Origin of the sequence: Mesorhizobium sp. M1396, from assembly GCF_040317725.1 — a bacterium.
GTDB lineage: Bacteria > Pseudomonadota > Alphaproteobacteria > Rhizobiales > Rhizobiaceae > Mesorhizobium.
The window spans coordinates 170,389-272,083 of sequence record NZ_JAMYLA010000001.1; the positions used below are offsets into that span (position 1 = coordinate 170,389).

General features: G+C 62.6%; 81 protein-coding genes and 1 pseudogene (1 of these 82 cut by a window edge). 49 read left to right on the forward strand and 33 right to left on the reverse strand.

Annotation, left to right across the window (positions count from 1 at the left end):
* Together NKH02_RS00825 and NKH02_RS00830 are read left to right on the forward strand one after the other, a co-directional pair.
* A protein-coding gene (locus NKH02_RS00825) for a CaiB/BaiF CoA transferase family protein (RefSeq protein ID WP_352866875.1) crosses the window boundary here: on the forward strand, nt 1–541 show its end. The gene continues 620 nt to the left of window position 1, outside the view; only the last 541 of its 1,161 coding nucleotides appear in the window; its start codon lies beyond the left edge, outside the window; the stop codon is at nt 539–541.
* On the forward strand, nt 538–1,698 hold the full coding sequence (locus NKH02_RS00830) for an extracellular solute-binding protein (protein ID WP_352875662.1): 1,161 nt from the start codon (nt 538–540) through the stop codon (nt 1,696–1,698). Before NKH02_RS00825 ends, NKH02_RS00830 begins: the two co-directional genes overlap by 4 nt.
* 10 nt (nt 1,699–1,708) lie before the next feature.
* Here the strand turns inward: NKH02_RS00830 and NKH02_RS00835 are convergent, their stop codons facing one another.
* Both NKH02_RS00835 and NKH02_RS00840 read right to left on the reverse strand, forming a co-directional pair.
* Entirely contained in the window at nt 1,709–2,548 is an 840-nt protein-coding gene (locus NKH02_RS00835) for an amidohydrolase family protein (protein WP_352875664.1), read from the reverse strand.
* Between the two features lie 65 nt (nt 2,549–2,613).
* The gene (locus NKH02_RS00840) at nt 2,614–3,399 is read right to left on the reverse strand and encodes an IclR family transcriptional regulator (protein ID WP_352875665.1); all 786 of its coding nucleotides are present in this window, start codon (nt 3,397–3,399) and stop codon (nt 2,614–2,616) included.
* A 169-nt stretch (nt 3,400–3,568) separates the two neighbouring features.
* Here NKH02_RS00840 and NKH02_RS00845 point away from each other — a divergent pair, with 169 nt between their 5' ends.
* The 8 genes from NKH02_RS00845 (at nt 3,569) to NKH02_RS00880 (ending at nt 10,884) form a co-directional block, all read left to right on the forward strand.
* Entirely contained in the window at nt 3,569–4,888 is a 1,320-nt protein-coding gene (locus tag NKH02_RS00845; RefSeq protein ID WP_352875666.1) for an ABC transporter substrate-binding protein, read from the forward strand.
* Nucleotides 4,889–5,038: 150 nt separating this feature from the next.
* Nucleotides 5,039–5,935, forward strand: coding sequence for a carbohydrate ABC transporter permease (locus NKH02_RS00850; RefSeq protein ID WP_352866865.1), 897 nt, complete (start codon nt 5,039–5,041; stop codon nt 5,933–5,935).
* Nucleotides 5,936–5,937: 2 nt separating this feature from the next.
* Entirely contained in the window at nt 5,938–6,804 is an 867-nt protein-coding gene (locus NKH02_RS00855) for a carbohydrate ABC transporter permease (RefSeq protein WP_352875667.1), read from the forward strand.
* Between the two features lie 4 nt (nt 6,805–6,808).
* Nucleotides 6,809–7,906 (forward strand): ABC transporter ATP-binding protein, encoded by a 1,098-nt coding sequence (locus NKH02_RS00860; RefSeq protein WP_352875668.1) that lies wholly within the window; start codon nt 6,809–6,811, stop codon nt 7,904–7,906.
* 5 nt (nt 7,907–7,911) lie between these two features.
* A complete protein-coding gene (locus NKH02_RS00865; protein WP_352875669.1) occupies nt 7,912–9,024 on the forward strand; it encodes a mandelate racemase/muconate lactonizing enzyme family protein in 1,113 nt (370 codons plus the stop codon).
* Nucleotides 9,025–9,033: 9 nt separating this feature from the next.
* Entirely contained in the window at nt 9,034–9,363 is a 330-nt protein-coding gene (locus NKH02_RS00870) for an L-rhamnose mutarotase (protein WP_352875671.1), read from the forward strand.
* Nucleotides 9,356–10,432, forward strand: coding sequence for a Gfo/Idh/MocA family protein (locus NKH02_RS00875; RefSeq protein ID WP_352875672.1), 1,077 nt, complete (start codon nt 9,356–9,358; stop codon nt 10,430–10,432). Before NKH02_RS00870 ends, NKH02_RS00875 begins: the two co-directional genes overlap by 8 nt.
* The gene (locus NKH02_RS00880) at nt 10,429–10,884 is read left to right on the forward strand and encodes a MaoC/PaaZ C-terminal domain-containing protein (protein WP_352875745.1); all 456 of its coding nucleotides are present in this window, start codon (nt 10,429–10,431) and stop codon (nt 10,882–10,884) included. The genes NKH02_RS00875 and NKH02_RS00880 overlap by 4 nt, the downstream gene beginning before the upstream one ends.
* Nucleotides 10,885–11,032: 148 nt before the next feature.
* Here the strand turns inward: NKH02_RS00880 and NKH02_RS00885 are convergent, their stop codons facing one another.
* The 7 genes from NKH02_RS00885 to NKH02_RS00915 all read right to left on the reverse strand — a co-directional run bounded on the left by NKH02_RS00885 (nt 11,033) and on the right by NKH02_RS00915 (nt 19,862).
* Nucleotides 11,033–12,718 (reverse strand): SWIM zinc finger family protein, encoded by a 1,686-nt coding sequence (locus NKH02_RS00885; protein ID WP_352875673.1) that lies wholly within the window; start codon nt 12,716–12,718, stop codon nt 11,033–11,035.
* Complete coding sequence (locus tag NKH02_RS00890) at nt 12,715–13,110, reverse strand: DUF3024 domain-containing protein (RefSeq protein ID WP_352875674.1); 396 nt, start codon at nt 13,108–13,110, stop codon at nt 12,715–12,717. Before NKH02_RS00890 ends, NKH02_RS00885 begins: the two co-directional genes overlap by 4 nt.
* A gap of 204 nt (nt 13,111–13,314) precedes the next feature.
* Nucleotides 13,315–14,211 carry a dihydrodipicolinate synthase family protein gene (locus NKH02_RS00895; protein WP_352875675.1) on the reverse strand — a complete coding sequence of 299 codons (897 nt, stop codon included), beginning with the start codon at nt 14,209–14,211 and terminating at the stop codon, nt 13,315–13,317.
* Between the two features lie 28 nt (nt 14,212–14,239).
* Nucleotides 14,240–16,315, reverse strand: a complete 2,076-nt coding sequence (locus NKH02_RS00900; RefSeq protein ID WP_352875676.1) for a dipeptide ABC transporter ATP-binding protein — start codon at nt 16,313–16,315, stop codon at nt 14,240–14,242.
* Nucleotides 16,312–17,220 carry an oligopeptide ABC transporter permease gene (opp4C, locus tag NKH02_RS00905; protein WP_352875678.1) on the reverse strand — a complete coding sequence of 303 codons (909 nt, stop codon included), beginning with the start codon at nt 17,218–17,220 and terminating at the stop codon, nt 16,312–16,314. The genes NKH02_RS00900 and opp4C overlap by 4 nt, the downstream gene beginning before the upstream one ends.
* Complete coding sequence (locus NKH02_RS00910) at nt 17,213–18,169, reverse strand: ABC transporter permease (protein ID WP_352875679.1); 957 nt, start codon at nt 18,167–18,169, stop codon at nt 17,213–17,215. Before NKH02_RS00910 ends, opp4C begins: the two co-directional genes overlap by 8 nt.
* Before the next feature lie 94 nt (nt 18,170–18,263).
* Entirely contained in the window at nt 18,264–19,862 is a 1,599-nt protein-coding gene (locus NKH02_RS00915; protein WP_352875680.1) for an ABC transporter substrate-binding protein, read from the reverse strand.
* 186 nt (nt 19,863–20,048) lie between these two features.
* Here NKH02_RS00915 and nanR point away from each other — a divergent pair, with 186 nt between their 5' ends.
* From nanR to apnL, 8 genes and pseudogenes are all read left to right on the forward strand, one after another.
* Nucleotides 20,049–20,759, forward strand: coding sequence for a transcriptional regulator NanR (nanR, locus tag NKH02_RS00920; protein ID WP_352875681.1), 711 nt, complete (start codon nt 20,049–20,051; stop codon nt 20,757–20,759).
* Nucleotides 20,760–21,103: 344 nt separating this feature from the next.
* Nucleotides 21,104–21,931: a phosphogluconate dehydrogenase C-terminal domain-containing protein gene (locus NKH02_RS00925; RefSeq protein WP_352875682.1), complete on the forward strand. Its 828-nt coding sequence runs from the start codon at nt 21,104–21,106 to the stop codon at nt 21,929–21,931.
* A 282-nt stretch (nt 21,932–22,213) separates the two neighbouring features.
* Nucleotides 22,214–23,155, forward strand: a complete 942-nt coding sequence (locus NKH02_RS00930) for a D-ribose ABC transporter substrate-binding protein (protein WP_352875683.1) — start codon at nt 22,214–22,216, stop codon at nt 23,153–23,155.
* Between the two features lie 96 nt (nt 23,156–23,251).
* On the forward strand, nt 23,252–23,896 hold the full coding sequence (locus NKH02_RS00935; RefSeq protein WP_352875684.1) for a DUF2291 family protein: 645 nt from the start codon (nt 23,252–23,254) through the stop codon (nt 23,894–23,896).
* Nucleotides 23,893–25,449, forward strand: coding sequence for a sugar ABC transporter ATP-binding protein (locus NKH02_RS00940; RefSeq protein WP_352866829.1), 1,557 nt, complete (start codon nt 23,893–23,895; stop codon nt 25,447–25,449). Before NKH02_RS00935 ends, NKH02_RS00940 begins: the two co-directional genes overlap by 4 nt.
* On the forward strand, nt 25,442–26,506 hold the full coding sequence (locus NKH02_RS00945; RefSeq protein WP_352875685.1) for an ABC transporter permease: 1,065 nt from the start codon (nt 25,442–25,444) through the stop codon (nt 26,504–26,506). The genes NKH02_RS00940 and NKH02_RS00945 overlap by 8 nt, the downstream gene beginning before the upstream one ends.
* 2 nt (nt 26,507–26,508) lie before the next feature.
* Nucleotides 26,509–27,543: a Gfo/Idh/MocA family protein gene (locus tag NKH02_RS00950; protein WP_352875686.1), complete on the forward strand. Its 1,035-nt coding sequence runs from the start codon at nt 26,509–26,511 to the stop codon at nt 27,541–27,543.
* Nucleotides 27,540–29,376: pseudogene (gene apnL, locus NKH02_RS00955) on the forward strand (D-apionate lactonase). Before NKH02_RS00950 ends, apnL begins: the two are co-directional and overlap by 4 nt.
* A gap of 2 nt (nt 29,377–29,378) precedes the next feature.
* Here the strand turns inward: apnL and NKH02_RS00960 are convergent.
* Nucleotides 29,379–30,092 (reverse strand): transcriptional regulator NanR, encoded by a 714-nt coding sequence (locus tag NKH02_RS00960; RefSeq protein ID WP_352875687.1) that lies wholly within the window; start codon nt 30,090–30,092, stop codon nt 29,379–29,381.
* Nucleotides 30,093–30,276: 184 nt separating this feature from the next.
* On the opposite strand from NKH02_RS00960, the gene oiaX reads away from it, so the two are divergent.
* The 4 genes from oiaX (at nt 30,277) to dhaL (ending at nt 34,669) form a co-directional block, all read left to right on the forward strand.
* Nucleotides 30,277–31,527, forward strand: a complete 1,251-nt coding sequence (gene oiaX / locus NKH02_RS00965; RefSeq protein WP_352875747.1) for a 3-oxo-isoapionate-4-phosphate decarboxylase OiaX — start codon at nt 30,277–30,279, stop codon at nt 31,525–31,527.
* Nucleotides 31,528–31,531: 4 nt separating this feature from the next.
* Nucleotides 31,532–32,866 carry a four-carbon acid sugar kinase family protein gene (locus tag NKH02_RS00970; RefSeq protein ID WP_352875688.1) on the forward strand — a complete coding sequence of 445 codons (1,335 nt, stop codon included), beginning with the start codon at nt 31,532–31,534 and terminating at the stop codon, nt 32,864–32,866.
* A gap of 127 nt (nt 32,867–32,993) precedes the next feature.
* Nucleotides 32,994–34,001, forward strand: a complete 1,008-nt coding sequence (locus NKH02_RS00975; protein WP_352875689.1) for a dihydroxyacetone kinase subunit DhaK — start codon at nt 32,994–32,996, stop codon at nt 33,999–34,001.
* A gap of 26 nt (nt 34,002–34,027) precedes the next feature.
* Nucleotides 34,028–34,669, forward strand: coding sequence for a dihydroxyacetone kinase subunit DhaL (dhaL, locus tag NKH02_RS00980; protein ID WP_352875691.1), 642 nt, complete (start codon nt 34,028–34,030; stop codon nt 34,667–34,669).
* Nucleotides 34,670–34,690: 21 nt separating this feature from the next.
* On the opposite strand, the gene derI is transcribed toward dhaL, so the two are convergent.
* The 14 genes from derI to tssH form a co-directional block, all read right to left on the reverse strand.
* Complete coding sequence (gene derI, locus NKH02_RS00985) at nt 34,691–35,128, reverse strand: D-erythrulose-4-phosphate isomerase (protein ID WP_352866808.1); 438 nt, start codon at nt 35,126–35,128, stop codon at nt 34,691–34,693.
* A gap of 27 nt (nt 35,129–35,155) precedes the next feature.
* The gene (locus NKH02_RS00990; protein ID WP_352875693.1) at nt 35,156–35,923 is read right to left on the reverse strand and encodes a triose-phosphate isomerase; all 768 of its coding nucleotides are present in this window, start codon (nt 35,921–35,923) and stop codon (nt 35,156–35,158) included.
* 62 nt (nt 35,924–35,985) lie between these two features.
* The gene (locus tag NKH02_RS00995) at nt 35,986–36,924 is read right to left on the reverse strand and encodes a sugar phosphate isomerase/epimerase family protein (RefSeq protein WP_352875695.1); all 939 of its coding nucleotides are present in this window, start codon (nt 36,922–36,924) and stop codon (nt 35,986–35,988) included.
* Entirely contained in the window at nt 36,924–38,441 is a 1,518-nt protein-coding gene (locus NKH02_RS01000) for a glycerol-3-phosphate dehydrogenase (protein WP_352875696.1), read from the reverse strand. Before NKH02_RS01000 ends, NKH02_RS00995 begins: the two co-directional genes overlap by 1 nt.
* Complete coding sequence (locus NKH02_RS01005; RefSeq protein WP_352875697.1) at nt 38,438–39,997, reverse strand: FGGY-family carbohydrate kinase; 1,560 nt, start codon at nt 39,995–39,997, stop codon at nt 38,438–38,440. The genes NKH02_RS01000 and NKH02_RS01005 overlap by 4 nt, the downstream gene beginning before the upstream one ends.
* Nucleotides 39,998–40,090: 93 nt before the next feature.
* Complete coding sequence (locus tag NKH02_RS01010) at nt 40,091–41,032, reverse strand: D-ribose ABC transporter substrate-binding protein (protein ID WP_502913071.1); 942 nt, start codon at nt 41,030–41,032, stop codon at nt 40,091–40,093.
* 38 nt (nt 41,033–41,070) lie between these two features.
* Nucleotides 41,071–42,204, reverse strand: coding sequence for an ABC transporter permease (locus NKH02_RS01015; RefSeq protein WP_352866796.1), 1,134 nt, complete (start codon nt 42,202–42,204; stop codon nt 41,071–41,073).
* A gap of 26 nt (nt 42,205–42,230) precedes the next feature.
* Complete coding sequence (locus NKH02_RS01020; RefSeq protein ID WP_352875698.1) at nt 42,231–43,772, reverse strand: sugar ABC transporter ATP-binding protein; 1,542 nt, start codon at nt 43,770–43,772, stop codon at nt 42,231–42,233.
* Entirely contained in the window at nt 43,769–44,425 is a 657-nt protein-coding gene (locus NKH02_RS01025) for a DUF2291 family protein (RefSeq protein WP_352875700.1), read from the reverse strand. Before NKH02_RS01025 ends, NKH02_RS01020 begins: the two co-directional genes overlap by 4 nt.
* Before the next feature lie 33 nt (nt 44,426–44,458).
* A complete protein-coding gene (locus NKH02_RS01030) occupies nt 44,459–45,469 on the reverse strand; it encodes a sugar-binding transcriptional regulator (RefSeq protein ID WP_352875701.1) in 1,011 nt (336 codons plus the stop codon).
* A 429-nt stretch (nt 45,470–45,898) separates the two neighbouring features.
* Nucleotides 45,899–47,611 carry a glycerol-3-phosphate dehydrogenase/oxidase gene (locus NKH02_RS01035; RefSeq protein ID WP_502913760.1) on the reverse strand — a complete coding sequence of 571 codons (1,713 nt, stop codon included), beginning with the start codon at nt 47,609–47,611 and terminating at the stop codon, nt 45,899–45,901.
* Nucleotides 47,608–48,384: a DeoR/GlpR family DNA-binding transcription regulator gene (locus tag NKH02_RS01040; protein ID WP_352875702.1), complete on the reverse strand. Its 777-nt coding sequence runs from the start codon at nt 48,382–48,384 to the stop codon at nt 47,608–47,610. Before NKH02_RS01040 ends, NKH02_RS01035 begins: the two co-directional genes overlap by 4 nt.
* A complete protein-coding gene (locus NKH02_RS01045) occupies nt 48,381–49,916 on the reverse strand; it encodes an FGGY-family carbohydrate kinase (RefSeq protein WP_352875703.1) in 1,536 nt (511 codons plus the stop codon). Before NKH02_RS01045 ends, NKH02_RS01040 begins: the two co-directional genes overlap by 4 nt.
* Before the next feature lie 611 nt (nt 49,917–50,527).
* Nucleotides 50,528–53,323, reverse strand: coding sequence for a type VI secretion system ATPase TssH (tssH, locus tag NKH02_RS01050; protein WP_352875704.1), 2,796 nt, complete (start codon nt 53,321–53,323; stop codon nt 50,528–50,530).
* Nucleotides 53,324–53,656: 333 nt separating this feature from the next.
* Here tssH and tssA point away from each other — a divergent pair, with 333 nt between their 5' ends.
* The 18 genes from tssA to NKH02_RS01140 all read left to right on the forward strand — a co-directional run bounded on the left by tssA (nt 53,657) and on the right by NKH02_RS01140 (nt 74,407).
* On the forward strand, nt 53,657–54,829 hold the full coding sequence (tssA, locus tag NKH02_RS01055; protein ID WP_352875705.1) for a type VI secretion system protein TssA: 1,173 nt from the start codon (nt 53,657–53,659) through the stop codon (nt 54,827–54,829).
* A gap of 6 nt (nt 54,830–54,835) precedes the next feature.
* A complete protein-coding gene (tssB, locus tag NKH02_RS01060) occupies nt 54,836–55,375 on the forward strand; it encodes a type VI secretion system contractile sheath small subunit (RefSeq protein ID WP_027025877.1) in 540 nt (179 codons plus the stop codon).
* Nucleotides 55,376–55,378: 3 nt separating this feature from the next.
* On the forward strand, nt 55,379–56,884 hold the full coding sequence (gene tssC / locus NKH02_RS01065; RefSeq protein WP_027035515.1) for a type VI secretion system contractile sheath large subunit: 1,506 nt from the start codon (nt 55,379–55,381) through the stop codon (nt 56,882–56,884).
* A 45-nt stretch (nt 56,885–56,929) separates the two neighbouring features.
* The gene (locus NKH02_RS01070; RefSeq protein ID WP_352866777.1) at nt 56,930–57,391 is read left to right on the forward strand and encodes an Hcp family type VI secretion system effector; all 462 of its coding nucleotides are present in this window, start codon (nt 56,930–56,932) and stop codon (nt 57,389–57,391) included.
* A complete protein-coding gene (gene tssE / locus NKH02_RS01075; RefSeq protein ID WP_352875707.1) occupies nt 57,378–58,133 on the forward strand; it encodes a type VI secretion system baseplate subunit TssE in 756 nt (251 codons plus the stop codon). Before NKH02_RS01070 ends, tssE begins: the two co-directional genes overlap by 14 nt.
* Before the next feature lies 1 nt (nt 58,134).
* Nucleotides 58,135–60,009, forward strand: a complete 1,875-nt coding sequence (gene tssF / locus NKH02_RS01080; RefSeq protein ID WP_352875708.1) for a type VI secretion system baseplate subunit TssF — start codon at nt 58,135–58,137, stop codon at nt 60,007–60,009.
* The gene (tssG, locus tag NKH02_RS01085) at nt 59,973–61,040 is read left to right on the forward strand and encodes a type VI secretion system baseplate subunit TssG (protein WP_352875709.1); all 1,068 of its coding nucleotides are present in this window, start codon (nt 59,973–59,975) and stop codon (nt 61,038–61,040) included. The genes tssF and tssG overlap by 37 nt, the downstream gene beginning before the upstream one ends.
* Complete coding sequence (gene tagH, locus NKH02_RS01090) at nt 61,037–62,509, forward strand: type VI secretion system-associated FHA domain protein TagH (protein ID WP_352875710.1); 1,473 nt, start codon at nt 61,037–61,039, stop codon at nt 62,507–62,509. Before tssG ends, tagH (NKH02_RS01090) begins: the two co-directional genes overlap by 4 nt.
* A 3-nt stretch (nt 62,510–62,512) precedes the next feature.
* Nucleotides 62,513–62,965, forward strand: a complete 453-nt coding sequence (tssJ, locus tag NKH02_RS01095) for a type VI secretion system lipoprotein TssJ (RefSeq protein WP_352875711.1) — start codon at nt 62,513–62,515, stop codon at nt 62,963–62,965.
* A gap of 39 nt (nt 62,966–63,004) precedes the next feature.
* Nucleotides 63,005–64,339: a type VI secretion system baseplate subunit TssK gene (gene tssK, locus NKH02_RS01100; RefSeq protein ID WP_352875713.1), complete on the forward strand. Its 1,335-nt coding sequence runs from the start codon at nt 63,005–63,007 to the stop codon at nt 64,337–64,339.
* 4 nt (nt 64,340–64,343) lie between these two features.
* Nucleotides 64,344–65,666, forward strand: coding sequence for a type IVB secretion system protein IcmH/DotU (gene icmH, locus NKH02_RS01105; RefSeq protein ID WP_352875714.1), 1,323 nt, complete (start codon nt 64,344–64,346; stop codon nt 65,664–65,666).
* A 1-nt stretch (nt 65,667) separates the two neighbouring features.
* A complete protein-coding gene (gene tssM, locus NKH02_RS01110) occupies nt 65,668–69,204 on the forward strand; it encodes a type VI secretion system membrane subunit TssM (protein WP_352875715.1) in 3,537 nt (1,178 codons plus the stop codon).
* Nucleotides 69,186–69,728, forward strand: a complete 543-nt coding sequence (gene tagF, locus NKH02_RS01115) for a type VI secretion system-associated protein TagF (RefSeq protein WP_352875716.1) — start codon at nt 69,186–69,188, stop codon at nt 69,726–69,728. Before tssM (NKH02_RS01110) ends, tagF begins: the two co-directional genes overlap by 19 nt.
* A gap of 117 nt (nt 69,729–69,845) precedes the next feature.
* Nucleotides 69,846–70,904, forward strand: coding sequence for a DUF2169 family type VI secretion system accessory protein (locus NKH02_RS01120; RefSeq protein WP_352875717.1), 1,059 nt, complete (start codon nt 69,846–69,848; stop codon nt 70,902–70,904).
* The gene (locus NKH02_RS01125) at nt 70,901–71,956 is read left to right on the forward strand and encodes a beta-ketoacyl synthase N-terminal-like domain-containing protein (protein ID WP_352875718.1); all 1,056 of its coding nucleotides are present in this window, start codon (nt 70,901–70,903) and stop codon (nt 71,954–71,956) included. Before NKH02_RS01120 ends, NKH02_RS01125 begins: the two co-directional genes overlap by 4 nt.
* Nucleotides 71,956–72,891 (forward strand): DUF4150 domain-containing protein, encoded by a 936-nt coding sequence (locus NKH02_RS01130; protein ID WP_352875719.1) that lies wholly within the window; start codon nt 71,956–71,958, stop codon nt 72,889–72,891. The genes NKH02_RS01125 and NKH02_RS01130 overlap by 1 nt, the downstream gene beginning before the upstream one ends.
* The gene (locus tag NKH02_RS01135) at nt 72,885–73,418 is read left to right on the forward strand and encodes an SMI1/KNR4 family protein (RefSeq protein ID WP_224660830.1); all 534 of its coding nucleotides are present in this window, start codon (nt 72,885–72,887) and stop codon (nt 73,416–73,418) included. Before NKH02_RS01130 ends, NKH02_RS01135 begins: the two co-directional genes overlap by 7 nt.
* Before the next feature lie 2 nt (nt 73,419–73,420).
* On the forward strand, nt 73,421–74,407 hold the full coding sequence (locus tag NKH02_RS01140; RefSeq protein ID WP_352875721.1) for a type VI immunity family protein: 987 nt from the start codon (nt 73,421–73,423) through the stop codon (nt 74,405–74,407).
* On the opposite strand, the gene NKH02_RS01145 is transcribed toward NKH02_RS01140, so the two are convergent.
* From NKH02_RS01145 to NKH02_RS01155, 3 genes are read right to left on the reverse strand one after another with little or no spacing between them, the layout of a single operon-like run.
* Nucleotides 74,394–75,461 carry a HEAT repeat domain-containing protein gene (locus NKH02_RS01145; RefSeq protein ID WP_352875722.1) on the reverse strand — a complete coding sequence of 356 codons (1,068 nt, stop codon included), beginning with the start codon at nt 75,459–75,461 and terminating at the stop codon, nt 74,394–74,396. The genes NKH02_RS01140 and NKH02_RS01145 overlap by 14 nt on opposite strands.
* Nucleotides 75,461–75,889, reverse strand: coding sequence for a DUF6484 domain-containing protein (locus NKH02_RS01150; protein ID WP_352875723.1), 429 nt, complete (start codon nt 75,887–75,889; stop codon nt 75,461–75,463). Before NKH02_RS01150 ends, NKH02_RS01145 begins: the two co-directional genes overlap by 1 nt.
* Before the next feature lie 9 nt (nt 75,890–75,898).
* Entirely contained in the window at nt 75,899–78,226 is a 2,328-nt protein-coding gene (locus tag NKH02_RS01155; protein ID WP_352875724.1) for a type VI secretion system Vgr family protein, read from the reverse strand.
* A gap of 249 nt (nt 78,227–78,475) precedes the next feature.
* On the opposite strand from NKH02_RS01155, the gene tagH (NKH02_RS01160) reads away from it, so the two are divergent.
* From tagH (NKH02_RS01160) to NKH02_RS01195, 8 genes are all read left to right on the forward strand, one after another.
* Entirely contained in the window at nt 78,476–79,528 is a 1,053-nt protein-coding gene (tagH, locus tag NKH02_RS01160; protein ID WP_352875725.1) for a type VI secretion system-associated FHA domain protein TagH, read from the forward strand.
* 301 nt (nt 79,529–79,829) lie between these two features.
* Complete coding sequence (gene tssL, locus NKH02_RS01165) at nt 79,830–81,338, forward strand: type VI secretion system protein TssL, long form (RefSeq protein WP_352875726.1); 1,509 nt, start codon at nt 79,830–79,832, stop codon at nt 81,336–81,338.
* Nucleotides 81,339–81,360: 22 nt separating this feature from the next.
* Nucleotides 81,361–84,924, forward strand: coding sequence for a type VI secretion system membrane subunit TssM (gene tssM / locus NKH02_RS01170; RefSeq protein WP_352875727.1), 3,564 nt, complete (start codon nt 81,361–81,363; stop codon nt 84,922–84,924).
* A gap of 158 nt (nt 84,925–85,082) precedes the next feature.
* Nucleotides 85,083–85,862 (forward strand): PP2C family protein-serine/threonine phosphatase, encoded by a 780-nt coding sequence (locus NKH02_RS01175; protein WP_352866743.1) that lies wholly within the window; start codon nt 85,083–85,085, stop codon nt 85,860–85,862.
* Entirely contained in the window at nt 85,862–88,336 is a 2,475-nt protein-coding gene (locus tag NKH02_RS01180) for a serine/threonine-protein kinase (protein WP_352875728.1), read from the forward strand. Before NKH02_RS01175 ends, NKH02_RS01180 begins: the two co-directional genes overlap by 1 nt.
* 105 nt (nt 88,337–88,441) lie before the next feature.
* On the forward strand, nt 88,442–88,852 hold the full coding sequence (locus tag NKH02_RS01185) for a DUF1036 domain-containing protein (protein WP_352875729.1): 411 nt from the start codon (nt 88,442–88,444) through the stop codon (nt 88,850–88,852).
* On the forward strand, nt 88,849–91,218 hold the full coding sequence (locus NKH02_RS01190) for a M23 family metallopeptidase (RefSeq protein WP_352875731.1): 2,370 nt from the start codon (nt 88,849–88,851) through the stop codon (nt 91,216–91,218). The genes NKH02_RS01185 and NKH02_RS01190 overlap by 4 nt, the downstream gene beginning before the upstream one ends.
* A gap of 209 nt (nt 91,219–91,427) precedes the next feature.
* Entirely contained in the window at nt 91,428–93,056 is a 1,629-nt protein-coding gene (locus tag NKH02_RS01195; RefSeq protein ID WP_352875732.1) for a caspase family protein, read from the forward strand.
* Between the two features lie 59 nt (nt 93,057–93,115).
* On the opposite strand, the gene NKH02_RS01200 is transcribed toward NKH02_RS01195, so the two are convergent.
* The gene (locus NKH02_RS01200) at nt 93,116–93,652 is read right to left on the reverse strand and encodes an OmpA family protein (RefSeq protein WP_352875734.1); all 537 of its coding nucleotides are present in this window, start codon (nt 93,650–93,652) and stop codon (nt 93,116–93,118) included.
* 191 nt (nt 93,653–93,843) lie between these two features.
* Here NKH02_RS01200 and NKH02_RS01205 point away from each other — a divergent pair, with 191 nt between their 5' ends.
* Nucleotides 93,844–94,419, forward strand: a complete 576-nt coding sequence (locus NKH02_RS01205; RefSeq protein WP_352875735.1) for a DUF6931 family protein — start codon at nt 93,844–93,846, stop codon at nt 94,417–94,419.
* 47 nt (nt 94,420–94,466) lie between these two features.
* On the opposite strand, the gene NKH02_RS01210 is transcribed toward NKH02_RS01205, so the two are convergent.
* The 5 genes from NKH02_RS01210 to NKH02_RS01230 all read right to left on the reverse strand — a co-directional run bounded on the left by NKH02_RS01210 (nt 94,467) and on the right by NKH02_RS01230 (nt 101,476).
* Nucleotides 94,467–95,711: a caspase family protein gene (locus NKH02_RS01210; protein ID WP_352875736.1), complete on the reverse strand. Its 1,245-nt coding sequence runs from the start codon at nt 95,709–95,711 to the stop codon at nt 94,467–94,469.
* Between the two features lie 7 nt (nt 95,712–95,718).
* Nucleotides 95,719–96,819, reverse strand: a complete 1,101-nt coding sequence (locus NKH02_RS01215; protein ID WP_352875737.1) for an OmpA family protein — start codon at nt 96,817–96,819, stop codon at nt 95,719–95,721.
* A gap of 287 nt (nt 96,820–97,106) precedes the next feature.
* Complete coding sequence (locus tag NKH02_RS01220) at nt 97,107–98,417, reverse strand: HlyD family type I secretion periplasmic adaptor subunit (protein ID WP_352875738.1); 1,311 nt, start codon at nt 98,415–98,417, stop codon at nt 97,107–97,109.
* The gene (locus NKH02_RS01225) at nt 98,417–100,162 is read right to left on the reverse strand and encodes a type I secretion system permease/ATPase (RefSeq protein ID WP_352875750.1); all 1,746 of its coding nucleotides are present in this window, start codon (nt 100,160–100,162) and stop codon (nt 98,417–98,419) included. Before NKH02_RS01225 ends, NKH02_RS01220 begins: the two co-directional genes overlap by 1 nt.
* Before the next feature lie 804 nt (nt 100,163–100,966).
* Nucleotides 100,967–101,476 (reverse strand): hypothetical protein, encoded by a 510-nt coding sequence (locus tag NKH02_RS01230; RefSeq protein ID WP_352875740.1) that lies wholly within the window; start codon nt 101,474–101,476, stop codon nt 100,967–100,969.
* Nucleotides 101,477–101,695: the final 219 nt, after the last annotated feature.

Consider the following 101,695-nt stretch of genomic DNA (forward strand, 5'->3'; position numbering starts at 1 on the left):
GGAGGCGCTGGTCGACTTCCAGTTCGAGGTGCTGACCACGCATCTCAATGATGGCCGCCGCTTGCCCAGGCGCTCCAGCTTCCGCAGCGCGCACGCCTATCTGTCGGCGCCTTACGGTGTCTACCCGGCCAAGGACGGCTATCTCGCCATCGCCATGACGCCGATACCCAAGTTGGCCGATCTGCTGTCGCTTAATGAGTTGGCACCCTATCGCGACAAGCCGGCATCCTGGTTCACCGCCCGCGACGACATCAAGGCGATCATCGCGCAGCGGATCGCCACCAAAACCATCGACGAATGGCTTGAAATTCTCGAGCCGGCCGACATCTGGTGCGCCAAGGTGCTGACTTGGCCGGAGATGCTGGCGAGCGAAGGGTTCCAATCGCTCGATATGCTGCAGACGGTGACACGCGAGGACGATGTTTCGATCCTGACCACCAGTTCGCCGCTCCGGGTCGATGGTGTCAGAGCCAAGGTCGACCGGGCGGCACCGCGCATCGGCCAGCACAGCGCTGCAATCCGCGAGGAGTTCGGCCTGTGAGCGTGCCCACACTCAAGGGCATGACCTGGAGCCATCCGCGCGGCTACGACCCGATGGTCGCTTGCTCATCCCTGTGGAAGCAAAAGACCGGCATCACCATCGAATGGGACAAGCGCTCACTGCAGGATTTCGAATCCTTCCCGGTCGAGGAATTGGCGCGTGCCTATGATCTTATCGTCATCGATCATCCGCATGTCGGCCAGATCACAGCGGAGCGCTGCCTCGAGCCGCTGGATGTCGCTGGCCGCGAGGCGGAACTTGCAGCGCTAGCCACGGGCAGCGTGGGCCAGTCCTATCGGAGCTACAACTGGCAAGGGCGGCAATGGGCCTTCCCGATCGACGCGGCCAGCCAGGTCCAGGCGTGGCGGCCGGATGCGCTCGATGCGCCGCCAGCGCGCTGGAGCGATGTGCTCGATCTCGCCCGGCAAGGCCGCGTGTTGTTGCCGCTGCGCCCGCCCCATGTGCTGATGGCGTTCTACACGCTGGCCGGCAATCTCGGCCATGCCTGCACAACCGATCCGTCCCACGATCTGATCGATGTGGAGATCGGCAGCGACGTCTTCGAGGCAATGCGCGAGATTGCGGCGCTGGTCGAGCCGGCCTGTTTCGAGATGGATCCGATTGCCGTCTCGGAGCGCATGGCGGAGGCCGATTCCAGGATCGTCTGCGCGCCGCTGATCTATGGCTATGTCTCCTATGCGGCGGCTGGTTTTCGTCAGAACAGGCTGGCTTTTGCGGACATTCCGGTGATCGGTTCCGCCGGCCCGATCGGTTCGGCGCTCGGTGGCACCGGCATAGCCATTTCAGCCTTTTCCAAGGCCAGGAATGCCGCGATCGACTTCGCCTACTGGGTCGCCAGCGGCGATGTCCAGCGCGGTCCCTATGCCGCCGCCGGCGGCCAGCCCGGCAATGCCGCGGCCTGGGAGGACCAGACCGTCAACGACGCGACTGGCAATTTCTATCGGAATACGCGCGCGACGCTGGAAGGTGCGTGGGTGCGGCCGCGCCATGACGGCTATATGGCGTTCCAGCAAGCGGCGTCCGACCGCATCCTTTTCGGCATGACCTCCGGGCATCAGGCACGGCAGGTCGTTGCCGATCTAAATCGCCTGTTTCGGGAAAGTTCCCCGGCGCCCGGCGCTGCCCGTAAAGCATGAACGAGCCCGCCTAGACAAACCGCCACAGCTTGCGGGCATTCGCGGACAACAGCCCGTCGCGCTCCGCAATGCTGCAGCCGGCAAGCAGCGCATGGGTCGCCGCCACCCAGGTCGACAAGCCGCCACCGAGCGTGCAGACCGGCCAGTCGCTGCCCCAGACGACACGATCCCAGCCGAATGAATTGATGGTGTGCTCGACATAGGGGCGCAGCGTCTCGGCCGTCCAACTGCCGGGATCGGCATAGGCGACGACACCGGAAATCTTGGCCATGATATTCGGGCGCCGCGCGATCTCGCTCATGTGCTCGCGCCACGGATGCTCGGCTCCGCCCTTGATGTCGGGCACGCCACAATGGTCGAGGACGAACTGGACATCGGGCGCCAGGTCAGCAAGCGCGATCGTCTTCGGGATCTGGTGCGGCAGCACGACAAGATCGAAGGTCAGGCCGGTGCCGCCAAGCCGCTTGATGTTGTCGCGAAACAGCGCGCCTTCCGAGAGATCGTCGGGCATGACGTGGAGAACACGGCGGAAGCCTTTGACGAACGGGTTTGCTTGCTGCCGTTCGAGATAGGCCGGAAAATCCGCCTCTTCGGGCCGGCAGGACGCGATCACTCCGGCCAGCATGCTGCCAGGTTGTCGTGACAGAACTTCGACACGAGCGGTCTCGGCCTCGATGTCGGCCGGATCGACATCGACCTCCATGTGCAGCACCCGCTCGACGCCGACGCGCCGCGCTTCCACGGCATATTCCTGATAGGAGAAATCGCGGTTGAGCGCCGGCACGCCTGACAGCCAGGGATAACGCAAGGCTGAACGATCGATGAGATGCAGATGGGTGTCGATGATCATGGCGGGCTCCTCCTCGTGGCTGTTTCAGATCATCTCACGGAGGAATTCTTCATTCAAATAAGAATTCACACCGATGAGCCGACGGCAGAGCCGGCGAGGTGCGACAGCTTTTCACAAGTTGCCAGCAGCAGCTCGATCGTCCGGGTGATGTCGGGTGCCGACGGCGCGTTGACCACGGTGATGTAGGGTATCGATAACGCGGCGATCGCCTTGCCATCGGAACTGCGCACCGGAGCGGACAGGTTGAAGACCCCGGCGGTCTGCATCGAGGCCATCATCTCGTAACCGCGGTCGCGGATCTGGTCGAGCCGGGTGAAGAACTCGGCCGACTGCGCCGTCTTGTCGGTGCTGCGGACGTGTTCCGAGATCATCATCCGACGCTCTTCCGGTGAACGAAAGGCGAGCAGCACATGTCCCGAACCGGTGTCGAACAGGCTGATATGCGAGCCGACCCGGATCGAAATCCCCCAGTAGTTCGGTGCCTCCTGCTGGGCGATGACCACGGCGGAACCGCGATCAAAAACAACGAGTTGGTTGGCCTGCTGCGAAGTCTCGGCCAGCTCGCGCATCAGCGGCGTAGCGTAGGAAACCAGCCGCCGTACCGGAGCGTGCAATTGCGCTAGGCCGAACAGCTTCAGCGTCAGCGAATAGCGGTCGCCGTCGAGCCTAGTGACGTAGCCGCGCCTCACCAGCCGATCGAGCATGCGGTAGAATTCGTTGGGGCTGCGGTCGAGCTTCTTGGCGATTTCGGCCTGCGTCAGGCCACCGTCGACGCCAGCCAGCAGTTCGAGGATATCGAGCCCCTTGTCGAGCGCCGGCGCGCGGTAGCGCTCGTCTTCGCCGTCGTCCATGGCTCGTCCCTCCAGTGAATTTCACCCTTCATATACGCAGGAACACGACTGGCGGAAACAAATTTCGTCTTGACGTATCCGTGAATGTTTTGTTTGTATATGAATGTAGCACTTCTTGTCATCAGACGAGTTGCGGTCGCCGCCGAGGCGGCACCAAGGGAGGATACCAATGAACAGACTGCTTTCCGGCGTGTCCGCCGGCGCATTGATGCTTGCATTAAGTGCAGGCGCTGCCCTTGCCGGCGATCTGCCCGGCAAATTCGAAGGTGTGACTGTCGACGTGAAGCTGATCGGCGGCCAGCAATATGAAAAACTCTACGAGCGCATTCCCGAATGGGAGAAGGCGACCGGCGCCAAGGTCAACATCCTGACCAAGAAGAACGGCTTCGACATCGACAAGGAGCTCAAGTCCGACATCGCTTCGGGCAGCACCAATTGGTGCGTCGGCTGGAACCATTCGTCCTTCGCGCCGCAGTATACGAGCCTCTACACCGACCTCGGCAAATTGCTGCCCAAGGAAGAGATCGACGCCTTCGTGCCTTCGACGATCACTTCGGCAACCATCGACGGCAAGCTGGAGATGCTGCCGCGCGCGCAGTTCGACGTCTCGGCGCTCTACTACCAGAAGAGCCTCTACGAGAACGCCGACAACAAGACCAAGTTCAAGGCGAAATACGGCTATGACCTAGTGCCGCCGGACACCTGGAAGGAAGTCACCGACCAGGCCGAATTCTTCGCCAATCCGCCCAATTTCTACGGCACACAGTTCGCGGGCAAGGAAGAGGCCATCAACGGCCGCTTCTATGAAATGGTCGTCGCCGAAGGTGGCGAATATCTCGACAAGGACGGCAAGCCGGTCTTCAATTCCGAGGCCGGCATCCGGGCGCTCGACTGGTTCGTCAACCTCTACAAGGCGAAGGCCGTGCCTGCCGGAACCACCAACTACCTCTGGGACGATCTCGGCCAGGGCTTTGCTTCCGGCACCGTCGCCATCAACCTCGACTGGCCGGGCTGGGCTGGCTTCTTCAACGATCCGAAATCGTCGAAGGTCGCCGGCAATGTCGGCGTCAAGGTCGCGCCGAAAGGTTCCTCGGGCAAGCGCACCGGCTGGTCCGGTTTCCATGGCTTCTCGGTGACCGAGAACTGCCCCAACAAGGAGGCTGCGGCTTCGCTGGTGTGGTGGCTGACCAACGAGGACAGCCAGAAGCTGGAGGCCGCCGCCGGCCCGCTGCCGACCCGCACCGCGGTCTGGGACTGGGACCTGAAGCAGGCGGAAAGCGATCCCTACAAGAAGGAGGTTCTTACCGCCTTCCAGGAAGAGGCCAAGCACGCCTTTGCCGTGCCGCAGACGCCTGAGTGGATCGAGATTTCCAACGCCGTCTATCCCGAGCTGCAGGCGGCGATTCTCGGCGACAAGACGTCCAAGCAGGCACTGGATGAAGCCGCCGCCAAGGCGACGCAAATCCTCCAGGACGCAGGCAAGCTCTAGTAACGGCTCCCAAGGCTGCCTCCCCCATCAGCATGACATCAGCATGGGGGAGGCGATCGCGCCTTTACCGGGCAAGAGCGCTGGCCGACCTATGGTGATCCTTAGTTGCTCTTGGCTCCGTTGATACTTCAGTTCACCTCAAGGATTCCGATGAAGGGCTTCAAGCCATCCGCGCCATTCCTGCTGCTGCTTCCGGCTGGCATCGTACTGGCGGCGGTCGTCGTCGTGCCGCTGCTTCTGTCGCTCTACTCCAGCTTCACGCCTTTTCGCTTGATCAAGCCCGAAACATTCTACGTCTTCATCGGCTTCAGGAACTATCTCTCGATCCTATCCAACACCGATTTCTGGTGGGCTTTTGGCCGCACGGTGCTGCTGCTGACCATCGCGCTCAATCTCGAAATGCTGCTTGGCCTCGGCCTTGCGATGCTGGTCGAGAAAGCGACACGTGGACAACGCATTCTGCGCACGCTGATGATGTTTCCGATGATGTTCTCGCCGATCCTCGTCGGCTTCCAGTTCAAGTTCATGTTCAACGACAATATCGGCCTCGTGAACAACGCCCTGCAGTCGCTCGGCATCACGCAGGACGCCATACCGTGGCTGATCGAGGGCCATCTCGCCTTCATCGCCATTTCGATCGCCGAGATCTGGTCGTCGACGGCGATCTTCGCCATCCTGATCCTCGCCGGGCTGCTCGCCATGCCCAAGGAGCCGATCGAGGCGGCGCGGGTCGACGGCTGCACGCCGTGGCAAACTTTCCGCTACGTGACGTGGCCGTTCGTCATGCCCTTCGCCTACATCGCCATGACCATCCGTTCGCTCGACGTCGCGCGCGCCTATGACATCGTCAAGATCATGACCGATGGCGGACCGGCGGGCCGCACCGAACTGCTTTGGACGCTGGTCGCGCGCACCGCCTACAGCGACGGGCGCATGGGCATGGCCAACGCCATGGCCTATTTCTCGATCCTGCTCTCGATCGCCTTCACCGTCTATTTCTTCAACAAGCTCGCCGCGGCGCGCACGCAGATCGGTGCTGAGTGGTGAGAATGGACGAGAATTCTTCCGCCCGCCTCAAGCGCCGGCTGTTGGGCATCATCTATCGCATCGGCCTGTTCCTGGCGATGCTGACCATCTGCCTGCCTGGCATGTGGATCGTCCTCTCGTCGCTGCGGCCGGCGGTCGAGATCATGGCCAAGCCACCAGTGTGGATCCCGCGGGAGATTTTATTCGATGCCTATGTCGCGATGTTCTCAGGCATCGGCAAGGGCGGCATCCCTGTTATCGAATATTTCCGCAACTCGCTGATCATCTCGGTGACCTCGACCATCATAGCGGTCGCCATCGGCATGGCCGGCGGCTATGCCTTCGCGCGCTACCGCTTCCGCGGCAAGTCGAGCGTCTTCCTCGGCCTGATGCTGACCCGCACGGTCCCCGGCATCGCGCTGTCGCTGCCGCTGTTCTTCCTCTATGTGCGGCTTGGCATCATCGACACGCATTTCGGGCTGATCCTAGCCTATGTCGCGCTCAACGTGCCGTTCACCATCTGGCTGATCGACGGTTTCTTCCGCCAGGTGCCTAAGGACCTCGCGGAGGCGGCACAGATCGATGGCTGTACGCGCTGGCAAGCCTTCTGGCAGGTCGAATTCCCGCTCGCCGGACCGGGCATCGCGTCGGCCGCGATCTTCGCCTTCCTGACCTGCTGGAACGAGTTCGCGCTGGCCTCGCAGCTGACCCGCTCGGTAAGCGCCAAGACGCTGCCAGTCGGCCTGCTCGATTACACCGCCGAGTTCACCATCGACTGGCGCGGCATGTGCGCGCTGGCCGTGGTGATGATCATTCCGGCGCTCACCCTCACCTACATCGTCCAGAAACACCTTGTCGGCGGCCTGACCTCCGGCGCGGTGAAAGGCTGATCCAATGGCAACCGTTACCCTCACCAAGCTGACCAAGCGCTACGGCAATATCGGGATCGTGCACGGCATCGATCTCGATATCGCCGACCGCGAATTCATCGCGCTGGTCGGCCCATCCGGCTGCGGCAAATCGACGACGCTGCGCATGATCGCCGGACTGGAGGAGATCAGCGCCGGCTCGATCGAGATCGGCGGGCGCGTCGTCAACGATCTGCCGCCGCGCTCGCGCAACATCTCGATGGTGTTCCAGTCCTACGCGCTCTATCCGCATATGACGGTGCGCGAGAATCTCGGCTTCTCCCTGAAGATCGCCGGTGCAGCCAAGGAAGACATGGAGCGTCGCGTCGCCGAGGCCTCTGCCATCCTCGGCCTCGACACGCTGCTCGACCGACGCCCGTCGCAATTGTCGGGTGGCCAGCGCCAGCGCGTCGCCATGGGCCGCGCCATTGTGCGCGACCCCGATGTGTTCCTGTTCGATGAGCCGCTGTCCAACCTCGACGCCAAATTGCGCACGCAGATGCGCACCGAGATCAAGAAGCTGCATGCCAAGGTGCGGTCGACGGTGATCTACGTCACCCACGACCAAGTCGAGGCAATGACGCTTGCCGACCGCATCGTCATCATGCGAGACGGCCATATCGAACAGGTCGGCACGCCCGACGAAGTGTTCCGGCGTCCGGCGACGCGCTTCGTCGCCGGCTTCATCGGCTCACCGCCGATGAACCTGCACGAGGCGACGATCGATGACGGCCAGATGGTTTTCGCCAGCGGCGAAAAATTGCCATTGCCCGGTCAGTTCAAGGCCAATGTCGCGACCGGCGACAAGGTCGTGTTCGGATTGCGGCCGGATGACATCTATCCGACCGGACACGGCATCAGCTCCGGGGGTGCGGCCGACGTCCACCAGATCGAACTGCCGATCACGGTCACCGAACCGCTCGGCAACGAGACGCTGGTGTTCGTCGAATTCAACGGCACCGACTGGGTTTCGCGCATGCTGAACCCGAGGCCATTGAGGCCGGGCGAGCGGGTCGCCATGAGCCTCGACATGTCGCAGGCGCATCTGTTTGCCACCGAGACCGGAAAGACATTGCGGAGCTGATCGGCATGGCCAGAATCGAGAGAGTCGAACTGCGGATGGTGGACCTTGTGCCCAAGGTCAAGCGCACCGACGCGATCCAGAGCTTCGTCAGCCAGGAAACGCCGATCGTCACCATTACCGATTCCGACGGCGCGGTCGGTACCGGCTACAGCTACACGATCGGCACCGGCGGCTCGTCGGTGATGCGGCTCCTCTCCGACCATCTGGTGCCACGCCTGATCGGCCGCGACCCTGACATGATCGAGGCGATCTGGCACGATCTCGAATTCGCCACGCATGCCACCACCATCGGGACGATCACGGCCATCGCCATCGCGGCGATCGATACCGCGCTTTGGGATCTGCGGGCCAAGAAGCAGAACCTGCCGCTATGGAAACTTGCTGGCGGCGCCAAGGACCGCTGCCCGCTCTACACGACCGAAGGCGGGTGGCTGCATATCGAGACGCAGGCACTGGTCGACGACGCGCTGGCCGCCAAGGCCAAGGGCTTTCGCGGCTCGAAAGTGAAGATCGGCAGGCCGCACGGTTCGGAGGATCTTGCCCGCCTTTCGGCGGTGCGCAAGGCGGTCGGCGATGGCTACGAGCTCATGACCGACGCCAATCAGGGTTTCTCGATCGACGAGGCGATCCGGCGCGCCGCGAGGCTGCGCGAGCTCGATCTCGCCTGGATCGAGGAGCCGCTGCCGGCCGACGACATCGATGGGCATGTGCGGCTGTCGAACTCGACGCCGACGCCGATCGCCATTGGAGAGTCGCTCTATTCCATCCGCCATTTCCGCGAATATATGCAGAAAGGCGCCTGTTCGATCGTGCAGGTCGATGTCGGCCGCATCGGCGGCATCACGCCCTGGCTCAAGATTGCCCATGCGGCGGAGGCCTTCGACATTCCGGTCTGTCCGCATTTCCTGATGGAACTGCATGTCAGCCTGACCTGCGCTGTTCAGAACGGCAGATATGTCGAGTACATTCCGCAGCTCGACCAGTTGACCGGCAAGCACATGCGCATCGAAGATGGCCAGGCGCTGGCGCCGGACGAACCGGGCATCGGCATCGACTGGGACTGGGACGCGGTCAAGGCCATGAGCATCGCCGAATTCACCACGGCGATCACGAAATAGGAGACGGGCATGCAGCGGATGGGGATGGTTCTGGGGCTGAAGCCGGAAAAAGTCGAGGAGTATGTCCGCCTGCACGCCGCCGTCTGGCCCGAGGTGCTGACCATGATCTCGGCCTGCAACATCAAGAACTATTCGATCTACCTGAGGCGGCCGGAGAACCTGCTGTTCAGCACCTTCGAGTATCATGGCACCGACTACGCCGCCGACATGGCCAAGATGGCTGCCGACCCCAGGACACAAGAATGGTGGGCGGTCTGCATGCCTTGCCAGGAACCGCTGGCGACGCGCAAGGAAGGCGAATGGTGGGCTGAGATGGACGAGGTCTTCCATCATGACTGAAAGCGGTTTCGACCCTGCCTCGCTCGTCCAATCCTGGCCCAAGCCCTCGAAGCCCCGGCCGATCGTCACTTTCGGCGCCGGGTCGATCGTCGGTGACGCGCATTTCCCCGCCTACCGTAAAGCCGGCTTCCCGGTCGCCGGGCTTTACGATCCCGATCACGCCAAGTCGGAAAAGCTTGCCAGCCAATGGGGCGTGACGGCCTTTCGCACACTTGAAGAAGCGGCCGCCGTCGAGGGTGCGATCTTCGACCTCGCGACGCCGCCCACCCGCCATGCCGATGTGCTGAAAGCATTACCTGACGGCACTGTCGCGCTGATCCAGAAACCGATGGGCGGCAACCTTGCCGAGGCAACCGCAATCCTCGAGATCTGCCGCTCCAAGAAGCTGCAGGCCGCAGTGAATTTCCAGGGGCGCTTCGCACCGATGATGCTGGCGCTGAAGGATGCCATCGCCAAGGGCTGGCTCGGCGAGATCGTCGACTTCGATGCCTGGCTGGCGCTGGCGACACCGTGGGAGCTGTGGGAGTTCCTGCTCAAGGCACCGCGCGTCGAGATCGCCATGCACTCGATCCATTATCTCGACCTGATCCGGCAGCTGCTTGGCGACCCGCGCGGCGTGCACGCCAAGACGCTCGGCCACCCCAACCATGCGGTGGCGCAGACGCGCACCAGCGCCATTCTCGACTATGGCGGCACCGTGCGCTGCGCGCTGTCGATCAACCACGACCACAAGTTCGGTCGCCGGCACCAAGCCTCCGAGTTCCGCATCTGCGGCACCGAGGGCGCGGCCTATCTCAAGCTTGGCCTCAACCTCGACTATCCGCGCGGCGAAGCGGAGGTGCTGGAGATCTACCCGAAAGGCGGGACGGATTGGGTCGCGGTGCCATTGGCCGGAGCATGGTTCCCCGACGCCTTCGTCGGCCGCATGGCCAATGTCCAGCGCTATGCAGCGGGCGAGGACGCAACGCTGATCAGCCCGGTCGAAGATGCCTGGAGCACGATGGCGCTGGTCGAGGCCGCGTATCAGTCGAGTGCGGCACCGGCGACGCCGATCGCGGAAAGGCCCTGATGGAACAGATCCAGTATTTCGAGGATTATGAGATCGGCTCGTCCCGCCTTACCAGCGGCCGCACCATCACCGAAACCGACTTCATCGTCCATGCCGGCCACACCGGCGATTTCTTCCCGCATCATATGGACGCGGAGTTCATGAAGACGACGCCGTTCGGCCAGCGCATCGCCCACGGCACGCTGGTGTTCTCGGTCGGCATCGGGCTGACGGCAACCATCGTCAACCCTGTCGCCTTTTCCTACGGCTATGACCGGCTGCGCTTCATCAAGCCGGTGTTCATCGGCGACACGATCCGCACGCGCACCACCATCGCGGCCAAGGAAGATGATCCAAAGCGGCCAGATTCAGGACGGGTGATCGAGCGCTGCGAGGTGATCAACCAGCGCGGCGAAGTGGTGCTCGCCGCCGACCACATCTACATCGTCGAACGCAGGCCCGCGCGGGACTGAGACTCTCGAATCAAGCCAGAGTGCCAGATCGAGATCGCTGCATTCATGCCAGACCTCGATCCGAGCGCGCCGGAACTCGCTGAAGCGCGGCACCTCTTTCCAAAGCGGCTTCGCGACGGAGCCGATAACGGCCACCGCGCGCCGCATGTCAGGCCAACAGTTTCATGAAATTGCGCTTGCGGCCGAAGCGGGCCTTCACATCCGCCAGATACGCGGCATGTTCGGACGCGCCGCGCAGACCAGCCATACGGCCGATCAGGGCCGCCGCTTCGGCATAGGCGCCGTTACCGCCAAACTGGGCCAGTTGGTTGACGCGTTCCGCATAAGTCTTCAGCGCCTCGCGCGGATGCGTGGCTTCACTGACCTGCGCGAGCTTTTCCTTCAGCCCCTCGGAAGCGCCATGTGCGTGCGCGTTCGCCCACGCCAAATCAAACTGCTTCTCCTCAATCAGGATGCTGATGAGCAGATCGGCCGGATAATGCCAAGCGGATGGCTTCTCGCTCGCCAGTCTGGATTGGAGGCGCTCGATTGCTCGATCGCGCGCCTCCCCGCCAGCCGAACTGCACAGCCGTTGATACAGTCCGAGGCTCGGCGCCTTCTCGAATGCGCGCCACAGATGCGCTTCGGCGTCCGCATTGCGACCGGCTTTGGTGAGCAGGTCGGCTGCAAAGACAACGAGCCGCTCGTCGGGCCGATCGTCCTCGAATATCCACAAGCCATCCTCGGCCCAGCGCAAAGCCTCCTCCACGCGTCCCTGCGAAAGACAGAATTCGGCGATCTTCAGATAACTTGGCTGTGAGGACAAATGCTTGGCGCGAAGCGCGATGCGCGCCTCGACGTCACCGTCGCGTTCAGCAAAGAAGTCGAGGATTTCCCGCAGCCTGAAATGGTCGCCGGACAGTACGTGACTTATCCGATTCTTGCCGGCGGTCGCGGGCAGTTCATTCCAGGCCTCGGTGGCAAGGCGGCGGTATTCGGCCAATCCTTCCTCGCCGAGGATATCGCCATAGCGCCCAGCCGCGCCAGCAAAGGTGTCGTAGTCACCGTTCATCTCGCGTGCGAACAGGTCACGCGCCAGGGACAAGGGTTCGCAAGTCGCCTCCAAGGCAGCGTTGCAGTGAATTTCGCATGCCCGGTCGAGAAGTGGGGCGCAACGGCCGTCGGAATCGTCCATGTCCTCAATGGCGCCCTCGATCCGATCGATGGCTCGCATAGCGAGCCGCATGACGACGCCCGCATGCTTGCTCGAGACCGAGGCGATCACATCGAGCGCCTCGTCCACGCCTTGGGCCCAGTCGGGCGCCTCGCGGTAATCTATGAAACCCTTCGTGGCGGTTGCTTCGTCGATCATCTTGCCGAGGCGCGCCTCGATGGTCGCCTCGTCGCCGTCTTGTGTAGCCAGCGTGGTCATTTCCAGCCTACGCAACAGGATAGGATCGCGCTCGACGACATCCATGATCATATCGACAAGCTCCACCTTGTCCTTGCCTTCCAGATGTTCGCGTATACGCGTGAACACATCGATGCTTTGCGCTTCCGTGTCGCCGCCCATCGCATTTGCCGCCAGCGCTGTTGCCACCAAATGCTTGCAATAGCCCCAATCCCCGAAGGCGCGGCAGGAACACGTGCCGTCGACCGACTCTGCACGCCCCATCAGCTCAACGCGATAGTCCTCCGTGCCGGCAACCTGCGCCAGCACGCGCTTCGGCTCGACGGTCAGCAGTTGCACCAGCCCGTCACGCCAGTAGGCCTCGCCGCGCGAGAATACCTTGCTGCCGACAAGGTCGCGCAGGGCGTCGACATCAAAACGGGGTCGACTGTTCTTGCGGTTCATAGTGGCGGCTGGAGCCTCGAGTCAGCCGAGATGAGACGCAGGGCCTCGTCCAACGCAACGGTCGCATGCAGCCGCCACCATGCTCCGGTGTGCCTGTGCCACATGAGGTCGAACCGGGTCTCGGCGAGATGCTCCTCCACATGGTCGAGCCGGGCGAAGGGAGCGTTGAATTCTTCACCGTCATCCGAACGATAGCGCGCGGAGAAACCGTATTTGCTTCCTCGCCACTTGCCGAAAATGTCTAGCGGATGGTCGAGCCGATTCGGCCGGCCGTGGATGAACCGTGGCTTCAGAACATCGGCGATGAAACGCTCGCAGTCGGCGGCGATGGCCAGCTTCTCGCCAGATGAAAGCTCTTTGACCCACACCCGTCGTGTATCCAGCTTCGCCATTGCAATCTTCCCGCGCCCTCTGCCGCCAAGAGCGCTGCGGAGCAGCCCTTAGCCATTTGGCTATCGCCGTTCATGATAATCGACCGATGCGGTGAGGCAATCCTTTCGAACGCAAAACGCCTCCGGATTTGCGGGAACCGCCCGATGGCAAGCGCAATGTGTCTTCTGCCATTCGGCGGCCGCGGGTCTTTCAGCCGCGACCGCTCACGCCAGCCACTCTTTCACCGCCGGGCGGGCGAGAACCGCGCGCATCCGGTCCTCGGCATCGGCGACGGCCAGTGCCATCGGCGCGCGGGTCGCTCCGCAATCGACGCCAATGACGCGGAAGGCCGCTTTCATGCCCGGCAGGACGCCGGTTTCCAGCAGCACCTCGACGAAGTCCCGCGACACCATCTGCAGCACTTTCGCCCGTGCCAAATCGCCGACGCGGATCGCCTGATCTACTGCCACGTACAGCCGGCCGAGCAGATTGTAGGTGGTGCCGATGCCGCCATCGGTGCCGAGCATGCCGGCGGCGGCATAGATCTCGTCGAAGCCGTAGTAGAACAGTTTTTGCGGCTGCCGCTTGCGCAGCAGCGAATATTTGAACAGGTCGGTGGAGGTGTATTTGATGCCGATGACATTGCGCAGATCGAGCAGCCGGACCAGCAGGTTGAGCGGCAGCGGCCGGCCGGTCCGCAAAGGGATTTCGTAGACGATCAGCGGCAGGTCCGTCGCCGCCGCCAGCGCCTGGTAGTAGCCAAAGATCTCCTCGTCGGAGAATGGATAGGAATGCGGCGGCAGCGCCGACAGTGCGTGATAGCCAAGCTTTTGCGCCCGCCGCGCCAAGCGGATGGAATCGCGCAGGTTCGGCATGCCGACATGGGCGATCAGCCTGGTGCCGGTGCCTGCCGCACCGGCGAAGACCACTTCTTGCTGGGCCAGCAATTCATCTACGGTCAGCAGGCCGGATTCGCCGCTGCTGCCGCCGACATAAAGCCCGGTCAGGCCTTGGCGCAGGACATAGTCGGTGATGTTGCGCTGGCGCTGCGGATCGAACTCGCCGGCATCGCTCAGTCCGGTCATCAAGGCGGCATACATGCCCGCCAATTCCTTGGTCATTTGGGGATCCTCGGTCTTTCCAGGAGAGTCATTGGGTGGCCTCGCCTGCATGATGGCAGGCGACGAGATGCTGCCCGGAGATGGGCGAGCCGAAATCGCGCACCTGCGGCTCCATCTTGGTGCAGATGTCGCTCGCCAGGGGACAGCGCGGATGGAAATGGCAGCCGGCCGGCGGCTTTGACGGATCGGGCACGCCGCCGCCCAGCACGATACGCCGGCGTGTGCCGCCGGCTTTGGGGTCCGGCACCGGGATCGCGGACAGCAGCGCTCTTGTATAGGGATGCAGCGGACTGCCGAACACCACTGCCGTGGTGCCGATCTCGACGATCCGGCCCAGATACATCACCGCGACGCGGTCGCTGAGATAGCGGATCATCGACAGGTCATGGCCGATGAACAGATAGGTTAGGCCGAGGCGCGCCTTGAGGTCATCGAGCAGATTGACGATCTGCGCCTGGATGGAGACGTCGAGGGCCGAGATCGGCTCGTCGGCGATGATGAACTTCGGATTAGCCGCCAGCGCGCGGGCAATGCCGACGCGCTGGCGCTGGCCGCCGGAGAGCTCGAACGGGTAGCGGTTGCGCAGTATTTCCCGCAAGCCGACCAGCGCCAGCAATTCACTGACGCGGGCGTCGCGCGTCGCCCGGGTGCCGATCTTCTGCGCGCGCAACCCCTCGCCGATGATGCGCCCGACGGTCATGCGTGGATTGAGCGAGCCGAAAGGGTTCTGGAAAACCATCTGCATATCGCGGCGGCGCTGCTTGAGCTGTTCGCCTGTCGCGCCGGCATAGTCCCTGCCCTCGAAGACGATGCTGCCGACGCTCGGGCGTTCGAGACCCAGCACGGCGCGGCCGGTCGTCGACTTGCCGCAGCCGCTTTCACCGACCAGCGCCAGCGTTTCGCCGCGCAGCACCTCGAAGCTGACGCCATCGACCGCATGCACCGCGCCGACCTGCCGCCTGAGAACACCGCGCCGGATGGGGAAATGCACCTTGAGATCGGAAACGACAAGCAGCGGTTCTTGCCTGGGCGCCGCTGCCGGAGCCGCGCCTGGTGCGGCTGCCGGCGCACGCTGCAATCGCGCCACCTGCCGCCAGCGCCAGCAAGCCGTGGCATGGCCGGTGCTAACCGCTTCCAGCGGCGGCTTCTGTTCGCGGCAGCGCGCCTCGGCATGATCGCAGCGCGGCGCGAAGGCACAGAAGGTCGGCGGCAGCGTGACGTTGGGTGGCGCGCCCTTGATCGGCACCAGCCTGGTGTTTGCCGCCGTCAGCGACGGAATCGAATTCAACAGGCCGATCGTGTAGGGATGCGTCGTCGCCGAAAACAGCTCATCGACCGGCGCGCATTCGACGATCGAGCCCGCATACATCACCGCGACGCGGTCGACGAAGCCGGCGACCAGGCTGAGGTCATGGCTGATCCAGATGATCGCCATGCCGAGCTGTTTTTGCAGGCGCACGACCAGCTCGACGATCTGTGCCTGGATGGTGACATCGAGGGCCGTCGTCGGCTCGTCGGCGATCAGGATCGACGGCTTGCAGACCAGCGCCATGGCGATGCCGATGCGCTGCAATTGCCCGCCGGAGAACTGGTGCGGAAAGGCGCGCATGCGTTGCGGCCCGTTGGCGATGCCGACCAGCGCCAGCATGTCGAGCGCCTGGCGCTCCGCCTCGGCCTCATTCAACCCCTGGTGTTCGCGCAGCGCCTCGGTCAGTTGCAGGCCGATGGTCAGCACCGGGTTCAGCGACGACATCGGATCCTGGAAGATCATGGCTATGTCGCGGCCGCGGATCTGGCGCAGTTCGCTGTCAGGCATGGCCAGAAGATCGCAGCCACGAAACAGCGCGCGACCTTGGGTGACGCGGCCGGGCGGCTTGCGGATCAGCCCCATCAGGGTCTGCACGGTGACCGACTTGCCGGAGCCGCTCTCGCCGACGATCGCCAGCGACTCGCCTTCGGCAAGCTCGAAGGAGACGTCGTTGACGGCATAGACGGAATTGCCTTTGGGACCGAACTCGACGCTCAGGCCTTGTACGGAAAGCACTGCTTGCCGCCCGATCCCCTTTGCTGCCCTGCCAACGTCAAGTGTGTCGGTGCCCGTCATTTGGCGCCCCCGCCCATGATGTGCTGCGGGTCGAGCGCGTCACGCAGGCCGTCGCCGACGAAGTTGATGCTGAGCACGGCCATCGCGATCATCGCGCCGGGCGGGATCCACATCCAGGGCTGGCTCTCCAGGATCGACAGTGTGCGGGCATCGCGCAGCATGTTGCCCCAGCTGGCCGCCGGCGCTTGCGCACCGAGGCCAAGGAAGGACAGCGAGGCTTCGAGCAGGATGACGGTGGCGACGTCGAGCGTGATCGCCACCAGGATGGGCCCGAGCACATTGGGCAGGATGTGTTCGAGGATGATGACCGACGGCGAGGTGCCGAGCGAGCGCGCGGCGAGGACGAATTCCTGGTTGCGCAGCGCCAGGATTTCGCCGCGCGTCAGCCGGGCGATGGACGGCCAGCTGAGCAGGCCGATCACCACCATGGTGTTGAAGATACTGGGGCCGACCACTGCGACGAAGGCGATGATGATGACGAGGCGGGGGAAGGTCAGCACCATGTCGATCAGGCCCATCAGCAAGAGGTCGACCTTGCCGCCGAAATAGCCGGCAACGCAGCCGATGAAGATGCCTATTGCCGCTGAGATCGCGACGGCGACGAAGCCGACCGTCAGCGAGATGCGGCCGCCATAGAGGATGCGGGCAAAGATATCGCGGCCGGTACCGTCGGTGCCCAGCCAATGGATGCCGCCCGGCGGCTGGTTGCGGCCGCGCAGGTCGATGTCGTTGGGGCCGTAATGCGCGATCAGCGGTGCCAGCACGCAGGCGAGCACGATGACGGCAAGCATAATCAGTCCGAGCGTCGCCAGACGGTGGTTGAGGAAACGGCGCGCCGCCTCGGCCCACAGGCCGCGCGAGGTGCCGGAGGCAATCGTCATGTCGGCGGCGGTGACTTCAGTCATAGCTCACCCTGGGGTCGAGCACGCTGTAGGCAAGGTCGGTCGCAAGGTTGGCGAGCATGACGATGATGGCGGTGATAAGCACATAGCCCATGATGACCGGGCTATCCCTGTTGACCACCGCATCGATAAACATCAGGCCGATGCCCGGCCATTGGAAGATGGTCTCGATCACCACCGAGCCTCCGAAGAGCGTCGGCAAAGTGAGGCCGAAGACAGTGACCAGCGGGATCAACGCGTTGCGCAGACCGTGGCGCAGCGTGATCGTGCTTGGCCGCAGGCCCTTGGCCTTGGCGGTGCGCATATAGTCCCGGTTCAGCACTTCGAGCATGCCGGCGCGGGCGTAGCGCATGAAGATTGCGGCGCGGAACAAGGCGAGTGCTGCCGCCGGCAGGACCAGGTGCCTGAGATTGTCGAGGAGCGAGAAGCTGTCGCCCGCCGTCGAAATGCCCGACGACGGCAGCCAGCGCAATTCAAGCGCAAAGACGTAGACGAGCAGCAGCCCCATGAAGAAATCCGGAATCGAGACGCCGACAAAGCCGCCCAGCGTCAGCGAATAGTCGGTCAGTTTGTATTGCCTGAGCGCCGAGATCACACCCAGCGTGGTGCCGATGAGGAAGGCGACGAGCAGTGCCACAGCCATCAGTTCCAGCGTCATCGGCAGGCGCTCGCCGATGATCTCGCCGACGCCGCGACCGTTGACGAAGGAGCGGCCGAGATTGCCGTGCAGGATCTGTCCAATCCAGTTGAGGTATTGGATGTAGAGCGGCTGGTCGAGGCCGAGCTCGCCACGTCGCATCGCGATCAGCGCCTCGCTCGATGGCGCCTCCGCCGTGATCATCGCCAGCACGGCATCGCCCGGCATTGCGTGCGCGATGGCGAAGACGATCACGGTGACGCCGAACAGCACCGGGATGCTGAGCAGCAATTTGCGCAGGAGATAGCTGAGCACCGGCCTCTCCTATTGCTGAAGGCGGCTTTTGAGGCGGTTGGTCATGAGGTTCCAGTGCCTCATGACCAACTGATGAGGGCGTCTACGCAGCAGCCTACTCGGCCACTTCCCACTTCTCGACTTCGTTGTAGACCGGGTGGTTGAAGATCACGAGCGGCTGCTCCTTGAAGTGCCGGGCAAGGCCGACGATGCGGTTGTTGAAAGCCAGCGGCCGCACCTCGTTCCACAGCCAGGCCTTGGGCAGCTCCTTGTTGAGGATGCGTGAGGCTTCCTGGTAACTTTCGGCACGCACGGCTCGGTCGGCCGATTCCAGCCCCTTGTTGAACAGTTCGTCGACCTTGGGATTGCAGTAACCCAAGCTGAGTGGCTTGGCGCCGCAGACGACCACCGGCGAACCGAGCGAGGGGTCAAGCCCCATGCCATTGGCGAAAAAGCCCATCTGGAAGCTGCCGTCGGCATAGGTCTGGTTGATCGCCGCCGGATCGAGCAGGCGCGGCTGGATGTTGACGCCGACCGCGGCCAGATAGCTCTGGATGGCGGTGACGGTGTCGACGTTCATCTGGTCGGAATAGTAGTAGATGAAATCGACCGGCTGGCTGCCGTCCCAGCCCGCTTCGGTGAGCAATTGCTTAGCCTTGTCGGGATTGTAGTCGTAGGGCTCGAGGTCCTTGGCGCGCGCCCAATCCTGCGGGAACAGTGTGTTCGACAGTTCGCCGGCGCCCTGCTTGACCGTCTCGATGATGGCCTTTCGGTCGAGGGCGTAAAGCATCGCTTGACGCACCCGTACGTCGGCAAAACGCTTGTTCTCCAGGTTGAACTGCAGGTAGGTCGGCAGGCCGGCGGAGAATTTCGGCAGCACCGTCAGATAGTCGAGCTTCTGCAGCCGGGCGAGCTCGGAGATCGGAACGCCACCGCCCTCAAAGGACATGGCGTCAACCTCCTGCGTCTCGAGCGCGGCGATGATTGGCGGCACGTCCTTGTATATCTGGTAGATGATGCGCTCGAGTTTCGGCGCGCCGAGGAAATAGTCGGGATTGCGGTCGACCTCGACATACTGGTCGCTCTCGTATTTCTTCCAGACGAACGGGCCGGTGCCGACGCGGTTGACCCAGAAAGCGTTGCCTTTGATGTCGCCGGGCGCGACCTTGCCGAGGATGTGTTCGGGAAAGATGCTGATGGCGATAAGCTGCAACTCGACCCAGAGCGGCTTGGCGCTGTCGAGTTCGATCTGGACGGTCGTGTCGTCAAGCGCCTTGACCCCGGCAAGCGAGGAGGCCGAGCCATCCTGGAAAGCCTTGTACCCGGCCACCGCGCCGAGCTTCTGCGCCCAAGGCGAGCCAACCTTGGGATTGGCATAGAGGTTGAGGCTGAACACCACGTCCTTGGCGATGAAGGGCGTTCCGTCATGCCATTTGACGCCGTGGCGAAGGCTGAGGATATACGTCTTGCCGCCATCGGGCGTCTTCCAGCTTTCGGCCAGCATCGGCTGCACGCCATCGCCCGTCCATTTGATGTGGACCAGTCCCTGCAGCACGGTCTCGTCGAGCCGGTGGCCGCACGTGGTGTGCAGCGTTCCCATCTCGATGCAGCCGGTGCGCATGGCGGAACGGAACGTGCCGCCCTCGGCCCTGGCGATCACCGCGGCAAACATCAGCGCCAGCGCCGGCACAAGGCTCATCAGCAGTCGTCTCATGGAATTCTCCTCCCGTTGTTTTTCGCCGCCGAAATCGGGCAATGCCCTGTTCCAGGCCGATTTGCGCGCCAGGCCTCGCCTGTCGCGCCGACCGCCGCGCCGTCGGCCGGCGGCGGCACCCTCCAACCCTTCGGTTCCGCAAGTCCTCGCTTGCGGCGACTGGTCTAATAGCTTAAAAGGTAGACCATGCACAATATGCCGGTTCGAAAAAAATTATCCGATGAAGTCCGCTTCCGCCTGGAGGAGATGATCCGCGACGAGGTCTATCCGGTCGGCGCCTCGCTGCCGTCCGAGCGCGACCTGATGTCGATGTTCGATGTCGGCCGTCCCTCGGTGCGCGAAGCGCTGTTTGCGCTGGAGAAGATGGGGCTGGTGCGCATCAACAGCGGCGAGCGGCCAAAGGTGACGCGGCCGACGCCGAAGAACATGCTGGAGCAGTTGACCGGGACGGCGCATCTGTTGATGGACCAGCCCGACGGCATCGGCCATTTCGAGCAACTGCGACTGTTCCTCGAAGTCTCGACCGCGCGCCATGCCGCCGAGGTGGCGACGCGCGAACAGGTCGATGCGCTTGCGGCGGCACTTGCCGAGAACGAGCGCGCCATCCCGCGCGCCCGCGCCTTCGCCGTCACCGATGTGGCGTTTCACCGGGTGCTGACCGCAATTCCCGGCAACCCGATCTTCCTGGCCGCGCATGAAGCGCTGGTGGAATGGCTGATCAACCAGCGCATCCACATGGCCAACACCGAGGTGGAAAACCGCCGGAGCTTTGCCGGCCACAAAAACGTGTTTGAAGCCATCGAGCGGCACGATCCGGAAGCGGCCGGCCGAGCGATGCGCGAACATCTGGAAAACGCCCGCCGCAAGTTCAACTCGGGCCAGGCGAAACTGGATTAGGCTCGGCAGCCTTCACCCTCGGCTAGCGTCCGTGCTTGACCGCTGGGCCAACGAGCCCGTTGCCCTGATCGACCAACTTCGGCCGCTGGCTCAATCCTTCCTCCCGTAACCGCGTCAGGGCTGCGCGCAAGAGACCCAGCGATTGCTCGCCGTGGGTACACGATCCGCACAGGTGTGAGCCGACCGAGCCACAAGCGCGCCGGGATGCGGCAGTCACGAGAGATCGGCAGTCATACCTGCGCCATTCACCATTATCGGATTGCCAAGACATGGTAGTGTGATTATACCAGTTGATAAGTTGACGACGGGCGATACCGTCGGCCGAGATCAGGAGTAGTGACCAGATGACAACAATTGCGCTGTTCGGTGCCGGCGGAAAAATGGGCTACCGCCTGTCGACCAATTTTCGCGGATCGCCCTACACGATACGCCATGTCGAGGTCAGCGATGCTGGCCGCGAACGGCTGAAAACCGGACTGGGTTTCGATACCGTCAGCACCTACGAGGCGCTCAAGGGCGCCGATGTCGTGATCCTGGCCGTTCCGGACACGCATATCGGCAAGGTGGCGACCAGCATCGAGAGCAAGCTGGCGCCGAGCACGATGGTGGTGGTGCTCGACGCGGCGGCACCTTTCGCCGGTCACCTGCCGAACCGGCCGGACCTCACCTATTTCGTCACCCACCCCTGCCATCCGCCGATCTTCAATGACGAGACCGACATGGCGGCCAAGAAGGATTATTTCGGCGGCGTCAAGGCCAAGCAGCATATTGTCAGCGCCTTGATGCAGGGGCCGGAAGAGGATTACGCCAAGGGCGAGGCGATCGCGAAAATCATCTGGGCGCCGGTCATGCGCTCGCATCGCGTCACCGTCGAACAGATGGCGCTGCTGGAGCCCGGCCTCTCGGAGACGGTGTGCGCCTCGCTGTTGGTGGTCATGAAGGAGGCCGTCGACGAGGTCGTCGCACGCGGCGTCGACAAGCAGGCGGCGCTCGACTTCCTGCTCGGCCATATGAACGTGCTCGGCGCCGTCATCTTCGGCGAGACCAAGGGCGTTTTCTCGGACGCCTGCAACAAGGCGATCGAATTCGGCAAGCCGGTGCTGATGCGTGACGACTGGAAACGCGTGTTCGAGCCGGAAGAGATCGCCGCCAGCATTCAGCGCATCACCTGAAAGAGCGTTCAGTTTTTGCCGCTCATCAGGTACATATCACCTGAATTAGTGATTGACTCATCATACCAGTTAGCTTAGCTGTTAATGGCTTGGATCGACAAGGTTTCGCAGGGAGTACGAAACCTGGCGAGTGGAGGATGGCGGGGAGCAACGATCCGTGGAGGGGAAGCCGGCAAACGGCTCTTTAGCCCGAAAGCGATCCGCCGCCCGCGCTGCCTGACGAATTCGGATGCCGACAGAGGCCTTGGTTGACCAAGGCAATTTTTCAAACGGGAGGACTTCATGAAACTCACACGCAGAATGACGCTTGCGGCTTTCGCCGGCATGCTGGCGCTTGGCACGGCAGTTCCCGCCTACGCGGCGGATCTCATCGCCATCATCACGCCCTCGCACGACAATCCGTTCTTCAAGGCGGAAGCCGTCGGCGCCGGGGCCAAGGCCAAGGAACTCGGCTACGAGGCGCTGGTCCTCGTCCATGACGACGACGCCAACAAGCAGTCCCAGTTGATCGACACCGCGATCGGCCGCGGCGCCAAGGCGATCATCCTCGACAATGCCGGCGCCGACGCCACGGTCGCCGCCGTGCAGAAGGCCAAGGACGCGGGCATTCCGTCCTTCCTGATCGACCGCGAGATCAACGCCACCGGCGTCGCCGTGGCGCAGATCGTCTCCAACAACTACCAGGGCGCCCAACTCGGCGCGCAGGAGTTCGTCAAGCTGATGGGCGAGAAGGGCAATTTCGTCGAACTGGTCGGCAAGGAATCCGATACCAATGCCGGCATTCGCTCCAAGGGCTATCACGACGTCATCGACGACTATCCGGACCTGAAGATGGTCGCCCAGCAGTCGGCCAACTGGAGCCAGACGGAAGCCTATTCCAAGATGGAATCGATCCTGCAGGCCAACCCCGACATCAAGGGCGTCATCTCCGGCAACGACACGATGGCGATGGGCGCCTATGCGGCACTTGCCGCGGCGAACCGCAAGGATGTCATCGTCGTCGGCTTCGACGGATCGAACGACGTGCGTGACTCCATCACCTCCGGCGGCATCAAGGCAACCGTGCTGCAGCCGGCCTTCGCGCAGGCGCAGATGGCGGTCGAGCAGGCCAACGACTTCATCAAGAACAAGAAGTCGCCGGCAAAGGAAAAGCAGCTGATGGACTGCGTTCTGGTCAATGGCGACAATGCCGCCAAACTTGAGACCTTCGCGCTGACCAACTGAGCCAGCGTGATTTGAACAGCGAGGGGCGAATTTCGGTTCGCCCCTCGCCGCCATTTTCCGTGGGCCAACCACCACCATGCTGAACAACAGGCCACTATGCTGAACACCAAGCCGAACTGGCCGATCCTTGCCGTGATGGTCGGCATCAGCCTGACCGCCTGCAAGATACTGCCGACGAAATCGGCAGACGGCGGCAATTCTCCCGCCTTCAATCCGGACAAGACGGTCGAAGAAATATGGGCGGCAAAGGTCGTGCCCTACCTCCGGCAGAAAGCCGGACCATTTCCAGAGGTTCACACCCTGGCGACTACCGATGCCGCGGCGGCCGGCGCCAAATACGGCAATCCGAACAAACAGGCGAACGCGCCGTGGACTTTCGCGGTTCGCCTGGAAGGCAAGATCGTCGCGGCGAACACGCAGTCGCGTGCGGCGACGGCCGACATCGATGTCGACGGCGACGGCAAGGCCGATGCGCGGGTGCAGATTGGACCGGCGGTGCGCGGTACCGCGCTACGCGACAGCCTGGACTTCATCCAGTTCAACGACTTCACCAACCAGATCGACTTCGCCCAGTTCGGTAAGGCGTTCAACAGCTACGCCGACAAGACGGTGCTATCCAAGCTGCCGCGCGAAGCGCTGGAGGGCCGCGGCGCCAAGGTGCTGGGCGCCTATACGCTGGGCAGTGGCCAGGACCTGCCGCTGGTGACGCCGGCGGAGGCAGAGATCGGGCCGAAGCCATGAGCGCGGCCTCGGAGCGCGACATCATCCTGAAGCTGGAGGACGTCTCCAAGGTCTATTCCGGCACCGTTGCGGTCAAGCGCGCCAATTTCGAGGTGCGCAGGGGAGCGGTCAACGTGCTGGTCGGCGAAAACGGTGCCGGCAAATCGACGCTGATGAAGATCATCGCCGGTGTCGAACGACCGACAGTCGGCCGTATTCTGCTGGAGGGCGAAGAGGTGTCCTTCTCGTCGTCCGGCGATGCGGTGAACCGCGGCATCGGCATGGTGTTCCAGGAACTCAACTTGTTCGGCAATATGAGCGTCGCCGAGAACATTTTCGCCACCCGCGAAATCACCAACCGGTTCGGCAAGATCGACCGCAAGGAACAAGAAAACCGCGCGGCGGAATTTCTAGAACGCCTGCAAGCCGGTATACGGCCCGACATGCTGGTCGAGGATCTGCGCATCGGCCAGCAGCAGTTGGTCGAGATCGCCAAGGCGGTTTCTCTCGATGCACGCATCCTGATCATGGACGAACCGACCTCGGCGCTGAGTGCCGCGGAGGTCGAGATCCTGTTCAAGGTGATCGCCGACCTCAAGGCGCGCGGTGTCGCCATCGTCTACATCTCGCACCGGCTCGAGGAGTTGATCCGCATCGGCGACTACATCACCGTGCTGCGCGACGGCCGCATCACCGGCCAGGAAGAGATGAAGAACGTCGACACACAGTGGATCGTTCGCCAGATGATCGGCTCCGACGCCAAGGACTTCGCCAAGGCCGACGGCCATCTTCCGGGCGAGGAGATCTTCCGCGCCGAGGAGATCTGCCTGCCGCGCGCGACCGGCGGGCTTGCCGTCGACCATGTCTCGCTATCATTGCGTGCCGGCGAGATCCTCGGCATCTACGGCCTGATGGGCGCCGGCCGCAGCGAACTGTTCGACTGCATCATGGGCCGCCACGGCCATTCGACGGGCGAGATCTTCATTGGCGGCAAACAGGTCAGGGAGCGCGACACGACGCGGCGCATCCGGCGCGGGCTTGCGCTGATCCCCGAGGATCGCCAGCGCGAAGGGCTGGTGTCGATCCTCTCGGTCGCAAGCAACCTGACGCTGGCCAGCCTGTCGCGATTTGCCCGCCTGTTCCATATCCGTGGCGCCGACGAAAGGCAGGCGGTGACACAGATGGTGCGGGAACTGGCGATCAAGGTCGCCGACCCGGCGCAGGAAGTTTCGTCGCTGTCTGGCGGCAACCAGCAGAAAGTGGTGATCGGCAAGGCGCTGCTCACCGGACCCAAGGTGCTGTTGATGGACGAGCCCAGCCGAGGCATCGATGTCGGCGCCAAGGCAGACGTCTTCCGCACCATGCGCAAACTGTCCCGCGACGGATTGGGGATTTTGTTCGCCACTTCGGATCTCGATGAGGTGATGGCGCTGTCCGACCGCATCGCGGTGATGAGCAACGGAAAACTGACCGGCATGTTCGATCGCGCCGAGGCGACGGAGGCGGTACTCGTAGCCGCGTCGGCGCTTGGCCATGGACCGGCCCCACACACGGAGAGCACCGCCCATGACTGACATACCAGCCAAGGTGGCCGCTCCCTCCGCTTCCAGCGGATCCGTGCTGTTGACGCTGATGAAGCTCAGGACCTTCATCGCGCTCATCGCCGTCCTGATCTTCTTCTCGATCGCGGCGCCGAATTTCCTGTCGACCGCCAATTTGATCCTGATGTCGAAACATGTGGCGCTGAACGCGTTCCTGGCGATGGGCATGACCTTCGTCATCATCACCGGCGGCATCGACCTTTCGGTCGGCTCGATCGTCGGCCTGTGCGGTATGGTGGCCGGCTATCTCGTGCTCAACGGCATCGACTTGCAGATCGGCTACACCATCTATTTCAACGTCTTCGAGATCGCGCTGATCACGCTTGCCGTCGGCATATTGATCGGCGCCGTCAACGGGCTGCTGATCACCAGGCTGAACGTCGCGCCATTCATCGCCACGCTGGGCGTTCTCTATGTCGCGCGCGGCCTGGCGCTCTTGTCGTCCGACGGCCGCACCTTCCCAAACCTCATCGGCAAGCCGGAACTGGGCACCACCGGCTTCGGTTTCCTCGGTGCCGGCCGGTTGCTTGGCCTGCCGGTGGCGATCTGGATCCTGATCGTCGTTGCACTGGGAGCCGCTTATCTCGCCAAGTACACGCCGCTCGGCCGCCATATCTTCGCCGTCGGCGGCAACGAGCGGGCGTCGCGGATTTCGGGCGTCCGTGTCAACATGGTGAAGATGTTCGTCTACATGTTCTCGGGTTTCTGCGCGGCGATCGTCGGCCTGATCATCTCGTCCGAGCTGATGGCCTCGCATCCGGCGACAGGCGAAAGCTTCGAGCTCAACGCCATCGCGGCGGCGGTGCTCGGCGGCACCTCGATGTCGGGCGGCCGCGGCACGATCGGCGGCACCATCGTCGGCGCCTTCGTCATCGGCATTCTTTCGGACGGATTGGTGATGATGGGTGTGAGTTCGTTCTGGCAGATGGTGATCAAGGGTCTCGTCATCATCGTCGCCGTCGTCGTCGACCAGGCGCAGCGACGGCTGCAGAGCCGGGTAACGCTGATGCAGATGGCGAAGGCGGGCTGAGCATGGCGGAGTTGCGTGGAGCGCTGATCGGCTGCGGCTTCTTTGCCGTCAACCAGATGCATGCCTGGCGCGATATAGCCGGCGTCTCGATCGTCGCCATCTGCGACCGTGATCCGGAACGGTTGCGGATCGTCGGCGACCAGTTCGGTATCGCCCGGCGCTATACCGACGCGGCGGAGATGTTTGCCGGCGAAAGCCTCGACTTCGTCGATATCGCCACCACCGCGCCCAGCCATCGTCCGCTTGTCGAGATGGCGGCCGCCCATCGCGTTCCGATGATCTGCCAAAAGCCGTTCGCGCCGACGCTTGCCGACGCCAAGGCGATGGTCAGGGCCTGCGCGGAAGCTGGCGTGCCGCTGATGGTGCATGAAAATTTTCGCTGGCAGTCGCCGATCCAGGCGGTACGCTCCGTGCTCGACAGTGGCGAGATCGGCACGCCCTTTTTCGGGCGCGTCTCCTTTCGCTCGGCCTATGACGTGTTTTCCGGCCAGCCTTATCTAGCGACGGGAAAGCGCTTCATCATCGAGGACCTCGGCATCCACATCCTCGATATCGCCCGCTTCCTGCTGGGCGACGTGTCTGTCATCACCACGCGAACAGTGCGCATCAACCCCGCCATATCAGGCGAGGATGTCGCGACCATGCTGATGGACCACAAGAGCGGGGCGACGTCCGTGGTCGATTGCAGTTACGCCACGAAGCTTGCCACCGAGCCGTTTCCCGAAACGCTGATCGAGATCGACGGTAGCGACGGCACGATCCGGCTGGCACAGGGATACCGGCTCACCGTCACCGGCAAGAGCGGCGCGGCCGTCACCGACGTTTCGCCGCCGCTGCTGCCGTGGGCGTCGCGGCCTTGGCACAACATCCAGGAAAGCGTCGTCGCCATCCAGCAGCATTGGGTAGACTGCCTGGCAAACGGAACCGTGCCGGCGACCTCTGGCGCCGACAATCTCAAGACGTTTGCGCTGGTCGAGGCCGCCTATGCCGGCGCCGCGAGCCGGCAACCGGTGCAGCTCGACACCTTGCTGAAATGACCGCCGACGCCTTCCTGCTTTATGGCACGCGCGAGGTCGAAGCCGAGCCGGTCAGGCTCTGCGCCGGCGCGCTCAGCGCGGACTTCGTCAACGGCAATCTGCGCACCATTCGCCACGGCGGCACCGAAGTGCTGCGCGCCATCGCCTATATCGTGAGGGATCGCGACTGGGGCACTTACGAACCAGTGCTGACGGACCTCTCAATCGACCAGAACGAAGAGGCGTTCTCCGTCAGCTACTCCGCAAGCTGCATTGGACCCGACGGAAGCCGCCTCGGCTTCCGCGCCACCATCAAAGGCTCCGCCGATGGCCGTCTGATCTTCGACGTCAGCGCCCTCCCCGAGAGCGATTTCGAGACCAATCGCTGCGGCTTCTGCATCCTGCACCCGATCGCCGACCTGGCCGGCAGCCCGGTCACGGTAGAGCATACGGACGGCCACGTGGCGGCGACAAAGCTGCCCGAACTGATCGACCCCTGGCAGCCTTTCAAGGATATCCGCGCCATCACCCATCAGGTTCGGCCTGGCGTCACCGCCGAATGCCGGATGGAAGGCGACGTGTTCGAAATGGAGGACCAGCGCAACTGGTCGGATGCGTCCTACAAGACCTATGTACGGCCGCTGGCGCTGCCATGGCCCTATGTGCTGCCTGCCAGTGAACCCAATCGCCAGACGATCAGCCTGCGCATCGCTGGTGCAGGCAAAGCGCCGTCTGCCGCCGTGGCCAGCGAACCGGTCCGCGTTGAACTCGGCGATACCGGACCAAGGCTGCCCGATGTCGGCGTGGTCATCTATCCCGAGAATGTCGAGACGGCACTGGCGAACCTCTCCACGCTGTCGACACTCGCCCCACAACAGCTGCTGTTTCATTACGATCCGACGCGCGGCCACGGGCTCGGCGCTTTGCGGGCTTTCGCCCAGCTCGCAATTGCTTACCCATCTGAAACGACCCTCGAATGCGTCATTGCCTGCGCTGGCGATCTCGACGCCGAGCTGTCGGGCGTCGCCGACCTGGTGCGCCAGGCCGGACTAAAACTCTCGGCCATTGCCGTTTCGCCTTCGGTCGACCGGCAGTCGACGCCGCCGGGCAGCGCTTGGCCGGACTGCCCGCCGCTCGAAGAGGTCTATGCCGCGGCGCGGCGCGCCTTCCCGGACATCCGCCTCGGCGGCGGCATGTTCAGCTATTTCACCGAACTCAACCGCAAGCGTGCCGGCGGACCGGCTCGATTTCGTCACCCATTGCACCTGCCCGATCGTGCACGCCGCCGATGATCTCAGCATCATGCAGTCGCTGGAGGCGCTGCCTTTCATGACCCAAACGGCACGGGCGATCTTCGGGGCAAAGCCCTACCGGATCGGTCCGTCGACGATTGCCATGCGCCAGAACCCCTATGGCGGAGCGACCAAGGCCAACCCGCGGGGACAGCGCATCGCCATGGCCGACAGCGATCCTCGCCATGCCGGCCTTTTCGGAGCCGCGTGGACGATGGGCTATGCCGCGCGCGTCGCACCGGCCGGACTGGAGATGCTGACGCTATCCAGCTTCACCGGGCCGTTCGGCGTGCTGGCGTCATCCGGAGAACCCGTCGCGGAAGGCTCACCCCGTCCGATCTTCACGGCTATCAAGGGGCTTTGCGAGATGGCTGGCCTTGCGCATGTGGCGGCAAGGACGAGCGATGAGACCAGGGTGCTGGCGTTGGCTGGTCGTTCTGCCTCGGGCGAGACTGTCGTGTGGCTGGCGAACCTGACGGCGGACGACGTGCCGGTCGACATTTCAGCTTTTGGCCGAGGTCACCTCGTGATGACGCCTTACGCGATCACCCGGATCGGCTGAAGTTACTTTTCGGAGTTCATCACATAGAGCGCGCGCGAGCGCTCAAGGTGCTTGATCATCGCCTTCTCGGCGCCGTCGGCATCCTTCCTTTCGATGCGGCCGATGATCTCTTCATGCTCGGTGAGCGTGAAGTTTTCCTTGCCGGTCCAGATCAGCATTTCGGTGTGGTATTCCTTCAACCAGCCGAGCATCGCCTCGCTGACGGCGACATAGATCGGGTTGCCGGAAATTGCGGCGATCTGGGTATGGAATTTCATGTCGGCGGATATGAAGGCTTCGGAATCACCGCGAAAGCCGCGCTGTTCGGCAATTGTGGCCCGCAGCCGCTGCACATCCTCGGCGGTGGCCTTTTCGGCGGCCTCCCTGACCATGCCGCGCTCGAAGAAGATGCGTGCGGTCTTCAGGTGCTCCAGCGTGTCCTTCGATGACGACAGGATGATCTTGGCGGCGCCATCGACCTGCTTGATGATCGACTTGGCGGTGAGTTGCAGCACCTTGGCGCGCTCGCCATGCGAGATCGCGACAAGCCCCATATTGCTCAGCGCCTGCATCGCCTCGCGGATCGCCGGCCTGCCGACCTCGAAGCGCTCCATCAGCTCTCGCTCCGACGGCATGTCATCGCCCGGCATCAATTCGCCGCTGGTGATCAGGCGCTTCAGCCGCAAGAAGACCTCGTCGGAAAGCTTGCGCCGGACAATCGGTTCCGAACGGTTCATCGTCGCGAATCACTCCCTTGACCCGGCCCTATCTAACACTGCCGCCACAATTCCCGGAAATTGCCGTCTGTCGATCCGCCCAAGGCTTCCAGGCGGATATGTCTTGCAATACTTATGTACTCATTATACCAGATTTCGAACACCGGTGAACCTTTTTCGAACGCTCGGCCTGAGACAGCAGACCATGATCACCCTCACCTATCGCATCGAAACGCCTGGCAGCATCGAAGCGCTGGCCGCCAAGATCGCCAGCGACCAGTCGACCGGAACCTTCGTCGCACTGCCTGGCGAGACCGAGGAGCTGAAGGCCCGGGTGGCGGCGCGCGTGCTGGCGATACGGCCTCTGCCCGATGCCGAGCGGCCGTCGCTTCCCGATGACGGCAACGGGCCGTTCAAGCGTGCGGATATCGATATCGCCTTTCCGTTCGATGCCATCGGCACCGACCTTTCGGCACTGATGACAATTGCCATCGGCGGCACCTATTCGATCAAGGGCCTAACCGGAATTCGCGTCGTCGACATGAAGCTGCCGGAGGATTTTCGGGGCGCGCATCCCGGCCCACAGTTCGGTGTCGCCGGCAGCCGCCGGCTGACCGGCGTCGCAGACCGCCCGATCATCGGTACCATCGTCAAGCCGGCGCTTGGCCTGCGGCCGCACGAGACGGCGGCAATGGTGGCGGAACTGATCGCTGCAGGCGTTGATTTCATCAAGGACGATGAGAAGCTGATGAGCCCGGCCTATTCGCCGCTGTCGGAACGGGTGAAGGCGATCATGCCGCTCATCCTCGACCACGAGCAGAAGGCCGGCAAGAAGGTGATGTATGCCTTCGGCATCTCGCATGCCGACCCGGACGAGTTGATGCGCAATCATGATCTGGTTGTGAAGGCCGGCGGAAATTGCGCTGTTGTCAACATCAATTCCATCGGCTTCGGTGGCATTGCCTTCCTGAGAAAACGGTCCAGCCTGGTGCTGCACGCCCATCGCAACGGCTGGGACATCCTCACCCGCCACCCCGGCCTCGGCATGGACTTCAAGGTCTGGCAGCAGTTCTGGCGGCTGCTCGGCGTCGACCAGTTCCAGATCAACGGCATCGCCTCGAAATACTGGGAGCCTGACGACTCTTTCGTCGAGTCGTTCAAGGCGGTGACGACGCCGATCTTCTCGCCCGAGGACTGCGCATTGCCAGTGGCGGGCTCCGGCCAGTGGGGCGGCCAGGCCCCCGAAACGTACGAACGAACCGGCCGGACGGTCGACCTCCTCTATCTCTGCGGCGGCGGTATCGTCAGCCATCCGGACGGGCCGGGCGCCGGCGTGCGCGCCGTGCAGCAAGCCTGGCAAGCGGCGGTCGACGGCATTCCACTTGCCGACTTCGCCCTGAACCATCCCGAACTGGCCCGGTCGATCGAAAAATTCGGCGACGGCAAGGCAGCCTGAAGCCATGCAAGACCTGCTTCTCAGCTATTATGGCGACGACCTGACCGGCTCGACCGATGTCATGGAAGCGCTTGAGCTCGGCGGCGTGCCGACCGTGCTGTTCATGCGCCAGCCGGACGAGGCCTTGCTGTCGCGCTTCGCGCATTGCCGGGCGATCGGGCTGGCCGGCACCAGCCGCAGCGAGACGCCGCATTGGATGGACACGCATCTGCGCGAAGCCTTCGCCTGGCTGAAGACGCTCAATGCCGCGATCTGCCATTACAAGGTATGCTCGACTTTCGATTCCAGCCCGACGATCGGCAGCATCGGCCGGGCCATCGAAATCGGCCGCTCGGTGTTCGCGCAAGACAGCGTGCCGCTGCTGGTCGGCGCGCCGCAGCTCAAGCGCTACACCGCCTTCGGCCATCTGTTCGCGGCCTATCGCGACCAATATTTCCGCATCGACCGCCACCCCGTGATGAGCCGTCACCCGACGACGCCGATGGATGAGGCCGATCTGCTAATCCATCTATCGCGGCAGACGGCGCTGAGCTCCGGGCTGGTCGACCTTGCGACGCTGCAGTCCGCGTCGCGGTCGGCGGCATTCGATCGCCTGACCGGGAACGGCACCGCCATCGTGCTTGTCGATGTCGACAATCTGGAAACGCAAGCCCTGGCCGGCAACGAGCTGTGGCGCGTTCGCAAGCCCGGTGGTTCCTTTGTCGTGGGCTCGTCCGGGGTCGAGTACGCGTTGCTGGCCGAATGGGCGTCGAATGGCATCGTCAGCGCCGGACATGGCTTCACGCCGCCGGGCGCCGCCGACCGGATCGCCGTCGTGTCGGGCAGTTGCTCGCCGACCACCGAACGGCAGATCCGGCATGCCCTGACCGATGGTTTCGACGGCATCGAAGTCGATCCGGTCGAACTGGTTTCGCTGGCTTCGGAGCAGGCGATCGCGCGCGCTACGGCAAGCGGCCGTGCCAGTCTGCAAGCCGGGCGCAGCGTCATTCTCTACACCGCGCTTGGCCCTACTGCCGACAGGGGCGCCGAAATCGACCGGCAGGCAGGCGCCCGCCACAGACTTGGCCGCGGCCTCGGAGAAATCCTTCGCAATCTGACGATCGAACAGAGCCTGCGGCGCGTGGTCATTGCGGGCGGTGACACGTCGAGCCACGCCCTCGGCGAGATGGGCATTGATGCCCTGACAATTCGCATGCCGCTGCCCGCTTCGCCGGGTTCCCCGCTTTGCGTTGCCCATTCGCGCATCAAGGCTATCGACGGGCTGGAGGTTGCGCTCAAGGGCGGCCAGGTCGGAACCGATCGCTATTTCTCGGCCATCCGCGATGGCCTCAGCGATTGAAACAGCCAATATTGCGTCCAGGTGTGGCCGGCGGGAACATCTCTACGCGTGAAATACTCCTTGCCGGGTGGAAATCCCGGTAACACCCGGTATCATCTGCGAAAATGCCGAAATCGGGAGGATGCCGGTGCAGACCAAGAAGATCATCAATGACGGCAACCGCGCCGTCGACGAGATGCTGGAAGGCATTCTCGCCGCGCATCCTCGCCATCTCAAAAGCGTGGACGGCAGTCCACGCTCCATCATCGCCCGCGACGGACCGCGCCAAGGCAAGGTCGGCCTCGTGATCGGCGGCGGCTCGGGCCATGAGCCGAGCTTTCTCGGCTTCGTCGGCAAGGGGCTGGCCGACGCGGCGGCCATCGGCAACGTCTTCGCCTCGCCGCCCCCCGACCCGATCCTCGAATGCGCCAAGGCAGTCAGCGGCGGCGCCGGCGTGCTCTTCATGTACGGCAACTATGCAGGCGACGTGATGAATTTCGACATGGCCGCCGAGAAGGCTGCCATGGACGACATCGAGGTGCGCACGGTGCTGAGCACCGACGACGTCGCCTCGGCACCGCGCGACCAGCGGCACGAGAGGCGCGGAGTCGCCGGCAATTTCTTTATCTTCAAGGCGGCCGGCGCCGCCTGCGACCGGATGCTGTCCTTCGACGAATGCGAGCGTATCGCCGGGAAGGCCAACGACCACACTTTCACCATGGGCGTGGCGCTTTCGCCTTGTTCTCTGCCGCAGACCCGCCGGCCGAATTTCGAGATCGGTCCGGACGAGATGGAAATCGGCATGGGCATCCACGGCGAACCAGGTATCGCGCGCGGAAAGCTGAAGACAGCCGACGAGATCACCGACGAGATGCTGGACAGGATCCTCGACGAGATGGCGCCGGCGCGCGGCGACAAGGTCGCGGTACTCGTCAACTCGCTTGGTTCGACACCGCTGATGGAACTCTACATCATGAACCGGCGCGTGAAGCAGAGGCTCGATGATGTCGGTGTGTCCATCCACGCAAGCTGGGTCGGCAATTACTGCACCTCGCTTGAAATGGCGGGTGCCTCTATCACCTTGCATCGGCTGGACGGCGAGTTGCAGACGATGCTGGACCACCCATGCGACTGCGCCATGTTTCGCGCCGGCTAAACCTGCTCTGCGGCAAGGACAAAGACGTGACGACAATCGACACCGCCCGCCTTGCAGGCATGTTCGCAACGATCGCAACCGCCATGTCAGCGGACAAGGACAGGCTGTGCGCGCTTGACGGGGTTATCGGCGACGCCGACCACGGCATCGCGATGGAGCTTGGATTTTCCGCGGCACGCGATGCGGTAGCCATACTTGATATCGGGGCGACCGATCCGACCACCTTGCTCAACACGGCGGCAAAGTCGTTCCTGAACGCCGTCGGTGCCTCCTCCGGTCCACTCTATGCCACCGCGTTCATGCGCGGTGCGGCAGCCGTCAAGGGCAAGACGACGCTTGACGACGCGGACGTGATCGCCCTGTTCCAGGCCATGGCCAAGGGCATTCAGGATCGCGGCAAGGCCGTATCAGGTGAAAAGACGATGATCGATGCATGGGAGCCGGCAGCGCAAGCGGCGGGCGAAGCGCTGACTTCCGGCAAGGATCTGGCGGGCAGTCTCGAGGCCGCCGCGCAGGCGGCAAAGACAGGCGCGGAAGCGACCAAGGGGATGGTCGCCACCAAGGGCCGGGCTTCCCGCCTAGGCGAGCGCTCCATTGGCCATATGGACCCAGGCGCCGCGTCCGCCGTGACCGTGATCGAGGCGATGCGGGTCGCCTTGACCAGATAACTCAGCAGCAGGTCCCTCGCGTCAGCGCTTGGCGTCGAGTTTGTCGACGGCTTCCACGTTTGCGGCGGAGGGGCCGTTCGGATCGAACTCCGAGGCCAGCCACGCGTCGGCGATCGATTTCGCCAGTTCCGGGCCGATGACGCGGGCGCCCATGGTGATGATCTGGGCATTGTTGGACTTGGCGGCGCGCTCGGCGGAATAGGTGTCGTGGGTCAACGCGGCGCGAATGCCCGGCACTTTGTTGGCGGAGATGCTGACGCCAATGCCGGTGCCGCAAAACAGGATGGCCCGGTCGTAGTTGCCGTCCACAATTTCGTGGCCGACCGCGGCGGCGATATCGGCGTAGAATCCGGTTTGGCTGAGATCAACGACCTGCAACTCCGGCTTGGTGGCGAGATGCTTGGCGATGACATCGAGCAGTGGCTTGCCGGCGCTGTCGGCTCCAAGTGCGATCTTCATGGTGATGAACTCCTTCTTGCTTCGAGGTCAGCGCGCTATTGCGGCCGACGCCTTTTTCAGAATGTCGATATAGCCTTCCGCTTGCCACGCCGAGCGGCCGATGAACAGGCCGTCGATATGCGGCTGGCCGATCAGGTCGGCCGCGTTGCCGGGATTGACGCTGCCGCCGTAAAGCACAGGCGGGGCAATCGGCAACCGGTCGGCGGCAACCTTCTTGATCAGCGCCTGCTGCTTGTCGGCATAGTCGGCGCTAGCGGGAATGCCCTTCTCGCCGATCGCCCAGACCGGCTCGTAGGCAAAGAGGATTTCTGCCTTCAGCTGATCGCCGCTCAGCTCCTGCAGCGCGCCGAGAACCTGTGCCGTCAACACCGCCTCGGCGCGGCCGGATTCACGCTCGCCCAGCGTCTCGCCGACGCAAATCAGCGGCACGAAACCGTGCCTGACCGCAGCCGCCGTTTTCAATCCCACGGTCGCATCCGTTTCGCCGAAATGCTCGCGGCGTTCGCTATGGCCGAGTTCGATCAGATCCAGCCCGCAATCTTTCAACATCACCGGCGAGATCTCCCCCGTCCAGGCGCCGGCGTCGGCCCAATGCATGTTCTGGGCGCCGACCTTCACGCGGGTGTTGGCAAGCGCTGCCTTGACTTGCCGCGCGGCGGTGAACGGCGGAATGACAAAGGGCTGTATCGCCTGATCGAAACCCGGCACGAAGGCCGCAAGCGTATCGGCGAACTGCAGCGCCTCCGACAGCGTCTTGTTCATCTTCCAGCTCGTGCCGACCCAATATGGGGTCATTCCTTTCTCCTTCAACGCGTGTTTTCCTGGCCACCAGTGCCGGCGTCGAGCCGGCATTTCACTCAAGCCCGAGGCTTTAGACTGTCGCGGCCACTATCGATGTAGGGCGCCCAGAAATCCACCGACTCGCGGATCATATCGATAACCTGATGGTCGACTGGTTCCCTCTCCCTGAAGGAAAGTTCAAGGCAAATTTCGTTGTCGGTTCCGCCGCCCTGCCGAACCGCATCCAGCAGCTTTTGCGGAACTATGCGGCCGTCCTTGTTGTAGGCGGCAGTGAACGGCCAGTGCCCGCCCTTGTTCATGGAAGACTGCTTGATATGGATGATCGGTGACCGCAATGGAAACGCCTTCGCCCAGGCGTAGGAATCGGTGTCGGCAGGATCGGGCGAGGTGACGTCGCCATGGTCGATATCCACCATCATCTGCATCGGGATGGACAGGTTCGCCGCATCGATGGCGCTTTGCAGCGTGGCGCAGCTTTCGATCGTGTGGCCGAACTCGCGGCCCACCGACATCGGCTCCCAGAACAGGTATGTCAGACCTGCCGCCTTGGCGTGTTCGGCCACCTCGCGCCAGCATTCGAGCGCGATGTCGAATAGCGCCGCCCGCCGTTGCGGATCGTCAAAATCCTTATAGGTGAAGATGGCGAACTGCGTGCCCATGCCTGATGCGCCGAGTTCGGCGGAAATGTCGGCGAATGTCTTGAACCAATCGACATAGTAGCGCCGGACATCCGCGTCCGGGTGGCCGAAATGGTTGAGCCGGCCATAAGGCCCGGTCATGCCGGAGGTGATCCTGACACCGGTCCGCGCCAAGGCGCTGTTGAACATGCGCAGGAATTTGGCAATCGTTGGCGCCGGCCAGCCCGGATTGACGAATTCGTGCGTCAGTTGCACGTCGCGGATGCCGATGCCGTATGCAATCGCGTCGATCAAATCGTCTGGATCGGCGAAGCGGTTGACCAAGGGATTGGTGTTGAGGGAAAGCGTGAAGGCCATCAGTCTGCCGTTGCCATGATGTTACCAAACCAGTCTTCGAACGCCTTCCGCTCGGCTGCATTGATATGCAGGCCGTGTTTGGTGCGGCGTTCCAGTATATCGGCTGATGTGCCGGCCCATTCGGTCTCGACCAGGAATTTCGCCTCCCGTTCATAAAAATCGGGGCCGAAGCGGCGGCCGAGATCCGTCGCGCTTCGTGCGCCGGCGAGCAATTGCCTGGCACGGGTTCCATAGCTTCGAGCGTAGTGCTTCACCAGCGATGGACTGAGCCACAAAAACTCGGAATGCAAGTCGCTCAGGAACTGTTCGAAGTCCGCGTTCGGCATGTCGCCGCCCGGCAAAGGACTATTGGCCGTCCAGGCTTTCTTCATCGCCGGAAAGAACGGCTGGATCTTTTCCAGCGCATGTTCGGACAGCTTGCGGAAGGTGGTGATCTTGCCGCCGAATACCGAAAGCAGGGGCGCGTTACCATTGGAGGCGTCGAGTTCGAAAATATAGTCGCGAGTCACCGCGCTTGGGTTGTCGGCATTGTCGTCATAGAGCGGACGCACGCCGGAGAAACTGTGGACCACGTCCTGAGGTGTGAGCTGCCGCTTGAAATAGCGATTGACCACCTTGATCAGGTAATCGACTTCGCTGGCCTCGGCCGCCACTTCCTCGGGCCTGCCTTCGTAGGGAATGTCGGTCGTGCCGATCAGCGCCAGATCGTTCTCATAGGGGTTGACGAAGATCACCCGCTTGTCGCTGTTCTGGATGAGATAGGCCTGCCGTCCCTCCCAGAACTTGGGCACGACGATATGGCTGCCTTTCACCAAGCGAACATTGCGCGTGGAATTCTGGCCGGCGACGCGGCTGACAATGTCGTTGACCCATGGCCCCGCCGCGTTGATCAGTGCCCGCGCCCGGACTTTCGTGACCGCACCCGTACGGCCATCCTGCATGTCGATCGACCACAATCCGTCTTCACGGCGCGCCGCGATACAGGCTGTGCGCGTGAGCACCCTTGCGCCGCGCTGCCTGGCGTCCAGGGCGTTGAGCAGCACCAGGCGCGCATCGTCGACCCAGCAGTCTGAATATTCGAAGCCGCGCTTGAATTCGTCCTTGATCGGCGCGCCTTCCGGCGACGTTCTCAGATCAAGCGTCCTGGTTCCCGGCAGCCGCTTGCGGCCGCCGAGGTGGTCGTAAAGAAAAAGCCCGAGCCGGACCAGCCAGGCCGGCCTGTCTTGCGGGCTGTGCGGAAGAACGAAGCGCATGGGCCAGATGATGTGCGGCGCCGCCTCGAGCAGCACCTCGCGTTCGATCAACGCTTCGCGAACCAGCCTGAATTCATAATACTCCAGGTAGCGCAGGCCGCCATGCACCAGCTTGCCGGAGCGCGAGCTGGTGCCTTGAGCGAGATCGTCCTTCTCGCACAGGATGACGGACAGCCCGCGACCTGCCGCGTCACGCGCTATGCCGGCCCCATTGACGCCGCCGCCGATCACGAAGAGATCGACGACATTTGTTGTATTGCTCAAGATCTTGCTCCTGTGCGGTGCGCCATGCCCTTCCACACCGGCCGAAGCGCCCGGTGCGCCGCAACGAAGGAAGGGAAGAGCGCATCGTAAGTTTGCGAAAGCGCCTCGTCATAGGCATCGCAGTCGCCGAGAAGCGGCGTCACCCACTCGGCGGCGCAGTCTTCCATCGATCCATAGACGCCGAGGCCGACCGCGGCCATCATCGCGGCGCCTGCCGCGCCGGCTTCCTGGCGGCTGCTGGTGCGTACTTGCGCCCTTGTCGCCGCCGCGATGATGCGGCGTAGGGACGGGCTGCGCGCGGCGCCGCCCGACAGCCGTATCTCGCCCGGCACGGTGCCCATCGCCTGGTAGCAATCGCGTGCGGCGAAGGCCAACCCTTCGAGCACGGCGCGCGCCAGGTCGCCGAAGCCGTGCTTGACTGAAAGGCCGATGAAGCCGGCGCGGGCGTCGGGGTCGACGAACGGCCCTCTTTCGCCGGCCAACGAGATGTAAGGCTGGTAAATCAGCGATCCCGGCTCCGATGCTTCCACCCACACATCGAGGGCCTTCAGCAACTCGTCATGAGAAGGCTTCCCGCCAGCCGTGGCGAGCACGTCGCGCGCAAGGCCAAGCAGCCAGTCGATGTTGAGCGTCGCCGCCATGTTGGACTGCAGTTGCGCATAGCCGCCCGGGACAGGCATGGCGATCGTGTAGCCGGACCCATCGTCGTTCAGAATGACATCGTCGGGAGTGGCCGCGAAGCGCGTGTGTATGCCGGTCGAGCCGATGACCGTGCAGCCGACATTGCCTGAGGGATCATAGAGGCCGGCTCCGAGAGCCGTCATGACCATATCCACGTACCCCAGCACAACCGGCGTGCCCTCGAGCAGGCCGGTCTCAGCTGCCGCCGGCCGAGACAGCGGATGATGGTCCGTGGTGCCTTCGAGCATGGGAGGCAACAGGCGGCGATGCGTCGTCAGATCCAGTATGTCGAGGGCTTCGTCGGAATAGGTGCGCGACCGAAAATCGCCGAAGGTGAAGGTTCCTTCGGACGGGTCGGTGGCGCGTTCGCCCGTCATCTTGAAGTAGAGCCAATCCTTGCAATGCAGTGCGGTCGCCGCCCGCTCCAGCATGTCCGGACTGTTCTTTTTCATGAAGGCCAACTGGGCACCCTGCTGACAGGAATTAAGCCCCGTGCCGGTGAGCTCGAACCGTTTGCGATCCCGGGGATCGGCGCGCATCTCGTCCACCAGATGTCCGGCGCGGGCATCGAGCCACAGCCACGCGCGCGAGACAGGCAAGCCGTTGCCATCGATCAGCCAGGTTCCGTCGCCCTGCCCGGTGATGGCAACCGCCGCGGTTCGTTGCGCGAGGTCGGGGATTTTGGCCGCGAGATCGCGAACGGTCCGGGCCATGTCGCGCCAGGTCTGATCGAGGTCCTGCTCGGCGCCGCCGCCTTCCAGCGTCACGAAGCTGTTGGGCACCGACGTCATGGCGAGCTGCCGCCCGGACAGATCGAAAGCGACCGATTTGATCACCGACGTTCCCGCGTCGATGCCGATCAGCAGGTCTTTCATGACGCAAATTCCGGTTGGTGATGAAGGCAGTTCACGAGGGCAATCTCGTAGAAGAGGCAGGGAGTGTCCGCAAGGACACCCCCTGTGCAGGTTTTACTCAGACAGCACGAAGGGTGCCGTGTACTTGTCGACATTGTCCTTGGTGATGAGAAGGCAATCGAACAGCTGCTTCTCGGTCGCCGCACCGGTGGCGCCCGTCTTGATGAACGAGTCCGCCTGCTGCACGGCCTTGGCCGAGAAGATGGCGACCGGCTGAAGCACGGTGTACTGCAGTTCACCGGACTTGATCGCCGCAACCGCATCCGGGGAGCCGTCGAAGCCGCCGACCTTGATGCCAGCCAGCTTGCCGGCCTCCTTCAGCGCCGCAACCGCACCGAGCGCCATTTCGTCATTACCGCTGATCACGGCGATGATGTCGGGATTGGCCTGCAGCATGCTCTGCATCTTGTCGTGGCCTTGGGTACGGTCCCAGTTGGCAACTTGCGAAGCAACCTTTTCGAGGTCCGGATACTGGCTCAGCACAGTCGCGTAGCCATTCGAGCGCGTGGCTGCATTGTTGTCCGACGGGGCGCCGAGCAGTTCGACATATTTGCCCTTTTCACCGACCGCCTGCACCCATTGCTGGGCACCCAGAGCGGCGCCCTGCGCGTTGTTGGAAACGAGCTGCCCCTTGGCGAGGCCTTCCTGGTTGATCTCGGCATTGACGAGGAAAACCGGGATGTTGGCGGCAATCGCCTTCTTCACCGCGCCGACAGAGCCGTCGGCATTGGCCGGATCGAGGATGATGGCCACCGACTTGTTGGTGATGGCGGTGTCGATCAGGTTGCTTTCCGTGTTGGTGTCGCCCTTGTGGGCGCCGACATTGGCCGTATAGCCGAGCTTCTCGGCTTCGGCCTTGGCGACGTTGCCCTCGGTCAGCCAGTAGGGGTTGGCCGGATCGTTGACGATGATCGAGATCAGGCCCGCGGCCGACGCGGCCGCCGTAAACCCGACGACCATCGCGGCGGCGAGCAAGCTCTTAAGCATGGTTTTCATGTACATTCCTCCAATGACTACGCGGTGTTGCTGCCAGTTCATCTGGCAGTCTTCCCTTGGGCAGGATTGGCCGCTTCGGCCTTCCCCCGTTTCTGAGAAGTCGGTTGGCCACCCGTCGAAGCCGGGAGCTTGCTACGGCGGCGATACTGAACGGCATTGAGCAGCACGGCGAGTACGATGACGGCGCCCGTGAACACTGTCTGCCAGTAGGATGAGATGCCGATGATCACCAGACCATCGGACAGGAAGCCGATGACGAAGGCCCCGAGCAGGGTTCCGCGGATATTGCCGCGCCCGCCGGTCAGTGCCGCGCCACCGATGACGACGGCCGCGATGGCCGTCAGTTCGTAAGTGGTGCCGGCGGTCGGTCCCGCCGACGTCAGCTGCGAAGACAGGATCAGGCCGGCAATGGCGGCACAGATGCCTGACAGCACATAAACGGAAATCTGCACGGTCTTGACCGGAACGCCGGACAGTTCGGCCGCGCGCTCATTGCCGCCCGAGGCATAGAGCCAGCGTCCGAAGGCGGTGCGGTTCAGGACGATGCTGCCGATGAGCGCGATCACCACGAGAACCACCACGCCGGTCGGCACGCCGAACAGGCGGTTGAAGCCAAGCGCATCGAAGCCGGTGTTTCCCAGCTCCGGCTTGCCGCCGAGATTGTTGTAGGTCAGGCCGCTGGTCATCAGCAGCGCCAGGCCTCGCGCCATGTACATGACGCCGAGCGTCGCGACGAAGGCCGGAACCTTGAAGCGCGCGATAAGCACGCCGTTGATCAGCCCGACAACGGCGCCCAGCATGCAGGCAAGCACGGCGACCACCCAGACCGGCGGGTAGAGAACGATGCCCAGCCAGGTCAGCGTCACGCCCTGCATCAGGAATCCGGCAACGACGCCGGCGAGCCCGAGCGTCGATCCCACCGACAGGTCGATGCCGCCATTGAGGATGACGAGCAGCATGCCGACGGCGAGGATTCCGAAGATGGCTACATGCGAAGCCATGGTCAGGAAATTCGCCACCGAGAGGTAGTAGGGCGACAGGAACGAGAAGACGACGATGATGACGATCAGGGCAAAGAAAGCGCGGCCTTCGAGCAGCAGCTTGGCGAGATCGAAGCCTTCGCCGCCCGCGCTCGGACTGGACTGTTTTCTGGCCTGGCTGACGTCGGTCATGGTCTGGGCTCCGAAGTTCCTGGTGATCAGGCGATCACGGCTTCGCCGGAGGCGGCCATGATCTGCTCTTTGGTGGCGTTGGCGCCGAACTCGGCTGAAATCCTGCCGCGCCGCATGACGACGATGCGGTGCGCGATGCTAAGGCACTCGTTGACCTCCGAAGTGGAGAAGATCACCGCAAGGCCCTGCGCGGCGCGTTCGCTCAGCAAGCGGAAAACCTCGGCCTTGGCGCCGACATCGATGCCGCGGCTCGGCTCGTCGAGAAGGATGACCTTGGGGTTGGTCGTCAGCATCTTGCCGATGACCACCTTCTGCTGATTGCCGCCCGAAAGCGATCCGATCATGGCGTTGCCGCCAGCGGTCTTGATGGTCACCTTGCGGATCGAATCCTCGACCAGCCCGCGCTCCCTGGAGCGGGACAGAAACAGCCCCTTGGCGAACGCTTCGATGCTGGCAAGCGAGAGATTGCGGCCGACGGTCATGGTCTGCACCAGTCCGTCGCGCTGGCGATCCTCGGGGACCAACACAAGACCCTTGGCGATGCGCTGGGCAATGCTCAGTCCCGAGACGTCCTCGCCCTCCAGAAGCGCGCGGCCGCCCGCCATCGGTACCCGTCCGGCGACGGCTTCCAGCAATTCCGTGCGCCCGGCGCCCATCAACCCATAGATGCAGACGATCTCGCCCGCTCTGACGTCCAGCGACAGATGATCGACCACGGAATAACCGGAGCCCGAAGTGTCGACAACGCTGACATCCTCGATCGACAGGGCGACCTCGCCGAACTCATGACCGGTCGGTGGCGAGCCGAGATCGAAATTCTCGCCGACCATGTTGCGCACGATCCACTCGAGGTCGATGTCCCTGGCTTCGGCTGTCGCCGTGATCGCGCCGTCGCGCAGGACGACGGCGTAGTCGGTGATCTGCAGCGCCTCTTCGAGATGATGCGATATGTAGACGATGGAAACGCCGCGGCTGGTCAAATCGCGGATCACCTTGAACAGCACCTCCACCTCTGTGGCACTGAGCGCCGAGGTCGGCTCGTCCATAATCAGGATGCGGGAATCGACCGACAGCGCCCGTGCGATCTCGACGATCTGCTGCTGCCCGAGGCGCAGATCCTCGACCAAGGTCATCGGATCGATGTCCTCCTCGAGATCGGCCATCAGCGCGCGCGCCTGGCGCGACTCCTCGGCGAAGTCGAGGCCAGTCCTGGTGCGCAGTTCGCGGCCCATGAAGATGTTGTCGCGAACGCTGAGGTTCGGCGCCAGGCTGAGTTCCTGGTGGATGATCGAGATGCCGCGATCGCGCGCGTCCGAGGACGAGGAAAAACTGACGAGATTGCCGTCGAGCACGATGTCGCCGGATGTCGGCGTGACCACTCCAGACAGGATCTTCATCAGCGTCGACTTGCCGGCGCCATTTTCCCCAAACAGCGTCGTGACCTTGCCGCGATGGATGTCGAAATTGACGCCCTTGAGCGCATGGACGCCGCCATACGACATGACAATGTTGCGCGCCGAAAGCACGGCGTCGCCATTCGCGGATCCGGTGCCGGCAGCCAAGTTCATTTGACCTCCAGCCTCACGGGAGTGACCAGCCAGCTCTTCGGATTGACCAGCTTGAAGGCGCCAACCACCGATATGGTCTTGCCGTTCAAGGTGCCGGTGTCGATTTTTGCCAGGACTTCCTTCTTCATCTCGTTGTTCAGCGCCGAGCCGGCGTCCTGGTATTCGATCTGGTTGGTGAATTGGCCGAATGTGATCTTGCCGGTGGCATCGCGCAGCTCGGTTCCGTTGATCGCCGGTCCCGTCTGCACGCGGACCATCAACGTGTCGGGCAAACCGTCGACTGCGACCTTGTAGATGCCCGATTTTCCCTCGCCGACGACGCCGCTGAACTTGACCGAGATGACCGGCCCGACACCCGCGGGCACGCCGTATTCCTTTTCGGCCGTTGCCCTGTCCTTGGCGATCGCCGTCGCCACCGTCACCGCGTCGGCGGCACGAGCCTCGACATCGGCCTGCACCTTGGGAAATTCCGACTTGCCGTAGTCGATCGCGGAAAAGACGACGCTGCGAACGTCGCCCGCGGAACCGATCCTGACCACCTTGGTGTCGAGCGCCATGGCGCCGAGCAGGACGAGAACCGCGGCGCCGGCAAGTGCCCGACGCAGGCCGGGCGAGGTCTGCCGGGTCGATGCGGTGACAGCCTTCGCGCTCATGACGCAACCGCCAGCAAAGCAGATCCGCGCTTGTCACGCATTTGACGATCCTCCGTTCACATGGCGCTTGGCACCATTGGATTGGTTCTGTTCGACAAGGGCACGGGCGGTGGATTCGTCGGTGATCAAGCCGCTCAGATAACGGCTTTCGAGCACCGCCTTGATCGCCCGCACCTTCACCTTGCCGCCGGCGACGGCGACGATCCTGCGGCCTTTCAACTGGTCACGCGGCAGCGCCAGGATTCTTTCCGACAGCGCCGTTTCCACCGGGCGCCCCTTGTCGTCGAAGAAATGGGCGAGCAACTCGCCGACGCCGCCATCGCGTTTGACCTCATCGATTTCGGAATGTTCGATCATGCCGGTAGCGACCAGCGACGCTTCCCGCTCGGCGGTCCCTATTCCGACGAACATCAGGTCGGACCGGCTTGCGAGAGCGAAGACATCGCTGATGCCGCGCTGGCCAAGCAGCACCTCACGGTCCTCGGCGGTGTTGGCGACGAAAGGCACCGGCATCACATAGGCCTGCGCGCCGGTCCGCTCGGCCAGGCGATGCATGACATCGTGCGGGTTGGCGGCAAATTTGCGCGTCACGCCGCCAAGCAGCGAGACGAAGCGGATATGGGCGGCGGCGGTGCGTGTCAGATACTCGACGCTTGCGGCAAGGGTGCGGCCATGGCCGACGCCGATCAGCATGTCTTCGCCACGATCGATCTCGCGCTTGAGAAACTGGGCGCCGGCGATGCCCAGCCCCTTCAGCGGCAGGTCTTCCTGGTCGAGATCCGGAACCACCTCGCAATAGTCGAGCCCGTATGCGGCGGTCAGGCGCTGCTCCAACTCCACACACTCGGCGACGTCGCCGTCGATAAAGACCCTGACCAGGCCCTCCTGGTTGGCCTTGGTGATGAGCCGGTGCGCCTTGAGGCTGGTCAGGCCAAGCCGCTTGGCCACCTGGGCCTGCGTCAGACCCCCGGCATAGTGAAGCCAGGCCGCGCGCGTGGCGAGGCTGGATTCATGGTCGCGGTTAGCGGTTCCGCCGGATTTCAAGCCATCTCCTCCCTGAGATGATATTATTATCTTTATCTGCAAAAATTTTCACATCCTTGCATTGCTGTCAATCCCTCACCCGATTTGGCGCATATCCTCGGTGGGAATTCACAGGCCTTGCCCCTCGCCGATACGCCGGCTTGCCGGGGTATCGGCGGTCAGCGTAGGCTTATTAGGAGGTCGGCATGTTAGGCGATCATACTGTTGTGTTAATTTAACGTCAACCGACGTTATCTAACGCTATAGACAGCGGGTTTGCAGAGGTCGCTGCCGCTAAAATTTCAGTTAATCATTTGTTTTTAATCACGTATATCCGATTGGACAAAAATCCCAATCAGGATGTGAGTTGCGGCGTTTGCACATGCGAAGCTATGGGCAAACCGATAGGATTGCCTCAAGAAAGAGTATCGGCATTGTCCAATGACGCGGTCAGTCCAACCGCATCAGGTTCCGGCCCTCGAGTTCCACAACCGCGGCCTCGATTTCCTGCGCAATGCGCCCAGCACTCCAGTCAAGCGCCCGCGCGGCGATCGACGCAATCTCCCGCAAGTCCCGGCCTGTCAGGGAACCGGCAATCGCCAAGGTGCTGCGGCGCATGACGATATCAGCCAGATGTTCGACGAATTCGTTGCGGACGATGTAGTCAATTTCCGACCGGCTGTAGCTTTCTGAATCCGGCAGTCGACCCTCATCATCCGACCCGTGCTTGGCGACCTGCGTGGCTCTGGTGCCGTATCGCGACAGCAGTTGATCGAGGCGCCGTTCCTCGATGCCCGTTTCCGATCGCGCCCGGGCCAGCCAGTCTATACGTGCCAAAGCATCGGGCGGAAAATCCCTGCCACCGCCAATCGGCATGGCTTGCGTCGTCACCTTGCGGCTGCACTGCAGACGATCGAGCACGGTGTCGGCGACTTCCTCGGCGAAGCCACGGAATGTCGTCCATTTGCCGCCGACCAGCGAGATGATCGCGAAAGGTCTGTTTCGATCCGGCTCGGCGACCGGCGCCGAGTGATCGCGGCTGATCAGCCCGGGCAACGATGCATCCGAGGCCGGCAGCGGCCTGATGCCGCTATAGGCATAGACGATCTGGTCGCGCTCGAACGCCATTCCCGGCAGCAGCGTCCGCACGCTGTCGAGCAGGTACTCGACTTCGTCAGGCTCGCAGCGCACCGCGTCGGGGTTGTCGGCCTTGATGTCGGTGGAGCCGACCAGCGCCAGGCCGAGATAGTCATAGACAAGGCAGATGCGGCCGTCGTCGGCCTCGAAATAGAGCATGCGCCCGGCCAGGCTTTCGACCAGTTCGTTATGCCTCAGCAGGATGTGCGAGCCCTTGGTGCCGCCGATCATCTTCGACGGCGCACCAAGCAAATCGTTGACGTCATCGATCCAGGGACCGGCGGCATTGACCACCAGCTTGGGCCGCACCGAAAATGCCGCGCCGTTTTCCGGCTGGAAGGTGAGCACGCCATCGGCCGAAGCCATCAGCGCCGTGTAGTTCGCGCTGGCCGAGGCCGCATTTGCCCGCAGTCCATCGAGGATCAGTTCGAGCACCAGCCTTTCAGGGTGGCTTATCTTGGCGTCGTAGTAGGTGCCGGTGGCTACGATCGAAGGATTGAGCGCCGGCATCCCGCTGAGCGCCTGGCGCCGCCCGACCATGCGGTGGCGCGGCATGACCTGGTTTCGCGAGCCATAGAAATCATAGATCATCAGGCCGATCTTGATCAGGATGGCGCCGCGGCTGCGCGGCGCGCTGGTCGAGCCGAACAGCGTTCGCAGCGCCGCCAGCATGCCCTTGCTCCAGGAAAAGATCGGGATGACGGTCGGCAGCGGGCTGACATAGTGCGGCGCGTTTTTCAAAAGCAAATTGCGTTCGAGCGTCGACTGCGCCACGAGACCGAACTCGCCGGTTTCGAGATATTTCAGGCCGCCATGGATGAGCCGCGATGGCGCGGCACTGGTGCCCGAACCGAAGTCCGCCTTGTCGACGATCAGGCAGCCGACGCCCTGCGCGCACAGGTCGCGAAACAAGCCCGCCCCGTTGATGCCGGCGCCGAGAATGACGACGTCGACCTCGCCGATCCCCGCCATGGCGACCAGACGCCCGGCAGGTTTTTCCGTACGTGTTCCTTCAGCTGGGCTCATGGTGCTTTCGTCTTGACGACGCGCAGCTTGACGCCGGCCCGTTCGAGGGCTTGCGCCCGCGCATCGCCTAGGCCTTCGGTTACCAGCACGACGTCGAAGCTGGTCAGATCGTCGAAGACATGCAGCGCGATCCTGTCGAACTTGGCATGGTCGATCAAAAGGATACGCTTGACCGATGCGGCCATCATCGCCTGCTTGACCCGCACGACATTGGGATCCTGAATGAAGGCGGTGGTTCCGGTGATGGCCGAAGCCGAACAGATCAGCACATTGGCGCGCAGCTGCGCCACGGCGTTCTCGCAGACGATGCCGATATAGGCATTGTAGGTGGCGTGGTACTGGCCGCCGAGGCAGATGAAGTCGATATCATCGACATTGGTCAGCAGCGACGCCGTCGCCACGGAGTTGGTGATGACGGTCAGCGGCTTGACGTCGAGCAGCAGCGTGGCGACGGCGTTTGCCGTCGAGGAATCGTCCAGCATGACCACCTGGCCGGCTTCGACACAATCCAGTGCTGCCCGCGCCAGCGCATCCTTCTCGGCCCGGTTGACCGTCACCCGATAGCGGAAGGCGCTTTCGTAGAGGCCGGACGGCTGAACCGTCACCGCACCGTGCAGCTTGCGCAGCACGCCCTGCTGCGCCAGCCGGTCGATGTGCCGGTGGATGGTCATGCGCGATACGCCGAAATGCTCGACCAGATCGTCGATGCGAACCTGGCCGAGCTTGATCACATAGTCGGCGATCTCTTCGCGTCGTTCGTCGGCCTTGATCATGTGGTTCCCCCGGTGTCTTGCCGCGCCAGCTTCTCGATCTCCGGCCAGTGCGGTTCGAGCGCATCTGCTATGCGGCCATAGAGGGAAAAGCGCTCGTTGAACACAGCACTGGAGGCAGGCACTGGCTCGTATTGGCGCGCCGTCATGCCGACCTGCCTGGCACCTTGTTGCGGCGTCGCGAAGATGCCGACCGCGGCACCCGCGCAAAGGGCAGCGCCAAAGGCGGCAGCCTCGTCGGTCGAGGTGATGGTGACCGGGGCATTCAGCACATCGGCGAACATCTGGACGAAGGCTGGATTGCGCGAACCGCCGCCGGTCAGGCGGATTTCGCGAACGACAAAACCTTCGCGCAGAGCTTCGACATGGGTGCGATGATTGAAGACAATGCCTTCCAGAACCGCCTTCAGCATATCGCCGCGATTGTGCCAGCCGTGAAGGCCGACAAAGCTGCCGCTGGCGACATCGCCAAAGGGGGAGCCGAACAGATAGGGGTGAAACAGGATGGACGACCGGTTCTTCAGCGCCGCGGCGATCTCTGCTGCCAGCAACTCATGGATCGAGCCACCCTCTAGCGATGCCTTTTCCTGCTCCGAGCGGCAGAACGTGTCGAGAAACCAGTCGTAGTTTGCGGTCGAGGCCGGTGAGATCGCCATGTTGTTCCAATGGCCCGCATCGATGGCGTTGCGACAGAACCAGCGCGGGTCGGCACGCGGTTCCGATGAGACGACTTCGTTGATCGAATAGGTCCCGGCGACGATGGCAAGCACGCCCTCCTCATGGCCGCCCATGCCGAGCGCCGAGGCAGTCACGTCATGCAGTCCGCAAGCGACGGGTGTTCCCTTGGCAAGGCCGGTCATTTGGGCGGCATTGGCGGTGACGTGGCCGACGATGTCGGCCGAATGCGCCATCGGCGGCAGCGCATCGAAAAGATCGTCCAGTCCGAAAATACGCAATGCTTCAGGCGCGAAGGCTTGCGTCTGGAAATCCGTGAATGAGGTGCTGGCCTCCGTGCGGTCGGTACCGATCGTGCCCGACAAGCAAAAACGCAGCCAGTCCTTGCAGGCCAGTATATGTCCGATGCGCCCATAGCGATCGGGTTCGTTTTTCCTGATCCAGGCCAGCAGCGCCGATGGCGCCGAGACGTGCGGCGCCTGGCCGGTGCGCGCCAACGCGTCTTCGAAGACCCGATCCGCCGACCATCTTTCGACAATCTCGCCGGCGCGGCTGTCGAGCGACAGGATTCCAGGCCCCAGCGGCCGACGATCCTTGTCGAGCAAATAGAGGCCGTCGCCATGCGCGGTCGCCGCCACCGCCTTGATGTCGTCGGCCGGCCGGCCGCACAATGCGATCGCCTCCTTGATTGCGTCGGCGGTCGCTTGCCAGAGGCCGATCATGTCGCGCTCCACCCAGCGTGCATGGGGCATCGATTGCGGAATCCGCCGACGCGCCACCGACAATTGCGTGCCATCGGCATCGAAGATCACCGCCTTGGTAACCGTGAGACCGTTATCGATTCCGAGCAGACTGGGCATGGTCACCGCCTCTTTCAGCGTCTGGCGATGCGCACTGCAAGGCAATCCTGCAGGCTGGAGCAAGGGCAACAGACATAGCGACGATCAACGCGCACGGTGATACAAGCGATGACACCCAATGGATCGAACGAACCATACCGTGATGTTAATTTAACGTCAATGGCTGAGATAATTCCCCATGTATCCATGAAATCCTAACATTTCAAACGATGCAAGATTGAAATATCGCTGATTTTGTTGTATTTTTTTGTCATGAAAATATCCCAACCGGACCGTTCATTCAGCCCGCGACATCATAGAGCCGAAAGGCACCGCGATGTTTGGCGTCAGGCAGGCCTTCGGGCCCGTATTGGAAGCCATATTCGAAATATATCGGCCTTGGCGCCAACACGCTCATGACCGGGCGTCGGCCTCGTTGGGCCTCGCCGTGAATGGCGAAGCCGGTGCAAACGCCCTTTTGGTCGTGCTTCGTGACGAGATCGACCTCACCTTAATCACGCTTGGTTTGCGCCAACCCGTTGAATTCAGGGCGGCAATATTGCCGCGATGATTCCTTCTACCACACCCCGGCAAGCCTCGGTTCCTGATGCGTCATCAAGATTCGCCCGAAGCTACTCGAAGGAATAGGTGAAGCCCTCCTTGGAGGCACCAACGGTCACCTTTGTCATCTTTTCGCCATCGAGCGAGCGGTTCAGCACGCCGCGGCTCAATTCAGGCAGAAGCGTATTGGTCAAAATGGCGTCGATCATCCGCCCACCGGATTCGATCTCGGTGCAGCGAGCCTTGACCAGGTCCATGACGCCGTCGCCGATCACCAATTCCGCGTCGTTGGTCGCACGCAGCCGACGAGCGATTTTGGCGAACTGGTGGCGGGTGATCGCTTCGATCATCGAATCCGAGAGCGGATAGTAAGGAATGGTCACCACCCGGCCGAGAAAGGCCGCGGGGAAGACCTTCAGCAACGGGCTGCGCAGCGCGGTGTCCAGATCGTCGAGCCCTGCTCGCAGCGTGCCATTCCTGGTCTGATCCATGATGACTTCGGAGCCGACATTCGAGGTGAGCAGGATCAGCGTGTTCTTGAAATCGATGCGCCGGCCCTCGCTGTCGTCCATCATCCCCTTGTCGAAGACCTGGAAGAATATCTCGTGCACGTCAGGATGCGCCTTCTCGACTTCGTCGAGCAGGATCACCGAATAAGGCTTGCGGCGGACCGCCTCAGTCAGGATGCCGCCCTTCCCGTAGCCGACATAACCGGGCGGCGCCCCCTTCAAGGTGGAAACCGTATGCGCCTCCTGGAACTCGGACATGTTGATCGAGATGAGGTTCTGCTCGCCACCGTAGAGCGTCTCGGCCAAGGCCAAGGCGGTTTCGGTCTTGCCGACGCCCGAGGGCCCGCAGAGCAGGAACACACCCACCGGCTTTTCCGGCGCGCCAAGCCCGGCGCGGCTGGTCTGTACGCGCTTGGCGATCATCTCCATGGCGTGGTCCTGGCCGACGACGCGTTCGGACAGGGTGACGGCGAGCCGCAGCGCCTTCTCGGTCTGGCTCGACAACATCCGCCCCGTCGGGATTCCCGTCCAGTCCTGGACCACCGCCGCCACGGCGTTGCGGTCGACCGACGGCAGAATCAACGGCGTCTCGCCTTGCGCCTCGGCCAGTTCGGCCATCAGTTCGCGCAACCGGGCGAGATCGGCGGCCGGATCGGGTGGAGGGGCATCGGCGGCCGCCGGTGTCTTCACGTCGGTTTTGGCCGTTTGGGTTTTGGGCGTTTCGGCCTTGGGCGTTTCGGCCTTGGGTGGCTGTTGCTCAAGCGCGTCCGCGTCTGCTGTTTCGCTATTGGTCTCCGGCGTCTCCACCGCATCGAGCGGCACACCTTCGCCGCGCAGCCTGGCGCGCAATTCGAGTATCTCGGCAACAAGTGCCTTTTCCCGATCCCAACGTTGCTGCGCGGCCGCCAGCGCGACCTCGCTTTCGGCAAGCCCGGTGTCGACCCGAGCCTGCCGCTCAGTCACCTCGATGCCGATCGCAGCCTCGCGGCCGATAATGCCGCGCTCGACCTCCAGCGCCTGGCGTCGGCGCATGATATCCTCGACCTCCGCCGGCGTGGCATGCTGCGATATGGCGACACGGGCGCAAGCGGTGTCGAGAAGGCTCACCGCTTTATCCGGCAATTGCCGCGCCGGGATGTAGCGATGCGACAGGCCGACCGCCGCCTCGATCGCCTCATCGAGTATCTGTACCTTGTGGTGCTGCTCCAGAACGCCGGCCACACCGCGCAACATGAGAACGGCCACCACCTCCGAAGGCTCGTCGATTTTTACCACCTGGAAACGGCGGGTCAGGGCCGGGTCCTTCTCGATGTGCTGCTTGTATTCCGCCCAGGTCGTTGCCGCGATGGTGCGCAATTCGCCCCGCGCCAGCGCCGGCTTCAGGAGATTGGCCGCGTCGCCGGTTCCAGCCGCGCCGCCGGCGCCGATCAAGGTGTGGGCCTCATCGATGAACAGGATGACCGGCGTTTCGGACGATTGAACCTCATCGATGACAGCCTTGAGCCGTTTTTCGAACTCACCCTTTACGCTTGCTCCCGCCTGCATCAGTCCGACATCGAGCATGCGCACACTGACGTTCCGCAGGCTGGGCGGCACGTCGCCCTCGGCGATACGCAATGCAAAGCCCTCGACAACCGCGGTCTTGCCGACCCCGGCCTCGCCGGTCAGGATCGGATTGTTTTGCCGGCGTCGCATCAGGATATCGACGATCTGCCTGATCTCCGGATCGCGGCCGACGACCGGATCGATCTTGCCGTCGCGGGCACGCTGGGTCAGGTCGGTGGCGTATTTCGCCAGCGCCGAATCGGCGCCCGGAGGCCGCTTCGGCGTTTCGGCCGCGGGAACCGCCATGCCTGCGCCGGCTTCGAGCGAGCCCTCCATTACGTCGGCGAACCGCGCGATGACCGCGGCGGCGTCGATCTTGTCAAACTCGCCGCTGATCTTCGACAGCAGGCCTTCCAGCACCGGCGTCTTCAGGCAGGCAAGCAGAATATGGGCGCTGCGGACTTCCTCGACGCCGAACTCAAGCGTTGCCAGGTTCCAGGCTTCCTGGATGGCATGGAAGATATGGTCGGAAAATTCCTCGATCGACGTGGCGCCGTAAGGCAGCTTATCGACGGCGCGGGTCATATCGGCGGTCAGCCGGCTCGCATCCAGTCCCGCATCGGCGATTATCATTTGCACATCCGAGCGGTCGGAAAGCACCAGTTGCTCGATGAAGTGGACGAGTTCAACGTAAGGATTGCCGCGCAGTTTGGCGGTGTCGGCGGCAGCCTTGAAGGCGCGGACACCCACAGGATTGAGCTTGCCGACCAGTTCCTTGCGTTTGAAGGTCTGCGATGACCGGCGCTGTTCCATCGAACGTGCTCCTGCAATCTGCCAGCCGATAAACTGCCACATAAGCCGTCACTTGACAAAGCGCGTGACGGACGGGCTCGATGACCGGCTCAGCCGGCTTCTTCCGCTTGTGGAAAATCCCGCGCCACCGGCTGCAAGCAACCACGGGTATTGGGCGCCCTATGCGATGCATTTCACAGCGGGGTTTTGCGATCACGCCACGGATTTCGTGCTCAAGAGCCCGCTGCATTTAGCTTCTGTTAATTTTTGAGCAGTCGTTCAATTGTGGTAAAGTGCGACGGTGTGATAACGTTGGGTCACATACGGTTTGAGGGCCGGGCGCTGGGGGTTGGTGTGATTGATGTCGCACTCTGGCTTGCTTCACTCGACGGTGAAAATCCGTCAGGGGAGGATTTGCGCAACGACCCGGCTTTTCATGAGCTGGAGCGCCTGACGGAACCCCAGGTCAAGGTCGTCCACGACGGCCACAACAAGCCCAACTCGCAAAGCACCATTCCGGTCGACTGGCCTGCAGTGCTCGCAAAGGCAGAGGAACTGCGACCGCATGGCCGGGACCTGCGCCTGCTCGTCATCGTCACGCGAGCGCTGGCCAATGAAGAAGGACTGGCCGGGCTCGCGCAGGGTCTGACACTCATTGCGCGGACCTTCGACCAACATTGGGCGACCATGCATCCGGCACTGCGGCCCAACGCTTCGCCACGCGATGCCGCCTTGCGCCGTATCAACGCGCTGCTCGACCTCCAGAATGGTCAGGACGGGTTGTTGGCGAACCTGCGGCAGATGACGTTCTTTGCGCCACGCTCGATCGGGCCGATCAGCGGACGCGATCTGGAACAAGGCGCGCTCGACGACCGTGTCATGCTCCAGGAAGCCGCCTCGGGATTGAATGCGGCGGAAAAAGCCACACTGGTCAGTGCGCACGGGCAACTCTTGAACAGGGTGCGTGCCGGATGTGTGGCACAGATGGATCAAGCCAACGCGGAGATGGTCTCATTCGTCGCCGACGCCCGGGCAGCGATCGCGGCTCTTGATGCGGTCGAAACCGCCCTCAATGCTCGCCTCGACGGCGGCGGCGCTCCTCTTCCGGAATTAAAGCGGTTTCTGCAGCGTTTGCTGACGACCCTCGAGCGGAATTCGGCAGCCGGCGCCGTAGCGAATGGCACGGCCAGGCCGCCCACGCCGGCGGAGCCGGCAGCGACTGCTCGAAACGGTCATGGAGCCGATACTATGGCAAGTGTGGCAAGCTACGCGGACTCGAGCACGGGGCTTCCCGACCGCATCTCCTCGCGCGACGACGTGGTGAAATGCCTCGACCTCGTCGTCGCCTTCTATGACCGCACCGAACCGTCGAGCCCGATTCCACATCTGGCGCGGCGTGTGCGCCGGATGGTGCACATGGATTTCGTTGAACTGATGGAAGATCTCGCGCCGTCGGGGCTGAAGGAATTCCGGCTCCTTGCCGGCGTTCCCGATGCCAAGAAGACGGCTCAGAAGGATGAAAGGTAAGAGCACATGCCAGCCGAAAGCAAAGCGAAGGTTATCGAACGAAATCGCGCGCCGCGGGTGCAGATCGCCTACGACGTGGAAACCTACGGTAGCCCGACGACGATCGAACTGCCATTCGTCATGGGTGTGATGGCCGACCTTTCCGGTGCTTCGCAAACCAAGGAAGCGTCAAAGTCGGTGCTGGACCGTTCCTTTGTCGAGACCGACGCGAACCGCTTCCCCAAGTTCATGGAGGCGCTCGGGCCTCGCGTCAAAGCCCGGGTGAAGAACACGCTGCCGCAGGCCGAAGGTCAGGAGCGCGACGAGGAGCTGGCGCTCGATCTTACATTTTCCAAAATGGGCGATTTCGCTCCGGACAAGATCGCCGAGCAGGTGCCGCAACTGGCCGAAATCCTCAAGATGCGTCGTCAGCTCGAGGAGTTGCTCGGCTTCATGGATGGCCGCGTCGACGCCGAAAAACGCATTGCGCAGCTTCTGAACAACGAGCCGCTGCTTGGCAAGATCGCCAGCCAGGCACTCGCCGACGACGACAAGACAGGGGAGTAAATCATGGCCGAACAGCAAAAGACCGCCGCAGTCGCCGCCGAGGCCGAAGCCATCGACCTCGGAGAATTCAGCGGGCTCCTCGAGAAGGATTTCAAGGTCAAGAAGGACGACAGCGAGAAGCTGCAGCAACTCGTCCGCAATCTCGCGCTCGCGGCACAGTCCCGTTCCGATACCACGACCATCTCGTCCAATGCGATCAAGTCGATCAAGTCGCTGATCGCGGGCATCGACAAGATGCTGACGACACAGGTCAACGAAATCCTGCATGCGCCGGAAGTGCGCGAAATGGAAGGCACATGGCGGGGCCTCTGGTATCTCATCAACAACACCGAGACGGATCAGAAGCTGAAGATCCGGGTGATGAATATCTCCAAGGAGCAACTGGCCGACACGCTCGAAGACTATGAAGGCCAGATGTGGGATCAGAGCCCGATCTTCAAGAAAGTCTATACGGATGAGTATTCCATGCTTGGCGGCGAGCCGATCGGCTGCGTCATCGGCGCCTACGAATTCTCGAACCATCCGCGCGACGTCGGCCTGCTGCGCAATATCTCCGGCATCTGTGCTTCCGCGCACACGCCGTTTATCGCAGCCGCCTCGCCGCGCCTGTTCCGCATGGACAGCTGGCAGGAATTGCCGAATCCGCAAGACCTGCAGCAGATCGTCTCCAACCCGGCCTATGCCTCGTGGCAGTCGCTGCGCGAGAGTGAGGACGCTCGCTACATCGGCCTGACCATGCCCCGTGTTCTGGCCCGGCTGCCATATGGCACGGATACCGTTCCGGTGAAGGGCTTCACCTTCGAGGAAGAGGTGCAAGGCGATCACAACAAGTATGTCTGGATGAACGCCGCCTTCCCGATGGGCGTGAACATAAACCGCAGCCACAAGCTCTATGGCTGGGGCACGCAGATCCGCGGCGTCGAGAATGGCGGCACGGTCCTCAATCTGCCGGTGCACAGCTTCCCCACCGATGACGGGTCGATAGCGATGAAATGTCCGACGGAAGTCGCCATCGACGACCGCCGTGAGGCGGAACTGGCCAAGCTCGGCCTGATGCCGATCCTGCATCGAAAGAATACCGATCTCGCGGCCTTCATTGGGGCACACTCACTGCAGGACGACGAGACACGGGCGGGACGGCTGGTCGATCCCGACGCGCAGTCCAATGAGCGGCTGAGCGCCAACCTGCCCTATCTCTTTCCGGTCTCGCGCTTTGCGCACTACCTCAAGGCCATTGCGCGCGACAAGGTCGGCTCGTTCAAGGAGCGCTCCGACATGCAGATCTGGTTGACCGAGTGGATCAACCGCTACGTGCTGGCCAACCCCGCCTTTGCCGACGACAAGGCGCGCGCCAAGCGCCCGCTTGCCGCGGCCGAGGTCCAGGTGGACAGCGTGGAGGGGCGGCCGGGCTATTACAACGCCCGCTTCTATCTGCGCCCGCATTACCAGCTGGAGGGCATCAATGCCTCGCTCCGACTGGTGTCGGAACTACCGTCCGTGAAGACTTGATCTGCAGCAACAACATCTTGATTTTGAAAGCGGTGGAGAAAGACAATGCCCACAGGTACCAAAATTGATGGCTTTCTGAAAGTTCCTGATATCAAAGGCCCAAGCATTCGAGACGGACATGAGGACGAAATCGAAATCCATGGGGTCGACTATAAAATAGTCGCGCCTTACGATCCGAATTCGCTCTCGCGCCGCGGCCGCGTCTCCTTGGGAATGATCAAGTTCACCAAGCATTATGACAAGTCTTCACCCTATCTGAAAAAAGCACTGTTCGAGAACAAGGCGCTGGACGAGGTGGTGTTTTCGGCGCGCCGCACCATCGATGGCGAGACCAAGGATTACCTGGTGGTTACGCTCACCGACGCCTCGATCATGGAATACGACATGTCGCAGGCCGAGGATGAGGAAGACCTGATCGAGGAAGAGGTCAGCTTCGCCTACAAGAAGATCAAGTTCGTCTATGACGACAATGACGAAATCGAAATGGATGTCTATGTCGGCAAGTGAGGGCCGGCGGCCCGACGCGGACAAACTGCAGGTGGGCGGTAGTTCGCGAGCAAAACGCGAAGCGGTCCAGCCCTCACTCTGGGACCGCCTCGTAGACGACCTGCCGGGCATGACCTCCGAGATAGACGGGCTGCGCCGGGCGTTGCAGGAAGAACTCGGCCTCGACCGGCTGGAGACACTGGTTGCGGGCAGCGCGCGGCTCATCGATGCCGATGCGGAGCTGACGGCCGATCAGAAGCGGCGTCTGCACCGCCTGGCCTTTCAGACCCAGCACCGCATGGAGATGGAAAACCGCGGGGTGGTCGTGTCGGCCCGCGTGCTCAGGGAGGCCGTGCGGCGCGATATCGAGGCTCTGTTCAACACTGAGCGCTTCGAGGCTGTCCCGCTTCTTTCCGATCTCGAAAGCGAGCAGGCAGGAGACAACCCGCCGTCGCTGGCCGATTTTCCGGAGGTGCGACGAAGCGTGCTGAACTATGGCGTGCCTTCCTTCTCCGGCCGTTCCTCCCGCGACTTTGATCGCGAAGCCCTGGCGCGTGAGATCCGCTCGGTGCTTGCAACGTTCGAGCCACGCCTCAAGGAAAGCTCGACGAAGGTCACGGTGACGCTTGGCGACAAGAGCGTGGGTTTGAAGATCGAGATTGACGCGGTGCTGATCATGACGCCGACGCCGGAGCGCATGCGCCTGCGCACCACGATCAATCTCGATAACGGCTTGGCGCGGACCGAATTTAGGGAGGCCTGAGATGGATCGGGTTTTCGTGGAATACTACGAGGAGGAACTGACCCATATCCGTGCGCTGGCTGCGGAATTCGCCGACATGCATCCGGCGGTGGCGCGCAACCTGTCGCTCGACACGGTCCCGTGTCCGGATCCGTATGTCGAGCGGCTGCTTGACGGCGTCGCTTTCCTCGCCGCGCGCACCCGGCTGAAGGTCGATGCGGAACGCTCGCGGTTTTCACGCAGCGTGCTGGACGTCCTCTATCCCGATCTGGTCACGCCGGCGCCGGCAACGGCGATGGTGGTGCTGAAACCCGGCCAGCAGGTCCAGACGATGGTTGCCGGCCATGTCGTCAAGCGCAATACCCGGCTGGTTTCCGGCCTGCAGCCCGGCCTGTCGACGCGCTGCACCTTCACCACCGCCCAGGACATCACGCTGTGGCCGATAGCGGTCACTTCGGTAAGCTATTTTCAAGATCGCAGCGCGCTGGCGGCGGCCGGCATAGCGCCGATCGGCGGTGTTGGTGGCGAGGCGGCACTCCGCATCGTGCTGGCTCGGACCGGAAAAGGCAGGCTCGACGAGCTGTCGCTCGACCGGCTTGATCTCTACTTTGCCGGGCGCGCCAAGGCACCCCTGCTGTTCGACGCGATTTTCGGCGCCTGCTCGGCCGTTGGCGCACGCGCGGAAGGCAAGACCAATCCGCTATCGCCCTTGCCGGAACCCGAAATGATCGGCATCAGCGACGAAGAGTCCCTGATGCCTCGTACCCGTCCGACATTCGAGGGGTACCGTCTGCTGCGCGAATATTTCATGATGCCCGAGCGCTTTCACTATGCGCGGGTTTCCGGGCTGCGGCCCGTCGTGCGCCGATGCGCGACGGGGCTGGAGATCATCTTCATGTTCAGGCGTCCAGTACCTGAACTTGCCGACCTGACGCCGGCTGATTTTGAACTTTTCGCGACGCCGATCATCAATCTCTTCGAACGTGAGTGCAACGTCATCGAGCTCGATCCGCGCAAGACGCGCCAGGTGCTGCATGCCGACCGAACACGGGCGCGCGACTTTGAAATCTACCGGGTCATCCGCGTCGAGGACGCCGACACCGGGGGCGGCGATGCCGAAATTCCAGAGCTCTTCAGCCTGGGTCAGAATCGCGGCGGCGGCTGGGTCTATTCCACCGAGCGGCGCCCGCGCCGCGCGACGGAAGAGGAGCGGCGCGACGGTCTGACCCGCACCTCTTACACAGGGGACGATGTTTTCCTGGCGATTTCCCGCCCGGTGGAAAGTCAGGCGAACCGGCCGCTGAAGCGTGTCGACATCGTGGCACTTTGTACCAACCGCGATCTGCCGATCCTCGACGACAATCCTACCTTGACGCTGGAGGCCGGCGATCCGGTCGAGACGGTGCGGCTTCTCGGCGCGCTGCGTCCGCCTCGCCCGGCCATCCCCGCGGCGCTGCCTTCGGGCGCGGCGGGCGAATCCCGCGCCGACAATCTCGCCTGGCGGCTCGTGGCGCAGCTGGCGCTCAACTTTCTCAGCCTCGCCAAGGAAGGTCGCGGCGTCGATCCGCTGCATGCGCTGCTTGATCTTTATGCCGACCGGGGAGATCCGAGCCTTGCCCGCAACGTGCATTCGATCGTTCGCATAGACTCGCGGTCCGTGATCGAACGGCTGCAGATCGACGGGCCAATGTGCTTTGGACGCGGCACGGAAGTGACATTGCACGTGGACCAGTCGGTTCTGGCAGGGCAAAGCACATTGCTGCTTTCGGCCTTGCTGGCGCGGCTGTTTGCCCGTCATGCCGGAATAAACGGCTTTGTGCGAACCCGCACGCGGCTGCTGCAGAAGCAGGAGGATGTGCCATGGCCGATGACGCCCGGCAATCGCTACCTGATCTAGACACGGTCGACCCGAACCAGGCCGAGGGGCTGTCCGAGACGTTCGACTTCTTCGAGCTGTTGCGCCGGCTCGAACGGCGGGGTGGGCTGTTCGGCTATTCCGGCCCGCCGGCACGCGAGCCGGCAAGGCTCGGACAGCACGTGCGTCTGAGTTTTTCGGCCAGAGACGTGGTTGAATTCCGCGAAGCGAACGACAAGGCTCCAGCCAGGGTCACGGTCGCAAATCTCGGCCTGATGGGACCTGAAGGCCCCATGCCGCTGCATTTGACGCGCTGGGTGCTCGATCGCCTGTCCCAGCGCTGGTTTACTGGCGCTGACGCGCAGCAGACCAGTGACACGACATTCGTGGACTTCGTCAACATTCTGCAGCACCGCATGATCGCCCTGTATTATCGGGCGTGGGCGGATGCGCATCCGGCGGTACAGGTCGAACGCGCGGTCGGTGGACGCGTTCGCGCCATGCTTGAAGCCATGGCCGGAATCGGACTTCCCGGCACCCAGAACACCGATCTCGATACGGTGAAGCTTCGCCAGGCGGCTTCGCTGGCCAGCCAGGTCGACGGCCCGGAACGGCTGACGCTGTTCCTGGCGGAAGCGTTCAAGGTGCCGGTTCAGATCAAGGAGTTCATCGCCGCCTGGATAACCATACCAACCGGGCTCCAGACCCGCCTTGCCAAAGCCTATGCAGGGCTCGGCCGGGGGGCGACGATCGGCCCACGTGTTTTCAACCGCCAAAGCAGGATTGAACTGCGTGTGGGCCCGTTGGGGTACGAGGAGTTCAAGGCGTTCCTGCCTGGCGGCCAGCGGCTCAAACTGTTCAAGCAAGCCGTTCGCGACATGGTCGGGGAATCGCTCGACGTCGACCTGCGCATCGTGCTTGCGCGTGAAGCGGTGCCGCCGCCGCGTATCGGAGCGGTACAGCTCGGCCGGACCGCCTGGCTTGCGCGGTCCGCTGAAAGGGGCGATGCTGACGACATGCGGCTGCGGACAATCGTCGGATGGCGGCCCGAAATGGCGGAGGTCGCGGCATGAGTCTGCTGCTGACGCTGGAGCAAGGGCCACGCACCCAGGCGGTACGGCAAGCCCGGCTGGATGAGGGTGAGCTGGTGATCGGCCGCAGCACGGATGCAGGCTGGCAGATCGACGATCCCGACATGTTCGTTTCGCGGGCTCATTGCAAGATTTCGGGCGGACGAGATGGGTATTTCGTCACCGACACGTCGAGCAGCGGATTGTTCATAAACGACTCCGACAGCCCTCTGGGGGCCGGCAAGTCGACGCGCCTTCTAAGCGGCATGCGGCTGAGACTGGGCGACTACGTCGTACATGTCGACCTGCAGACGCCAACCGCCCGGACACCCGCAGCCGGTCAGCCGATCCCGGAACGCCCACCGCCGGCATCCCAGGCGCCGGCGAGCATCAGCAGCGATGACTTCTTTTCCGCCAAGGTCGAAGAAGAGCCCCGACGGCCACGTCCGGCCGATCTGCCGAACCCGTTCGAGCAGCCGGTTGCGGGCGCGTTCGAGCGTGCTGCCTCCAGCCAGCGCAGTTCGCCTGCTTTCGATGACCCGTTCAGCCTCGATCCGGTTTCAACGCCTGTGTCGAAAGACACCGGCCCTCATCTCGAACCGGGCGTCGCGGCGAGCCAGACGGACCCATTCAGCCTCGACCCAATGCCGTCCCTTAGCCGCGGAGCCCAACTCGCTCAGGGAAAGCCGTCCGATTTCAACGATGATTTTGGTTTCGGACCAGCCGCGGCGCCCGGTTCGGCAAATGGCATCGGCTCGACCGGGCAACGCGAACGCATCGCCCAACGATCACAATCCGCCAATCCCTGGGACTTGCCAGTACAAGCGGCTGATGTCCCGTCTCCGGCGCGGGCAGGCGCCGCTCCCAAATCCGCCCGCCTGCCTGCGGCGGCGCAACTGGGGGACATGGCGCTTCGCTCCGCATTCCTGCACGGCATGGGCGTCGAGGAAGCCGATTTCCCAGGGCGCGACAGCATCGCGGAGATGGAGAAGTTTGGTCGCGAATACCGGCTGATGATGGAAGGCCTGATGCAGCTTCTGCGCAAGCGGGCCGAGGAGAAGGGAAACGCGCGCGTCGCCCAAACCATGGTCGGGGCTTCCGAGGTCAATCCGCTCAAGTTTCTACCGACGGTCGACGACGCCATCGTCACGCTTATCGCCGAGCGCAGTCCCGGATTTCTCGCTGGCGAAGCGGCGATCGCCGACGCGATTCGCGATCTCGCTCAACATCACGTGCGCGCCTGGCGAGGCGTACAGGGCGCCTTGCGGCGGATGATCGACCGTTTTGACCCGGCAGCGATCGAGGAAGAGCTGAAATCGAATTCCGCGATCGGCACCCTGCTTTCGGGGGGGCGCGGCGCCAAGCTGTGGGAGCTTTACCGGAAACGCCACCGTGAAATCGCCGAGAGCGCGGAAAAAAGCTTCCTGGGTGAAATCGGCGCTGATTTTCGGGATGCATATGAGGAGGAGTGAGACATGATCGATCGACGCGAATTTGTCGTTGCCCTGGGCGCGACCGGACTGCTTACGGCTTGCCAGAGTGGACCGCCAAAACCATCCGTGATCACCGTCAAACTGACCGGCGGGGCCGGCATGAACCCTGGACCAGGTGGCGGCGACCGGCCGGTGACGGTCCTCGTGATGCGGCTGCGCAGTACCGGGAAATTCAATTCCGCCGATTATTTCGCGCTGCAGGGGGATGCCGGCTCGGCACTCGCAGGCGACCTCATCGGATCGGACCAGATCGCCGTGGGACCGGGAAAGACCGCGTCCAAGACCATCACGGTCGAGCCGGACGCGACGGCGCTGGGCTTCGTTGCGCTGATCCGCGAGCCCGGCGGCCGGAACTGGCGGACAACCAAGTCGGTGTCGGCGGGATCACAATTCACGGTCAACGTCACGCTTGGCAGCGGCGGCATTTCCGCCTAGCGGCCAGGGCAAGGGGAGCTCGATGCAGAGAGTGGCGGCATGAGCGATGCAAACAGAGTGCTGTGGTCGGAAGGTCTTTTCCTGCGGACCCAGCATTTCCAGCAGCAGGATCGCTTTTTCGAGGCGACAGTGCGCGGCGCGTTGCAGGCCGGGCAACTGCATACGTTCGGCTTTCAGCAGCTGACGCTGGATCAGGCATTGCTGGAGGCCGGCCAGATCTCGATCCAGTCGGCGCGGGGCATCTTTCCGGACGGGACACCCTTCTCCATTCCAGACATGATGGACGCGCCGCGGCCGCTGCCGGTCACCCCAGACACGGGCGCCGGACCGGTGCTGGTCGCCTTGCCGCTGGAGCCTCCCGGCGGTGTCGGCTTCGATCCGGCACATGCCGCCGCTTCAGGAGCACGATATCATGGGCGGATCGTTTCCGTGCGTGACGCCGTCCAGGGCGGATCAGATCCTGAAGAAATCGAAATTGCCCGTCCGCAAGCGCTGCTGCTGGCGCCCGGCAAGTCGGTCGGCGGCTACACAGCCTTGCCGATAGCCGACCTCAAGGGGATTCGAGCCGACGGCGGTGTCTCTCTGGACGAGACCTTCCTGCCGCCGACATTGGTTACCGGCGCGGTGGCCTGGTATCGGCAATTGCTTCTGGAAGTCGTCACCGGCCTCGACCAGATCGCCGAGGCACATGGCAAAATGGTCATGGGTGGGCCTGGGCGCAGCGTCGAAGATCTGCTGATGCTCAATCTCGCCAATGCGGCGCGTCCGCGGCTCGCGCACATGCTGGCGCAAGATGTCTTCCATCCGGCCGAGCTTTACCTGGAGCTTGCAGGGCTCGCCGGTTCGATGGCGACATACGGATCGAGCGCGCGGCGGCTGGGCGAATTGCCCGCTTACGATCATATGGCGCCCGGCCCCGCCTATTCGGCGCTGGCGGATGCGTTGCGTTCGCTCATCCTCAGCCTGCGTTACATCGAACCGAAATCGCGTGCGCTGCCTGTCATGCGGCATTCGACCAATGTCTGGAAAATCCGCATCGACAACCCGAAGCTGCTGGTGGCCAGCCGGATCGTCATCCGGGTCGGTTCGGAGCTGTCGGAGGACGCGCTGCGCAAGATATTCGTCAACCAGGCGACGGTCGGCTCGGCCGACCAGTTCGAGGGCCTGTGGAAATCGCGTTTGCCCGGTATTCCGCTGAAACCGCTTCATTCCCAACCGCGCGAGATCCCCTACGATGGCGATCGGCTATGCCTCGAGCTGGACCAGAAAAGCGAGCATTGGGCGTCGCTGCTTGATGCTCCCGGCTTCGTCATCGGGGTTTCGGGCGTCTTGCCAAGCGAGCCGCAGGTGGACTGCTATTCGGTGAACAGGTGAGATCATGAGCCGCGATGATCCTTTCGGACTGTCGGAGGATCGCGAACGCACTCGCATACGATTGACCGGCGCGCCGATGCCGCGGCCGATGGCGCCGCTCTTGCCGGGCGCGGCGGTAAAGCGGTCTCGCACCCACCCGAACGCGCTTGTCAACGCATTCGCGCCCCTGCTCGAATTCGCTCCCGAGCTTGAAAGCGCGCTGCCGCCGGAGAACCCGGAAGCGCTGCGCACCCGGCTGCTCGAAGAGCTGGTTCGGGCACGCGACACGGCAATGTCGACGGGGTCCTCGATGGAGCGGGCCGACCAGGCAGCCTGGGTCGTGGCGGCGTTGCTCGACGATCTGGCCCTGAACACGCCATGGGGCGGAGCCAGCGCCTGGCCGCGGCAGCCGCTTGTGGTCATGCTGCGCGGCGACGTCGATGCCGGCACGCAGTTCTTCACGCGCCTCGACGAACTGGAGCGCCATCCCAACCGCGATCGCGAATTGCTGGAACTGCAGTATGATTGCATGGCGCTCGGTTTTCGCGGCAAATATCGCGTGCCTGGGCGGTCAGGCGACCGCTCGCTCAATGCCGTACGCGTGGCGGCGGCCCGCTTCCTGCGCGATGCCGACGCCGAAGGGGCGCCGCTTTCGCCAAACTGGAAGGGCGTGATCGCATCCGACGAGCCGCAGCGCTTCACCGTTCCGATCTGGGTCATGGCGCTCGGTGCGGCGGTTGTTGCCACGGCAATCCATATCGGGCTCTCGATGGGACTGAGCAGCCAGGCGGTCGAGCTTTCCGCACTTGTTCGCGCGTTGCCGCCGCCTACGCGAGGCGACATCAGCCGTACGTCGCCCAAGGTCGATGCCCCGCCGCCGGAGAAAGTCGATTTTGCGCTGCTGCCGGAATTTCAGGCCGGGGCCCCGGCCGGCCTCAAATCCGCCCTCAGCGGCACCGAGAGCGTCTCGCTGGCCAAGCTGATCATCCAGGCCTCCGACCCAGAACTGTTCCAGTCGTCGCGGCCACAACTAACCGAAGGCTTCGAACCCCTGATCGGTTCGATCGCCAAGGTGATCCTCGCCAATCAGGAGCTGATCGGGAACATCACGGTGGTCGGTCACACGGACAGCGTTCCTCTGCAGAAGACCAATCCGCTGTCGACCAACCAGCGGCTGTCCGAGGCTCGCGCCCAGACGATTGCGGACATGCTGGTCCAAAACGGAGTGCCACGGGACCGCGTCCATTCCGAGGGGCGCGCGGCCACCGATCCAGTGGCCGACGACAGCACGCGCCAGGGGCGAGCCTTGAACCGCCGCGTCGAGGTACTTGTCGAAAAGAGGCTGTGAGATGTTCATCCTGCGCTTCCTCTGGGCGGTTCTGACATCGCGCTGGCTGTGGACGCTGATCGGCATCACACTGCTTTCCCTGGTCATCTGGGTGTTCGGTCCGATCGTCAGGGTCGGTCCCTACGAACCGTTCGCCTCCGAGAACGTGCGCATCGTCATCATCGCGCTGCTGGTCATCTTCTGGCTGATCTGGCTGATCGTCGCTCAGCGCCGGGCGATCCGCGCCAACCGCATGTTCGTCGCGGAGATTGCCGCGCCGGTGGTGGAAAAGCCGCTCAGCCCCGGCGAAGAGAACGTTGCCGTCGTGGGTGCCAAGTTCGCCGAGGTGATGGCCGAACTGAAGCGCCGGAAGCTCGGCGGGCGCAAGTTTCTGCGCGAGATGCCCTGGTACGTGATCGTCGGGCCGCCGGCTACCGGCAAGACCACGGCCTTGCGGCAGTCCGGACTGAATTTTCCGATCGACCTCACCGATGACCTGCAAGGTGTCGGTGGCACGCGCAACTGCGACTGGTTCTTTTCCGAGAACGCGGTTCTGATCGATACCGCTGGCCGCTATGTCCAGCAGGAGAGCCAACCCGACGTCGACGCGGCGGAATGGCTGGGCTTCCTCGACCTTTTGAAGAAGCATCGCGGCCGCCGCGCGCTCAACGGCGTGATCGTCGCGCTTTCGATCGACGTGCTTTCGGAGGGCGACGAAGCCATCAAAGCACACGGCCGCAAGATCCGCCGCCGGTTGGCCGAGCTCAACGACCGGCTCGAAATCCGCCTTCCGGTCTATCTGATGCTCACCAAGGCCGATCTGATCAAGGGTTTCGAGGCTTTCTTCGGCGGCTTGTCGACGGCTTCGCGCGAGCAGGTATGGGGAACGACCTTCGCATTGGATGCACGTGTGGACGCCAAGACCATCGAACGTGAAATTTCGACGCTGGCGACAGAACTCGAGCGCCGGCTGGTGCCGCGCCTGGAGGATGAGGACAAACTCGCCGCCCGTGCCGAGATTTTCAGATTTCCCGCCCAGTTGTCCAGCCTGTCCGAACCGATCCAGGTGCTGGTCGAGGCAATGTTCGGCGAAAGCCGGTATGAAGAGGCCGCATGGCTGCGCGGTCTCTATCTGACATCGGCGACCCAGGAAGGGGCACCCATCGACCGGCTGACTGCGGCGCTTTCGTCGTCCTTCGGCCTCCCACCACGGCGGGCCCTGCCCGTGCAAAGGGTGGAGAAACGCAGCTTCTTCCTGAAGAACCTGCTCACCGAAGTCATCTTCAGGGAAGCAGGCCTCGGCACCTTCGACCCGCTGGCGCAACGCCGCCGCGCCTGGATCTGGCGAGGTGCGGCGGCTGCATGCGCGGCGGCGGCCTTGCTGGCCGGCGGACTGTTCACCTGGTCCTATTTTGACAACCGCAACGCAATTACGGCCCAGGCGAGCCAGTTCGAGGCCCTGCAAACGCCTCTGACCTCTGCTGCCGCAAACCCGGCATCGGTGGAGCAACCGGCCATGGACGGGGCGCTCGAGGCGATGGACGCGGTCGTAAATGGCCGGACACCACCGCCGGGCGCTCCCCAGGATCTGCTGGGTCCATCGGCCTCGGCGGAACTGGTGCGGGCACAGGCGGACACGTACGATCATGCTCTGCGCAATGTTCTCGAGCCACGGATGGTCGCACTGCTCGAGGCGACCATGTGGCGGCAGATCCGCGATCCGGATTTCATGCTCGGCGCTCTGAAGACCTATCGCATGATGACGGGTCTTTCGCAGATGGATCCAGATTTCGCCCAGAACTGGTGGGTGAACAGCCTGCCCGAATTCGCTACCGCGGCACCATTTCCAACCGCCGACGCCGAAGAGCATCAGCTTGCCGCCATCCGCCGGATGGCGGTCGACGAAAGCTATATCGCGCCTGACCAAGCCCTGGTTGCCGAAGCGCTGAAAACAGTGTGCACGATTTCGCTGCCGGCGCGCGCCTACAAGCAGTTGCTGGCCGATCCGGCGGTGGCTGGGCTCAAGGAATGGATCCCAGCGAATTTCGCCGGCCCCAACGGCGCCAAGGTTTTCGCGCGTCGCTCCGACAAGACGCTTCGCGTCGGCATTTCGGGGGCGTTTACCTATGCAGGCTTCCATGACGCCGTTCTAGACCGTATCGAGGACGTGGCGGCACAAGCGGCGCTGGATCGGGCGGTCTTCGCCGGCGGCTGCGCCGAGAACTCCGAAACCTCCGTATCGGCACTGTCGGAGGATATCCTGAAGCTCTATTACGACGACTATATCGCGCAGTGGGACAGCTTCCTGCGCGATATGAGGCTGGCGCCGTTGACCGATCTCAATGTCGCCAGTGAGAATCTGAAGGATCTCTCCAGCGCCGATTCAGCGCTGAAACGCCTGCTCACCGCGGTCGTTCAGGAGACCGAACTTACCCGGTCCGATGAGGCGCCGGTCGACGACAAGGCTGCGGCCAAGGGCGGCTCGAAACTGCTCGGCAAACTCGGCAAGCTTGGCAAGATCGTGAAAACGGGAGCAAAGCTGCTTCCACGCGCGGGCTCAGCCGACGAGGTGGATCTTACCGGCAATCTGGTGGCCGAGCACTTCAAGCCACTCAAGGGTGCAATCGCCGAGGTCGACGGCCAGCCACCGGCGCTCGACGCCGCGGTGGTGGCTCTGACGGCGCTGTCCAACGTGCTGCAGACGGTCACTGCCAATCCCGACCCCCAGGACGCCATCAAGAAGCAGGGCGGCCTCGCCGAACTGACGGGGGCGGTCGCCAGGCAAGCGCAGATCCTGCCCGATCCGATCGACGACTGGCTCGGCGGTGTCGCCGGCGACACCAGCGGGTTGACGCAAAAGGCGGTCACCTCGGAGCTCAATGCCATCTGGCGCGCCGACATCCTGCCTTTCTGCCAAGCGGCGCTCAACGACCGTTATCCGTTCAGTCCCGAAAGCGCGGTGGACGTCAATGTCCGCGATTTCGCCCGCCTGTTCGGCCCGGCGGGTCTGATCGATGCCTTCATCAACGACCATTTGATCAGCTATGTAGACACGGCCAGCCAGCCATGGAAATGGCGTGCCGACTTTGGCCTCGACCCTTCGGCGCTTGCCGCGTTCGAGCAGGCCAGGCGGATCCGCGACGATCTCTTTCCCGGTGGCACGGGCCCGGTGATGAGCTTCACGCTCGAACCGAAAGACCTGTCTCCGAACGTCACGCGCGTGACGCTCAATCTCGATGGCCAGACCCTCGTCTACTTCAACAACGCGACGCGGCCGCAACCGATGACCTGGCCCGGCAAGGACGGCACCGGGGTCATCTCGCTCGCCTTCCAGCCCATCGACGGCTCACCTGAAATCATGCTCAACGAGACCGGCAGCTGGGCGTGGCTGAGGATGCTGCGCAGCGGCCGTTTCACCGGGACCTCGCTGTCCGATGTCTACAGCCTGCGCCTGGGGACCAAAGCCGTGTACGCCGATTTCGAGCTCAAGGCCGCCAGCGTCGAAAACCCCTACAATCTGCAAATGTTCAAGAAATTCTCATGTCCACCGCAGATATGACTGCGCCCGGCTTTTACGGAAAGATGCCCGCCACTGGCGATTTCGTCGCGCGGCGGCTGCCGGGAGACTTTGTTCGCGGCTGGGACCGCTGGCTGGCGCAGCACATCGTTCCGCTGGTCGGCTCGGAATTTTGGCCAAGCACAACCGCGCTGCGTTTCCTGGCCGGCCCGGCTTCCTTCGGCGCATCGGCAGGCATCATTTTGCAGAGTGCCGACAGAGTTGGCAGGCAATTCCCTTTGAGCGTCGTCGCGCAGCTTGCTGAAGCCCCGGTTCGGCTGGCCGATGCCGAGGCGTGGTTTGCCGGGATCGAAGAAGCGGCCATCGCCGCCCAGCACGGCGAGCTGACGCCGGACGAACTGGATACAGTATTGAGCGGACTGCCGGTGCCTCCTGTCGAGGTGGACGACGAGGTCATCAGCGGCATGGTGATGTGGACTGCCCGTTCGGACATTTTCGACATCGATCCACAAGCGCCGCAAGCGACGCTGGAGCAAATCCTTGCCGCCAATTGGGAGACCAGCTGATGGGGGCGAATTCGACGATGTGTAAAACCCGGCACGGACGCAGACCCGATCGATAGTTATTTCCAGGGCAGTCAAGGCCCGCTGTTTCATCATCGCGTAAAGGATGCGTGGTTTCGAATGTGGATATTGTCCAACGAGACGCCATTCGCCGCCCAGGAAAGCTGGACGCGTGACGAGCGCGGGCACGAGATCTGGCTGATTGCGATCAAGGCGTCTTTCGAGATCGATGCCGACGGCAAGCAGCGGCTCTTGAAGGACCAGACACCGGTCAATCTGGCGCCTGTATATGGCGCGGACCCGAATGAGCTTCTCGACGAGACGGACCTCAACCTGGAAAAGAAACATACCGACATTCTGGTCGACGGACATGTCTATGCGCCCGGCGGGCGTCCGGGCATCGAGAGCGCCGCGCGCATGAAAGTCGGCGACGTGGACAAGACCGTCAATGTGGTGGGAGACCGTGTGTTCATGCCCGGCGCGGTGTCGGTCCGGATGAGCCGAGCCGAACCCTTCACCAAAATGCCCATTAGCTGGCGCCGGACCTACGGCGGCACGGATATGGAGGCTTCGAAGCCGGACTGGGACCAGCGCAATCCGATCGGTAGGGGATTTGCAGTCGACCCGCAGCGGCTGGTCAGCAAAACCGGACCAAACTTTGAGTATCCCGACGCTCCCTATCGCGACCACAGAAGCGGCAAACCGGCAGGTTTTGGGCCAGTGGCACGACACTGGCAGCCGCGTATGAAGTATGCCGGTACTTATGGTGATGACTGGGAGAAAACGCGCGATCCGCTTTTGCCCCGCGATTTCAGCCGCATGTATTACCAATGTGCGCCAGAGGACCAACAAACCAAGACGCCGCTCATCGGCTATGAGGATGTGCGGCTAGGTAACTTCACCGAGAATGGTTTTTGGCAGTTCCTTCTGCCGCGGATCACCTTCGAAATTACAACGCAGTTCTACAATCGTCCGGATCGCGAAAACGGTGAAGCCACTATCCATACGCTGCGCATCAAACCTGACCTCAGGCAGTTCTCGATCACGTGGATGTCGACCCTGGCAGTGCCTTACGACGAGGAGCGCCTGAAGATGACTACCCTCAGGGTGCGTGAGCGTACCGGCATTTCGCCAACAATCGCGGCGACCGGGATCTGGCTAGCGGACGAAGACGAATGATGGTCAAGGGAGACACGATTGTCGTCGTGGGCGTGGGGGCGCGTACACCACTGGGTTTCGACGCGACCTCAAGTGCTGCGGCAGTCCGCGCCGGAATTTCCGCCATTCAGGACCATCCCTATATGATCGACCGGTTCGGCGAGCGGATGAAGGTAACTCGCGATACTGGCGTAGACGTCGATCTGCGCGGACCTGACCGGGCTGTTGAGATTGCAGTATCGCCGGCCATTCAAGCGCTAGGGCCGCTTGTGGGATCGGGCCGTGCCGAGGTTACGCTCATCCTGTCGACAGGTGAGTCCCGGCCTGGTCAGCCGGATGGTTTCGCCGCGCAAGTCGATACGCGGCTCCGTAAGCGGTTGGCGCAGCATGTCGCTCTGACAGGTGGGGGCTCGACCGCGGGCGGCCATGCCGGAGGCTTGCTCGCGATCTATCACGCTTGCAAGTCGTTGCGCGAAGGCAGGGCTAAATTCTGCCTCGCTGGTGGCGTCGATACATATCTCGAACCCGAAACATTGGAGTGGCTTGACGAAAACGAGCAGCTTCATTCGGAGGGCAATATCTATGGCTTCTGTCCAGGCGAGGCGGCGGGGTTTACCCTGCTGACGACGCTGGCCACGGCGCGTGCCTCTGGGCTTCACCCGCTGCTCGAAATCGTCGGCTCCTCGATTGCGAGTGAGGAAAACAGGATCAAGACCGAGACGGTGGTATTGGGCGAAGGCCTTGGCGCGGCCTTCCGTTTTCTGTTCCAAGATGGGCCGATCGATCCGGTCGATCGCATCATCTGCGACATGAACGGTGAACGCTATCGCGGCAACGAGTATGGTTTCGCGGTTATCCGCAACCCCGGGCACTTCAAGGATGCAGCGGATTTCGAGACGCCAGCCGACTGTTGGGGCGATGTCGGCGCTGCGTCCGGTCCGCTGTTCGTGAGCTTGATAACCGAGGCCGAAGCGCGCAACTACCAGAATGGGCCGCTGTCGCTGATCTGGGCTAGTTCCGAAAAAGGCTCCCGCGCCGCCGTGCTGCTGGGTGGACCAAGGAGAGCCGCCTGATGCCCAGTCATATCGTCGTCAACAGCCTCGGCCTGACCTACAAGGGTACAATCGGCATTTCGATCGCGACGATTCCCGATGTCTGTAAGACGCCGACCCCCGGTGGCCCGGTGCCGTTACCTTACCCCAACTTCGCGAACCAGGGAACGCTGAAGGATGGAACGACGACCGTCTTTGCCAAGGGCGGCAAGATGATCGCCATCAAGGGCTCGCAATACGGAATGAGCACCGGCGACGAACCGGGCACGGTTGGTGGCGTGAAGTCCAACGTGTTCAAGAAGGCGACGGATTGGATCACCTATTCCTTCGACGTGAAGATGGATGGCAAGAACGCCTGCCGCCACACTGATAAGAAGTTTCATAACGACAAGAACACGGTCGATCTGGGCGGCAATCTGGACCCATCGACCTGGACTGACGACGATGGCAATTTATGCCTCGATTGCGCGAACGCAAGCTATGATGGCGAGGAACTCAGCAAGTGCCAGAAGGAAGAAATCTGCGGAAAGATCGCGAACTACGACGACGCAGTGAAAGGCAAGGGCAGCAGGACAGTCAAAAAGGCTGGAAAAGCATATAAGGCCAACCGCACAGCGGGTAACAATGCGTGCAAATCGATCAACCGCTACGCACGTGACGATCGGGGCGCCGGCGGCGTGGGGAAGCCGGAAGACATGGGTTTCCATCCCATGTCGAAGAAGTGTGCCGAGGAGACGCTTGCAGACGCGAAGGCAAACGACTTCAAGGGCTACAGCCCGGATCACATGATCGAGATCCAGCATAACGGGCTTCCGACCAGCACTAGCAATTTGGTTTGGATGTCGCAGGGAGCCAACGAATGGACGGGTACCTGCATGAGGCAGTTAAAAACCAGCGGACCGAACAAGCACACTGGGGTCAAGGGAACCTGCTGTAAAGGAGATCAGAAATGCTGACGCTGCCCGAACTCATTGAACAGTTCCAACAACGAAGCAAGGAATACGATCTTCTGGCCCTCGACGAGAACTTGAGCGACCCGCCCAATCCGCCGGCTACGGAGCAGGACATTCGGCGTTTCGAGAAGGAGATCGGCTATGTCCTGCCCGAGGACTATCGCGCCTTCCTGCTTCTGCACGATGGGTGGCCCGGGTTTGAGGGCGATGCGCCACTGCTCGGCATAGGCAATCGCAATAATCCGGAGACGGTCAAGATACTGCGCGGACGTTCGGGCCTTTTCGATCAGTTCAGTGACGAGAATCCGATCAAGTCCGGCGCGCTGCCGATCCTGATCGCGCCGGGCGTCGACGACATGCTGTTCTATTTCCCGAAGGGGCCCGACGCCGGAAAGTTCGTGTCGTACGACAACGTCGATCGGGAAGACGTGTTCGACACATTCGCGGATTTCCTGCGTGATCGCATAGACACGCTCGACTACCTGATCCGGCAGGAAAAGGAGGGCGTCGATCCGGGCGAGGAAGATTAGCGATGTCGGAGACCCTGCTCGACCTTCAGCGCAAGATTGCGGACAATCTAGTCAGGATCGCGTTCGAGGTGACGGTGTATCCGTGGCGTGTGACCGTCCCGAACTTCGAGCGGATCGTCAGGATATTTCTCGCCTTCTGTCCGCCGGAACAGCTCAAGTTCTTCAGGATCTCGGAGCTTCCTGTCTGGTCTCGGCTTTCTGAGCCGGCCCTTACCCGTTCCGGACGTGAGGCGCAGGCGGACGGCACGCCGATGCCATTCTTCGAGCCGGTGCGAAAGCGGATCCGGGAAGACCGTGCCTTTGTCGCCCGGTTGTGGGACGGCCGTGAGATCGACGACCCACTTGGATCGTGGAGTCTGACAATCGTCCGTGAGAAGTATGCCGGTGAAGGCCTTTTTTCCTATGCTCGGGTCTTGGTTCCACTGGAATCCGACCCCAACGTGCTCGTCGCCCTGGCGAGGCAGTTCGCCGAAGAAATCGAATTGCTGAGCGGGCACGGCGGGCCGGTCTTTGGTTTCAATCCGGTGTTGCCCTATGCCGCCTTTACCAAGATTTATACCCACTCGCGCAGATATCTGGGCATCGACATCGACATGCTGGACATGTGTCCGAGGCACATGAAGCATCGGCTGAAGTCGCCGTGCTGGATAAATCTCATCGGTCACGAGTTCACCTCAACCAACGATCTGCCTTTGTCTCGTGGCGCCAGTTTCCAGGAATCCGGGATTCGTTCGACCCGGCAACGATTCGCGGACGTTCATGTGATCGGCAACAGGCCCGTGCCGCTCGATGTCAATAGGCAGGCGGAGGGCGCTTCCGGCTATCGCGCCTATGGGGAGGCCATTTCAGACTTCGTGCTGTCCGAGGCCGATACGGGTCCGCTCGACGGCGAGGGGTTTTTCAACAACCCGGGCACAACGGACGACTGGCTGCATCGCTTTGGCAGGGCTTCGGCCTGGGTGCCGGACGGCATATTCAAGACAGGATAGAACCCCACCCCTTCACCTTCTCCGCCACTGGCACCTTCACGCCAAAATCCCCAAAGTGCTCCTCGAAGGCCGGGCCAAGCTCAGCCGGGTCGAGCGTGAACAGCCCGTCCACACTGCGCACTTCCGGGAAGGTTTCCAGGAGCGCACCACCCGCCGCCACGGCAAGTGCAGGCGTGCGCATCTGATGCATCAGCCAGTGCAGGATCGTGCGGTCGCCCAGCATGCCCGCTCCGCGCACGGCGAGCGGCGCGGTCTCGGGTGATTTGAGCAAGCCGCCCATGAAGGCGCGTACCTCCGCTTCGGGCCCGGCCTTGACCAGTGCTCTGAGTGCCGCAAGCGCATCTGGTCCATTCGCCAGCACCTGTCTCTTCAGTTCCGGTTGCGCCAGATCGCCCGAGCCAAGCTCGTTGAGCGACCAGGCGCTCCATATCCGCACCCGTTCATGGTCCGCCTCAAGCGCTTCGGACATCTCTTGCACGAGGTCTGCCCGCCTCAATGTTCCGGCAAGGCGCAGGCTTGTGGCGCGCACGCGGACGTCGGGATCGCGAACAAGGCGGCCGAGCATCTGCTTTGGATCGACTCGATGTTCCAGGCAGGCGGACACGCCGAGAAATCGCTTGAAGGCATCCGGGGAGCCGATCCAATCGCGCACCAGCGGGGCGATCGTCTTTGCCTTGTGCCATGCCAGCGCGCCGATCAGGCCGTAGGCGTCGTCTTCGGATGTGCGGGCCATCTCTACCGCCTCGGCAATTTGGGAGCTGTCACCCTGCTCGATCGCCATCCATCCATAGAGGAACAATTCGCCCTTTTCTGGGAAGTCCTCATACGCCGCCACTACAAACGGCCAAGCGGCCGGTCCAGCGATACGCAGACCATCCAGGTTGGCTTCCAAGCGCCAGTCGATGCCGGCGACCACATGAAGATCCGGCGGATCATCCTCCATCAGCGTGTCGCGCTGCGCCCAGAAGAACGCGGCCTGCTCGGCGTGCTGTCTGACGACATCCGGTACTATTTGCCGCTGCTCCGGTGCCCCTTCTGGTTTCTGGGCCGCCATCAATTGAGATCGATCGAGCCGCCGCGGATGCGATTGGCGGCGCTCGCCTGGCTGGTGACATAGGTGCCGCGAATGGTGATGCGGCCATCTTTTTCCATGAGGATCGTCGCCTTGCCGCAGCGCAATTCGATGCGCTCTTCGCCGATGATGCGAACGCGCTCGCCGTCGCGCACGATTTGCGGCGCGGCGGTCTTGCGCGCCGGCTCGACAATGCGGCCGACGATCAGCGGCTTCATGGCGTCGCCCTCCTGGAACAGCAAAGCCACCTCGGAGCCGATCATATCGGCCGTCAGTTCGGCCAAGCTGCGCGCCGGCAAGGCTGTCTCTTCCGGATTGCCGGGAAACACCACCAGCGGCGACGCGGCATCGTCGAAACCGAGAAAGATGCCGATCACCACACCGTCAATGCGTTCGCGAACGTCGCTCATCGCTACACCTCAATTCTCGCTGATCTTCGAGCCCTTCATCGTGATGTCGCTGGAAGCCTTGATGCTGATCTTGCCCGACGCCTTAACGGAAATATCCTTGCCCTCGATGCCGATTGTGCCGTCTTTCTTCATCATGATCTTGGCCGAGCCGCATTGGATCAGGATTTCGTCGCCTGCGTCTATCACCAGCTTCTTGCCTACTTTGATCGAGCTATCCTGGCTAATGCTGATCCCACTATCCTTTGCGACGCTGAGCGAATGAGCACCGCCGACACTTGTGGCATCGTCGTCCGCGATGCTGGCGCTGCGCCCGGCGCCGACGCTGAAAGTCTGGCTGCTGCCGGTGGTGACGCTCTGATCGGCGGCGATGTTGACGGTTTGACCCGCACCGATTGTCCAGCTGTCGGCCGCGCCGATGCTGTGAGACTGCGCGGCGCCTACAGTAACGGAGCGCGAGGCGCCAATGGTGTTTGTCTGTACCGCACCCACGCTTCGGGTTTCGGATGCCCCGACGCTGTCGACCCGGGCCGCGCCAACGCTCACTGTCTGGACGATCGCGACGGTCTGTGTGTGATTGGCGCCAATCGTCTCGGTGGAGTTCGAACCGATACTGATCGTCTCGTTCGATCCTACCGTCAGCGAGCGATTGACGCCCACCGTCTCGGTGTCGTTCGAGCCTATATTTGTGGTCTGGTCGACGCCGACCTTGACCGTCTTGTTGTTGCCGACGTCCTCGTCGAGGTTGTGGCCGACGGAATGCTTGGCGTCGTGGTCGATGCGGTCGGACTGGTCGTGCTGCACCAGCTTGGTGCGATCATGCTTGATCAGAAGGTTGTGGTCCTTCTGCGCCTGGAAGTTGACCAGTTCGGAGCCGGCCTTGTCCTCGAACATCAGCTCGTTGTAGCCGCCACCACCGAGCGAGGAGTTCGACTTCCAGCCGGATTGCGTGGCACTCGCCGGCAGGCCGTAGGGCGGCATCTGCGACGCATTGTAGACCCGGCCGGTGATGATCGGCAGGTCCGGGTCGCCTTCGATGAAGTCGACGATCACCTCCTGGCCAATGCGCGGTATCTGGATGAAGCCCCAGCCGCTGCCGGCCCAGGTCTGTGAGACCCGCACGAAACAGGAACTGTTCTCGTCCTTCTTGCCCAGACGGTCCCAATGGAATTGCACCTTCACCCGTGCGTATTTGTCGGTGAATATTTCCTGGCCTGACGGACCGACCACCGTTGCCGTCTGCGGGCCGCGCATGATCGGCCGTGGCGTGATGCGCGGCGGACGATAGGGCAAGGCGGTCGGCGCCACCCCGAGGATCACCTTGAAGTTCTCGCTGTCGACATCCGTATGGCTTCTGTATCCCGGATCGAACAGTCTGTATTCGGCGCTGACCACCAGATACTCCTGGTTCTGATCCTCGCGCGGAAAGCCATCCAGCTTGAAGGTGCAGCCGGAAAACAGGCCGCGCACGGTTCCGACCGCGGCAATGCGCTGGTGGACGGCCTGGATTTCCTCGCGGCGGATCGCGGCCAGATTGTCGCCCCGGCCCACTTCGAGATGCGCGCCGGGCTGGCGGTAATTCTCGCCGGCGGCCAGCTTGTGACTGAACGGCTGGGCCGACTTGGCCATCAGGTCGGCGCCCGGCTTCTTGAAATCGTAATCGGTGTGGGCATAGGCGCCTGGGCGCACTGAACTGCCCGGTATCCATTCGGTGATGTATTCGACATCGCGCCGGGAGCCCTGTCCCTCAAAGTGATAGGGCACTTTCTCGTAGCCCGGCGCCGGCTTCAGCTTGCTCATCGCATCGGTCAGGACAAGCGTATGTTTGCCCTCGTCATGCTCGAAGAAATACAGGATGCCTTCGTGCTCCAGCAGCCGCTGTATGAAATCCAGATCGGTCTCGTCGTACTGCACGCAGTATTCGCGCTGGGGATAGGATCCCTGCAGACGCAGATCGAATTCCGCCGTGCTGTATTTCTTGAAGACGTCCTTGACGATGTCGACGACGCTCTTGTTCTGGAAAATACGGCAATCGGTGGTATTGCCGAGAAACCAGAGCCACGGCCTGACGACCGCCTCGTAGTAGGCCAGCCGGTCTTCGATGCGGGTCAGGCGAAACTCTGAGACGAGGCCGCTGAACCACCGTTTCGGATCGGATTCACCTTCTACCGAAATCACACCCCCCAGCATCTTCAGGGAATCGATATCGGGGCTTGGGCTGACGAATCCGACCGTATAGGCCAAGCAACGGCTGATCTCATCGCGCCCGACAAGATGCGTGAAGGTCAACAGCTCGGCGCCAACCGGTGTCTGAACCACCGTGGCACGTTCGTTCGGCATGGGTCGTGCCCCTCCTGGACGCGGCCGCCGGTGCGGTGGATTTGAAGTCCCTGCCATCCGCTCAGGAACTTTTTGGACCCGCCGCACCAGGCTATGTCGAGCCTACCACATGTTGTCCTGCTGACCAAAGCGGTCGCACAGTGGCTGAACCTTGCCTGTCGATGCGCCGGCTCGAAACGCTGCTGTCCTGTTGTGCCTGCAAACTGCTAGAATGGTGGAGTATCGATCAGTGCTCGACGGCGATCCTAGATGTACATCAGTCTGCAAATCAACAATATCGACGCCTTGCCCGCTGATAACCCGACCGGCTACGCGGCGCGTGATCGCGGCTTCGAAATCGGACGCGATGCTTGTGACTGGACCTTGCCGGACCCCGACAAGTTCATCTCGGGCCGGCACTGCGAAGTTCGATACGAGGCAGGCGCGTTCTGGCTGCACGATGTCTCGCGCAACGGAACCTACATCAACGGATCGAGCCAGCGCATGACCGGCCCGCATCGGCTGAGCCATGGCGACCGGGTGCTGATCGGCCGTTATGTCATCTTCGTATCGATCGACGACGAGCGCGCCACGACCGGTCATCCTCAAGTCCGCCACGGTTCGACACAACGGGAAATGCCGGCCGCGACAGGCCGGCCGCTTGAATTCGCCGCCGAGCCGTTCTTCACTCCGGCGGAGCAACGGTCCGGTCAGCGGGTTCCGGCGTTCTCATCGCAACCGCCTCTCCCCTCGGCAAGAGACGAAGTGCTGCGGGAAATCGCGATCGCGGCCGGCATCTCGCCGGAATTGCTTCAATCGCGCGATCCACATGAAGTTGCCGCCGAAATCGGCGCGGTCCTGCGGACGGTGGTCGAGGAACTGACCTTGCTGCTGAAAGCACGCGCGGCCGCGAAAATGCTGGCCAAGAGCACACAGCGAACGATGATCAGCGCTGCCGACAACAATCCGCTGAAGTTCGTCCCGGGAACCGACGACATCCTCGAAATCATGTTCGCACGGCGCAGAGCCGGCTACCTCGATGCCAGGCACAGTATCGAAGATGCTTTCCGCGATCTCAAGACGCACGAATTCGCGACCTATGCCGCCATGCAAGCCGCGCTGTCGCGATTGCTTGACGACCTGTCTCCCGAAACGATCGGCAAAAAGCTCCCACCGACGTCGTTCTCGTCGAAGAAGAGCCGGGCCTGGGACGCTTTTGTCGCGACATGGCGAACCATGGAGGAAGCCCACGAGAACGGCATGCTGGACATATTCCTGGCCTATTTCAGCGAGGCCTATGCCAAAGCCGACAAGCAAAAATAGACCGTTTCAAGGGAGCCGTGGCGCCGTAGCCGGCGAAGAAAATCTCTTACGCGCTCGGCATAGGTTCCAATCGACGGGTTCTGAGATTACGATCGCATACGACAATTCGCTAAGCGGGTAAGGCTGATCGACCTGGGGGTCTGCGGCAAATGTCATCTTACGGCGGGATAGTAAGTTGTAGCCGACCTTCCTCCGGACACTGCCCTGGCCCGCGGGGCTTGCATTTGCTTTACCTGACCGCGAACCGCTTTGCGCCCGTTTGGCGCAGACGCGGGCGCCGCCCGTGGACGGACGACCTGCAATGAGTTCGAAGGACGATCCTTTCGGCCCGGCGGGCAAGACCGTCATTCGCGCCCCTCCACGGCGTGAGCGAAAACCGGCGCCTATCCCTCAGGAGCCCGTCGCGGATGGCGGGCAGGCCTCGCAAATCAAGGATTCGACCGTGTTCGATCCCGGCGTCGGCCGGCATACACCGCCGGGCTGGACGTCCGGGACCGTGATTTATCAAGGAACTCCTTCCGTCGCGGCGGGAGGCGCTTCGGCGGCGGCGCCGACTTCAGCCCTGCGGCAGGAAACCCTGCTCAATGTCACGGACAGTGTCAGATATTCCGCGGCAAACCCGATCCTTGCGGCAGCCGCACCGTTGCTGATGCTGTTCGGCCAACTCAGGCTTATTCCCGTCGAGAGACAAGCGGAGCCGTTGGCGGAACATGTCACCGAGGCGATTGATAGATTCGACAGGACACTCGAGAAATCAGGTGTTGCCGAAGAGGATGCGCGGATTGCGAAATTTGTCCTCTGCGAAACCGCGGACGATCTCATCGGCAACCTGCCTTGGCCACAAAAAGACGCTTGGGCGCGGCACAGCATGCTGTCGCGGTTCTTTCACGTCGAACCAAGCGGCACCGGCTTTTTCGAAGCGCTTAACAAGATACTGGCCAGCCCGGAGGCGCACCATGATCTGCTCGAACTGATGCATGCCTGCCTGTCGCTGGGGTTCGAGGGCCAGTACCGGGAGGTGACGCACGAAGACAACAATCTCGAGCGCGTTCGACGCGACGTCTACGAGACGCTTCGCTACTTCAGGGCGCGTGCCGGCGAAGACATCTCGCCGCACTGGCAGGGCTTGGCGACGACCATGACGCGGTCGTCGACCCGCCTGCCGCTCTGGGTCGTGGGGGCAGCGGCGTCGGCGCTGCTGACTGCCGCATTCTTCGCGCTGCGGGTCTCTATCACCAACGAAGGCGACGTCGCCGCCGGTGAATTACTGGCGCTCAACCCATCGACACCGATCTCCATCGAGCGCGCCAGCGTGGCGCCATTGGCGGAGCCGGCGAAAGTCATCCCACCCGCCGCCACAACCACGCAGATCGATCGCATCCGTTCGGCACTGGCCAAGGAAGTCAAAGGCGGCGGGCTGACCATCGGCACGACGGGCGACTTCATCGTGGTGGAAATCAACAATCTCCTGCTGTTCCAGTCCGGCAAGGCCGAGGCGAAGCCAGAGTTCCAGCCCATTGCCGCTGATATCGCCGCGGCCCTGGAACCCGAGCCCGGACCAATCAGGATCATCGGCCATACGGATAATGTGAAGCCACGAAAATCGAGCCCGTTCAAATCCAACTTCGACCTTTCCGTCGCCAGGGCGAAGGCTGTCGAAACAATGATGGCGCCGAAGTTCAGCGATCCTTCGCGACTGACGGTCGACGGCAAGGGCGAGGACGAGCCAATCGCCGACAATGCCACGCCGGAAGGCCGCGCCAAGAACCGCCGTGTCGATGTGATGATCGCCAAGGAGGAAACACTGTGAACACGGACAGTTGGAAGCGGCCATGACGCGTTGGCTGCCGCGGATCTTCAGCATGATCGCGCTGGCCGGCCTCGCGGCGGCGGTGTGGTTTGCCGGACCCTTGATCCGCTTCGCCGATGCCCGTCCTCTCGGACCTGCCTGGCCGCGTGCGACTATCATTGGTGTGATCGTGGCAGCGCTCGCGCTTTTCCACGGCCTGCGTTTCTGGAAAGCGAGAAAAGCGCAAAAAGAGCTCGAAACCGTGGTCGCACACAACGACGACCGCGATGACGACTCGCGGGTGCTCGAAGCCCGCATGAACGAAGCGATCGCTGCGCTCAAACGGTCGAGCGGCAAGCGCAACTTCCTCTATGAGATCCCCTGGTACATCGTCATCGGCCCGCCTGGCGCGGGCAAGACTACGGCACTGGTCAATTCGGGTCTGAATTTTCCGCTGGCCGGTTCGGGTGATGCCCAGCCAGTTGCCGGCGTTGGCGGAACACGCGCCTGCGACTGGTGGTTTACCGACCAGGCCGTGCTGATCGACACCGCGGGACGCTACACGACCCAGGATTCCAATGCCGAGAGCGACAAGAAGAGCTGGCTCGCCTTATTGTCGCTGCTCAAGAGATACCGCACACGGCAACCGATAAACGGTGTCATCCTGGCCATCAGCCTTGCCGACCTCATCAGTTCCGACGATCAGCAGCTTGACGCTCACGTCGTCGAGATACGCAGTCGCCTGCGGGAAATCCACGAGACGCTGAAAATCCAGTTTCCGGTGTATCTGCTGTTCACCAAGGCCGACCTGGTTTCCGGGTTCATGGATTACTTCGGCGGCTTCGACGAGCCCCGCCGGCGCAAGGTATGGGGCGCGACGTTCCAGACCACGGATCGCAACAAGAACATGGCCGCCGAGGCGCCGGCCGAATTCGATGCACTGGCAAGACGCCTGGTAGAGGACATGCCTGACCGTCTTCAGGAAGAGGCTGATCCGGTCGCGCGCATATCCGTCTTTGGCTTTCCGGCACAATTTGGTGCGCTGAAAGGCCGAATTTCGAATTTCATCGCCAGCCTGTTCGATCCGACCCGCAGCCAGGTGAATGTCAGCCTGCGTGGACTCTATTTCTCTTCAGGCACGCAAGAGGGAACGCCAATCGATCAGGTGTTGGGCGCGATCGGCCGCAGCTTCGGCGGCAATGCCCGCGCCCACCTTTCCGGAACCGGCAAAAGCTTCTTTTTGCATGATCTGCTGACGGGCGTCATTTTTGCCGAATCCGGATGGGTTTCGTATGATAAATCGGCAGTAAGACGTGCGGCGATCGCCAGATTCGGGGCGCTTTGCGCCATCGCGTTGATCGCGGCGGCGGCCCTCGGCACCCTGGCCCTGAGCTTCACAGCCAACAGGTCGTTGATCGCCTCCACCACGCAGGCCATGAGCCAGTATCTCACGACCGCGGACGCGCTGCTCAAAAGTACCGAGGTGACCGATGTCGACCTCGAAAACGTCATTGGCCCGCTCGACCAGTTGCGCAATCTGCCGGCTGGATTCGAAACTGGTGACCTGCCGACACCGATCGAGGAGACGTTCGGCCTCAGCCAGCGGGACAGACTTCTTTCGGCATCCAAGACGGCTTACCGACAAGCGCTGGAACGAATGCTCCGATCGCGCCTGCTGATCCAGGCCGAGCGGACTATCCAGGCCAAGATGGCTGATCCCGCCGCGCTCTACGAGCCCTTGAAAATCTATCTGATGCTTGGCGGCAAGGCGCCGAAGGTCGACGACGCGTTGGTCATTTCCTGGATGAAGCAGGATTGGGAGCAGAACCGGTATCCAGGTGAAAACAACCGCGAAGGACGCGAGCAGCTCGAAAAGCACCTGCGCGCCATGCTTGCGTTGGACGATGCCTACGATCCGGTTTTCGAACTCAACCGGCCGCTCGTCGAAGCCGCTCAACGGTCGCTCGGGCGCATGAGCCTGGCCGACCGTGCCTCCGCTTTGGTCAAATCCGCAGTATACGCGGCAGCGTTGGATGATTTTTCTGTTTCCCTGAAAAGCGGCCCGGAAGCGCAGCTGCTGTTCGAGCGTGTCGATGGCGGCGATCTGTCGGGCCTTCGTGTTCCCGGCATCTATACCTACGCCGGCTTCAATAATTTCTATCTCGTGCAACTCTCCCGCATTGCCCAGATGCTCGTCGACGACCAGTGGGTCCTCGGTGGTGGGGGCGAGCAAGGCGGCATCGATCAGGAGTTGCCCAAGCTCGGCCCCGAACTTCTCGATCGCTATGGGAAGGAGTTCGCAACGGCGTGGAACGGTGTTCTCGACGGGTTGAAGTTCAAAGCGATGCTGAAGGACAAGCCACACTATATCGCGCTTTCCGCCGTCGCCTCGCCAGCCTCGCCGATCGAACAGCTGTTTACCGCGATCGCCGACGAAACGGCGCTGACGCGGGACGCTGCTTCCAGCAAGGATTCAGGCACCGGGCTTGAAGACGGCGCGGTTCAAAGCCAGTCACAGGACGCCGCGAACATGGCCAGAGGCCTGGCTCGCATCGGCATTCAAATCGCCACCGGAAAATCGCAAAGCCGTGCCGGCACAGGATCCGCGGCAGCGCAGAACCAGAACCCGGGGGCCAACATCGAAGCGCAGTTCAGATCGTTCCAGGCCTTGGTGGGCGGTGCCGCCGGGCACCGCCCGATCGATGCATTGACCCAGAATTTCCGCGATATCTACCAGAGCCTGCAACTGGCGACCGATGTTCCCTCCCAGACTGAACGCATCAACGCGAACCTGCAGCTCCAGATAGCTACCCTTCGCGCCAATGTCTCGCGATTGCCTAAACAACTCGGCCGGATGGTCAACGCGACGGCGGACGAGTTTGAAGGCAACGTCGCTGAGACCTCGGTGGCGAATTTGAACCAGATGCTCGACCAGACGGTCACACAGCCCTGCGAGGCGGCGGTCAACGGCCGTTATCCTTTCGCGGGCAATGGTAGCGAGGACATCGCGATTGCGGATTTCGCGAAATTGTTCGCCCCTGGCGGGCTGATGGACCGGTTCTTCGCGCAAAATCTCGCATCGCTGATCGACATGACCGGTCAGGACTGGAACTGGAAACAGGATGCGCGCTTCGGGCGCGACCTGACGAAATCGACGTTGAAAAACTTCCAGCTGGCGGCCGAAATCCGCGGAGCCTTTTTTCCCCAGGGCGGTTCGGTGCCCTCGGTGAGCGTGACCTTCACGCCATTCTCACTGCATGGCGATGCCGATGCGGCGGTGCTCGATGTCGACGGCCAGACCGTCCAGAGCAACCAGGCGGGCAACGCGCCAAGCACGGTGACCTGGCCGAGCGGCACGGCCTCCGGGTCCGCCAGCCTCAATCTGACGCCGGAAATGCCAGGCCGCGAATCCACCATCAAGTTCGAAGGGCCGTGGGCGCTGAAGCGGCTGCTGGACAAGGCGACCATCACTGGCAACGACAACAATGTTGAAGCGCGGTTCGTGATCGGCGGGCGCGACGTCACCTATACGATCCAGACTGGTACCGGCCCCAACCCCTTCTTCCTTCCCGCACTTTCCGGATTCAGCTGTCCGAAGGCGTTTTGAGATGGACTTCGAGCCTTTCAGGGCGATGAGACCCTGCATGTGCCTCGAGCGCCAGACCTTAATTTCGGTACTCTAATGTTCGAGCCTGTGGCAAAGTGGCTTGAGCGGGCGCCTGGCGGTGTGCCGTAGAGGGCGCTTGAGAAGCGCTTGGTGGCAAATTGAACGATGTCGCCCTTCCCGTTGAAAGCTTCGGCGTGAGCCACAAAGGCTGTGTCCGCGAGCACAATGAGGACAGCTATCTGCTCGAGCCACGAACCGGCCTCTGGGTGGTGGCCGACGGAATGGGCGGGCATGAGGCCGGAGAGGTCGCCTCGGCCAGCATTGTCGACCATCTGGCGACGATCGGCATCGCAAGCTCCGCGCCGGATTTGCGGGCGCGTTTCGAGGACAGGCTGAGCCGGGCCAATGCCGAGATCCGCGGCATATCGGAATCCCGCGGCATAACCATCGGTTCAACCGTAGCCGCCCTGTTGGCGATGGACGGGCGGTTTGCCTGCCTGTGGGCGGGTGATAGCCGGGTTTATCTGATCCGCAACGCCTCGATCTCGCAGATTTCGAAAGACCACACCGAAGTCCAGGAACTCCTCGATCGAGGCATGATCACCGCAGCCGAGGCGCTCACCTGGCCACGCCGCAATGTCATCACGCATGCGGTCGGCGTCAGCGACGAATTCGTCATCGATTTCCAGCAAGGCGAACTGATGCCGGGGGACATTTTTGTGTTGAGCACCGATGGGCTGACAGCGCATGTCACCGACGCGGAGATCGAGGCCGCTGTAGTATCGGCGACACCTCAGGCGGCGTGCGAAAATCTGCTGGAAACGGTGCTGACGCGGGGCGGAACGGACAATGTCACCATTGTGCTGGTGAAGATCGGCAACGAGCGCAACGGACAATCGCTCCACCCTGATTTGTCCAGTGCGGAGGGCCAAGGCTAATGAGCGCCGACGACAAGACGCGGATATCGCCGCAGGTGGCCAACACCGCCGTAGGCACGCAACTCAGCGGCATCTATGAACTTGACGAGCGGATCGCATTCGGCGGCATGGGCGAGGTCTACCGTGGCCACAACATCCAGACCGGAGACCACGTCGCGATCAAGATCGTTCTGCCCGAGTTTGCCCGTGACCAGACGATCCTGTCCTTGTTCCGCAAGGAGGCCTCGATCCTCAACCACCTGTCGCATGATGCGGTCGTGCGATACCACGTCTTCACGATCGATCCGGGGATCGGCCGTCCCTACCTTGCCATGGAATTCGTCGACGGCGAGTCGCTGTTCGACATCATGCGGCGTGGGCCGATGCCGACGGAAGAGGTGTGCAAGCTCTGCCATCGCCTCGCATCCGGCCTGAGCGCCGTACATCAGGCGGGAGCAATCCATCGCGATCTCTCGCCGGACAATATCATCCTGCCAGGGGGCCGGGTCGACCGCGCAAAGATCATCGATTTCGGCATTGCGCGATCAGCGACCGTAGGCGGGGAGACGCTGATTGGCGGAAAGTTCGCGGGAAAGTACAACTACGTTTCGCCCGAACAGCTCGGCCTGTACAGCGGCGACGTAAGTGAACAGTCCGACATCTACAGCCTTGGGCTGGTGCTGGCCGCCGCTCTGCGCGGCAAACCGATCGACATGAGCGGATCGCAGTTCGAGATCATCGAAAAGCGCCGGGTCGTGCCCGATCTCTCCGACATCGACGACGATTTTCGTGGCATTGTTGAATCCATGCTGCAACCGGATCCGCGAGACCGGCCAGTCAGCATGGCGGACATCGCCAGAATGACACGTGGCGAAGACGAAGGAACGATGCCGCCGACGTCCAGGACACCCCGCGACCGGCCAGGTTTGCCGCCAGCCGGGCAAACCCTTGCTCCTGATCCCCAGGGCCAGCCCCAGCCGTCCAATGTCGCGGGACACAAGGCGCCGACGTCAACTGGCCCGGGCGAGCAGCGCTTCGTCCCGCATGTCCGGCCCGCGCATTTGTCCGATCCGCAGCCCTCGCCGGTCGCCGGTCCTCCACGCGCGGTCACGGCGGATCTGCCCGGAAAATCCACGAGGACCCGAACCATCGCGATCGCTGCCTTGGCGACGCTGGCTGTCGCCTCAAGCGCGGGCCTGTATCTGAGCGGCTTCATGACGCCTGCTACGCCAACTGTCGGCAAGACGTCGCTTTCCGCGCCCGAACCAACAAAGCCTGTACCGGAAACGTCGAAGCCAGCCCCCACGGACAAAGTCGCGAACGCCCCTGAGCCTGCAAAGGCAGTTCCGCCCGCGCAGCCGGAGGCCAGCGTACCGCCGGCTGAAGATCAGCCAGACGCCGCGGCGGCTCAAAAGCCGCAACCGGCCAAGCCCGCCGAAGTCCCTTCGAAGACCGAGGAGCCCTCGAAGCCGCCGGCAATGGAAGCGCAACCGCAAACAGAGGCGAATCCGCCGCCGGCTGGAAGCCAGGCAGATGCCAAGGCTGTGCAACCGCCGGAGCCGGCGAAGTCCACTGTCCCCGCGCAAACCAAGGAACCTCCGAAGTCATCGGCAACGGACGCCCAGCAGCCGTCCGAAAAGACACCGCCGGCCCAGCCAGCGGTTGTGGAGAGCCCAAAGCCCGAACCACGGATCAGCCAGCCGGCAGTGCCCAAGATGACCGCGCCGACGCCCAAATCCACTGCAAGCCAGACGGATGCCGCGAACGCAGAGAACCAAAAGGCGATGTCGCCGGAAACCAAACAGCCGAACCCTGTCGTCGCATTGAATGTGCCCAAACCAGCGATCCCGCCGGTGGCCGACGACATCGCGCAGCGAGTCTCCTGGGTTCGCGACTTCAGCGGTGGCGACTGTTTCTACGCGACCATGACGTCGGCAACCGACAACGCCGCCGCGATCGAAGGATTTGGAACGGCGGTCCAGCCGTTCGAACAGATGCTGGGCGATTTCCAGGCAAAATTCCATGTCGAGCCGGACATCAGCGTCCGCCTCATTGAGCCGAGCCAATGCGAGGTCACCAATTTTCTGCGCTTTCTGGGGCAGACCGCGGCCGACAAGCCGCGGCTTGTTCTCGACCGGACATCGGTGCCGAACGGTACGCCGATCAGCGGTACGCTGGTAACGCGTGGCGGGCTCATTTCCAGCGTGCTGCTGATCGATCACAAAGGCATGGCGTTCAATCTCGACGACCGCGTCGTCGCACAATCGGACAAGGCTACCTTCAGCATCCCGATTGGTCTCGGCGCCGCCGACAAGGCCGCAGGAAAGGCCGAGCCGCAGATCATAATGGTGATCACGGGGCCGCAGGATATTCAGGCGGCTGCGTTCTCCACGCCGACGCCGGCCTCGGTGCTGCTGCCCAAAATTCTCGAGGAAATCGAGACCAACGGATCTCAGTTTTCAGCCACTGCCAAGTATTTCCGACTCGGCGGATAGCATGGGCGCCCGATGGAACTCCGCTCGTGTTTGCCCCACTCGTCCGCCGACTTGCCTGTAAGGCGGCGTGACCCGGTCCGAGCCGTGCTTGCGCTCGGGGGCCGCATGAAGCTTGCGGTCATCTCGGGCGCCGCGCTGCTGAGCGTGCTGTCATCCGGCGAAGCGCGCGCCGAATTCACGGTCTGCAATCAGACTCTCGACGTCGTCAATCTCGCGGTCGGCCAGAAGATCGACAATGCGGACCAGACCGACGGCTGGTGGACCATCGGCGCAAATCAATGCGTGAACGTCATCCGGGAGGAACTGACGAACCGCTACATCTACATCTACGCAACTGACGTCTTCGGCCACGCGATCCTGACAGGGTCGACCGACATGTGCATCGAACGGCGACGTTTCTCCATCCGCGGCATCGACGAATGCTGGCAGCGCGGCCATATCGCCGCGCAATTCCTCGAAGTCGACACGCTCGAACAGGTGCGGTGGACGTTCTTCCTGACCGGAAGCAGCCCGTGACGCACAGTATCGACACGAGCTTCAGGCAGAAAAAGCAGGCGCGCCTTGCGCTTCGCAGACGCAAGCTCTGGCGCCGGCTGCTTGCCGGTCTTGCCTCGATTGTCCTGCTGTCGATCGCCGTCGGCTTCTACCTCACAGCGGACTATTGGTCGTTCGGCGACGAAGACGAAGAACTGCACGCGGTTGAAGGGGTGGACGACGTGCCGGCCGATGCCTCGGTCTATGTGCCTGCCATCATCGACCTTGCCGGGGATCCGATGTGGATCACCCTTGCCCCCGACGCCGACACCACGTCGAAAGGCCATTCGATCGCGAGGCCGACGGATCTCGATCAGGCCGGGGTTTCTCCGCGGATCGAAATCCTGTCGGATGTGATGCTCAGCGCCAGCGAAAAATTCATGACGACGATACCGTCGACGCAGGAGGACTTCGCATTCTTCCAGGCACAACGGCAGACCGCCCCGCCACCGTCCGACGATCCGCAGGACGATCTCCAGCCACCGGCGGGGGACCTGCAGAACGATCTTCAGCCCTCGCCTGCTCCCAACGAGACCCCGTCTGTCCCGGGACAGCAGATGGGCACCGACGATCCCGAAGCAGGCTGGGGTGAAACAATCGATGCAGGCGAGGCAGCCCTTCCCGCATTCCAGAAAACACAGATCGAAAACAACACGAGTGTCGCAACCGTCGCGAATGAGTACCAGCGGTTCGAGGCAACAGGAGACACGTTCGTGAAAATCCTCAACGACCGCAGTTTGGATAGTGTCGCTCTCGATGCCCATTTTTCGGCCGAGGACGCCAAGCTGGCGGGGGAAGCGATGAAGGCGCTTTTCAACCGGGAAGGCCTGGAACCGGGTTATGTCGTCGCCATGCGCGGTTTCAGGCCGACGCGCGAGACGACATCGATGTCGCTCATGCAGGTGTCGATCTACGCCAAGAACGTCTTTGTCGGCACGCTGACGCGCAATGCAGCGGGCGTTTTCGTATCGGGTGTCGATCCTTGGGTCCGGGAAGATCTGTTCAACTATTCGGGCGCGCCGCAGGAAGGCACGCACAAGCGGCAGTATCGCCTCCTCGACGCAATCTATTCGACGGCGGCACGCAACAAGGTTCCGACCGGCGTAATCGGCGAAGCGATCATGTACCTGTCGAGAGGACAGGATCTGGACGCCTTCGCCAGCGAGGACCAGCGCCTCGTCCTGATCTATTCACAAACGCCGCGCGGCAAAAGCGAGACCGACGGACGCGTGCTGTATGTCGGTGTGCAGGGTACTGAAAAGAGCCTCGAATGCTTTGTCTTCCAGCAGAGTGACGGTCAGTTTGCATGCGTTACGGGCGATGATCAGGTTCGCTCGCTGACGGTCACCAATGGCATGGTCACGCCGGTCAACGGGGTCATGACATCCACCTTCGGCCCACGCAAGCACCCAATTCTGGGCGTGGTTCGCATCCACAAGGGCGTCGATTGGGCGGCCCCCGTCGGTACGCCGATCGCAGCCGCCTTCGAAGGCGAGATCACCTTCCAGGGCGACGGCGGCGGTTACGGCAATTTGGTGAAGATTGCGCATGCCAACGGGCGCGAGACGCGCTACGCGCATATGCAGAAATTCGCAATCGCAAGCGGTGTCGGCACGAAGGTGAAGGCCGGTGACATCATTGGCTATATAGGCACCACCGGCCTGTCGACCGGGCCGCATCTGCATTTCGAACTCTATCTGAACGGCGAGGCGATCGATCCGCTGGGCACGGTGACGGCCGTCGCGGTCGCAACGAACGATACCGCCGTCGAAACGCTGACCGACCGTATCGTTCATGTCGAAAGCGGTGGCAGCGCCCGCGCCAAGAACCCAAATTCTTCAGCAACCGGCGCCGGCCAATTCATAACAAAGACCTGGATCCGGATGATGAACACCTACCGCCCTGAACTTGCACGAACGCTGTCGACGGCCGACCTGCTCGCTCTACGCTACGACGCCACGATCTCGCGCGAGATGGTGCGAAATCTGGCGCGGGAAGGCGAAGCCTATCTTCGGGCACGCGGCCATCAGATCACAGCCGGCCGGCTCTATCTCTGCCATTTCCTGGGCATGGAAGGCGCGCATCAGGTGCTGTCGGCGTCGGGTGCGGCGCAACTGAGCGCCGTGCTCGGGTCCGCCGTCATTCAAGCCAACCCCTTTCTCACGGGCAAGACCGCCGGCTATGTCGTCGATTGGGCCGAAAGGAAAATGGGCCAAAAAATTGCTCGGGTCACGACTGACGCCAGTCCTCGGACAACGACAACGGAAATCCGCCAGACATCGCCTGAGTTCGAAAAATACAAACAGGCCGTCACAGCCCTCATAAGTTCAATTCAGAATACGATCTGAGCCGCGCCGTCGCGGCATGGGCCTCTCAGACTATTGGTGCTCCCGTTGCCAAGTGTTAATATAGGCAACTTTTTTGGGCTTTGTGAACCAAAACGGTGGCCAGGGCACATATGCCCAAGAGTCATTTTTGGCATAAGCGACCTTGTCGCTGACGAAATTTAGCATGCGCAGACATCAATAGTGCGCCCTGATGGGCGGAGGGTTGGTCCATGAAAGCGTTCGCTGTCTTTCTAAGCGGGATTATCCTGTTTTTCCTTGCCGCGTTCGGCGCCCAGGCTGCCACGCCTGGCGCCAAACGCGTCGCGCTGGTGATCGGCAACAGCAAATACGTTCATGCTGTTACCTTGCCCAACCCCGCCAACGATGCCCACCTGATCGCATCGACGCTGCGCAATGCCGGGTTCGAGGTGATCGAGGGGGTCGATCAGGACAATGCAGGCATGCATAGCCTCATCAGCCGGTTCACCGAACAATCCTACGAGGCGGACCTCGCGGTCATTTTCTATGCCGGTCACGGCATGCAGGTCGACGGCAAGAACTACTTGATACCGGTCGACGCCGAATTGACCACGCCAGCCTATCTCAAGACCCGTACGATCCAGATCGACGATTTCATGGCCGCGTTGCCGCCGGACCCGGCAATTGGCGTCATCATACTCGATGCCTGCCGCGACAATCCGCTGGCAAGGACACTGGCGGCCTCGCTGCCGAAAAGCCGCTCCACCTCGTTGGGCACCGGCCTGGCGCCAGTCGAAGCAAAATCGGACGGCATTGGAACCGGCGGCCTGCTGATTGCCTATGCAACGGATCCGGGCGCCATCGCATTCGACGGCAACGGGGTCGACAGTCCTTACTCAACGGCGCTTGCCAGGCATCTGACCGAACCCGGCGTGGAAATCCAGAGCGCGCTAACGCGCGTGCGCGGCGAGGTGACCGAAACCACGCAAGGTCGCCAGAGGCCGTGGCACAACGCATCGCTGGGACGCGAGGTTTTCCTGGGAAAGCCCGCCTCGGCAGCGGCGCCTGCTACAAATCCAGTGGCCGACGCGTCGAACGCCGCGGCGGCATCGACACCCGCCCCTGTTGCCAGTGATCCTCCCTCCTGGGAAGTCGAGCAGCGCCTTTGGGATGAGGCTTCTAAGCGCAATTCAATTCCGTTCTACGAGGCCTATCTCGACCAGTTTCCCAACGGCCGCTTCGCCACCGTGGCACGGCTGAACATCGACGAATTGAACGACCCGAAAGCTCAAAACCGGCAGGTCGCTGCGCTCGATACGGACCAGGCGAACGCCAGTTCCGGCTCTGCCGTGCGCACCTCGGTGGGCGTTTCGGACGAGATAAAACAAACTCCGGGTACCGAGTTGACGGAAGGTGCGATCGGCCTTGATCGCCAAGGACGTATCGATCTGCAATTGCGCATCGAAGCGTTGGGCAACGAGCTTGGCCGCATCGACGGAAACATAGGCCCGCAGACCCGTCAGGCGATCGGCATCTGGCAAGCAAAGAACGGTTTGCCGCAGACCACCTATCTGACGCGCGAGCAACTGTCGTTCCTCGTGATCCAGACAGATCCGATGATGGAAGCGGTGCGCGCCAGATATGCTGCCGATCAGGCCCGCGCGACGCAGCCGAAGCAGCAGGTGGTAAAGAAGGTCCGCACGCAGAGACCGGTGGCACAGAAACCCCGCAAGCAACAGCAGGTCGTTCAGAGGCAGCGCAACCGCGACACCGTGGTGCGGCAGGATGATCCGCCGCCGCCGCAGGACAATAACGACTTCCTGACCAAGGCGCTGATCTTCGGCACCGGTGTGGCTGTGGGCGGCGTGCTCAAGAACTGACCACCGGCGTACCAAGGCCTATTGGGCACGGTTTCTGGCGGTACTCAGCAGCTGGCGCGCTATTGCGTCTTTATCCGCATTTCCACGCGGCGGTTGGCCGGATCGTACGGGTTAGGGCTGCGCGGATTTTTTTCGCCCATGCCGATCGGGTTGATGCGGGTGGCTTCGATACCGCTGGCCGTCAGGTAGGCTGCCACCGATTGCGCTCGTCGTTGCGACAGGCCTTCGTTGTAATGCACCGTGCCGGTGGCGTCGGTGTAACCCTCGACGACGAAACTGAAGGTGCTTAGCCGCTGGTCCTTCAGGGCCGTGGCGAACTGGTCGAGTTCACTACGCGCTGTCGCGTCTAGTTCAGCCGAATCCAGCCCGAAATTGATCAGCATATCGAGGCTGGATTTTTCTGCCGGCGCGTCTTTCGCCTTGCTCTTGCTTTTGCATTCCTCCTCGGTGCCGACACAAATTCCACGCGACTTGCCGAGGTCGGCGGCACCAGCAAAAAACTTCACGATGTCTTCTGATTTCTGAACCGGGTCGGCGTAAGCGTGGGTCGAGAAAAACACGACCGCCAACACAAAGGCTGAACTGCCCCACTGCATAGCGGTTACTCCTGTTTGAGCATCCGATTTCGATGGTCGTGATCATACCAAACTCCGGGGTAATTGTCTGTCGATAAACGCCAGGGGATACGGCGGCGCCGGCAGTTGTTGCAGCGTCACCGGTTGAGACTTGACCCGCGCCGCGCCTGAGGCTTGAGTGGCCAAAGCTCCTCGATGGAAGCGTAGCGGTCATGGCCAACGGGCTCCGATTCAAGACGGCACGGGATCTCTTCATGGCTTGTCCCGCTGTTGCCCGGGACATGGGAACCCTTCCAACCGAACAGCACTCGGTCGCGTTTTGCCGCGACCTCCTCGCCGGGCGCGTTCCCGAGGAAGCGATTACCTTCTGTGCCTACCTGCTTCCCGAGCGGGCCTCGGTCTGGTGGGCGCATGAATGCCTGAGCCACCTGACGGACCTGCTCCATGAGGCCGATCACGAATTGCTTGCGCATGTTCGTGACTGGGTGGGTGAACCGGACAGTCCACATCATCGAGCGACAATCAGCACAGCCGCGGCGACACCGCCAACGACCCCGGTCGGCTGGATCGCTTTGGCCGCGGGATGGCATGACAATGGCTCGGCCATGGCGCCGACGATGGTATCGGCCTTGCAGCCATTTCCTGCCGCCCATGCGGTCAATGCCGGTGTTCTTGCCGGGCTGGCGCGTGTCGCACTGGCGGACCGCTTTGCCGTTCTTTCCGCGTTTGTCGAAATGGGCATCCAGATGGCCGAGATCGAGGCGCTGCGCCAATCAGCGAATGCATAATAGATCACCCGATAGAACCGGATGGGCGATGCCATCACCTTACAGCCCTACTTGCAGCCACCCTGAGCCCATTTGGCGAGCGCCACCTTGAAGCGTGTTCCCAGCGGATGTTGCAGGCGCAAAACAGAGACATCGTTGGCGGCGAAATTTTTCGCCTGATCGCACAGCCGGGCCTCGTTCCATTCATGGCAGCCGTCGCAGTGCTTGCCCTCCCAAACCGACTTGTCCAATCCCTCGACCGGGCTGAACAGGGGCTTGCCCTTGATCAACTGGGCAATGCTCTTGCCGTCGATTGCCGGATCGCCGAAATCGATCGGATGCTCGAAAAGGATCGGTGCATCCGATGCCAGCTTGGGGATTTTCCGACGCAGCACATCGAGCGCAAGCTGATCGTCGCTCTGGCCTGACGCACTTGCCGCGCCGGTGTTGCGCGCGTCGGATCCGCCTTCGGTCTGAGGCGCACTCGCCTCGCCCACGATCAATGGTGCATCGAGATCAACCTTGCGCAGGACGACTTCCCTGGTCAGCGAAAGGTTGATCCAGGGACTCTGCTTGCCGGCGGTTGCATTGAAGACGTCGCTGGCAACTCTGTTCATCGCCTCGGTAATGGTGACATTGGATGCGCCGATATGCCGGAGCAGCGCCGAGGTGAAAGGCGAATGTTCGCCCGACCCGTCAAACGCCAGTTGATTGGGCCTGGCGGCGAAAGCGACGAGGGTGCCGGCGCCATCATTCTCGATAGGAATCTCCGCAAGGCCGCTGCTTGCACCGTTGACGCCCGCGGTCCTGGCCAACACCTCGGCGAGGGGATTGTCGCGGCATGCGTCGAGAAACACTAGCCTTATGCTGGTCTCGCGCGACATCTGGAGCAGAATGAAATCAACCGGCACGGCCTCGAAGTCGAGGGAGGTCTCGTCCTCCAACGCGGCGTCGACCGGAAGCAGATAGTTCTTGCCCGAAACCTGCAAGCCGTGACCGGCGTAGAAGAACAGCGCTATATCGGCACCACGCACCTGTTTTGCGAATTGGGCGATCGTCGCCTGCGTCCGCGGCTTGGTCAGGTCGAAGCCCGAAACCACCTCGAAGTCGAGCTTCTTCAACCGCTCGGCCATGGCCTGGGCGTCGCGCACCGGGTTGGCGAGCGGCGGCGCGTGCTCGTACTGGGAGTTGCCGAGGACAAGTGCGACGCGGCGCTGGGCACTGGCGGCCGTCAAAGTCAAAAGCAAGGCGAGCGCCGCAAGGCCGGCGGCGCGAAAGAGGCCGCCGCAACGGGCGATCCGATCGCAGCTCACCGGAACCTCAGAGCTTGGTAGCGGAAAACTCGATCCGCCGATTGAGCGCCTTGTTCTTGGACGTATCGTTGGCGGCAACCGGCCGCTCCTCGCCATAGCCGGTCGCTGTGATCTGGCTGCGAGGAATGCCCGCGGCAACAATGGCGTCGGCAACCGCCTGGGCCCTCCGCTCCGACAGTTGCTTGTTCGCCTCCGGCGATCCATCGGAATCGGTATAACCGGAAACCTCGACCTTGAGGCTCGGGCATTTGCCGACGACACCTTCAACCTCTTCAAGCAGCGGCCGGCTCTTCGCATCGAGCCGCGCGCTGGCCGGCCGGAAGTAGATGGCGCCGGTGCGCGAAAGCACGGCGAACCTGTTCAGGCATTCCTCGTCGCTGAAGTTCGCCTTGGCGGCGTCGGTGGTAACGGGCCCCACTTCGGCCGAAGTCGCCGCGGCGGCCTGGGTGGCGGCCGGCTTGCTGCCGTCGGCGGTGAAGACGAAATCGAACGACACCGACGCGGTTGGCACGATGTTGGTCACATTGGCCGCCTGCTGCAGCTTGTCGACGTTGGGCAACAAGCCGAAATCCTCCACATGGACAGCGACCGGAGCCTCCGAAGCGACCGACACCATGTTATCGCTGATCATGGTGACGACGATGCTGGCCTCGAGGTCCTTGTCGACGCCGTGCAGATTGAGACGGAAAGGCAGCGTCGACTTCACCCTGCGCTTTGTCGCGAGATCGGCGAATGCGGCGGGATCCACCTTCGCCGTCAGCTCGGCCGTCGGGTACTTGAATGTCTCGAAGAACAGGAAGCGCATGCGGACATTGCGCAGGTCGACACCGGTGTCGACCGAATTGAGGTCGAACGTGACCTTGGCATCACCCGCCGAGCTGAGCGTGCCGGTGATGTTCCTGATCTTGTTTGTCTCGACGATCGTGTTCTTCTTGACCGACTGGTAGGTGATGACTGAAGCTGTGGGATCGAGCGTCCAGTTCGGCGCGGCGCTGGCGGCTTGCGATCCGAGCAGCAGCAAGCCGGAAAGCGCGAGGATCAGGCCAAGACCTCGTGACGCGGGGCCTTTCGATGTTGTCTTCCACCATAATGCGACGACTTCGTACATGGAACGCCCCTGCCCAGGACAACCGTATCGATACCGACACCAAGCAGGAGCATAGAGCACTTGCGGCTGGTTGGCGAGCAGTTGCGCCGGTCGTCGCGAAAGCGTGAAAATATCGCTCGCGCTCGAGTTGCGGAATGGCGCACGGCGATTCTATGCCGTACCGCCGGGAACCAGAACGTCGGGGACAATTCGTCGGCCTGGACATCGGTCCAGACTGACCTGCGGCATAGCAACAGGCGTCGATGCCACTTCTCCGATGCCCTCGCCTTGAGCCGCCCTTACCGCCGTCACTCTTCCCGGAACGCCCGCTGGATCTGATCGGCCAGCGGCTTTACGAGGTAGGAAAGCATGGTGCGGCTGCCGGTCGAAAAGAACACTTCGACCGGCATTCCAGGCGCCAGGGTCAGCCCTTTCAGCCTGGTGAGCTCCGTGCGCGGCAGGATGACATGCACGGTGTAGAAACCCACGCCGCTTCGCTCGTCGATGCTGAGGTCCGCGGCGATCTTGCTGACCGTGCCATTCAGTTCCGGCGTTACGCGCTGATTGAATGCCGACAGCCGCAGGGTCGCGCTCTGTCCGGGCGTTAGTTGATCGATGTCCTGGGGCGCCACGCGCGCTTCGACCGTCAACGCGTCCGCCACCGGGACGATCAGCGTGACCAACTCGCCCGGGGAGATAACGCCGCCAACCGTGTGCACACCGAGCTGGTGGACCACGCCATCCTGCGGGCTGCGGATATCGATGCGTTTGAGCTGGTCTTCGGCCGAGACCTTGCGCTCGACGAATTCGGATATTTTTCCCTGGATGTCACGCAGCTCGCCGGCAACCTCGCTGCGCAAATCCTGATCGACCTGGATGATCTGCAGCCGGGTTTCCGCAACGCGGCCCTTGGCCTGGGCGATGGATGCAGTCAGTTGTCCATGTTCGCCTTCAAGGCGGACCGCGTCGCGCTCCAGCGCCGTCATGCGGTCGATCGAGATGAGCTTCTTGAGCCACAATTTACGGATGCTTTCGAGTTCGGTGCCGATCAGCTTGATTTCCTGGCTCTTGGCCGCCCGCTGCTCCGTCAGACCGGACGACTCTTCGGAAAGCTGCGCGATGCGCTCTTCCAGCTGGGCCTTCTGGCCGGCGCGTGCCTGCCGGCGAAATTCGAACAGCGACTCCTCGCCGGCCATGGCGCGCGCGACGACGGCGTCATCCTGCCGTGAGATCAGCGAGGACGGAAAGACGATGCTGTCGTGGCCGTCGCGCTCGGCTTCGAGCCGGGCCAGGCGCGCGTCGAATTCGTCAAGCCCCTTGGTGACGATCGCCAGATTGGCCCGGGTCACGGTCTCGTCCAGACGGACCAGAACCTGGCCGGCTCGCACGACGTCTCCTTCCCGCACCAGGATTTCGCCGACGACGCCACCGGTTGGATGCTGGACCTTCTTGACACTGGAATCGACAACCAGCTTTCCCGAAGCAATGACTGCTCCCGAAAGCTCGGTGACGGCGGCCAGGCTTCCTGCGCCTCCGACAAGAAGAATGCAGGCCGCAACGCCGCCAAGCAGGTAGCGTCGAATGGTGCGGTCAATCGTGGATGCCGTGCCCTGCGCCATCAGGATGCAGTCTCCTCAGGCCCGGACACGACCTTCAAGGGAACTCCGCTCGAACGGGTTACCTTGTTCAGGACTTCGCTCTTCGGTCCGAAGGCCTGGACGCGGCCGTTGGCCATCACCAGCACCTGATCGAGGCTTGCGAGCGCGCTCGGCCGGTGCGCCACGACCACGGCGATACCGCCGCGCGCGCGAACCCCCTGGATGGCTTCCGTCAACGCCGCTTCGCCCTCGGCATCGAGATTGGAATTCGGCTCGTCGAGGATGACGAGGAAGGGATCGCCATAGAGAGCCCGGGCGAGCGCCACCCTCTGCCTCTGACCAGCCGACAGCGCCGACCCGGCCTCGCCGATCCGTGTCTCGTAGCCCTCCGGCAAATGCACGACGAGATCGTGAACACCGGCCGCCCGGGCCGCCGCCAGTATCTTGTCCGAAGCGGCCCGAGGCTCGAAGCGTGCGATGTTTTCGGCGATGGTGCCGTCGAACAGCTGCACATCCTGCGGCAGATAGCCGATATGACTGCCGAGCTCTTCCGGCGACCACTGGTCGAGCGTTGCTCCATCCAGCCTCACGGTCCCACGCATGGGCAGCCATATCCCGGCAATCGCGCGCACCAGCGACGACTTGCCCGAAGCGCTCGGGCCGACGATGCCGAGCCCGGCGCCCTTCTCCAGCGCAAAGCTGGCGTCCTGGACGACAACGCGGCGTTCCCCCGGCGGCGTGACGCTGATGGCTTCGACCTTAAGAGCGGAGGTCGGCGCCGGCAGGTCTACGCTGGTTGCGGTTTCGGGAAGCAGTGCCAACAACTGGGTCAGCCGGGCCCAGGCCTGGCGGGCATTGACGAAGCCTTTCCAGTGCGCGATCGCCAATTCGATCGGCGCCAGCGCCCGGCCCATCATGATCGAGCTGGCGATCATGATGCCGCCCGTCGCCTCCTGATGGATGACGAGCCAGGCGCCGATCGCCAATATGCCCGATTGCAGCATCATGCGCAGGATCTTCGAGACCGTTCCCAGCGTGCCGGCCAGATCGCTGGCTTTCGCGTTGGTGCTGAGATAGTCGGCGTTGATGCCGGACCAGCGCTCGGCGATGCGTGAGCCAAAACCCATCGCCTGCAGAACCTCGACATTGCGGCGCGTCGCCTCCGCAAGTGTGTTACGCGCGGCCGCCTGGCTGTTGGCTTTTTTGGCGGGCTCGCGCGTGCGGGCCTCGGCAAACACGGTCAGGCCGAACAGAATGACGGCGCCGGCCAGAGCCGTCATCCCGATCCAGAAATGGAAGAGGAAACATATGCCGAGGTAGAGCGGCATCCACGGCAGGTCGAAAAGAGCCGTCGGTCCGACGCTCGACAGAAACGACCGCACCTGGTCGAGATCGCGCAGCGACTGCAAGCCATCGCCTGCCAGCTTGGTGCGCAAAGGCAGGCGCATGAGGGCGGCATAGACCTGGCCGCTCATGCGCGCGTCGAGCGCCATGCCGATGCGCACCAGCAGGCGCGACCGGATGAGCTCGAGCACGCCCTGGAAGACGAACAGCGTGCCGGCAAATACCACAAGCCCGACGAGCGTCGGCACGCTGCGGCCGGGAATGACGCGATCATAGACCTGCAGCATGAAGAACGAGCCGGTCAGCGCCAGGATGTTGACCACGCCGCTCATCAGCGCGATGCCGGCAAAGGCGCGGCGAAACGAAGCCAGAACCGCCGCGAGGGTCGTTCGCGGCGGCTCTGATGGGGGGGACTGCGGCATCGCGTTCAAGTGCATTTCAATTCAGGCATCAAGCTGAACTCCAATTCGGACATCAAGCTGCGATGGACTGGAAATCGTCCTGATGCAGGTTCGCCAAAAGCGACGTTCTTCAGGGTTCGAGCAAACGGCACGCCAGTTCCGGCCCGCTCAAACCTGACACACATAAGATCAACACTGCCAAGCGTGGCGCGCCCGACACCATGAAATTCCCCGCCGCATTTCTGGGTTGAGGCGATCGCCGCGCTACCCCCGCAAGCAAAATCGCTAACACATCCGTGATGGCCTGTTAAGAGCCCGCTAAGAAACGGGTTAAGGAAATCTTCATTCTATTCATAAGAAGAATCTTATTTACACTTTTATGTATTGTACATGTATGGACAAGACTCATTTCGGCACGATCAAACCAGACAACTCCCAACCGATCCAAGTATTATACCGCCTGCCGTCGGCACGGCCATTGGCGACCCCAAGGGCAGTGGTGTGCCGGATGTTCATGCCGAAGGCTGCAGGGCAACTCCAACCTGCCAGGCAGTGGTGACCGAACTTGGCGAACGGCTGCAGACCCTCAAGACAACAAAAGCTGTGACTAATCGGCCTGCCGCGCCTTGGCTAATGTCCGCATCACCTCGGCATTTGTAGAAAGCCTCGGCAGAGAATCAGTCGGGTGGCGGGAGGCTGGTTGTGCCGGCACTCAACGCCCAGGTTCTGGATTTCTTCGACTGGTGACTCGACGAACTGCGAGAGGTCTGGATTCGGCTTGCCGGCTTGCCACAAGCGACCAGTTAGATTTAGATGCTTCTTTGATCATTGCTTAGTGAACGTGCCGGTGTAGGTCTGGTCGGCAAGCGTAACGGTTCCGGCCAAGGTTCCCTCCGGCAGCATCACAAGACTGACGTCCGCGCCATTCGGTAGGCGCCCAAGTTTCAATGTCCTGCCCAATATTTTTCCAGCGCCGGCCGCCTCCCCCGGATTGTTGTCGCCCAGATTTCCCCACGCAAAGGTGACTGTCACTTGGCCATTCGGAGAAATCGTCTGCACAGCGACTTTGGCTTCAGACGTCCCCTCCAATCGTCCAGTCCACATGCCCGAAAATGCAGCGTACTTTGTCGGAACGCCCTTCGCAGGGGGAGTGATCGTCACGGATTGATCCACGATTGCCGAGTCAGGAGGAACCGCGCCGGGATCCAAGGCGAGTGGAGGAGGAACGGCAACAGCATCTGACGCAGGCTCGATAGTGGCGGATTGGGGCACTGCGGGAGCCGACTGGCAAGCGGCCAGGGCAAGAGCCAGGAAACCCAGCATCATGTTCCGCATCAAGTTCTCCACCTCGTTCCCAAGCTATCGATGGCGCCCAGACCCGCCGAATTGCACGTCATTCCACGCCACGGCCCGAGGGGATACCGCCGAGTGTTCGTTATTGCTCGCAGGCCTCTCACTCACACTCGACGCACGGTACACGACAGTCAGGGTGAGAACGGGATGATGTGTTTGGATTGAAGATTCCTCAGCAAAAGGATCTTCGCCCATGACACT

Excerpts from the sequence above, each read along its gene's own strand:
- NKH02_RS00870 (WP_352875671.1), top strand. The coding sequence starts at position 9,034 with ATGCAGCGGATGGGGATGGTTCTGGGGCTGAAGCCGGAAAAAGTCGAG.
- tssH (WP_352875704.1), bottom strand. The coding sequence starts at position 53,323 with ATGGAACAGCGCCGGTCATCGCAGACCTTCAAACGCAAGGAACTGGTC.
- NKH02_RS01040 (WP_352875702.1), bottom strand. The coding sequence starts at position 48,384 with ATGATCAAGGCCGACGAACGACGCGAAGAGATCGCCGACTATGTGATC.
- NKH02_RS00930 (WP_352875683.1), top strand. The coding sequence starts at position 22,214 with ATGAAACTCACACGCAGAATGACGCTTGCGGCTTTCGCCGGCATGCTG.
- NKH02_RS01120 (WP_352875717.1), top strand. The coding sequence starts at position 69,846 with ATGTGGATATTGTCCAACGAGACGCCATTCGCCGCCCAGGAAAGCTGG.
- NKH02_RS00950 (WP_352875686.1), top strand. The coding sequence starts at position 26,509 with ATGGCGGAGTTGCGTGGAGCGCTGATCGGCTGCGGCTTCTTTGCCGTC.
- tssF (WP_352875708.1), top strand. The coding sequence starts at position 58,135 with ATGGATCGGGTTTTCGTGGAATACTACGAGGAGGAACTGACCCATATC.
- NKH02_RS01225 (WP_352875750.1), bottom strand. The coding sequence starts at position 100,162 with ATGCCGCAGTCCCCCCCATCAGAGCCGCCGCGAACGACCCTCGCGGCG.
- NKH02_RS00895 (WP_352875675.1), bottom strand. The coding sequence starts at position 14,211 with ATGACCAAGGAATTGGCGGGCATGTATGCCGCCTTGATGACCGGACTG.
- NKH02_RS01020 (WP_352875698.1), bottom strand. The coding sequence starts at position 43,772 with ATGAACTTGGCTGCCGGCACCGGATCCGCGAATGGCGACGCCGTGCTT.
- NKH02_RS01025 (WP_352875700.1), bottom strand. The coding sequence starts at position 44,425 with ATGAGCGCGAAGGCTGTCACCGCATCGACCCGGCAGACCTCGCCCGGC.
- NKH02_RS01130 (WP_352875719.1), top strand. The coding sequence starts at position 71,956 with ATGCCCAGTCATATCGTCGTCAACAGCCTCGGCCTGACCTACAAGGGT.
- NKH02_RS00890 (WP_352875674.1), bottom strand. The coding sequence starts at position 13,110 with ATGGCGAAGCTGGATACACGACGGGTGTGGGTCAAAGAGCTTTCATCT.
- NKH02_RS01045 (WP_352875703.1), bottom strand. The coding sequence starts at position 49,916 with ATGCCCAGTCTGCTCGGAATCGATAACGGTCTCACGGTTACCAAGGCG.
- NKH02_RS00850 (WP_352866865.1), top strand. The coding sequence starts at position 5,039 with ATGAAGGGCTTCAAGCCATCCGCGCCATTCCTGCTGCTGCTTCCGGCT.
- tssL (WP_352875726.1), top strand. The coding sequence starts at position 79,830 with ATGAGTTCGAAGGACGATCCTTTCGGCCCGGCGGGCAAGACCGTCATT.
- NKH02_RS01150 (WP_352875723.1), bottom strand. The coding sequence starts at position 75,889 with ATGAGCGACGTTCGCGAACGCATTGACGGTGTGGTGATCGGCATCTTT.
- NKH02_RS00935 (WP_352875684.1), top strand. The coding sequence starts at position 23,252 with ATGCTGAACACCAAGCCGAACTGGCCGATCCTTGCCGTGATGGTCGGC.
- NKH02_RS01145 (WP_352875722.1), bottom strand. The coding sequence starts at position 75,461 with ATGGCGGCCCAGAAACCAGAAGGGGCACCGGAGCAGCGGCAAATAGTA.
- NKH02_RS00915 (WP_352875680.1), bottom strand. The coding sequence starts at position 19,862 with ATGAGACGACTGCTGATGAGCCTTGTGCCGGCGCTGGCGCTGATGTTT.
- NKH02_RS00990 (WP_352875693.1), bottom strand. The coding sequence starts at position 35,923 with ATGACCCCATATTGGGTCGGCACGAGCTGGAAGATGAACAAGACGCTG.
- nanR (WP_352875681.1), top strand. The coding sequence starts at position 20,049 with ATGCACAATATGCCGGTTCGAAAAAAATTATCCGATGAAGTCCGCTTC.
- NKH02_RS00960 (WP_352875687.1), bottom strand. The coding sequence starts at position 30,092 with ATGAACCGTTCGGAACCGATTGTCCGGCGCAAGCTTTCCGACGAGGTC.
- NKH02_RS01005 (WP_352875697.1), bottom strand. The coding sequence starts at position 39,997 with ATGAAAGACCTGCTGATCGGCATCGACGCGGGAACGTCGGTGATCAAA.
- tagH (WP_352875710.1), top strand. The coding sequence starts at position 61,037 with ATGAGTCTGCTGCTGACGCTGGAGCAAGGGCCACGCACCCAGGCGGTA.
- NKH02_RS00875 (WP_352875672.1), top strand. The coding sequence starts at position 9,356 with ATGACTGAAAGCGGTTTCGACCCTGCCTCGCTCGTCCAATCCTGGCCC.
- oiaX (WP_352875747.1), top strand. The coding sequence starts at position 30,277 with ATGATCACCCTCACCTATCGCATCGAAACGCCTGGCAGCATCGAAGCG.
- NKH02_RS01035 (WP_502913760.1), bottom strand. The coding sequence starts at position 47,611 with ATGAGCCCAGCTGAAGGAACACGTACGGAAAAACCTGCCGGGCGTCTG.
- NKH02_RS00840 (WP_352875665.1), bottom strand. The coding sequence starts at position 3,399 with ATGGACGACGGCGAAGACGAGCGCTACCGCGCGCCGGCGCTCGACAAG.
- tssK (WP_352875713.1), top strand. The coding sequence starts at position 63,005 with ATGAGCGATGCAAACAGAGTGCTGTGGTCGGAAGGTCTTTTCCTGCGG.
- opp4C (WP_352875678.1), bottom strand. The coding sequence starts at position 17,220 with ATGACTGAAGTCACCGCCGCCGACATGACGATTGCCTCCGGCACCTCG.
- tssB (WP_027025877.1), top strand. The coding sequence starts at position 54,836 with ATGCCAGCCGAAAGCAAAGCGAAGGTTATCGAACGAAATCGCGCGCCG.
- NKH02_RS00845 (WP_352875666.1), top strand. The coding sequence starts at position 3,569 with ATGAACAGACTGCTTTCCGGCGTGTCCGCCGGCGCATTGATGCTTGCA.
- NKH02_RS01220 (WP_352875738.1), bottom strand. The coding sequence starts at position 98,417 with ATGGCGCAGGGCACGGCATCCACGATTGACCGCACCATTCGACGCTAC.
- NKH02_RS01010 (WP_502913071.1), bottom strand. The coding sequence starts at position 41,032 with ATGAAAACCATGCTTAAGAGCTTGCTCGCCGCCGCGATGGTCGTCGGG.
- NKH02_RS00865 (WP_352875669.1), top strand. The coding sequence starts at position 7,912 with ATGGCCAGAATCGAGAGAGTCGAACTGCGGATGGTGGACCTTGTGCCC.
- NKH02_RS00855 (WP_352875667.1), top strand. The coding sequence starts at position 5,938 with ATGGACGAGAATTCTTCCGCCCGCCTCAAGCGCCGGCTGTTGGGCATC.
- tagH (WP_352875725.1), top strand. The coding sequence starts at position 78,476 with ATGTACATCAGTCTGCAAATCAACAATATCGACGCCTTGCCCGCTGAT.
- NKH02_RS00885 (WP_352875673.1), bottom strand. The coding sequence starts at position 12,718 with ATGAACCGCAAGAACAGTCGACCCCGTTTTGATGTCGACGCCCTGCGC.
- NKH02_RS00940 (WP_352866829.1), top strand. The coding sequence starts at position 23,893 with ATGAGCGCGGCCTCGGAGCGCGACATCATCCTGAAGCTGGAGGACGTC.
- NKH02_RS00925 (WP_352875682.1), top strand. The coding sequence starts at position 21,104 with ATGACAACAATTGCGCTGTTCGGTGCCGGCGGAAAAATGGGCTACCGC.
- NKH02_RS00900 (WP_352875676.1), bottom strand. The coding sequence starts at position 16,315 with ATGACGGGCACCGACACACTTGACGTTGGCAGGGCAGCAAAGGGGATC.
- icmH (WP_352875714.1), top strand. The coding sequence starts at position 64,344 with ATGAGCCGCGATGATCCTTTCGGACTGTCGGAGGATCGCGAACGCACT.
- derI (WP_352866808.1), bottom strand. The coding sequence starts at position 35,128 with ATGAAGATCGCACTTGGAGCCGACAGCGCCGGCAAGCCACTGCTCGAT.
- NKH02_RS01155 (WP_352875724.1), bottom strand. The coding sequence starts at position 78,226 with ATGCCGAACGAACGTGCCACGGTGGTTCAGACACCGGTTGGCGCCGAG.
- NKH02_RS01185 (WP_352875729.1), top strand. The coding sequence starts at position 88,442 with ATGAAGCTTGCGGTCATCTCGGGCGCCGCGCTGCTGAGCGTGCTGTCA.
- NKH02_RS01070 (WP_352866777.1), top strand. The coding sequence starts at position 56,930 with ATGCCCACAGGTACCAAAATTGATGGCTTTCTGAAAGTTCCTGATATC.
- NKH02_RS01195 (WP_352875732.1), top strand. The coding sequence starts at position 91,428 with ATGAAAGCGTTCGCTGTCTTTCTAAGCGGGATTATCCTGTTTTTCCTT.
- NKH02_RS00970 (WP_352875688.1), top strand. The coding sequence starts at position 31,532 with ATGCAAGACCTGCTTCTCAGCTATTATGGCGACGACCTGACCGGCTCG.
- NKH02_RS00945 (WP_352875685.1), top strand. The coding sequence starts at position 25,442 with ATGACTGACATACCAGCCAAGGTGGCCGCTCCCTCCGCTTCCAGCGGA.
- NKH02_RS01125 (WP_352875718.1), top strand. The coding sequence starts at position 70,901 with ATGATGGTCAAGGGAGACACGATTGTCGTCGTGGGCGTGGGGGCGCGT.
- NKH02_RS00860 (WP_352875668.1), top strand. The coding sequence starts at position 6,809 with ATGGCAACCGTTACCCTCACCAAGCTGACCAAGCGCTACGGCAATATC.
- NKH02_RS01205 (WP_352875735.1), top strand. The coding sequence starts at position 93,844 with ATGGCCAACGGGCTCCGATTCAAGACGGCACGGGATCTCTTCATGGCT.
- NKH02_RS01200 (WP_352875734.1), bottom strand. The coding sequence starts at position 93,652 with ATGCAGTGGGGCAGTTCAGCCTTTGTGTTGGCGGTCGTGTTTTTCTCG.
- NKH02_RS00835 (WP_352875664.1), bottom strand. The coding sequence starts at position 2,548 with ATGATCATCGACACCCATCTGCATCTCATCGATCGTTCAGCCTTGCGT.
- NKH02_RS01230 (WP_352875740.1), bottom strand. The coding sequence starts at position 101,476 with ATGCGGAACATGATGCTGGGTTTCCTGGCTCTTGCCCTGGCCGCTTGC.
- NKH02_RS01015 (WP_352866796.1), bottom strand. The coding sequence starts at position 42,204 with ATGACCGACGTCAGCCAGGCCAGAAAACAGTCCAGTCCGAGCGCGGGC.
- tagF (WP_352875716.1), top strand. The coding sequence starts at position 69,186 with ATGTCCACCGCAGATATGACTGCGCCCGGCTTTTACGGAAAGATGCCC.
- NKH02_RS00995 (WP_352875695.1), bottom strand. The coding sequence starts at position 36,924 with ATGGCCTTCACGCTTTCCCTCAACACCAATCCCTTGGTCAACCGCTTC.
- tssC (WP_027035515.1), top strand. The coding sequence starts at position 55,379 with ATGGCCGAACAGCAAAAGACCGCCGCAGTCGCCGCCGAGGCCGAAGCC.
- tssE (WP_352875707.1), top strand. The coding sequence starts at position 57,378 with ATGTCGGCAAGTGAGGGCCGGCGGCCCGACGCGGACAAACTGCAGGTG.
- NKH02_RS01215 (WP_352875737.1), bottom strand. The coding sequence starts at position 96,819 with ATGTACGAAGTCGTCGCATTATGGTGGAAGACAACATCGAAAGGCCCC.
- tssM (WP_352875727.1), top strand. The coding sequence starts at position 81,361 with ATGACGCGTTGGCTGCCGCGGATCTTCAGCATGATCGCGCTGGCCGGC.
- tssJ (WP_352875711.1), top strand. The coding sequence starts at position 62,513 with ATGATCGATCGACGCGAATTTGTCGTTGCCCTGGGCGCGACCGGACTG.
- NKH02_RS01135 (WP_224660830.1), top strand. The coding sequence starts at position 72,885 with ATGCTGACGCTGCCCGAACTCATTGAACAGTTCCAACAACGAAGCAAG.
- tssM (WP_352875715.1), top strand. The coding sequence starts at position 65,668 with ATGTTCATCCTGCGCTTCCTCTGGGCGGTTCTGACATCGCGCTGGCTG.
- tssG (WP_352875709.1), top strand. The coding sequence starts at position 59,973 with ATGGCCGATGACGCCCGGCAATCGCTACCTGATCTAGACACGGTCGAC.
- NKH02_RS01180 (WP_352875728.1), top strand. The coding sequence starts at position 85,862 with ATGAGCGCCGACGACAAGACGCGGATATCGCCGCAGGTGGCCAACACC.
- NKH02_RS01140 (WP_352875721.1), top strand. The coding sequence starts at position 73,421 with ATGTCGGAGACCCTGCTCGACCTTCAGCGCAAGATTGCGGACAATCTA.